Raw genomic sequence first — 107,231 nt, forward strand, 5'->3', positions numbered from 1 at the left:
GCGCTGGCGCTTGCCTGAACGCTCACGCCTCCTACTGATGCACCCGATGCTTGCTCGGCTGGCGCAACAGCGACCGAAGGGGCGGCGCTCTGGGCGATCATCAGGAAGGCAGCGGTGAAGCTCATACCCAATGGTTACCGACCGATTTACCATTTCTGCAAGCGAGCTGTTAACGCGGTCCCGCAGCGGGACAGCGGCTCGCCAAGGGTTACCAAACGCACCAAGTCATGCGGCAATGCATCAAAGCTCTTGCGCACCCTCAAACCTGTTGCTAGGGGCGCGCTCCTACCAAGGGCGGCAGCGAATTTGCGCAGCCCTGACACCCCGAGTGCGGTCGTGGCGGAACTGGTAGACGCGCAACGTTGAGGTCGTTGTGGGCTAACGCCCGTGGAAGTTCGAGTCTTCTCGACCGCACCATTTTTCAAGTCAGACATGCAGCACGGTCAAACCCGCTCTTGCGGGCACTTGCCGCTGTGCTAGGCCGCTCTCTCACTTGATGGAGAGAGCCCGATGAAAACCCGCGCAGCCGTAGCTTTCGAAGCGAAAAAGCCGCTCGAAATTGTCGAGCTGGACCTTGAGGGGCCAAAGGCTGGCGAGGTTCTGGTCGAGATCATGGCAACCGGCATCTGCCACACCGACGCATATACGCTGGACGGGCTCGACAGCGAGGGGATCTTCCCCAGCGTGCTTGGCCATGAAGGCGCAGGGATCGTTCGCGAAGTGGGCGCAGGCGTAACCAGCGTTGCACCCGACGATCACGTTATCCCGCTTTACACGCCCGAATGTCGCCAGTGCAAAATGTGCCTTTCGGGCAAGACCAATCTGTGCAGCGCAATCCGCGCGACGCAGGGACAGGGGCTGATGCCCGATGGTACGAGCCGGATGAGCTATCGGGGCGAGACGATCTACCACTACATGGGCTGTTCGACTTTCTCGAACTTCATCGTCCTTCCCGAGATCGCGGTCGCCAAGATCCGCACCGACGCTCCCTTCGAAACCTCTTGCTATGTCGGCTGCGGAGTAACCACGGGCGTTGGCGCGGTGGTCAACACGGCCAAGGTCGAACCGGGCGACAATGTCGTCGTGTTCGGGCTTGGCGGGATCGGGCTCAATGTCATTCAGGGTGCAAAGATGGCGGGCGCCGACCGGATCGTCGGCGTCGATATCAATCCTGCAAAGCGCGAATGGGGCGAGAAGTTCGGCATGACCGACTTCGTGAACCCCAAGGAGACCTCGGACGTTGTCGCGCACTTGGTCGAGCTGCTTGATGGGGGTGCGGACTATTCGTTCGATTGCACCGGCAACACCGACGTGATGCGCGACGCGCTCGAATGCTGTCACAAGGGCTGGGGCACCTCGATCATCATTGGGGTGGCCGAGGCAGGCAAGGAGATCGCAACGCGGCCCTTCCAGCTTGTCACCGGGCGCAATTGGCGCGGGACCGCCTTTGGCGGTGCCAAGGGACGCACCGACGTTCCCAAGATCGTCGACTGGTACATGAACGGCAAGATCGCCATCGACCCGATGATTACGCACACTTTGAGCCTCGAAGAGATCAACAAGGGCTTTGACCTCATGCATTCAGGCGAGAGCATTCGCAGCGTGGTAGTCTATTGATGGCCGAGAAGGTCCGTCTTGCCGAGAAGTTCGCTTTGTTCGACGAGCACTGGGCCCCGCGCCTCGCGGCTCGCTACAACGGCAACGAGGTGCGGCTCGCCAAAGTCGAAGGCGAATTTCACTGGCACAAGCACGATGACACGGACGAGCTGTTCCTCGTGATCGAGGGCGAGCTCGATATGGAGTTCCGTGACCGCACCGAGCACATGACAACCGGCGACCTCATCGTCGTCCCACGCGGTACCGAGCATCGTCCCTGCGCGCGCTCAGGAGAGGTGAAGCTGCTGGTGATGGATGCCGACGGCACGCCCAACACGGGTGACGAGACCACTGCCTTCAAACCGGTCGAGGTCTGAGAGTGGCGCTTGAAACCGTTTCCGAAGTCCGCAGCCATGGCGGCACGCAGGGCGTCTATCGGCATGCGAGCGAGGCAACTTCGACCGACATGACCTTTGCGGTCTTCTTGCCCGACCATGAAGAGGGCGCACGGCTTCCCGTTCTGACATATCTGTCCGGCCTCACCTGCACGCATGCCAACGTCATGGAGAAGGGCGAATATCGAGAAGCCTGCGCAAAGCACGGCATCATCTTCGTCGCGCCCGACACCAGTCCACGCGGCGATAATGTTCCCGATGCCGCAGACGAATACGATTTTGGCAAGGGCGCTGGCTTCTATGTCGATGCGACACAAGAACCGTGGGCCAAACACTACCGGATGCGCACCTATATCGAGGAGGAGCTGCCCGCCCTCGTCGCGCAGCATTTCCCGATCGACACGGGTCGCCAGTCGATCACCGGTCATTCGATGGGAGGCCACGGCGCGCTCACAATCGGCCTGCGCAATGCGGGACGATTCCGCTCGATCAGCGCGTTCTCGCCGATCGTTGCGCCGTCGCAAGTGACGTGGGGAGAGAAGGCGCTCGGGCGGTATCTGGGAGCAGGCCGCGAAAGCTGGCGTGCCCACGACGCGGTCGCCTTGATCGAGGGCGGCGCAAGGCATGATCACATCCTCATCGACCAAGGGACGGCAGACAATTTCCTCGAGGAACAGCTCCAGACCCATCGGTTTGTCGATGCATGCAAGGCGAACGGCGTCCCTGCTGATATCCGGATGCAGGAGGGCTACGACCACTCCTATTTCTTCATCTCGACCTTCATGGCCGAACACATCGACTGGCATGCAAAGCATCTGAAGTCATGAGCGATCCTCGCTTTCATCCACCCGCCGGTGGCCTCGTCCCGCATATGGGGATCACGCTGGCCGACGAAGGCGAGGGGTGGCTGGAAGCGAAAATGGTGATCGAACAGCATCACCTGCGCTCAGGAGCCAATTCCCTTCACGCAGCCAGCATGATCGCGCTTGCCGACAGCGTATGCGGCTTTGCGGCGGGGCAGGTTTTGCCCGAAGGCGCGAAGGGCTACACCACCATCGAGCTCAAATCGAATTTCCTCGGCACCGCAAGCGAGGGAACGCTTATCGGCAGGGCCGACCCCGACCATCTTGGACGCACGACGCAGGTGTGGAGCTCAACCGTCATGCATCAGGAAACCGGGCGCAAACTGGCGCTGTTCCGCTGCACTCAAATGATCTTGTATTAAGTCGCTGCGTGACCATTGGTGAGCAGGCGTCTCACCAGCCGGCGCAGTTCATGCGGGTAGAATTCCCCGATCCGGTCAAACTCTTCGTTCCCGTAAAACCGGGCAAGAACCGCATCCGAGCCGGCGTAGAACTGGATCGCCGAAATAAGCAGGTAAACCCGCGCGATCTTGTCGGCCATCGGCAGGTCAGCCTGCCCCTCGACCGTTTCGAGCAGGGCGATAAGTTCGCCAAGCCAGTTCTTGAAGAACCAGTCGCCCTCGGGCGCTTCGCTGCGCTGGTCCTCCAGCAATTCGCGCATTAGCAGCTTGGTATCGAGCGGGTTTGCTACCGCGCGCTCATAGACGGCTAGAATAACGTCCTCGAAGCGTTGCGCGGGCGACACCCCGGCGTTCTGACTCGCCCGCGTCACCTCGAACAGGCGGTCGGCGATGCGCTTGAGAACCTCGCGATAGAGATCATCCTTGCGCTTGAAGTGGTAAAGCAGAGCTTGCTTGGTCAGCCCGATCTCGCCGGCGATCTGGGCGATGCTGGCTCCGTAAAATCCGCGTTCGGCAAATTGAGCGTGGGCCGCGTCTAGCAGCTGTTCTCGCGTATCATCTTGCGATTCGGCGGAAATCTCATCACTCATTCGTTGCCGATACTAAAAAAGCGCCCTTTGAAAAAGCCAAGCGGCGAAACGCCTGCCTCTTCCTCGCCTTCTGTCGCAGGGAGCGGGCTCATCGCGGTGACTTCGCCGAGAAGCATGGTGTGGTCGCCGGCAGTATGGCTCGAATATTGGCGGCACTCGAAATGGCCGACCGAACCGATGATCGAGGGCAGCCCGGTTGAGCTTGTCGCGAAGTCGTCGGCGACCAGTCGACTGTCGCCGCGAGCGGCATATCGCAGTGCCAGTTCGGCCTGGTCTTCGGCAAGGATGCTGATCGTGAAGCGTTCAGCCTTGGCAAACAGGTCGAACTGGCTCGATGAATTGTGCAGGCTCCAGCACAGTAGCATCGGCTCGAGCGAGACCGAGACGAGCGAATTGATCGTCATCGCCGCTACGCCGCCGCTTTCCGTCTCGACCGCGACCACGCACACGCCGGTCGCAAACTGGCCCATCAGCTTTCGAAACTCGGACGTGCTCGGCAAAGACGCCTCGCCCGTGTCCTGAGCATGAGGATCGCGATGAGCGGAAGGATCGCGCAAGAAGAACTCCGAAGAAAGTGGGTGGGATCGCCTAAGGATGGGGTGGACCCTGCGCGGGTTCAACCAAGCGGGGGCAATTGTCAATGAGACCCCGCCACGCAGGAACGCCTGACCGCGTCCTGCGTTGGCACTTAAGGGATTACTGCAAGCCAGCACGGGAAGACGGTTCATGATCAGCAAAGTGAGCGCAGCGCTCAAAGATTTCCTCAAGCAGGAAAGCGCCGGGGGGATCGTCCTGATAGCAACGGCCGCGCTGGCGCTGCTGATCGCAAACAGCCCGCTTGCACCATTTTATTTCGGCACGCTTGAAACCAAGCTCAACGTGTCCTTCGGCGACTTTGCCATCAATAAGGGCCTGATCCTGTGGATCAATGACGGGCTGATGGCGATCTTCTTCTTCCTGATCGGTCTCGAAGTTAAGCGCGAGATCATTAATGGGCAGCTTTCCTCATGGGACAAAGCTTCCCTGCCGCTCGCCGCGGCCATCGGCGGTATGGGGATTCCGGCGGCCATCTATGTCGCCTTCAACTGGAACTCGCCCGAAAGCATAGGCGGTTGGGCCATTCCGGCGGCGACCGACATCGCCTTTGCGCTCGGTATCCTGTCGTTGCTCGGCCCGCGTGTGCCGGTCGCGATGAAGGCGCTGCTTCTCGCAATCGCCGTGATCGATGATATCGGCGCGATTACGGTCATCGCGCTGTTCTACACCGGCGAGATCAAGACCGACATGCTGATCGGAGGCGGCATTGTGCTGGCCCTGCTTTTCGCGCTGGGCCGCGCGCGCATCGCATCGGTCATTCCCTATGTCCTTCTCACCGTCGTCATGTGGGTGTTCATCCTCAAGTCCGGCGTCCACGCGACGCTTGCCGGGGTGACGGCCGCAATGATGGTGCCGATGGTGGCGCGCGATGGCTCGAACCTGCTCGAACACATGGAGCATGCGCTGCACAAATGGGTCGCGTTCGTCATCATCCCGATCTTCGGGTTCGCCAATGCAGGCGTCACCCTGATCGGACTGTCACCTGCCGACCTGTTGCAGCCGCTGCCGCTTGGCATTGCGCTAGGCCTTTTAGTCGGCAAGCAGATCGGGATTGTCGGTTTTGCCTGGGTCGCGGTGAAGGCTGGCTTTGCCAAGCTTCCCGAAGGCGTGGGCTGGCGCAAAATCCACGGGCTTTCGCTGCTTGCGGCAATTGGCTTCACGATGAGCCTGTTCATCGGCAATCTCGCATTCGAGGACCAGGCACAGGTTGACGCGGTCAAGCTCGGCGTGCTCTCCGGATCGCTGATCGCAGCGTTCGCGGGCTATTTCATGCTCAAGGCCGCGCTGCCTGATGAGCCTGCCCCCGAAGACGAAGAGATCGAATAGCCCTCGCAATGCCTGACAATGCCAAGCCGGTCACCCGCAGCGTCCGGGTCAATGATATCGCGCTGTCCTATTACGAGTGGCGCGCAGCGCCCGGCAATCAGGAGCCCCCGCTGCTGATCGCGCACGCGACAGGCTTTCACGGCCGCTGCTACAGCGCGATTGCAGAGCGATTTCCCGACCGCCGCGTGATCGCGCTCGACCTTCGCGGTCACGGTCGAAGCGAAGGCGGGCCGGTGAGCCATTGGGAAACGTTCGTGGACGATGTGACCGCGTTCCTCGACCAGCTTCGCATCCGCCGCGCTGTGGGTGTGGGTCATTCAATGGGCGCGCATGTGCTGTTGCAGGCCGCAGCAGACCGCACCGAGGCGTTTAGCCGCCTCGTCCTGTTCGATCCAGTGATCCTTCCGATGGAGTACTATTCGCAAGGGTCGGCAGGCAGCCTTGGCGATGCGCCCCACCCTGCGATCCGCCGCAAGCGCGACTTTGCATCGCCCGAGGCGATGATGGAGCGGTTTCGCACGCGCGAACCCTACAGCCTTTTCGCGCCCCGCGTTTTCGAAGACTATTGCCGCCATGGCCTGATTGAACGGACCGGAGGCGATTTCGTGCTCGCCTGCACGCCCGAAATGGAAGCGAGCGTCTACGGATCGAGCCGCAGCAATGCCGGTATTTTCGATGCGGCAAGGGCGGTCGAAATTCCGGTCACAGTTGTTCGGGCCAAGCAGACGGGGCTCGCGGATTTCAAGGGATCGCCGAGCTGGCCGGGTCTCGCCGGAACAATCCCGAATGGCACCGACCTCTATCGCCCTGACATGACCCACTTCCACCCCTTCGAAGACCCCGAAGACGCAGCGACGATCATCGCCGAGGCTGAAAACGCCTAGGCGGACTTTGCAGCCTCAAGCAGGTCGGCGAAATCGGTTCTCACCTGTGTCAGCTCTTCAACCGAAGGTCGCACGCGGTTGCGCGTGAGGGTCGTGACCAGCCCGCCATAAAATTGCACCAATGCACTGCGCATCGGGTTATCGGGCGCGACACTGCGCGCGAGCCAGATCGCAATACCGTGGGCCCGGGCCAAAGGCTCGTTCGGGATTTCATCGGGAGCCCGTTCGAGCGCAAACAGCGCCTGCCCCAGCGCCGCCACAACCTCCTCAAGGCAGATAAGCGTCAAGTCGCCGCCAGAAGACGCCTCGATCCGGGCGTCGAGGTCGATCCGGCGGTAGGCCTTCGCAGGGTTTGTCGCGAATTTATGCATCATTACTCTGGCCGCCTTAGTTCGATCCGTTCCAGGCTTCGATCTGCTGCTCGAGGAAGCTCAGCGTTGATTGCGAGGCGGAGATTCGGCGTTCCGCTGCCACCAGATCGCGAGTCAGCCGCTCGCGCAGGTTCTCTTGCTGCTCGGCAATGCGGTCCAGCTTGTCGGAATTGCGCTCCACCTGCGCCTCGTATCGCGAGACCGATCCTGCAAGCGAACCCGGATCGCTGCGTGTCGTGTTGTCGCGCGCAAGTCGGTCGATGGTCGCGAAGAGGCCGAACGGACCGGTCGTGAACATCGCGGCTGCGGCCTCGGGATTGTTGCTGAGCGTTTCATTGAGCCGCTCGGTATCCAGCTCGAACCGGCCTTCTCGGGTCGTCTTGAGGCCAAGGTCGGCGAGCGTCGAGGGTTCACCCGGTGCAGCTCCCGGCATGACGACTTCGTTGGTGAGGCGCGCCAGGTCGCGTTTCAACTCGCGTGCGCCGGGATCGTTGCCAAGCGTCCCGCCAAGCGGCGTTGCTTCTTCGGCAAGCAGACCCGCCAGATCGTTCAGCGCCACCAGAAAATCGTTCATCACATCGGTGATCGCGCTGGTATCGTTGCTGAAGGTAATTGTGGTCGGCGCGCCGACATTGGTCGCCTTGAGGTCGAAACTCAGACCTTCGGGAAGGTCTGTGACTGTGTTGCTCGGGCTCGAATATTCAACAGTATCGAGTGTGTAGAGCGCATCACGCGCGCTCTGGCGCAACTGGCCTGCGTCGGTTGCTGGATCCCAGCTGAGGTAGGTGAGATCGCCCGGCGTCGCGGTCGGAAGAAGGGCAGCGCTGGTGGCCTCGACAACGAAGCCATTGCTGGCGCCATCCTCACCCTTGATCACCAGTTGCGCGCCGCCATTACCCTCGGCCACGTAAGCCTGCAGCGCTCCTCCGCTTGCCGAGGAAATCTTGGTTGCGAGCGTCTGGACCGTGTCGCTCGCATCTACCGCAATTTCGAGCGCCGCTTGCCCACCATCCTCGGAGAATGTCGCACCGTTCACCTCGCCAAAGCGGATGCGAAGCGTCCCTTCACCGACAAGATCATCACCCGATGTATAGGCCTGCGAAATGAGCAGCTGGCTGTCCGCCAGTTGGCTCACCTCAAGCGAATAGCTGCCGCGCGGCACCACCCCAGAGGTTGTTGACACGTCAACAATCGCAGGGTCCGAAACGTTCGCGCGCGGCGCAAGCTCGCCGTTTCGAACCCGGTCGCCAAGCGCGCTCGACAGCTGGGTCAGCGCGTTGCGCAGGAGCGAGGCGGAGGAAATGCGCGCCTCCAACCCCTGATTGCGCGTCTCGAGATTGCTGCGCTGAAAGGCGTATGTGGCCTCGGAAAGCTGGTCGGCGAGCTGGACAAAATCCACCCCGCTGCCAGCGCCGAATGCGGAAATGATCGATGAGCCGGGATTGTCCATGGATCGAAGAACGGTCGCATGGGACTGGACTTAAGCGGGATTAGTGAGCTTTCCGTCCGTATCGAACTGAAGACCTGCAGGCACATCGACCGCCGGCTTGCGAGGTCGTTCACCGCGCTTGAGCGACATCACGAAAGCCACCAGCGCTGCAATCGCGACGTAGAGCTCTTCGCGCACCATCTGGTCTGCCCGCGTCGTGAAATAGAGCGCGCGCGCAAGCTGGGGGTAGTGCAGCACGGGCAGCTCGATTTCGCTTGCAAGCTCACGCATAGCCATCGCCGTTTCACCGCGTCCCTTGGCCAACACTACGGGAGCGGGTGCAAGATCCGGATCGTATGTCAGGGCAACGGCAAAGTGCATCGGGTTGACCACGATGAACTGCGCTTCCTTCATCGCCTTGCCGATGCTTCCGCGTGACAGATCACGCTGGCGCTGGCGGCGCGCCATCTTCATTTCGGGCGAGCCTTCGGATTGCTTGTTTTCATCTTTGAGGTCTTGGAAACTCATCTTGAGCCGCTTGTCGCGCTGGAGCTTCTGAAGCGGATAGTCGACGACAGCGATTACAAACAGCCCGACAACAAGCATCGCCACCAGCGTCGTCATCGCATCCCAGGCGAAAGCCAGCTGCGCATCCAAGGTTCCGCGACCAAGACCAAGCAGACCTTCGAGGCTCCCCGAAACCCACCAGGCCGCGATGCTGCCGAGCAAAAGGAGCTTCAGGATCGACTTGCCCAGTTCGATCAGTCCCTGCATGCCAAAAATGCGCTTGAGACCCGAAAGCGGATTTATGCGCGATGGCTTGGGCTTGAGGTTTTGCGGCACCCAGCGCCCTTCGCCCAGCAGCATCTGCGAACCCACCGTGACCGCGATCACGACAAGCCCGATTGCAAAGATGGGAGGCAAAACCTCCTGCGCGATCTGTGAGACTATGTCTCCGGGCGCGAAGTCGCCTAGTCCAGCCGGATCAAACCCGAAGGCAGCACGCGCCACCCTTTCGATCGCATCGAGCAGCCACGGCCCGATGGTGAGGATCATGAAAGTGCCCGCTGCCATCACGGCGGCAGTGGCGACCTCTTTTGATCGCAGGACATCGCCCTTCTTGGCCGCGTCGCTGCGCCGCTTGGGCGTGGGGTCGAACCGCTTCTCGCCATTCGTCTCCTCGCTCATGCAGGCACCTTGGGCACGGTCAGCGCCTCTGCTTGCTCAAGCGTCGCGGCGAGTAGCGCGGTGAATTGTTCGACCACAATCGGCATCACGACAATCAGCGCGGCGATCCCCGCGAGCACCCCGGCCGGAAGGCCGAGCGCAAACAGATTGAGCGCCGGCGCCGAGCGGGAGATCGTCCCCGTCACGACCTGCACGCACAAGAGCACCAGAACGACGGGCAAACCGATCGCGGCGGCAGTGGCTATGCCGTATCCTGCGAACGCTACGATGTCGCGCGCGCTCGTCTCGGCGAATGCGTGGGTGCCAGCGGGCAGGATGCGATAGCTTTCGATCAGCAGCTCGAACCACAAGAGGTGCCCACCTATCGCATAGAAGAGCAAGGTCAGGATCAGCCCGAAATAGGTGCCAAGAGCGCCGGACTGGGCCCCGCTTGCCGGATCAATCGATGTTGCAATCGCGAGGCCCATCGTGCCCGAGATTTGCTCTGCTGCGATCAGCGGCACTGCAAAAGCGACCTGCAGGACAAAGCCGAGCGCTGCCCCGATGACGACCTCCTGCACCACCGCAAGTACCGCGGCAAAGCTCATCATCTCTGGAAGCGGCGGCAAGGGGATCCATATCGATACGAACACCGCCAGCACGATCGCTATCAGTGCGCGGAATTGCGGCGCGACCACCATTCCGCCGACCATGGGAGCCGCAAGCAAAGCTGCGCCGCAGCGGATCGAGAGGAATAGGATCTGCCACAGTTGCTCCTCGAGCCCTGAAAAACCGAAATCGAGAACATTCATCGCGCGCTATCGATCAGGTCGAAATGGCCGCGATCTGGCCGAAAATCTCGCGCATGAAATCGCCAAGCAGGGCCATCATCGTTCCGCCCAAGATCACGAAGACCAGCGCGGTGATTGCAAGCTTGGGGACGAAGGTCAGCGTCTGTTCGTTGACCGAAGTCGCAGCCTGAATGATCCCAACGATCAGGCCCACCGCGAGCGCAGAAAGCAACACCGGCCCAACGATCAAGGCGGTGACCCACAAGGTCTGGTCGGCAAGAGCCAGCAGTTGAGCATCATCCTGCACCGCGGGCTCCTCAGGCGAAACTCATCGCAAGGCTGCCCATCAGGAGCGACCAGCCATCGACCAGCACGAACAGCAAGAGCTTGAAAGGAAGCGAGATGATGGTTGGTGAAAGCATCATCATCCCAAGGCTCATCAGCACGCTCGCAACGACCAGATCGATCACGAGAAAAGGCAGGAACAGCATGAAGCCAATCTGGAACGCCGTTTCGAGTTCGCTCGTCACGAATGCGGGCAAAAGGATCGAGAAGGGTATCGCATCGGCATCTGCAAATGCGCCGACACCGGCAATATCGGCGAACATGACGAGATTTGCCTCGCGCGTCTGACGCAGCATGAATGTGTGGAACGCCTCGCCCGCGCTAGCGATTGCAGCGTCCGCTTCGATCGTGCCGGCTGAATAGGGTTCGATCGCAAGCTCACTTACCGTGTCGAGCGTGGGGGCCATCACGAAAAGTGAGAGGAAAAGCGACAAGCCCACCAGAACCTGTGTCGGCGGAGAGCCCTGTAGGCCCAGGGCTTGCCTGAGGATCGAAAGCACGATCAGTATGCGCAGGAAACTCGTCATCATCAGCACCATCGCAGGAAGGATCGTGAGGAGGCTCATCACCAGCAGGAGCTGGATCGAGAAGCTGAGCGGCGTGTCCCCGCCAGTGCCATCGGTGCCGAGCGCACGTTCAATCGCGCTGCCGATACCTGCCGGGTCGCCTGAGGCTGCCAAGGCGGCTTCGGGCAGAGCGAACATGGTTAACGCTGAGAAGCAAGCGCCGACGCCGATAGGAATGCGACGGCGCATCATTGCTGTCCGGCTTGAGCGTCAGGCTGGCGGCGCGCGTCGGCCTCGCCCAACGGCACCAAACCGTTGCGCGAACAGCCAAGCAGGATCTCACGGTCATGGAAGCGAACGACGGCGAGTTTGAGGCCCGGTGCCAACAGGCTCGTCTCGACCAGTTCCACAGCCCGGCCTTCGCTACCAGCGCCGCTGACCAGACGAGACTGCAGGCTTCGCGCAAGCCGCAAGCTGCCCCAGATCAGCACGCCAAGCAGCGGCAAGAGCAATGCAAGCCGAAGGATATACTCGGTCATCATGCGGGCGGGTCCACGGGCATGTCGCCCAGCGCAGCCGGGATCGGCTCCTCGGCTGACGGGTCGCCTGCCAACTCGACGATCCGCAATGCGAAACGTCCGTCCTGCGCGATGACCTCACCGCGCGCGACCACGCGGCCATTGGCGGTTACGTCCAGCAATTCGTCGGTCAGGCGGTTGAGCGGTACGACGCTTCCCTCGTCGATGGCGAGCACATCCTTGAGAGGCATTTCGGTGCGTCCGAGTTCGACCGACAGCCGAACGGTAACATCGCCGAAGCGCTTGAGAGCGGGATTGAGAGCGTTCATGTCGCTGCCCCTCGTGAAGCTTCGGGTGACGTTTCGAGTGAAGCTTGAGGTGAAGAGTTCGCTGGCGCTGACCCGGAAGGCCCGTGGCCAGCTTGTTTGCCTTGCGACCTTGAGGCTTCACCAAGCGCGGTAACGCGCAATGCAAGATTGCTGTCGAGACGGCCCACTTTCCCGCGTGCAAAGACAGTCTCGCCGATGCGCAGCGGCAAATCGCGTGAGATGGTGAGCGGTATTTCGTCGCCGGGCCTGAGCTGCTCCAGCCGCCCCAGCGTCAGGTCAATTTCGCCGACCACCGCCTCAAGGGTCAGCGGCATCGCGGCAAACCCGCTGCGCTCGAAGTCTCCTGATCCTTCGAGGCTGCGAGAGCGGATGCGAACTGCTTCGAGGCCGGGCAGCAGGCCATCGACCCGGTCGCTCGCCACCGCGAAGAGAGCGCACCAGTTTGCGCTCTCACCTCTAGTGATTGTGAGTTTGAACAGCGCAACGTCGGCGTCGGCACCGAAGGGCTTGAGCCGGGTTACGCTCTCGCTCCTGACAAGCACATCGCCCCGCGCGCGCTCGGCTGATCCATTGGTCATGACAATCGCTTGAGCGACCGTTGCTGCGAACTGTTCGACCAGCATCGCGGCTGAACGGGGCAACTGCGAAGGAGCCTCGTCTGGCAGGGTACCTTCTCCCCCGAACGAGCAGTCGGTCAGCCCGATCGCGGTTGCGTAGTCGAGCGAGAAAAGCACCGTCTGGTCCCCCTCGCCGCAGCGCAGCAGACAGTTGACTGCAATCGGTCCGATCAGGTCGAACACATCCTGCGCCCCTACCTGTTCGGGTTCAGCAATGCTGACATTGAGTTTCCCGCCGGATAGGAGCGGCGCGAGCTCTTGCGCCAATTCCTGCGCAAGATCGCGGCACCAGGTCGAAATCGCCTGCGCACGCTCTTCTGGCCGCGGCCCACGCCAGGTCAGTTCAGCGCAATGCGATGCGATGGCGCGCGCATGCGTGACGTCTTCAGCCGAGATGCGTTGCATGTTCACTGGACGAGAATCCCCTTGAAATGGACCGCATCCACCCCGCCGAAGCCCTCGTTTTCCTCGAGCACATCGTTGACCGCCTCAGTAAGCCGAGCGGCAAGCGCATCCTTTCCTTCAACCGAATAGATCTCGCTTTCCGATGTCGCGGCCAGTTGCCCGAGGATCGCTGAACGCAGCGCCAGCTCATGCGCCTGCACCCACTGCAACACGCGTCCATCTCGGCGGGTCGATACGGCGAGCTCTACCTGGATGAGCGCCGGAGAATCTGCGAGATTGGCGGTGAAGCTGTCGTCAAAGCTGTAGTAAGCGGTGCGATATTCGCTACCGCCATCGCCGTAGACGATGCTTCCCTCGTCGCCCTTGTCGCTGCTTGGCAAGGCGTAGGGGTCGCTCTCACCCTTGCGGACATATTCGGGAAGATCGGGACCGCTTGCCCCGCTATCGCCAAAAGCGCCCGACGCCACCGCAGCATAAGCGCCGCCGGCACCCGCCACGAGCAGGAAGACGCCGCCAAGAGCGATCTTCATCAGCCCCTTGCCCGATTTCTTGTCGGTCTCGTCATCCTTGTCGCTTGCCATGCTCGATCAGATCCTCTTGCGCATCACGCTTCACTCACGCGAACAGGTCGCTGTCGTGAGCTGAACCGCCGCCGCTTTCTTGCGTGGGAGGTGCAGGCATCAGATCAGCCTCTTCATCGCTGTCCATGATTTGCGCCGAGTATGGTTGAGGGGAGCCTTGCCCTGACCCAAGGAATGACCCGTATCGTGGCTCACCGTGCGCGCCGGGTTGTCCGGAATGCGAGTTCTGACCCGGCTGGCCTTGCTGGCCGGGCGAATGTTCGTGCCCGCGTTGAGATTGAGTTGCGGTGCCCTCGCCAGCGGCCACGATGGCTCTGTCGGCCAAAGCTGATTGAGCGGCGATGACAAATCCCGGATCACGTGCCGACAAGGTCGCGCGAAGGTCGAACCCGGTTGCTTCGAGCCGCACATTGATGGCGCCAAAGTCATGATGGCGAAGCGTGACGTCGGACTTTGCCGTACGACCGGTTTCGCGGGCTTCGGCGAGATGATCGATCACGCTTTCAAGGGCGAACGCGGGACGGCTTTCGGAGCGAATGTCGCTGCCCGCTTGCGGCCCGGCAACCGGGCCCTGGGCCAGAGCCTGCAATGAGGATTGAGCCTGCGCCTGCGGCTGTTGAACCGATGATGTGCCTGGAGAGGTGGAAGTAAGCGAGGGCGAACCCGCGGACTCGCCCAAGACGCTCTGTGATAGCTTGGCCGGAGTCGGCTCAACTGGGTCCTTTGGTGCGAAAGTGGGCGCCGCCTCCGAAGCGGGTTTTTCTATCGAGCGACTGTCCGCGCCCGGCGGTGCCGCATCCTTATTTTGCACTGACTCTGCTCGAAAGTGGCGCTGGCTGGGCGTCTTATTGGGCGGCGCGGTCTCTTGCGGAGGAGCTGGTAGTGATCCGCCTCCGGTGAGCGTGGCAACCATGGGCTGAGGCACTGTTGGGAGGGGGCGTGGCTCGGCAGGCTGCGAACGTTCCTGAGCGAGAGGCGGCGATGGAGTTGGTCGGCGGGGTTGTTGTTGGTCGGCCTCTTCGGACGTTTTCCTAGAACCCACGATTGGCATAGGCTGCGGCGCCTGCTTCGCCAGCCCTGGTTCCGCGTCGACCTGCTCGGGCTCAATGGTCGGATTGTCCTGAACGCGCAGCGAAGCGCCAGAGCTCGTTGGAAGCTCGTTTCGAACGGGTATGTCCCCGCCGAATTCGCGTTCCCCACCCTGATCGGCAGGCAGCGGTAACGAAGGCGTTGCGGGAGTAGGTCGCTTGGAGCCAGCCGCAGTTGGTTCGGCCTCACCGCGCGACGCATCGCCTCTGTGCGAAGGTTGCGGGACGAATCCTTCGGCTTCACTGCCGCGTTCAGGCGATCGGATGGGACCTGTTGGAACGGGAGCGGGATTGCCCACCAACCGGGTCGTCGCGGCGGCTTGCGGTTCCAACTCGCCAGCAGCCTGACCCGGTCGATCAGGCAATGTTTTTCCGGCTGTCGGCATGGAATTGCCGGGGTCGTAAATTGGCGCGGGAAGGGCTGGAGTTCCCGCGCTCACCCCGTCGTCGGAAGCTTCCCGAAGCGGCGCAAAAGCCCCTTCGAGCACCTCGCCAAACCCCTCTTTCGCAACGATTTCTGCGCCCAAATCACCGGGCAAAGTGGGTTCTGGTTGGACAGAGTAATTCGCGGTTCCAGCGAGCAGGCGAAAGTTGAGGTCGATCACGCGCAATTCCCGAGTTCTCGTGCCGCGCCTTGGTGCCCGGCTTCCTACTGGTCAGTCTGCAACTTGCGTGCCACACGCCGGGGCGTTTCTTCCTCGCGCCTCTCGAGCGCCACTGACAGTGCGCGTCTCGCACTCAGGAGCCGGTCATCAGCCGCGTCTGCGCGCGCTGAAGCCTCGGCAAGGGTCTGCGCATGCCACTGCATCTGCGCGCTTGCATCGTGCCGGGCTTCCTCCGCCTGCGAAGCCACGATCCCGAGCGAATGCGCAAAAGCGTGAAGGTCGCGTAGGTCTTGCGCGCAGGCATGACCCGGCTTGTCTGTATACTGTGCAAGCAAATGTTTGCTGCGCTTTGCCAGCGTATCGCTTCGCAATTCCTCTCGGGCAGCGTCGGCGAAGCCTGCCATGGCTTCGCGCCGCGCCATTTTGGCTAGCAGGGACTGGCGTACGGCAAACTTCAGGCGGGCACGTTCACGCATTGGCGACCAGAGGCACATCGATTTTTGCGAGCAGATCCATCAGCTGCGCCTGGCTTGGGGTCATGCTGACGCAGGCGTTGCGCGGTTGCTGAAGAAACGCATCGATCGCATTCGAATGGGCAAGCGCACAATCGAGATCTGGGTCCGATCCAGCGCGATAGGCACCCATCATGACCAGGTCACGGTTGTGTTCGCGCGCCGCAATCAAGGCGCGCAATCGGCGAGCCGCCTCCAGCTGCTCGGCCGAAGCAATGTCGTGCATCACCCGGCTGAGCGATGCGGGAATATCGATTGCGGGATAATGGCCGCGCTGGGCGAGCTCACGCGACAGGACCAGGTGCCCATCGAGGATTGCTCGCGCGGTGTCGACGACGGGATCGGATGTGTCGTCGCCATCGGCCAGCACCGAGTAAATGCCCGTCACCGAACCGCCCGACGTCGCGCAGTTACCCGCCCGCTCGACGAGGCGCGTGATCGTTGAAAGAGCGCTGGGCGGATAGCCACGCGCCGCTCCCGGCTCGCCTAGGACCAGCGCCAATTCGCGCGCGGCATGAGCAACGCGGGTGAGGCTGTCGAGAACTAGCAGGACTTTCCGGCCCTTCGCGCGAAAGTGCTCTGCAATCGCGCTTGCAAATTGAGCGGCGCGAAGGCGCAGGTTCGGGGCATGGTCTGCAGGCACCGCCACCACCACCATACGCCCACGCTCAGCGCCGGACATGTGCCGGGTTACAAAGTCCGAGACCTCGCGGGCGCGCTCACCGATCAGCGCGATGATGGCGATATCAGCCTTGGCGTTGGCGGCGACGGTGTCGATCAAAACCGACTTGCCAACGCCGGAACCGGCGATGATGCCCATGCGCTGGCCTACACCCATTGTCGTCAGCGCATTGACGGCCCGTACCCCGCAATCGAAGCTTTCAGTGACACCGCTTCGTGCAAGCGCGCTTTCGCGTTTTCCAAGGAGCGGCCACGTTTCGCTGGCGTGGATCGCTGGACCACCATCAATCGGTTGGCCCAACCCGTCTACGGCTCTTCCCAAAAGCGCGTCGCCCACACGAACGCTGCCCGGCGAACCGATCGCGCGAACGCTTGCACGCGGTTGCAGCAATTGCGCATCGCCCAAAAGCATCATCAGCGAATGGCCGCGCCGAAAGCCGATGACCTCTGCCAATGGCTCGTCGCCGGTGTCGCTCTCAATTGCGCCAACCGAACCGATCGGCACGCTCAAACCCGAAACTTCAATGAGCCCTCCATCACAGGCGACGACCCTGCCCGAGGGGACAGGGCCGCGCTCTATTGCAGCACCTCGAAAGCGCGCCAGTTCGAGGGCCATCGTGTCGAGCATGACAAGCCTACCCCTTCAACGCGGCAGCGATCGATCGTCGCCAATCGGTCGGCGTGTCGCTGATCGTGCCATCATGGGCCTCGAACCGAAGGCCCGAGCGTTCGACACTTTGGTCCGCGATCACATCCCAGTCTGAAAGCGCCTGATCGCCAAGCAGCTCCAGATCTGCTGGATTGAGATGAAATCGGCCATCGCTCGCAGCTGCCCCAAAGCGTGCAGCAGCGATCTTGCAGCGCGCGAGGAGACTTTCCGGATCTGCACGAAAGTCTGCAATCGCCGCCTCGCAAAGCGCCATGACGGTTTCGGCCAGTTCCGCCGCGAAAGCGTCTGTAGCTTCCCCGTCAAATGCTTGGAAAGTGAGCCGCAGTTCGCGTCTGGCGCTTTCAGTCTTGGTTTGCTCGGATTGCGCCTCGGCAATTCCCTCTGCTTTGCCGGCTTCGAAGGCTTCGGCAATGTGATCAGGCGCATCCTCGGCCTTAGGCTTTTCCTCTTCTGGGGGAGGCACAACAGGTGGAACGGGCGACGATATGCCGGCGAATGGCAGGCCTTCAACAAAGCCACCGCAATCGGCAAGCGCGCTGATCCAGTCGCGTGCCCCGGGCTGTTCTGGCGCTTCGACCTGCTCGAGCGCATCGATCCAGTCAGACGAATTCGCCATCATCGCCTCCCAGGATGATCTCACCCGTATCGGCAAGCTTGCGCGCAAGATCGACAACCTTGCGCTGTGCTGCGTCAACTTCGCTTCGGGTCAGGCGACCGCGAAGCTCGATCTCGTCGCGGATGCCGTCCGCTGCGCGTGAAGACATAGCCCGGAAGAAGAATTCGCGCTCTTCTTCGCTGATGCCCTTGAGCGCATCGATGAGCACTTCGCTCTCTACATCGCGCAGCACCACACCCATATCCTTGGGCTCGAGGTCGAACAGCATTTCGAACGTGAACAGCTCTTCTTCGATCTTTTCGGCCAGGGGCGCGTTGCGCTGGGCGATGGCGGGTAGGACGGTGCCGCGAACTTCTCCGGCCGCAAGGTTGATCAGCTGCGCAGCTTCACGCGGGCCACCGACGCTGAGCGCGCTCGCTCCGAAGCTTGCCCCAATGCGCTGCGAGAGAAGGTCGTCGATCATTGCAACCGCTTTGGCGGACACGTTGCCCATCGATGCCACCCGTTCGACCACGCCGGGCTGAATGTGGCCAGGCAACTCGGACAGGACCTGCGCAGCTGGCTCGGGATCGAGCAACAGCAGAAGCGCGGCGATCACCTGCGGGTGTTCGTCTTCGACCAGTTTGAGCAATACCGAAGGGGCCAACCAGCGTGCCATTTCGATAGTGCGCGGGCGGGCATCGGGCTCGATCCGCAGCATCATGCTTTCCGCCTTGGTTGGGCCGAGCGAGCGCTCGAGCAGAGCACGCACCTGGCCGGTCCGGTCCTGTCCGGTGATCACTTCGCGCGAGCTTTCGGAGACGAAATCGTCGAGAGCTTCGGTCATCGCACTCTGATCAATCTCGCCAAGCGAGCACATCGAAGCGCCTATCCGTTCAAGTTCGTCAGGCCCGAGCCGCGCAAGCAATCCGACGGCTTCGTCGTCGCTGAGCAGCATCAGAAAGACCGCGACCCGGTCGATCCTGCTAAGCCGCTCTGGCAGAACCGTGTCAGGTGCCTGTTCAAGCATTTCGTTCGCCTCGCTCATGACGCGCTCGCCTTGGCCTTCGTTTCCGCCGAAACGTCCAGCATGCGTTGCAACGCCTCGACTGCCCGGTCTGGCTGGCTGGTGGCGAGCTGGCGGGCGAGTTCCACCTTCTGCGGGAATGCGTCCGAGACAGGCTCTTCGGCGATCTGCTGTTGATCGTAAGCTGTTTTGTCTCCCTCGCCTTCGTCAGACGCCGGTTCAGCGGCGGTAGCAATCGGCTCGCGCAAACGTTTGACCAAAGGTCGAACGCCGAGAAGCAGAACCAGAAGCACGGCAATCAACGCGGTGGCATATCGAAGGACGTCAGCGAACCATTTCTGCTCGTAGAAAGCGAGCGGCTGGGTCTGCGCATTCTCGAACGCACTCACGACAACCTCTACTGTGTCACCGCGCCCCTCATCAGCGCCAACGGCGGCACGTATGAGTGATTGAAGCTGCTCGGCAGTCATGGGTGCTGCGGCCGCAAGTGCGGCATCGTTTACCGCGACCGCCACCGAAAGCTTCACCAATCCGCCTGGCCGGGTGGAAGTGACTGCGACTTCGCGACCGAGCTCGTAATTGCGCTGTGTTGAGACCTCCTGATCGCGGTCAGCAGCCTGCTCGCCGTCGACGGCGGTTGCCTCTGGCGGACCATCGACCAACTGCGCGTCGGGTGGCGGGGTGTTGGCGGCAACACCCGGGATCCCTCCGACCGCACCTGCTGCCATCCGGGTCGCGCTGCGTTCGCTTTCACTGCGAATGACGCCCTCGCGATCGTAGCTTTCGCGCGCAGACGTCGATTCCTCCTGCTCCAGTTCCACCTGGACCTGGCTTGAAAAATTGCCCTCTCCCAAAAGCGGCGCGAGCAAGGTGCCCAGTTGCTCGCGCAGCTTGGCTTCGAACTCGCGTTGCAGCACGAGCCCGCCCAAGGCTTCTTCGCGCGCAGCCGATAACAGCCGCCCGTTTTGATCGACCACGCGAACCTTGTCCGGCGTTAAACCGGGGACCGAGCCAGACACGAGATTGACGATGGCCTCGACCTGCGACTGGCCAAGCGAGCGACCGCTAACAAGGCGCACCATAACGCTGGCGCTGGGCAGATTGTTCTCGCGCACGAAGGCCGATCGCTCGGGCGTTGCGAGGTGGACGCGCACGCTCTCGATCCCGTCAATCTCGCGGATGGTGAGCATCAATTCGCGTCCACGGGCAAGTCTCAGCCTTTCGCCTTCCAGCGTTCGGCTCGATCCGAGCGGGATAGCATCCAGCATCGCGCTCGCCCCTTCTGGCGCGGCAAGTCCGGTATCGCTCGCAACCAGCATACGGGCGCGATAAAGATCGGTTTCTGCGACGGTTATGGCACCGGTCGAATTGTCGATGGCGTAGCCGATACCGCCGGTCTCGAGCGCCTGCACGACCTTTGCGCGCTCGACATCAGAAAGGTCGGAATACAAGATACGCTGCGGCCCTTGCGCAATCGCGAAGTAAAGCGCACCGGCAACCACGACCGCGATCAATCCGATAAGCGCCGGCAAGGCGCGCTGAAACGCTGGTTGCGCCATGAAGGCCCGCGCTCGCTCGCGCCAGTCGCCAGCCGCAAACGAAGGCGCTTGCTCAAGCGGGATCGCGCCGACGCCCGCAGCGGGAAGATTTGCCTCTGCCACTTACGCTAGCTCCCCATCCGCATGATGTCCTGGTAAGCGGACAAAAGCTTGTTGCGCACTTGGAGGGTGGCCTCGAATGCGACGCCTGCTTCCTGACGAGCCAGCATGACCTTGGCGATATCGGTGACCTCGCCGCGCTCATAGGCCGCCTGCATCGCGCCAGATTTTGCCTGCACAGCGCTGACTTCCTGAAGCGCGCCATTGAGCGCATTTGCAAAGCTGCTTGCTGGCTGGGCAGCGTCGATCGGTTGTGTCCCGGTTGCGGCCCGCACCTGCTGAAGTGCCTCACTGCGTCCAAGGACCTCCTGCCGAAGTGCCATGATCTGGTTGACCGAAGCCATCGGCCCGCCCGCGCCCCCGACGCCGCTCATGCCTCACCTCCGGCTGCGATCAGCCCGGATTCGCGCATTGAAGCCAGCCTATACCGCAGGGTCCGCTCCGAAATTCCGAGGCTGCGGGCGGTCTTGCCCCGGTGGCCATTATGCGTTTGCAGCGCACTCAGGATCGCCTTCGCTTCCGATCGGAAAGCGACGTCCGATAGCGAGCTTGGCGAGGGCCCGCTCACAGGCACAGCGGCGGCTACCACCGGTGCCTCGGCAGCGCGCGCGGCCTGATCGAAAACGATATGTTCGCTGCCGATGCGCGCCTCTTTGCCTGCGAGCAGGATCGCGCGGCGAATGACATTTTCCAACTCGCGCACATTGCCGGGCCATGGGTGCGCTTCGAGCAGCGCCATGGCCTGACCCGATATCCATGTCGGGCTTCCCGGCTGACAGGCGTGGCGGAGCAACATGCCGAAAGCGAGCGGCGCGATATCGCCGCGCCTGTCGCGCAAGGCCGGGATGGAAAGCGGAAACACGTTGAGCCGGTAAAGCAGGTCTTCACGGAAACGCCCCTTGGCCACTTCGGCTGACAGTGTGCGATTGGTGGCGGCAATTATCCGAACGTCGACTTTGACAGGCTTCGTTGCGCCAAGCGGCAGAACTTCGCCCTCCTGCAAGGTGCGCAGCAACTTTGCCTGAAGCGCAAGCGGCAATTCACCAATCTCGTCAAGAAGCAAGGAGCCTCCATCGGCTGCGCGGAAAAGGCCCTCGCGTGCCTCGCCCGCTCCGGTGAAAGCGCCCTTACGATGGCCGAACAGCAATCCCTCGAGCATCGCCTCCGGCATGGCTGCGCAATTGACCGCAAGGAAGGGGCCTGAACGACGCTCGCTTATCGTGTGAACGAAGCGCGCCATCACTTCCTTGCCAGTCCCGGTCGGCCCTTCGAGAAGAACAGGGATGGCACTTTTCGCAATCCGCTCGGCCAGAGTTAGCAGCGCAAGGCTCTCGGTATCGCCCGCAATCGGCCAGCCCGGCTGAGCGGCGCTCGCGAGAAGCGCCGGTTGAGCGGCCGCGCTTTGACGAGGGTCATAAGCGAGCGTGACAATGCTGGCCTGAGCGCGGCAAAGCGCCGCCCTTGGCGCGTGAACAAGGTTGATTGCAAGAGCGCCAGCCTGCCTGCTACCTTTCAGCGGCACGAACTTGCCGTTCTCGCCGATCAGCAGGTGATCCTTTTGCCAGCTCTGAGAAAGGAGCGGCAACGTCGAATCGAGCAAAGCTGCATGCGGTGCCTGGGCCGGAGCGAATTCTGAGCTACGCGAAACACTCGGTTCAACGGGGAACGGGGTTACGGCGCTCGTGTTCAGGCCTGTCATGCTTTCCACCTTCGGCAAGTTCTGGTGGAAATGATTTGCCGCCGTCACGTCCAAGATAGAGCAAATTTAAGCCCTAGTTGCTGCCCTTAGGACTTATCCTGAAGAGCGCGTGTGCTTTCAGTGCCGACACGGTGGGGCCTGCCCTGATAAGTCACGAAAGCCCCTTAAACTCCCGCCTCAATGGTCGCTCTAACTCTCAGCAACGGCGGCGCAGTGTCGCTTGAGCGGTGACCACTTTTCCTCAGATCCCAAGGGAGTTTGACCAATGTCCGTAATCAACACCAATATCTCAGCCCTCAAGGCCCAGAACGCGAGCATGCGTGCCAACGACATGCTTAGCACTTCGATGGAGCGCCTTTCGACCGGCCAGCGTATCAATGGCGCAGCTGACGATGCTGCGGGTCTTTCGATCGCCACCGGCTTCACCAGCGACATTCGCGCTCTCAACCAGGGTATCCGAAATGCAAGTGATGGCATTGCGCTCGCGCAGACCGCTGAAGGTTCGCTCGATGAAGTCACCAATATGCTTCAGCGAATCCGTGAACTGGCCGTGCAATCGTCAAGCGGCACGTATGATGCGGACGCTCGCGGATTCATGAACCAGGAAGTCGACGAGCTGCGCGGCCAGATCACCGATATCCTTGCAAACACCGAATTTAACGGCGTGACCCTGTTCAGCACCACCAGCGGCAGCGACGTCACGGTCGATATCCAGATCGACGCGGGCCGTAATGTTACGCTGACCAGCACCGCAATCGATGGAACCAACATCAGCGCGTCCGGCCTGAACGTCAGCGATACCACGCAAGCTGGCACGACGATCACCAATGTCGATGGCATCCTGTCCGATGTGAACTCGGCGCGCTCCTCGCTTGGTGCAGGTCAGAACCGACTGGAATCGGCAATCAACAACCTGACGACAACCGCGACCAACCTGACCGATGCGCGCTCGCGGATCCAAGATGCGGATTACTCGTCTGAGACGACCGCACTGGCCAAGGCTCAGATCCTGGGACAGGCGTCGACCGCGATGCTCGCACAGGCGAACCAGTCGCAGCAGAACGTCCTTTCGCTCCTGCGGTAAGTCCATCGAGCCAAGACGCTCCCTTCGCGGGGAGTGACAAGGGACCCGGGGTCGAAAGGCTCCGGGTTTCGTGTTGTCGGGATCAAGGAGAGCGGCTGTTTGGCCGCCGCTTCAGGCGCAGCGATCCTGCCAATCGATCACTTCAAGCCAGTTGCGCAGCCGGTTTTCCTCGAGCCGGGCAATCAACGGGTTCGCATGATAAGGAAGCAGGAACTCTGCGATCGGCGTCGACCAGCTGGCCGATGCATCGAAGATGATCCCGAGCCCGAAGACCGCAGGAACATGCACGTAGAAAAGCGGACGCTCCTTGGTGTCGGCTTCGCGAAGGAAGTCCTCGACAGCGGTGAGCACGCCGTTGCGCGGTCCCCCGATCTCAAGGGCTACCGCGAACGAACCCATCCCGCGCATCCCGCGCCCTGCGAGCACTTCGTCAGCGTCAAGGCGCACGCCGTGATCATAACTGTGCGGGTGACGCCAGCCGGGGGGTACCCGGTCAGGGGCATAGTAGAAATCGCGCCTTGCGCACGGCCAGGAGACGTCATGCATGAAAGCCAGCAGCGGCCTGCCTGCCTCGCGCTGAATTCGGTCGATTGCCTGCAATTCGTGAATGACGGTGTAGTAATTGTGATCGCCGTCGACGAACCAGGCATCGGCTGCGTCGTGATCGCCCAGCGCTTCGAGACTGGGCCGCGCGACATGATGGACATGTGAGTGTTCCTCGGTCCAGCTGGCAAAGCCATCAGCTGGTTCGGGGTCGATGCAGGTCAGCGATCCACCGCGCTCTCCCGTCCACCCGGCGAGCACTTTGGACATGCCGCCGAATTCGCTGCCGATCTCGACAATCTCGCGCACTTTTGCCTGTTCGAGGCACGGGAGAATCACACTCGAAAACTCGGACATGGAATGGATGAGCAGTTCACTCATGCGGCGGCATCCTTGATGGTGTTTGTGGTTTGGTTTGGTCGAAGAGCGTCGGTCGAAGCCGAACGCATGCGAAGGGGGCGCAGGACAAATTCGATCATGTGCGGTGCGCTTTCATCCAGCTTGGGCGGGACAAATGCCACCAATGTTGCCCCCGGATCGGTGCATTCGATGACGCCTGCTGCGTGTTCGCGCGCTCCGTCAAAGTGTGATGCGAGGTTGCGGCGCTCCTGATCCATATCCGTCTCGCCCTTGAGGCTGGCGATGGGACTGAGCGAAATCTCGGCGAGCTCGAACCACTCGAAAACGGCCCCCACAACCAGCGCAACGGCCTTCGCACCCGCCGGGATGGGCACTCTTGCCGCGAAAAAGCCTTCATGCGTTCTTTGCGCCTCGATACGGGTGTGCGCCCCGTCACCATCGCTCATCACGATTGTCGAGAGCGCAATCGATTGCGCAGAGCCATCGGTGTAGGAAAGGCCAAGGGCGAAGCGTTTCTGCACGAGAAGCGACAGGCGCGTATGGATGTCATCAGCTTCCAGTTCCGCAGGCAGAAACATGCGCTCTGCCCCCTTCATGTAGAACAGGCCTCGGCGTCTCATCCCTGCGCGGGCGTGCGCCTGGTCGAACAGGGCGACCATGCGTTCGCTGCCCAGATTGACGTCATGCTCGAAGCTCTTGACCACTTCGAGTTCCTCGGTGCCCGGAAGGAACATGAAACGCATGAGCGTCGCGAGCGCCGCTTCGCGCAAGGCTCGCTCTCGGTGTGGGTCTTGCTCTCGAATAACCGGCGGGCGGGCGGCGGCGCGGGCGTATTGAACCACGCCGTTCTGCACTCGCTCACGCACCTCGCTTTGCGCTCCCTTGACCGAATTCTGCGTCCGGATCGGGTCGCCCTCGCTCGTGTAGTCGACCACTGATCCGGTCGCGCAGGTGGCCAGTTGTTCAAGCACTGCGACATTGGCGCATAGCGCTTCGAGCAATTCGGGATCGAAATGGCGCGCGTCGATCAGGCCCTTCTTGTCGAGCCCGCTCGCAGCCATTTCGCGCAGCAACAGGTAGCGACCGGCGACATGGCAATCGAACGCCTGCGCCAGCAGAGCATCAATTCGGTCCTGAGCCGATCCATTGTAGCCAAGATCGACCAGCATCAGCACATCGCCCGGCTTCGGATCGACCGCTTGGCGCACGTGATTGATCAGCCGCTCGGCGCGTTCGCGTGAGCGTCTGCGCGTGAGCTTTTGTCGCTGCCCTTTTCGCAATTCGCCATGCAGGCGCTGGCTCGCCTTAGCCTTCGCCATCTCGCCTTTGGGATCACCGACAATGCGCGCGATCTCGCTTTCGTCGAACAGCATTTGCCTCGCGAGTGTCGACGGGTTGAGCGCAGCTTCAAGCATCCATTGCCGCTCATAGTCCTGGCGCGTTGTCAGGTCGGCGGCGATTGCGGTGAACCGGCTGATCTCGATGCGCGCGGTGCTTGGCGCTTCTTCGCCAGCCGCGTGAACGATCTGCGGCAAGTGCCCGTCGCGCAGCATGAAGAGCCAATGGACGCGCCCCTTACTGTTCGAGCCGAGGGTTTCAGCCTCCTGCCTTAGCCACTGGTCAAAGGCATGAAAGACAGGGCCAAGCACGCTGAGGCCGAGTGCTTCTGCCTTGTCGCTCACTTGCGGCTCTTGATCGGCAAGCAACGCGCGCTGGGGCATCAATCCGCGCACAGCTTCATTCGGGTCGCCGACCAATTGCCCGCAGGCCCGCTCCAGCCGCATCCGGCTTCGCGCCGGATCGCTGAATTGCGAAAGGTGGAGAGCGGGAATGCCGAGCGCGCGTGCGCTCTCATAATCGGCCTTCGGGTTGTCCCCGATATGGAGCACCTCACCCGCTTGCACTTTCATCGCCTTGAGCGCCTTTGCGAGAAGGCCCTGCGATTTGGAGACTCCGGCGTCGCTCGACGCGAAGACACGGGTCATCATCCCGGCGACCTCTTTGCCTGCTGCATCTTCGATGAGCCGGGTGAGCTGTTTCGCATCGAGATAGGTGTCGGAGACGATGATGATCGAAAGTCCGCGCGATTTGGCCTGACGCATCAACTCAATCGTCGGAGCATAGGCAAAGCAGGTGCGCGCCTCCAAGGTGAGCTCCTGTGCGATCGCTGCATCGCGCTCACCTGCGGTCGCATTGGGCATGGCCTCTGCGTAGATTTCGCCGAGCGCAACCTCGCTGCCTCTTTGACGAATGGCCTTGAGCTTGCGCGCCTGCGTCTCTCCGCGCACCCGCTGCCCCACACTCAGCGCATCGAGACCGGCGAACACGTCTGTCGGCGCATGGCAATCGCGCCACAAAAGCGTATCGAAACAATCGAGCGAGAGCACTTTGACGCCCTCGGGCGCTCGGTCGAGGGCGCCGGGTAATTCGTGCGGCAGAATGGTGTGGTTCATGGCGTCGCGCTCTCCCAGTGGATGTCGGGAAAGAACGCTAGGCAAACATGGTTTACGAGCGCGGAGCGGTGCCCTCGGCGCTTATCCTTACGGAGGATTGCGCAGGCGATGCGGTCTGCGTTGCATTCACTGGCGGCGCGCGCCGCCGTCCCGCCTCGCGCCGTTGTTCAAGCAAAAGCAGCGAGATACGCCGGTTGCGCGGGTCGGCGGGGTTGTCGGCAATCAAGGGCTCGGTATCCGCGACGCCTTCAATCCGGGCGAACCTGTCTGCTTCCAGCCCGCTTGCGATCAGGGCTTGCCGCGTGGCTTCGGCCCGGCCTGCAGAAAGCGACCAGTTGTTGGCTGTGATACCGTCTCGCCAGGGGAGCGAATCCGTGTGGCCACGAAGGATCAGCGGCGTGCGCTGCGCTTCCAGCACTTCACCGATCACCTCAAGCAATCCGCGCGCGTCCTGCGTGAGGATCGTTGTGCCGAGTGCAAACATCGAGAAGTCGGCATCATCGACGAGGTCAATACGGATCCCATCGGGCGCGCGCATCACCTTTACCTGGCGTGCCAGATGCGAGATCGGGCGTCGCTTGGCGAGCGCCTCGTCAATCTGTTCCCGCAATCGGTCGAGCCGCTTTGTCTCGATATCGCCATCGCCGCCGCCCTCCATCGGACCGCCCTGCGCCCCGCGTGGCACGGTGATCGACAAGGTCCCAGTCTGCCCTTGCGCATTGGGATAATTGTCGACGTCGGTCAGCGAACTGCCACCCAGCATCCCGTCCGCACCCGCGCTTTGCTGGCGTGTCTTGACCAGCGTTGGCGCGAAGTAGTCTGCGATGCCTCGGCGCTGGTTCTCTTCGGTTGCCCCGAGCAGCCAGAGAAGCAGGAAAAACGCCATCATCGCCGTCACGAAGTCGGCATAGGCAACCTTCCACGCGCCGCCATGATGGCCATCGCCTTGCGCTATCGTCACCTTCTTGACGATGATTGGTGCGGGCGGGACAGGTGCATCAGCGTCAGCCACCCTAGCGCCCTCTCATCGTGTCGAGCAGATCGGTGAGCTTGGGCCTGTGCGCAGGCGGCAGGCCGGAGCGCGCTGCTTCCAGAACGAGCGGCTGCGGATATCCGTGCAGGCTTGAGACGATGACCTGCTTGATCGAATGAAAGATCTGCTGGTCGTGCGTGTTTACCTGCTTCAGGCGGCTCGCCATGGGTCCGGCAAACCCGTAAGCAAGGAGCACGCCCAGAAAAGTCCCGACCAGCGCCGCTCCGATCATTTTGCCTAGGATTTCGGGCGGCTGATCGATGGCGCCCATGGTCTTGATAACGCCGAGCACCGCAGCCACGATCCCAAGAGCGGGGAAGGCATCCGCAAGCGATTGAATGGTGTGCGCTGGCTCTTCCATTTCGTGAAGCTGGGACTTGATCGCATTGTCGATCACATCTTCGATCGCGTGGGTGTCGAGCGAACCCGATGATACCACCATTAGAGTAAGCGGGTCGCAGATCATGTCGACTACGACCGGATCGTTCTGAAGGCGCGGATATTCGCTGAAGATCGCCGAATTAGCCGGATCGGTCACATGGCTTTCAAGCGCGACCGCCCCATCGGCCCGCAGCACTTTCATCAGCTTGCTGGTGAGCGCAATCGCGTCGATGTGGTCTTCGTTCGTGAATTTGGGCCCCTTGAAGACCTTCGCCACTCCTTTGCCGAGCAGCTTGATCTCGTGCATCGAGTTGCCGATCAGGACCGCGCCGATTGCCGCTCCACCGATCATCATCATCTCGAGCGGAAGCGCGGCAAGGATCGGTCCCAAGGCGCCGCCTGCCAGCGTGAAGCCGCCAAAGACCATCACGATCAGGACGATGATACCGATAGCGGCGAACATGGCTGGCCTTCCTTGTCTTGGCTGAGGTCAGAGCGCGTTGAACAGGGTCAGCGACGAGACGCGCGTGAAGCTTGCCTGGCTGGCTTCGAGCGCGGTCAATGCCTGTTGCAGACGAACAATCGTATCGGCGACGTCGGTGTCCGCTATCTGTGAGCGCTTCTCTGCAACGTCGATGGCGCGGGTCTGCTGGTCCTGCTGGATCGCCTCGACCCAGCCTGCGCGCGTGCCGATCACTGTCTGGCTTCGGTTGGCCGTGTCGATCGCGGCATCGATCCCGGCCAAAGCATCGCGGGCGGCCTGTGCCGGATCACCGCCAGCGGCGCGCATGGCAATGGCGAGGTCGGCGATGACGGCAAAACTGCTGGTCGGCGCGCCGCCCACGTCGAATTCGAACAATTGGGCGCCGGTGACGCCGCGCTCAATCTCGGTCCCCGGCGCAACCGGGATCGCGCCACTCTGGCCGTTGCCGTTATACGTGACGACCCCGTTTGCATCGCGCACGAATGCGGGTGCACCAGCGGTGCCCGCAAACAGCGGCGCGCCCGTGATCGAGAGCGAGTTGGAGCGCGCGAACAGCTCTTCCGACATCTGATCGAGTTCGTCTGCAATCGCGGCCCGCCCGGTCTCGCCCGTCGTGTCGCTCGCTGCGAGAACGGCGAGCTCACGGGCGCGCTGGAGAATGGAGACAACGCCCTCAATCTGGTTGCCCGCTTCCGCAAGGTCCTGTTCCAGCCGCGCCGCGTTTTCCGCCTCGGTCGCTCCGCGCGTCTCAAGCCGTGCAAGAGCCCGCAGACGCGATGCGGCAACAGGGTCGTCGGAACCGCGCTCGATACGAACGCCAGTCGCAATCTGGGTCTGGAGGCGCTCGACGTCCTTACGCAGCGCACCCATCTGGGTCTGCGAGCGTTCGAAAAACGCGCCGGTGGAATTGCTGACGAAGCTCATCAGTTCAGCCCCAGTATTGTGTCGAAAAGCTCGCTCGCGACCTGGATGATGCGGCTGTTGGCTTCGAACGCCTGTTGCAGCCGGATGAGGCTCGCCGCCTCTGCATCAAGATCCACTCCGGTTTCAGACAAAAGATCGGCCTGAGCCGACGAGTTGATGATCGCCAGTCCCTCGCGCGTCGTCTCGATGCCGGAAATCCTGCTCGAGAGGGACAAAAGCAATCGGTCGACCGAGGCAATCGGCCCATCATCAGCACCAAGCGCATCGAGCGCGTTCGAGAGGTTGGCGGTGTCCCGGCTTCCCGGTGGCGAGCCAGCCGGCGCTAACGCGAGGTCTTCACCGCGGGCAAGCGCAAGCTCAATCGTGCCCGCATCTGATCCGCTGAAGAGCGGCTGCCCAGCCGAACCGTCTAGCGCGGCACCCGATGCCTGCGCTGCGTTGGCCTGCGCGATGGTCTGGCCTGCGATCGCATCGAGCGCGGATTGCCTGCCAGCAAGATCGGTCAGGGCCGATGCGCGGCCCGCCATCGCCCCGCTCAACGGAGCAAAGGGTGCGCCGCCGAAGTTGAAGCTTGCCGTGCCCTCGGGATCGATCTGCGCGCTGAGTTCGCTGAACTTGCCGCCTTCGACCAATAGGAGGCCGTCCTCACCCGCTGGCGAAGGTGTGCCGACCAACCGAACCTCGGCCGCGCCAAACTCGTCAAATCGGGCAATGATGCCGAATTCGGACGAGATTTCGCGCAGGGCCGCATCGCGCGCGTCGAGCAGGGATGCCTGCGCAGCCGTGCCCTCACGCGCATTGGCAAGTTCGAGATTGATGCGCGCCAGTTCGCTCGCCGCGCCGTTGATCCGGTCGACCCCGACATTGACGTCATCCTCGACGAGTTGGCGTGCGTTGCCGAGCGAGAAATCGGCCAATTGAAATGTCTGTGCCAGTTGGCGAGCGCTTTCGAGCGCTCCTGCGCGCAGCGCCTGATCGGTTGGATCACCCTCCAGCACCCTCAGAGCCGCTTCAAAATCGACGAGCCCGCGGAACAGGCCGGATTGCTCCAGAGCTGTCTCCGCATCGCGAAGCCCGGTGAGTTCCGCTTCAGCACGAGCGAGATCGGAAGCGCTGTCACGCGCGCGGCGCTGGATCAACTCGCTGTTGGGACGCTCGATGCCGCCAATCCGTACACCGGCAAGCGAGCTCGACGATTGAAAGTCGATCCTCGCCACTCCGACAAATTCCGTGAGCTGCAAGCTGCGGCGGACATAATCCGGGTTCGACGCATTGGCGATGTTCTGCGCGGTCAGCTCGATGCTGGCCTTGGCTGCTGCGGCGCCGCTTCTGCCGATGGATATGAGGTTGGTTGGCATTACCCTTCACCCTTCGCATCTAGGAATTGAGCAAGCTGTTCCTCGATGCTCCGGGCAAACCCGAGGGTGCCGGATTGGGCGGCGATATCGGCGAAGTGTTCGTCGCGCATGGTCTCGAACTGTTGGCGCCCGCCGCCGGTCAGGGGGGTGTCCTCGGCCAAGCTGGAGGCCCGCGCGGCCTCGAGCATCTTGCGAACCATCATGGCCTCGAACCCTTCAGCCGCTTCGCGCAAGGCAAGGCGCTCGGGGTCGAGTTGGTCAGGGCCGGAGATCGGCGAGATGCGCGGGGCGTCGATCACAGGACCACCATTTCGGCCTGCAAGGCGCCCGCCTGTTTGAGGCTCTCGAGGATGACAACAAGATCCGCCGCGCCCACGCCCAAAAGATTGAGCGCATCGACAATTTCGCTGAGGGAAGCTGCGCCCGGCATCAGCGCGACGCGGCTGGATTGCTGTTCGACCGTTATCTCGGAAGACTCCTCGATCTCGGTGTCGCCAAGGCCAAAGGGTTCGGGCTGGACCACGCGCGGTGCTTCATCAATGCGGATAACGAGCTTGCCGTGACTGATCGCGGCGGGCGCAAGTCGCACCGATTGATTTATGACAACGGTCCCGGTCCGCGAATTGACGATCACGCGCGCCGCGACTGGCGCGGGGGTGACAGGCAACATCTCTATGGTGGCAAGTGCAGCGGCGCGCTCGTCATTACCGAAGGGGAGCGCGAGCTCGATGCTCACCCCGTCGGCGATCCGCGCCATGCCCGGATAAGCGACATTGATCGCATCGCGCACGCGCGCTGCTGTCAGGAAATCCGCCTGGTGAAGGTTGAAGCGCAAAGTGCCTTCGCGCTCGAATCCGGTTGCAACCGATCGCTCTACCGTTGCGCCATCGGCTATGCGTCCAACTGTCGTTACATTGACCGAGACCTGCGAACCATCGCGTCCCGATACGCCCAGCCCGCCAACCGCGACATTGCCCTGAGCCATCGCGTAGATCTGCCCGTCCGCCCCGTAGAGCGGCGCGAGCACCAGCGCGCCTCCGCGCAAGGACCGCGCTTGGCCAAGAGTCGAGACCGTGATGTCGATGCGCTGTCCGGGCTTGGCGAAAGCGGGCAGTTCAGCCGTAACGATTACCGCGGCCGCATTGCGCAAGTTCGGGTTGACGCCGGGAGGCAATTGCAGCCCCAGCCTGCCCGAGACACCGCGCATCGCTTCGGTGACATAGGCGAGGTTATCGTCGCCCGTCCCCTGAAGCCCCACGACGACACCATATCCGGTAAGCTGGTTCGCGCGCAGCCCTTCGAACTGGCCAAGATCGCGAATGCGCTCGGCCTGGGCGGCTTGTGGCGCGGCCCATGCGACTATTGCGAAGAGGGCGAGCAGGAATTTGGAGAATGTCGTCATGGTCGCGCGCCTCAGAACGGAGAAATCGAGCCGAAGAAGCGCGACAGCCAACCCGGACGGCTCGCCCGCTGGACCGCGCCCTGGCCGGTGTAGATGATCCGCGCATTGGCAACGCGCGAGGACGGCAGCGTGTTGTCGACGTCGATATCGACGAGCCGGATGCGACCTGAGAACTGGACCCACTCATCGCCCTGCGAAAGCGCCATTTGCTTTTCTCCAACCACTTCAGCCGTTCCGTTGGGATGGATCGCGGCAATCGTGACCGCGACGGTGCCGGTCAGCTGGCTCTGCTGCGCGGCATTCCCAGAACCATTGAACGACCCGGAGCCCGAAGCATTAAGTGCATCGGGATTGAGAAAGTCGAGCGGCCCGGCGCTGGGCGGGATAAGTGCGAGGCCGCCGGAGCGGTCTGTCTGCCCAGTTATGCTTTTCGATGTGGCGGTGCTTTCGACCAGCAGGATCGTGACCATATCGCCGAGGCCCCGCGCGCGCGTTCCGGTGACGAGCGGCGCATAGCCCTGGCTCGCCTGATAGATCGAACCCTTGTTCGCATATTCGGCCCCTGCGATCGGCGCCATGGCAGGCGGCGGCGGAGGGGCAGCGAAACCCAGCTCGCGCTTGGCCCCATTGGCGAGGCAGGCCGAAAGCGAGAATGCGGCGAGCGCGAGCGAGGCGAGGCGGATGGATTGTTTCATGATCAGCATCACAGCGTCTGGTTCGCGTTGCGAAGCATCTCGTCGACCGAGCTCACCATCTTCGAATTGATCTCGTAAGCGCGCTGCGCCTCAATCATTTCGACCAGTTCCTCGACCACGTTGACGTTCGAGGTTTCGAGCATGCCCTGGCGGATGTTCCCGCGCCCGAACTGCCCGGCAAGCCCTGCATCGACCGGACCGCTGGCCGCCGTCTCGACGAGGAAATTGTCGCCAATCGCGCGAAGCCCTGCTGGATTGACGAAGCTTGCGACCTGAAGCTGCCCGATCTGGATCGGCGCGGTCTGTCCCGGCTGCACTGCGCTGACCGTGCCATCGGGAGCGATGGTGATATTCTGCGCGCCCTGCGGCACCTGGATCGGCGGGGTCAGCGCATAGCCCTGGGTCGTGACCAGCTGACCTTCGGGCGACAGCGTGAAGTTGCCTGCGCGAGTGAAAGCAATCTCGCCTCCGCCCGGCAGCTCGACCTGGAAGAAGCCGGGCCCGTCGAGTGCGAGGTCGAGCGAATTGCCTGTCTGGTTGAGCGTCCCCTGCGCCTCGATCCGGCTTGTGCCGGTCACCTGCACGCCGGTGCCGAGGTTGAGCCCGGTCGCAAAGGCGGTCTGCTGCGTGGATTGCTGCCCGGCAACGCGCATCTCCTGATAGGCGAGCGTCGCAAACTCGGCGCGGTCGCGCTTGAAGCCGGTCGTGCCGATATTGGCGAGATTGTTGGCGATGACACGCATGCGCGCATCCTGTGCCTCGAGCCCTGTGCGGGCGACGTGAAGAGCGGAAGTGGGCATGGTTCAATGGTTCCTTGAAATTGGGTCTGAGGCTCTGGCGCTTTGTCAGCCCATGGAGAGCAAGCGGCTGCTCGCTTCATCGAGCTCGCCGGCGGTCTGGATGATCCGCGCGCGCTGTTCGAATGCGCGCTGGGCATCGATCATTTCGATCAGGGTCCCGGCGGTCTCCACATTCGATCCCTCAAGCGCTCCGGGGATGACGCGCGCAGTCGGGTCTGTGGGAAGCACACCGCCGCCGGGCACTCGCAGGAAGCTGTCGGTGCCCTTTGCGAGCGGGCTGCCTTGCGGAGAGGCCAGCTTGATCCGGTCGATCGCGGCGGGTTCCTCACCCGGCGCTGCGGGGTCGGATGCAAGCAGCGTCCCATCGGGAGCGACTGTCACGCGAAAACCAGCGGGCACAGTCACCGGCGCGCCGCTCTCGCCGAGCACTGGCAGGCCCTCTCCGTTTTCGAGCAGGCCCGTGGGCGCAACGCGCAAGTCTCCGCGGCGCGAATAAACCTCGCCGCCGCCGGGCGATTGAAACGCGATGAGCGCCTCGCCCTCCACCGCGATATCGAGCGGCTGTCCGGTCGGATTGACCTTGGCTGGTGCCATATCCGCCGATCGCACCGCGCCCTTCGCCAGCGAACGCGCCTCGATCGAGCCATCGCGCAGCGTCGAAGGCGTCACCGTGAAGACCTCCTTGCGAAAGCCCGGTGTCGAGGCGTTTGCGAGATTGTTTGCCACCATGCGCTGGCGGTTCATGCTCGCATCCATGCCGGTGAGCGCGGTGTAGATCAGGCGGTCCATCGTCTACGCCTTACCGCTGCAGGTTGAGCACGGTCTGGGTAATCGCGGTCGCTGTGTCGATCGCGCGCGCATTCGCCTGGAAATTGCGCTGTGCGGTCAGGAGCGAGACCATTTCCTCGGCAAGATCGACGTTAGAGCGTTCGAGCGTGCCCGTCGCGATCGCGCCGAAATTGCCGACGCCGGGCTGGCCGAACTCGGGATCGCCCGATTCCGCGGTCGCCTCCCACTTGGTCTGCCCGATCGAGCGCAGGCCCCCATTTGCGGGGAAGGTCGCAAGCGACAACATCGCGACAGGCTCGCTGAAGCCGTCGGAATAGGTCGCGGTCAGCACCCCGCGCGCATCGAAGCCGACGCTGGTGAGCTGGAAATCCTGCGTCGCGCCCGTGCCGGGATCGGTCACCGTGCGCGAGGTGGGGATGGTGATGTCGCCGGGCACATTCGAGGTCGGTGTGCCCGTGCCGTCGACCGGGAAGCCCTGAATGCGGTCGCCGAATGCGTCCTGCAGAGTGCCGCTGGCGACAATTTCGAGGTTGCCGTTGCGGGTAAAGTTTATGTCGCCCGAAATCGCGTTGGCAGAGGTGATGAAGCCCCCGCCATTGATCGCGATATCGAGCGCCCGGCCCGTCTGCTCCAGCTGGCCGAGGCCGAAATCCTGCGAAATGCGCGAGACAGTCGCGCCGATGCCGGGCGTGGTGCGCGGATCGGTGCTACCACCGCTCGCGACGAGGTCGGAGAATTGCGCGCTCGACTTCTTGAAGCCGGCGGTTTCGGCATTGGCGATGTTGTTCGAGATGACGCGAAGGTCGGTCTCTGCATTGCGCATGCCGCTGAGCGAGGTGAAGAATGACATGGGTTTGTTCCTTGGGTGGTTCGGGGGATCAGGTGGCGGTCTGGCTCGCAAAGGCGGCGGCCTCGGCAGCCGAAGCGGCGGCGGCTGCCGCGCGCTCCTGCGCTTCGATCAGCGCGTCGAGCTTGGCGGAAATCTCATCGAGCGTGGCTCGCGAGGCCGTGCCGTTCTCAAGGTTCGAGAACTGCGCCAACTGGGCGAGCATCTGCTCGTTCGATTGCGGTTCAAGCGGGTCCTGATTGGCCAGCTGCGCGGTCATCAGACGAAGGAAATCTTCGGAATCAAGCGATGCCGCGGCACTCTCCCTGCGAATGGTCGAAGGCGCGTTGATCCGGTCGAGATTGGCCTTGAGGTCAGCGCCAAGCGGCGTGGTAATGGCGTTCATTTCAATTGCTCCTGAGCGTTTCCAGCATCAACTGTTTCGCGGTCTGAAGCGCCTGCACCATGTTCTGGTACTGGCGCGCGCTTTCCATGATCTCGACCATCTCGGCGCTCTCATCGACGGGCGCTTCGAAAACGTGTCCCGTCTCGTCGGCGAGCGGATGCGAAGGGTCGTAGCGCTTGCTGGGCGCTTCATTGGACTGGGTGATGCCGGCTGTTTGCACGCTCGAAAGCCCGCTCGCGCGGTCGAGCTCGGCCCGGAAAACCGCGCGCATGGGCCGATAGGCTTCGGCCTCGGACGAAGCGACTGATCCGGCATTGGCAAGGTTCGAAGTGGCGACATTCATGCGCACGAGCTGGGCTGACATCGCGCGCTCGGTCATGGAGAAGAGGGTGGTACGCTCAGACATCGATCACTCGCCCTTAAGCGCGCGGGTGATCGTGTTGACCTTCCCCTGCACGAAGCTGAGCGTTGCGGAATAAGCCAGAGCGTTCTCGGCAAAGGCGACCTGTTCGCGCGACAATTCGACCGTGTTTCCATCGAGCGTGGGCATGGCGGAGCGCCGATAGAGCAGTTCGGGCTCGCCGAGAGCTGCAGGCGCGCCCTGCTGTGTCTCCAGCCGCGAATCGAGAGCCGCGTTGAAGTCCATGTCGCGCGCCTTGAAGCCCGGCGTTGCCGCATTGGCGATGTTCGACGCGATCACGCCCATGCGCTGCGATCGAAGCTCAAGCGCGGCACCGTGTATTCCGAAAATCGTTTCTGACATGATCGAGCCTTCGTATCCCTCTGGACGGTGAGAACCGGGTTTGCCGGGAGGGTTGCAGAATGCGTGCCAAGTGCCTCGGAATGGGCAAGACCGGGCGCTGGAACGCGGCGGACCGGCAAACCACGGCAAAGCCTTGCAGGCGAACGGCAATCCGCTGCCTTGCCGTGTCCATCACCTTAATCCTGCACGTTGGCATCCGTTCTCATGGCGACACACAAACGGTCGATCACGCGGGAGACGGTAGGAATGATGAGCGCGCTTGCGCCCCTGGTCGACATTTCCGCGATCAGCATTGTGATTGCCGGGACCTGGGCGGCGGCTGCCGCACGCAGCGGGCGCAGCGGCATGGCGAGCGGCGTGCGCGCACTTTTGCGCCTTGGGCATCGTGGGTTCGATGAAGTTGCCAACCGTTCAGCGCTCGCACGGTGCGCCGTCAGCATCAGCAAGCGCGGCGCCCTTTGCAGCGAAACCGATCTGCCGCCTGACCCCGACCTGGCAGGATCGGTTGAGCGCTATCTTTCAACGGGCAGCCTCGATAAACTTCACGAAGCCGCGAGCGAAACGCGCAAGGCGCGCCTTGCCGAAAGAGCGCGCGGGGCACGCCTTTTCGAAACTGCAGGCGAACTTGCACCGGTTTTCGGTCTGGTCGGCACTCTGTTTGCCATCACCCAGTTGATGCCAGGGCCGGGCTTCGAGACCTCGCAGACAATCATGGCCTCGCTCGCAAGCGCGGTGCTCTCCACGCTCTACGGCGTGCTGACCGCGCATCTGATCTACTTCCCGATTGCACGAGCAATCGAGCGCCAAAGCGATGCGGAAGAACACGCCCGCAGCGCCATGCAAGACTGGTTTCTGAATGAGATCAGCCCGCATCGCGTGCGCAAAACGTCGCAATTGAGAGACGCCGCATGAACCCGGCTGCACCGCAAAGCTGGCAGCTTGTGCTCGCAGATCTTGCGCTGATCCTTTTCCTGGTGACGCTTTCCGGATTGGCCGGCAGCGAAACCGAGGATGTGGCTGTCGGCAACACGTCCTCGCGATCCCAGCAGCCACAATTTGCGCCCTCACAAGCGCTCTTTCGGCCATCGGTGTCAGGACCAGAATTGCGCGAATGGCTGGCCAGCCAGCCCGTCGATCATCGCTCCACACTAACGATTTATGCTCAGTATCAGGGCGAGGATCGAGCCTCGGCGTGGGCCGCTGCACAACGGCTTTCCGCCCAAGCGGATGAGGCGGGTTATGCCGTTCGCGTCGTCATCGCGCGCGGGGACGAGAGCGACCTTCACGCAAGCCTTGCTTACGATGCGCCAGTTCTGCCGAACGAGCCCTAACCCGTGACGATCCGATCGCGGCCTTCGCGCTTGGCCTCATACAAGGCTGCGTCAGCGCGTGCGAGCGCATCGCGGGCGTCGCCCGCCCCATGCACCTGCGCAATACCGCCTGAGAACGTGATCTTCCCAAAGGATTTGCCGGTTTCGCGGTTGACCATGCGCTTGAGTGCCTGAGCCCGCCGGACTGCGTCGAGCTTGCGCCATGCCTCTTCAAGATCGACATCGTGGAGCAGCAGGACAAACTCCTCTCCACCGTGGCGAGCGACAAAGCAGTCGTTGCTGGCATGATCGTTCAAGGTGCCTGCAATCGCGACCAACACCCGGTCACCGGCATCGTGGCCGTGCTTGTCATTGACCTGCTTGAAATTGTCGACATCGCAAAAGGCAACGCACAGCTTTGCTCCCTCTTGCTCGACCTTCTGTGCTGCCGCGATCAGCTGGCGCTCGAAAGAACGGCGATTGGGAAGCCGGGTCAGGTGATCGACATCGGCCTCGATCCGGGCCTCGGCGAGACTAGAGCGCAGCTTGTCGGTTTCGGCCTGACTGCGTTCCATGGCGGCTTCCGCCTCGCTCAGGCGGTCCAGCATTGCACGAGACAGGTCGATCACGCGGGTCACGTCCGGGGCGATCGGCTGCGCATCGTCATTGATCGACAGCCGCTCTATTTCCGCACCCAGCGCGCCGCGATGTTCGCATGTCTCGTCCTGAGCCGACTTCGCCGTCTGGGCAAACCGCATCAGCGCGTATTCCATCCGGTCCATCAGCTTTTCGAGCTCGTTCATGCGCTTGCCCGTCTCCGGGTCGAGCCGCATCACCGTATCAAGCCAGCGCTGATCGATCGGCTCGCGCGCAATCTCTCTTTGAGCGACCGCCTCTGCCAAGGCGACATTCGTGCCTGAAAGGGCGGTCCCGATCGCGGCGAGATTGGCGCCGGTCACGTTCAGATCATGTCGCATGATGAAATCGGAAATGCGCTCAAGCAACTCGCGGCGCGCCTCAGGCTGGCTGGCAAGACCCAAGTGCCTATGGCCGCGAAGTTAAATCGGGCCTCTGCCACGCTTCGCAATCTCCCTTAATGCGCTGATTGGCATGGCGTTTGCTTCATGAGCTCGCAGGAAAAGCAAATCGCTCATGGCCAATTGAAAGGCAGAGAATGAAACTCACCGCACCAGCACGCTACCCGCGCGTAAAGGGCGCCCTGATTGCAGTCGGGCTTTCCGGAATGCTCGCAGCCGCCGCGCCGGTCGGCGCGCAAAATGCCATTCAGGGTCCCCACATTGATCCCGCCGCGATTGACCGCGCCATCGTCGAATTTACGGGCTTGCCCATCGGACAGGAAGGCAGCGCACGCATGCCCGCTGACCGGCGGCTCAGGCTGGCGGCCTGCGCCGCGCCGCTTGGAGTGAGCTGGCATGGCAGGGCGCGCACGACCCTTGCGGTGAGTTGCGCAGGGCCCCAGCCCTGGCGCATCTTCATCGCCGCTCACACAGCCAATGTGCCGGACAAAGCGGAGCCTGTTGTCACCCGCGGCGACCCGCTCACGATTGCGGTGCGTGGACGCGGCTTCACGGTACAGCAGGCAGGCGAGGCGATGGAAAATGGCAGCCCAGGCGACTGGATCGCCGTGCGCACTTCGCGCGATGCTCAGCCGGTCCGCGCCCGCATCGAACGGCCCGGCCTCGCGATCATCCCTGCCCCGTGAACCATCGCTCGCGCAGGCCTTAAAGATGCAATCGCCCAGCCGTTCTCACCCATGATAGCACCACCCGGAGAAGCACAATGCCCTCTTTCGAACTGAGCAAATTGCAGTCCGTCACTGCTCCTCGCGCTCTGTCCGACACCGACATCGCCGCAGGTCGTCCACCGGTAGGCGAGAGCAATCGGACGGGTGTCCCGTCCGGGGCGCAGGGCGTCTCCATCGAAGTGAGCGGATCGCTCGACACGCAAAGCGCGCCAGTCGATGATGATCGCGTCGCGCAAATTCGCGAGGCTCTCAAGGACGGCAGCTACCCGCTCGTGCCGACGGAAATCGCCGATGCGATGATCGCCGCACAGCTCAGCCTAGGGATAGAGCGTTGAGCACCGACGCCTCCAATCTCACCGGCAATCTCACCGGCAATCTGCGGCAGATGATTGCCGTGCTGGAGGCCGAGCGGCAAGCGCTTGCCGGACTTGATGCCGATGCCCTTCTTGAACTCGCGCGCGACAAAGAGGCGCTGTGCGATGCGATTGCACCCTTTGGCCCCGAAGCGCTTGACCCGCGGGTTCGTGACCTCGCCGAGGCCGCACGGTCGCTGAACGAAGTAAACCGGCGGGTGCGCAACCTGCTCGCTGCCAATGTGACCACCCGGCTTGAAGCGCTTGGCGGAGCGCGGCCAGCTTACGAAGTGCGCGGCGGAGCAATCGCCTGAGAGCTTCACTGACGCATTAACCGTGTTTGGCACGGCGCTTGCTGATCCTCCCCTCGCGGGCTTCGCGAATTGAGCGGGGCCCAAGAGAAGCAGCAAGCGAGGCCCCAAGTGAACCCGCAATCCGTTCCCAGTTCCGCGATCCGCAGCGCCTTTGAACAGGCTGCCCGCATCCATCACGGCGCGCACCCTCAGCAAGGGGCCACCAGACAGATCGCCGCGCAAGCCGCATTCGAAGCCAGCACACCCGCGCGCCCGAGCGTAGAAGAAGCCATTGCAAACGCGGCGCAGGCGACGAGCGTCGACTTCGATTTCCTCGTGGCTCAGGCTCAGGTAGAATCGGCCATGAACCCGACGGCGCGGGCGCGAACGTCAAGCGCCACGGGGCTTTACCAATTCATCGAGAGCACCTGGCTCGGCACCATGCAGCGCCATGGCGCACGCTTCGGCCTTGGCAATATCGCTGCGCAGATCGACACGACGCCAGGCGGCACCGCCTATGTCGCAGATCCCCATGCGCGTCAGGCGATCCTCGCGATGCGCAACGATCCCGAAGTGGCCTCGCTCATGGCGGCAGGTCTGGCAGAGGATAACCGCGCACATCTCGCCCCGATCCTTGGCCGGCAACCCGATCATGGCGAGCTTTACCTCGCGCATTTCCTCGGCGCAGGCGGAGCCGGGCGGTTCTTGTCGGAGATGGCGCAGGATCCCAACCAGAGCGCGGCTGCGCTATTCAGACGGCCTGCCGCTGCAAACCAGCCAGTGTTCTTTGAAAGAAACGGCGCGCCGCGCAGCCTTGCAGGGGTGATGGATTACCTGAGCGCGAAGCTGGAGCGCGCTCGTTCGGATGTACCAGCGAGCGCCCCGCCAGCCTACGCCGCAGCCTCGCTCGCCCCGCCGGACATCATCCGCCCGCCCTACATGATCGCGGACGAGGCCGTGTTTGGTCCGCGCACGCCGCCGACCCTGACAGGTCAGGATCGCCCAACCATTGCATCGTCATCCACATTGGCGCTGGCAGCGCCCAGTTCGCGCGCGCCGATATCCGACATGCTCGACAGTCAGGAAGGCGTAGCCAAGCTGGGTAGCGAGGCCCATGCGAAACAGGTCCGCCGCGCCTATGATCAGCTGAAGGCGCTTGGCCTGTGAGCGCGGCAACAACTCCGCCGAGCTCGCTGATCGAGCGGTTTCAGTCTGCGCCTGCCGCGATGGCGTTGCCGGTGGGCATCTTTGCGCTGTTCGTGCTGATGGTGCTGCCGATCCCGCCGCTGCTGCTCGACATGTTTTTCGTGCTCAACATCGCGATTGCGGTCGCGGTGCTCATGGTCGCGTTGAACGCACGCGCGCCCCTCGATTTCTCGTCCTTTCCAAGCGTGCTCCTGTTCGCGACGCTGCTGCGCCTCGCGCTCAACGTGGCCTCCACCCGGATCGTGCTCGTCAACGGTCACGAAGGCGGAAACGCTGCGGGCGAGATTATCGAGAGCTTTGGTCAGTTCCTCGTCGGCGGCAATTTCGCCGTGGGCCTGTTCGTTTTCTGCATCCTTCTCATCATCAACATGATCGTCATCACCAAGGGCGCGGGGCGCGTGTCGGAAGTGTCCGCCCGCTTTGTCCTCGATGCCTTGCCGGGCAAGCAGATGGCGATCGACGCCGACATTGCCGCTGGCCTGATCACTGCCGACGAAGCCCGCGCGAGGCGGCGTGAAGTAACGGTCGAGGCGGATTTCTATGGCTCGATGGATGGCGCGTCGAAATTCGTGAAGGGCGATGCAATTGCCGCGCTGCTGATCCTCGGCGTCAACATCATCGCCGGGTTTGCGCTCGGCATGATCAGCCATGACCTGTCAGCCTCCGAAGCGGGCGAGCTTTACATCACACTCGCGGTCGGAGACGCGCTGGTGGCGCAGGTGCCCGCGCTGCTGCTCTCCATCGCCGCCGCCGCCATCGTAACCCGCGTTGCCGATACGCGCGACCTTGCAGGCCAGATCGGCGGCCAGTTCGCCGATCCGCGCGGCTGGCTGCCCGTCGCGGCGATCCTTGCAGCGATTGGCGTGGTCCCGGCGATGCCGCAGATGATCTTCATCCCCGCCGCCGCCATCGCAGGCGCGATCTGGTGGACCTTGCGCAAGCGCGCGGAGCAGCCCGTGCTTGAACAGCCGCCGGAGGAAAGCGCGCCCGCAGACCATATCGACATCGCGGAGGTTTCCGACCAGACGCTTGTCACGATCGAGCTCGGCTATGGCCTCGTGCACCTCGTCGACGAGGCGAAAGGCGCACCGCTCCTCACCCGCATTACTGGCATTCGCAAGCAGATGAGCCGCGATCTCGGCTTCGTCCTGCCGCAGTTCCGCATCAGGGACTCGCTTGAGGCAGGCGCGAACGAATACCGCGTGATCCTGGGCGGGCTGGTGGTCGCGAGCGGTGCGGTAAGGCCGCAAAAACTGCTCGCCATCGACACCGGCGACGTTCGCAACGGCCATTCGGTGACGGGCGAGGCCACACACGATCCCAGCTTCGATTGCCCCGCCTTGTGGATCGACCCTGCCGCGCGCGATCACGCCATCGCCGAAGGGTTCCTTACCGTCGATCCGGGCACGGTTATCGCCACGCACACCAACCAGGAATTGTTGCGCCTCGCTCACCAATTGCTCGGGCCAGAGGAAGTGCGCGCTATGATTGAGGATTTAAAGACCCGCGCCCCCGCACTGATCGACGCTGTGCATCCCGACCCGCTGACCCTGCCAGCGCTCACCCGGATCCTGCGCGCTCTGATCGCTGATGGTATCGGGCTGGCTCACCCTCAGCCGCTTTTCACCAGCCTCGCGCTCGCGCTCCAGACCACGCAAGATTTCGATGCGCTGATCGATGCGGTGAGAGCCGATCTCGGCGCGCGCCTGATCGCGCGAATTTGCGAGCCAGGCGCGCGGCTCAGGGTGCTCACTCTCGATGCAGCGCTCGAAAGCGCGATCCTTGGTGGGATGGTCGATCCGGCAAGCGGCCAGCCATTGATTGAGCCCGATTGCGGCGCAACGATCGTAGAGCGCGTCAATGCCGCCATCGACGAGGTCGGCGGGCCTGTTGCCCTGATCGTCCAGCCTCCGGCACGCCGCGCTCTCGCGAGCCTGCTTCGCCAGCGCGCGCGCCAGTGCCAGGTACTCTCGATCAACGAGCTGCCGGCAACGCAGCCGGTCGAGGTGATCGCCACTATCGGCGCCGAAACCGCACCTGAAGGCCTGCCCGCTCCAGACGCTCCGCAAGCCGCGCCAGCGCGGGAGATGGCCGCGTGAAGCACGACCATTCCGCATTCGCCGGCGCGCATGGTTACGGCGCGACCTCGCGCGATCAGGTCGAGGACCGCGTGCGCAGGTTCTTGCCCTTGGTTCGCCGCGCGGCTTGGCACATTTACGGTTCGGGCCGCGAGGGGTTGGAGATCGAGGACCTCATGCAGGCAGGCGTCGTCGCGCTCACCGAATGCGCTCAGCGGCACGAGGGGCCCGGCGAGGACGGCTTTGCCGCCTATGCCAAGATCCGCGTCCGCGGCGCGATGTTCGACCAGATCCGCAAGCTGATGAACGACACCCGCACCGCGCGAAAGAAACGCGCGCAATTGGGCGAAGTGGTCGAACGATTGCGCAATGAGACTGGCGAAGAGCCATCTCGCGCGCGGATTTGCGAGACGCTCGGGATCAGCGACGCCGAACTGCTCGAAATCGAAGCCTCGAGCGTCACCGTCACCTCGATCGCCGATGAATACGACGAGACCAGCACCGCCTTTGCGAGCGACGATCCCGACCCGTTTCAGGTGCTTGCCGGAAACGAGGATCGCGAGCGCCTGATCGCAGCGATGGTGCAGCTGCCCGACCGGCTGAAGCTCGTGCTCCAGCTGTTCTTTGTCGAGGAGCTGAACCTCACCGAGATTGCTGCCGTGCTCGAAGTCAGCGTGCCGCGCGTCCATCAGCTGCGCGCAAAGGCCCTGAAGGATTTGCGCGCGCTGATGGAGGCGGAGGCTTAGCCTGCATCCTCATGCGCGGTGGCGGCGTGAGTTGCGCCCTCGGAGCCACCGGCACCGCCCGCTTCCCACCAATAGTCGAGCCGTCCGCCGTCGCCGGTCTCGACTTCGCGCATGGTCGCCGCATCGTAGAGCCGCCCGCCGAGCATCACGCGCACGATCTTGTCCGAATTGCGGATATTCTCGGTCGGGTCTTCGCTCAGGATCACGAGGTCGGCGAGTTTGCCTTCCTCGAGGCTGCCGATGTCACCCGCCATGCCGAGCGAGCGCGCAGGCGCGATGGTGGCGGCGCGCAGCGCCTCGACCGGGCTCATGCCGCCGCGAGCAAAGCTCCAGATTTCCCAATGCGCGCCGATGCCTGCCTGCTGGCCATGCGCGCCGATCGACACCTCGACCCCGCGCTGCGCGATCTTGTGCGCCTCTCTCGCGGCGTTGTCGTCTACGAAGGCCCATTCGGGCGCGGTCGTGCGCCGCCCTGTCTGCGCGAGCAGCACCTTGGGCGGGGTGTGAACCATCAGCGGGTTCTCCCAGACATTGGTCGCTTGCCGCCAGTACGGATCGCCAGCCAGCCCGCCATAGGTCACGTTGAGCGTCGGCGTGTAGTTCGAGTTTGAGGCTCCGAAGAATTGCAGCACGTCCTCGTACATGACGTCGCCGGGGATGTTGTGCTCGATGGTCGAATTGCCGTCGGCGATCAGGTTCATGTCCATCCCGAACAGCGAACCGCCCTCGGCCACGACCAGTACGTTTTCCTCGGCAGCGGCGCGCGCAACCATCTGGCGCTGTTCGCGGCGCGGCTGGTTGTAGTTCTTCACCGAAATGCCGCCCTGCGCCTTGATCCGGCGGACGTGAGCGAGCGCGTCGTCATAGTCGTCGATCCGGGCGAAGAAGCCGGGGGCCTTCGCACCGTAAATGATCTCGCCGGTCGAATAGATGCGCGGACCCAGCATCGTGCCCGCACGCTGGCGTTCGGCAGCAGCAAAGACGGTCGAGGCATCGCTCGACGGGTTGTGGATCGTGGTCACGCCAAGCGCGAGGTCCTGAACCAGCGTCCAGTTCTGCTGCGGAATGAAATCGCCGGTGCCATAGGGACCGTGCGCGTGCGCATCGACGAGGCCGGGGATGATCACCTGCCCGCTTGCATCGACCATGGTCGCACCAGCCGGGACGCTCACCTCGTCAGCCGTGCCGATTGCGGTGATCCGGTCGCCGGTGATGACGATCGTACCGTTCTCGATCGCGCCCGCATCGGTCGCATCGAGCCCGTCGGCCATGGTGAGGATACGCGCGCCGGTGATAGCGACGGTGCCGGTCGGCTTGTCAGCCGGGACGGTAAGCGCCATCGAGATGCCCGTCTCGGGCGGTGAATATCCCTCGTCCTCGTCACCCTCTCCCTTGGGAGCGTTGGCGAAGAAGTCGGAGACGCTTGCGCTCATCAGCTCAGGCCCGATGGACCAGAACAGGGTCTCTCCGCCATTGGCAAAGCCGATATAATCCGCGCCGCCTTCGGACACCTTGGTGATCGGCAGCGGGCCGCTGGTTTCATCGACGCTGATCGCACGGCCGCCGGGGATCAGCGGCATCGCGAAGACCTCGTAATTCTGGCGGAAAGCGACCGTGCGGCCATCGGGAGAGACACGAAAATCGCTCGGCAGCGCGCCCTTGATGATGGTGCGCTGATCTTCTCCATCGAGGTCGGCGGAGACGAGCTGGAGCCCGTCGCCGCTTCCCGTGGTCATGTAGATGCGCTCAGGATCGCTGCCGAATTGCGGGTTCGAGCCTGAACGGCTGACGCGCATCGGCTCGCCGCCATTGGACGGGATCATGTAGATGCCAGTCGTCTCGGAATAGGCAGGCGAGGTCAGGAAACCGCCGCTGCGCTTTTCGTAAGCGATGTGGCGGCCATCGGGTGACCAGGTGAGGTCGCCGTAATGGCCCGGCTCGCTGGTGATGACGCGCGGATTTTGTCCGTTCGCATCTGCGGTGATGATGCGGCCCAGATCCTCATCGGTCCACTCGACATAGGCGATGCGCGAACCATCGCGGCTGAATGCAGGGAAGCCTTCGATAGTGCCCTCTGCCGCCCCGGTCAGCGGACGAGGCGCATCGCGCCCCCGCGCGGACTTGGTGTATAGCCGCCCGAGGCTCTCAAACACGACCTGCGTGCCATCGGGCGACAATTGCCCGAAGCGCGGCATGGTGGTGGTGAAGCGGTCGGGCGACACTTCGATTGACGGGTGCGGCGCATCGGCAATGCCGCGCGTGTCGTCGATGGAGAACGGGATTTCCGCCATGTTCGACCCGTCACTGTCGATCCGGTTGAGCTTGCCGCCTGCCCAGAAGACGATGCTGCGCCCGTCAGGGGTCCAGTCCATATTCGGATAGACCCCGTAAACCGCCCAGGTTTCCTGAAGGTCGAGATCAAGCGCGTCATGGATCATCCGCTCTGCCCCGGTGGCGAGGTCCTTGACCCACAGCTGGCTCGTATCCTTGTCGCGGCGCACGAAGGCCATCTCGGTCCCGTCGGGCGAAGGGGTCGGGCGAACCGCGCCGCCATAGCCATCGACCGCAGTGGTCACTTCGCCGGTTTCAAGGTGATGGCGCTCAATCGCGAAGATGCCGGTCTGCGAATCCTGCGCATAGATGAACTGGTTCCCCGGCGTCGTGTTGCGGGTGTAGTAGATCGCCTCGCCATCGGGAGAAAAGACAGGCTCGCCCAGTTCCTTTTGCAGAGCCTCGTTGGCGCGCTCGACAATCGCGACCCCGCCGCCGCCCGAGACATGGTACATCCAGATTTCGCCCGTGCCCGCGCTGCGGGCTGTGGTGAAGTGCTTCTTGGCAATGATGAAGCGGCCATCGGGCGACCAGTATGGCTGGTTCAGCAGGCGGAAGCTCTCCTTCGTCACCTGTCGCTTGTCCGAGCCATCGACATTCATCACCCAGATATTGTCACCCCCGCCCCGGTCCGAGGTGAAGGCGATCTTGGTCCCGTCGGGCGAGAAACGCGGCTGCACCTCCCAAGCGAGCCCTTCCGCGATCCGGCGCGGCGTGCCGCCGGTGATCGGCATGGTGTAGATGTCGCCAAGCACGTTGAACGCAATCGTGCCGCCATCGGGCGAGACGTCGACATCCATCCACGTGCCCTCGTCGGTCTGGATGCGCACCTGCTCAATCGTCGCCCCGCGGGGAGCCTCGACGTCCCAGCCCTCCTCCTCGTGGTCATCGGCAATCGCCAGCGAAGGCATTGCAAGCATCGAGCCTGCGAGCAGGGTAGCAGTAAAGCGGCGCATTCGAATTCTCCCGTCGTTTGGAACGGGAGACTAGCGGCGCGAAAGGATATTGCTAGGGGCGGTTTGCCAGATTGACACTGGCGCCTGATGAAGTCTTGATCTCGCGAATGATCTTCGTCACATCGTGGAAGATCCGGTAACCGGTCCATGTGTTTACATCATATTGATGCGCACTTCCGAACAAATGCATTTTTGTCTGGAAAATGCGCATTTGAGGGCTGCTCAGCGCTCGCGCGTAGTAAGGAATTTCTTCGGGCGCAAAAAACTCCTCGACGTCGGTAACGATATAAGCGGTTTCCTCCGGATATTCCTTGATGACGAAACTTGCGATTTCGCGATTGCGCTGATCGTAAAGAGCACTTCCCCACCGGGATTCGGCCAATTCCTCCCAATCCTCTTTCTTCGCCAGATCGGGTTTTTCTACCTTCACCAACCAGGATTGATAATCATCCTCGGAAAGAGCTGGCCTCTCAAGAAAGCGTCTGACGTTTTGCCAGATATGAAAGTGCAAAATCTTCGCCCCCAGTCTTTGCGCATCAGGGCCAAGGCTCTCGATTGTCTTGTCCAGTTTCCACAAAGGGTGCGTCGGATCTCCATTGCTGAACATTGAGCCTTCGACGTCACTCAACGCAACGATCTGCTCGACACCCGCGAGTTCGAGCAACATAATCTCCCATTTCAAGTCGACCATCAACGACATGATTTGGGCCGGATCGGAAATACACTCGAGAAAATCCTGTTGGACAGTAGCTGGGAGCAGCTCCTCTACTTCATCAAGAAGGTCTTGATCGATCGCCATTTCCGCGTTGTACAATCCAGCGACTAAGAAGACGATAATGCTAGCCGAACATGCCCCTTTTCGGACCCAGATAGCCGAACAGATAGGCCGCGACTTTCCTCATCTGTATCTCCTCGCTGCCTTCGGTGATGCGGTAGCGGCGGTGGTGGCGGTAGATGTGCTCGAAGGGTTTGTGCCGCGAATAGCCGATGCCGCCATGCACCTGCATCGCCTGGTCGGCGGCTTCGCATACCAGCCGGTTCGCCCAGTAATTGCACATTGAGACCTTGTCGGAGATCGTGCGCTCGATCTCCTCGTGCGGCATGTTGTCCATCTCCCAAGCGGTCTTGAAGATGAGCAGGCGCAGCATCTCAGCCTGTGTCGCGAGCTCGACCAGCGGGAACTGGATCGCCTGGTTCTTGGATAAAGCTTCGCCGAAGGGTTTGCGTTCACGCGCATATTTCACGCTCTCGTCGATGCAGAACATTGCGGCGCCGCAGCTGCTCGCCGCCTGCCGGATGCGGTTCTGGTGGACGAAGCTCTGTGCGAGCGCGAGCCCGCGCCCTTCGACGCCGAGAATCGCGCTGTCGGGGACCCATACATCCTTGATCGACAGGCGCGGGTGGTCGGTGGGCATGTTGAAGGTCCACATCCACTCCTCGATCTCGAGGCCCTCGGTGGGATTGGGGACGAGCAGGCAGGTGATCCCTGACGCGTCCCCCGCCTCACCGCTGGTCCGGGCGAACATCGCGCAGTGGGTCGCGACATGCATGCCGGTGATCCACATCTTCTCGCCATTAATGAGCCAGCCATCGACGCCGTCGCGGGCTTCGCGCACTGCGGTCGTTTCCATGTGGGTGGCGTCGGAGCCGTGATCGGGTTCGGTCAGGCCAAAGGCGACGCGGCGCCCCTTTTCTTTGGCCCGCTCGAAGCCGCCGGTGATGAATTCTTGCTTCTGCTCCTCGGTCCCCCACTGGTCGAACATGGCGACGAAGGGGAAGTTGCCGACGATCGAGTGTTCGTTCTGAAGGTCGTTGTGGAGGCCGAGGCCCTTGAGCGCAAAGTGCTCGCGAATGACCGCCATCCAGAGGTTCGAGCCGTCCTTGCCGCCATACTTCGTGGGCGCGGAGAAGCGCCAGTGACCGGCCTTGTCGGCGCGGGCGGTGGCCTCGCGCAGCAGCGCTTCCCAATCCTCGCGCGGCAGGCCACCTTCCTCGAAGTTCGTACGCGCCCATTCGCGGCGGTGATCAAAGAAGCGGATGTTGTCGTCAGCTTGCTCGAGCGGCTTGATCTCGGCCGCGATGAAGGCGTCTAGTTCTTGCAAGTAGGCTTGCAGGTCTGCGGGAATTGCGAAGTCCATCTATTTCTCTCCGGTCCACATCTTTCGCGCAACCGCGAGCGCGGGATATTTCGGCACGTCCTGCATGATCGTCGCAAGGATCGCCTCGCGCAATTCGGTGAGCAAGCCTTCGTCCTGCAAGCTCGCTTCGCCGTCGATGATCCGGCGGGCGAGCGGCGCATTCTCGAAAGCCGGGATCGCGGCGGCGTTATAGCGCGAGATCATGCCGAGCGCATTGCGCGCGACGGCATATTGAAACTTGTCATGGCCAGTGAAGCGGTCCTTCACCGTGCCGAGCCACTCATGGATGGCGATGGCCAGCTCGCCATCGGTCGCCTCGCCAACCTGTTCTGGAAGTTCGGGCAGTGCGACTTTGCGCGCCCGCTCTTCTTCCGGCGCTTCCTCCTCCAGCAGGATCAGCAGGTCGAGCTCCTGCTCGCTCGTCCGGCGCGAGATTACCACGCGTTCGAGCATTCGGTCCGACCCATCGCGCCAGAACTTCGCCATGCGCAGGCAGCCCAGCGCCCACCACACGGTGCGGTGGATCAGCCAATAGCGGAAGCGGGTGTGGTCGACCTTCACGCCCGCTTCGGCTTCGTAGGCGGCAAAGTAGTCTTCAAGGCTTCCGAGCCCCAGCGCGGGCCGGTCGTATCGCGCAAACCGCCACACAGCCATGCAACCGAACGCCAGGTCCTCGTGCCGATCGGCGAAATGCGCAAGCTCCCAATCGAGAACGCCGGTGAGCTTGCCGGGCTCAGCCAGCAGATTGCCCATGCGATAATCGCCGTGGTTGAGCACGGGCTCGCACTCGTCGGGGCAATTGTCCTCCATCCACTTAAGGCCAAGCGCGATGATCGGGCGATCGCCGCCCGCTTCCTCGAACTGGGCGCGCAGGTCCGCGATAGCCTGTCGGTAACTCATCACCGGCACCGCATCGGGCACATCGCCGCGCCCAAGCGAATGGATGCGGGCAAGGTCGCGCGCCGCCTGTTTGAGCAGCGCGTCCGCCTCGTCGAAAAGCAGGATTTCCTTGGGGTTCGGCGTACCCGGTAAAGCGCGCATCACGAAGCCCGAGCCGATATCGTCCTCCGGCTCAAGCTCGGCCACCACTTCCGGCGCGGTCACGCCTGCGGCATGCGCAGCGCGGATCACCGCAGCTTCGACATCGTGGCCGAAGGGGCGGTCCTCCATGAACTCGATGCTCGGCGCGCGGCGCAGGACGAAAGCCGCGCTTTCTCCTTCCGGGCCCGCCTCGAACCGCCAGCTCTCCATGGTCGCGCCGCCGGTCAGGCGCGTCAGCGCCGAAGGAGGCGAAAGGCCGGCGCGAGCACACACCCTCGCCAGCCCTTCGATCAGTTGTTCAGGAGTGCTGTCGCCCATCTATCAGGCGACAACGTTATCCTTCTTCACGGTGATCACCTGCGGATAGGTGAACTCCTTAAGACCTTCCTTGCCGTATTCAGCGCCGAAGCCCGACTGCTTGTGCCCACCGAACGGAGCGAAGGGCGACAGGTGCATAAACTCGTTGATCCACACCGTGCCGGTTTCCAGCTGCTCGGCAATCTCGACACCCTTGTCGTGGTCGGCAGTCCAGACCGCACCTGCAAGGCCGTAGTCGGAGTTGTTCGCGCGCTTGATCACCTCGTCCTCGCTCGAGAACTTCATCAGCGGCATGACCGGACCAAACTGTTCCTCGGCAACGATCCGCGCGTCTTCGGGCGGGTTGTCGAGGATGGTGATCGGCACGTAGTAGCCGCTGCCCGAGGGATCCTTGTCGCCGCCGGTCAGGAACTTGTAGCCATTGTCCTTGGCGTCCTGGATCAGTTCGAGCACGCGCTCATACTGCTTCTTGTTCTGGATCGGCCCGACACCCGTGCCCTGTTCGGAGCCGTCGCCCACCACCACGCTCTTGGCGTATTCGGCGATCGCCGCCGAAAGCTCGTCATAGATATCTTCGTGGATGTAGACGCGCTTGGCCGCGATGCAGACCTGCCCTGCGTTCTGGAAGCTCGACCAGAAAAGCTGCTCGGCCACCTTCTTGGGGTCGGCATCGGGAAGCACGATCGAGGCATCGTTGCCGCCAAGCTCTAGCGTGATGCGCTTGAGGTCTCCGGCTGCGCCTTCCATGATCTTCTTGCCCGTAGCGGTCGAGCCGGTGAAGGTGATCTTGTCGATATCGGGATGGCCGGTGATGAGCGGGCCGAGGCTGTCTTCGCCCGTGATGATGTTGACCGTGCCGGCGGGCACCTTGTCGGCAATCAGCTCTGCAATGCGAAGCGTCGCGAGCGGCGTGAAGGGCGACGGTTTCAGCACGATCGTGCAGCCTGCCATCAGGGCAGGAACGATCTTCTGGATCGCCATCATGACCGGGAAGTTCCACGGCACGATGCCGCCGACCACGCCAACCGGCACACGGCGGTGGCGGTGCAGACGGGTGTCGTCGTCCTGAATGATCTCTTCTTCAAGCTGAAGCGTCGACTGCGCCGCCGAGATACCGGCAGCGCCGAAAATCTCGCCCTTGGCCTGCGCATGCGGCTTGCCCTGCTCGCTGGTCAGCAGACGAAATAGCTCATCGGCGTTTTCCTTGATCGCGCCCGAAATCGCCATGCAAGCGGCCTGACGCTCTTCAAAGGTCGACTTCTTCCAGGTCTTGAATGCAGCGCGGGCTGCAGCGACGGCTTCGTCAAGCTGCGCCTCCCCGCAAGCCGGGACCTGGCCGATCACTTCTTCATTCGCGGGGTTGACGACGTCCATCCACTCGCCGGTGTCGACCATCTTGCCGTTGATGAGGTTCTTGTACTGGGTGACCATTATCTCTCTCCAATCCGAATAGCGCGGGGATTCTCTCTTGTCATTGAAGGTGGACGTCTCACCGCAAAAATCAATCTCGAATTGCAACTTGGCGCTCCGGATCATCTTGCAAGCTTCACGCTTGAGCCTATGGAACATGGCCACGAGAGACACGAGGGAGAGCCAAGCCATGACCGACACCCCGCCCGATTTCCTGTTCTATGGAAGCCCGGTCTCGCCCTTCGCGCGCAAGGCGATGGCGACCGCTATCGAGAAGGGTGCAGACTTCGATGTCGAGCAGGTCAACATCATGAAGATGCCCGACTGGTTCCTCGAAATCTCGCCCATGCGCCGGATTCCGGTGCTGCGCGACCGCTCGATCGCGGCCGAAGGGCCGGGCGGCACCATCGCCGATTCCTCCGCGATCTGCGCCTATATCGAGCGCAAGCATCCCGAGCCTGCGATCTATCCGGCAGACGACTTTGCCTATGGCCGCGCGCTCGCGATCGAGGAATATGCCGACACCGTACTGGCTCCCGCAGGCGGACTGGGCATTTTCCGCCCGATCTTCTTTTCGCTTCTGGGCGGAAAGGAGCCGGACATGGAAACCGCGCGCGCAAGCTGGGCCGAAAAGCTGCCGCCGATCCTCGACTATCTGAGCGCAGAGCTTGGCGACAACGAGTTCATGGCAGAGGGCGCCTTCTCCATCGCCGATATCGCGGTGACCTGCACCTTCATGCAGATCAGCCTTGTTGCGCAAACGCCGCTCGGCAATTGGCCCAATCTCGAAGCCTACTTTGAGCGCTTGGCTTCGCGCCCATCCATCGCCGGGCCGTTCGCCAAGGCCGACGGCTTTATTCGCAAGGCCTTGCCCGAGCGCGTAAACCTAACCTAAGGCATCGCGCATTAGGACGGCCCGGCAAGAACGGTCGCGCAAAGGAATACGCTTAACTTTATGGCCAAAGACTGGTGCATCGGGATTATCGGAGGCTCGGGCCTCTACGATATCGCTGGCGTCGAGGATAAGCAGTGGCTGCTTATCGATACGCCATGGGGCGATCCGTCCGATGAGATCCTGTGCGGGACGATCGGCGGAGTGAAAGTCCGCTTCCTGCCGCGCCACGGTAGGGGTCATCCGATATCGCCGACGCAGCTTAACGCGCGCGCCAATATCGACGCGCTGAAGCGCGCAGGCTGCACCGATATCCTCGCGATTTCTGCCGTGGGATCCTTGCGCGAAGAGATCGAGCCGGGCCGCTTTGCGGTGGTCGAGCAGTTCATCGACAACACCAAACAACGCGCCTCGACCTTCTTCACCAGCGGCTTTGTCACGCATGTCTCGATGGCCGATCCGGTCTGCCCGCGCCTATCGAAGATGGCGGCAAAGGCGATCAGTGATTGCAAGGGCAAGGTCGCGACCGGCGCGACTTACCTTGCGATGGAGGGCCCGCAATTCTCCACCCGCGCCGAAAGCCACATGTACCGCGCCTGGGGCGCCGACGTGATTGGCATGACCGGCATGCCTGAGGCGAAACTCGCCCGCGAAGCAGAGCTGCCCTACACGCTGGTTGGCATGGCAACCGACTACGATTGCTGGCGCGACGGCGAGGAAGAGGTCAACGTCGCGCAGGTCATCGCGCAGATGCAGGAAAACGGCCAGCTAGCGCGCGAAATGGTCGCGAAGTTCATCGAGAACCTGCCCAAAACGCGCAAGGCCTCGCCGATTGATACCGCGCTCGACGACGCAGTGATTACAGCCCCGGAAGAGCACGACCCGGCGATCGTGGCGAAGCTCGATGCGGTTGCGGGGCGGGTGTTGGGCTAGGATTGCGGGGCCAGCTCATAGGACGCATTTCCCACGAGTTGTACACATACTTCGCCAATGGTGGACCCAACTGCGACAGCGCCCATCACGGCTATCGCTGTCAGCCGGGCCTCTTGTGTCAGCTGAAGTCAGAATCTGCTGACAAACAGTTGAGTTCCTCTTCAGAATCCAATTGCTCTGGCACTCTGCTTTCGGCGACGAGACGTTCAACCGATCTGACAATGACCGTGGCCACCCGATCCTTTTGGTATTCCTCCATGTCGAGCGAAAAGCCACAAACTGCGATCAAAATGACCGCCAAGCCAGACTTAATGTTGTCTTTGAAAGTAGCGGCCATCTGTCCTCCATAGATATCGCATATTCCCTAAGAAGCATTTCCGATGAAAGACGAGGCGCTTCTCCGCCAAGGTGGTGAGATGCAGTGCGTGCGCCAACCTCGTTAGTCTGTGCTTTCAATCAAGGCCTAAATATCCCAATGCTTGTGATGCTCGCCTCGTTCGATGCCGATCGTCGCACCTTCGATGCCGTTCGCCATTTTTTCAAAGCCGCCATGCCTTAAAGAGTCTGCAAATGAGTGCAGCCACTTCACGGTCGCTGCGCGTTCGGCTTCTGCAGAGGTATTCATGCGCGTCCTCCTGTTTGGAACGTGATGGTATCAATCGTGATTGCTCATCTGCACTGCCATATCTGAGCACGAGCAGATCAATAATCACTCAAGTGTTCACACAGGATTGTTGCCCGGTTTTGACAGCTTTACACTCAGGTGACGTCAGCATTGCTCACCCCTTCTTCCAGCGCCCCTTCACAGGCTCGACGCGGTCAACGTGGATCGACTGCCATTTGATACCGCGCTCGATGATGCGGTGATTACGGCCCCGGAAGAGCACGACCCGGCACTCGTCGCAAAACTCGATGCGGTTGCGGGGCGGGTGTTGAAGTAGGCCTGCTTGGCCAGCAGCAGCTCACATCCGGGCCAATACAGTCGGTCCGGTTTCGACCCTGACTGTCGGTGTTAAGGTGGTGCTACGCCTTTCTCAGGCGCAGGCAAAACCCGGCTTTGACCCGAATGTCATGAACGCAGAGCACCTACATTCACAATCGGTCGATGGCCTAAATACCCCTAGCTCGAATTAGAAGCTATATGTTTGCTGGCTTCGCCGCGTTCTCGATCGCGTCTGCCACTCGTTCGAGCAATGGCAACACCAGTGTTCGCTCATCCTCCGATAGAGGTGCGAGCATTGTGCGCATGTTTTGTAGATCGTGCGCATTCATTTTTGCCCTAATAGCCTGCCCTGCCGTGGTCAGGTGCAGTGTCTTTATTCTGCCACCAGCAGGATCGGGCCGCTTCTCGATCAGATCCGATTTCTCAAGCCTATCGAGCGCTGATTGGATCGAAGTTCGCGGCAAGCCAAAGCGGCGCGCAATTTCAGATCCGCTCAAACCGTCCGAGGCCTCGAGAGCCTTCAGAATTGAATAGTCCTTTGGATTGTACGGAATTGGGCGACCGTTCTCGCTAGGCTCCTGCAAAAGCATTTGGTCGAGCATCGTGCCCACGACTTTCAGCAAACGTTCGGCATGGTCTTCGGAAGGCGGAACCGATTTAGAACTTGTCATTTACGAATTTCGTATATATATATTTACGAGATTCGTACAAACCGTGTTGGAGGTCGCAGATGCCATTCGCTTTCCGTCCCTTACTTGCATTGGCAGGAAGTCTGTCGCTTATCTCTTGCGCTAGCAACCCTACTCCCCCAGCCGCTCCACCAGAACTGACCTCGCCACCGGCTTTATCCGACGGATGGCATGCCACGTTCCAGACGACCAAAGTAATCGATGCACCTCTGATCCCGTTGCAACAATGGATTGTTGCAAGCAACGAATTGGTTCTCGCGATGGAGGAAACCGAGCAAATCAAGAAGCCCGTCGAAGTAAGGGTCGTCTCCGGCAATTGGCCGGAGAAGGGATCTGTGCGCTGGGTTAAACTAAGCGATGGTCACTACACCTATGAGCGCGTTCTCGAGAATCGCTTGCCCGAGCATTTTAGCTATCAGATTTGGGGCCTCACCAGCAGTGCCAGCGATCACATTACCTACGCAAAGGGACAATGGGATTGGCGCGAGGTTGAAAACGATAAATCTGAATTCACCTGGACATACAGTTTGCGCCCAAACAGTTTCATAAAACGCCCATTCGTATCCAGTTTCCTCGAAAGCGATATGAGGCCATTTATGGAGGGTGCGATCGACCGCATGACCGTGAAGGCCGAAGGAGAGTTCGCTGGTTGGCGCCAAGGAGACACTAACTAACGCGGTCTACTTCTCAGCCGGCTCGGCTCGCAATTGCCTTGTGGCCGCCGTTTGATAGATCCGGCGATTGTGGCCAAGCTCGATGCGGTTGCAGGGCGGGTGTTGGGTTAGGATTTCGCCCGTTCAAAACGATCCATGACTTGACCGTCGCAGTAATAACGCTGCAAAGCGGTAAGAAGTCCTTTTCTCACTTCGATGGTGGCCCATGGACCATCGGCGCATTCCTGAGTGGTAGCGTCGTTAGTCCAATAGATATGCGCGGTGTAGTTGTGATTGTCTTGGGCTTCGACCAACTCGAGGGTGAAGTAGCCACAGATATTCTCGTCCGACAAGGTCGATAGCCAGCCGATATCGTCAAACAAGATGCAATCCGGATTGGCGTTCCATATCCTAGCGTACCGCGGATCCCAGATATCTGATGGAACCTCGCTTCCTATTTCGAGCACCAAGAAATGATCTTCGTCATAGACTACCGCCCAATCAGGATTGCCGACTTTGCGCAAAATCTGAATACCGAAATTGAAATCGCCGGGTTGGTCATCTTTTTTGCAGGCAGCGACTAGCAGAAGGATAGCAAAAAAGACCGCCGGGATAGCAAACGCGCGGAGGACGCGATCAACCACGTTTCTGGCCATTGCTCCTCGTCTTCCCCTCACCCCTTCTTCCAACGCCCCTTAACAGGCTCGAACCGGTCCACGCGGATCGACTGCCATACGCCTCCGGTCACGTAAGGGTCGTCGTTGATCGTTGCGCGTGCTTCTGCCTCGTTCTCGGCCTCGATGATCAGCAGCGAGCCGACGAAATCGCCGTTTGCGTTCAGCAAGGGGCCGGCGGTCAGGTAGTTCTTGTCGTGCTCGGCCATCCACTCGCGCTGGGCGGCCTTGTGCATCGCGCGCAGCTTTTCGCTGTCCTCGCCGTCGCGGCAGTAAAAGCAGTACAGCGCCATCGCGAAAACCTCACATAAGCTGCGGACAGACCATGCGATAACACAGCGCCGCACGCGATCAAGCACCCCTCGAAGCGTGGAACACACAAGGCAATTCATCGTACGTATGGCTCACTTCGCTTGATCGCGAGCGAGCGCGGGTCCAATTACGCCTCACGACGCGAAACCAAAGCGAATCTGCTCAAGAAAGGACGCACACTGAACGTGACCTCACCCGACCTGCCGAAGTCCGCCGCCCATTTCCTCGACCGCAGCGAGCTGCGACGCGCCTATCGCGCGGAAGAAGAGAAATGCATTGCCGAGCGGCTCGAGCAGGCAGCGCCCGCCAGGAAAGTGAGCGACACTGCAGCGGAACTCGCGATCGACCTCATTGAAGGCGCGCGTTCGCACAAGGCGAGCGGGATCGATGCGTTCCTGCACCAATACGGCCTCGACACCGAGGAAGGCATCGCGCTGATGTGCCTTGCCGAGGCATTGCTGCGCGTGCCGGACGATGAGACCGCTGATGCGCTGATCAAGGACAAGATCGGCGAGATCGACTGGGGCGAGCATCTGGGCGAAAGCTCCTCGACATTCGTCAACGCGGCGACTTTCTCGCTGATGCTGACGGGCGAAGTGCTCGAACAGCCCGAGGCGCACCAGAAGGGCATGGGCCGCACATTGAAGCGCACCATGAACCGCCTTGGCGAGCCGGTGATCCGCAAGGCGACGCTTCAAGCGATGCGCATCCTTGGCGGGCAGTTCGTTTATGGCCGCACGATCGACGAAGCGCTGAAGCGCGCCAAGCCCGAACGCGCCAAGGGGCTGACGCACAGCTTCGACATGCTTGGCGAAGCGGCTATGACCTTTGCCGATGCAGAGCGCTACCGCGTGGCTTACGAAAGCGCGATCGAGCGGCTGTCGGGCGAAATGTCGGGCAGTGTCGGCACCTCGCCAGGCATCTCGGTCAAGCTTTCAGCGCTACACCCCAAATACACCTACCTCCACGCCGACGAGGCGCGCGCCGATATCGTGCCGGTGGTGAAAGCGCTCGCGCTCAAGGCGCGCGATGCGAACATGCACTTCACCATCGATGCCGAGGAAGCCGAGCGGCTCGAAGTCAGCCTCGACATCATCGAAGAGCTGATGGCCGATGACGAGATTTTCACCCGCGAGGACGGCTCACGCTGGGAAGGCTTTGGCCTCGCGATCCAGGCCTATCAGAAGCGCGGACTGCCGCTGTGCGACTGGGTTGCAAAGCTCGCCCGCCGCCATCGCCGCCGCCTGTTCGTGCGACTGGTGAAGGGCGCGTATTGGGACACCGAAGTGAAGCTCAGCCAGGTTGGCGGGTTCGACGATTATCCCGTCTTCACCCGCAAGATCGCAACCGACGTCTCCTACCTCGCCTGCGCCGCGCGCCTGTTCGAGCATGACGACGTGATCTACCCGGCTTTCGCGACTCACAACGCCTATTCGGTGGCGGTCGTGAAGGAGTTGGCGCGGATCCCGGCCTCAAGTAGCGAAGCGGTAGGCCAACCAAAATACAAACCATTTGAGTTTCAGCGCCTCCACGGCATGGGCGAGGAAGTCTACGACACGCTTCGCAAACTTGAGGGCAACGACCCGACCCCGGTGCGCATTTACGCGCCGGTCGGAGGGCACAAGGAATTGCTCGCCTATCTCGTTCGCCGCCTGCTCGAAAACGGGGCGAATACCAGCTTCGTCAACCGCATGGGCGATGCCGAGTTCGCTGCCGAGGACCTCGTCGGCGATCCGGTGGCGGAGCTTGCCGCGATGGACCCGCGTCGCAACCCGGCGATCCCGCTGCCCAAGGACATTCTAGGCAAGCGCGTGAACAGCGCAGGGCTCGATCTCAGCGATCCGCTGGTGTTGGGGCCGTTGCAGGAGCGGCTTGCCAAGCTTGCCGAGCTTCAGTGGCATGCAGAGCCGACTTTCCCGGCGCAGGAATTGGGCGAAATCGCGCCGATCACAATGCCGCACGACCTCGAAGCCGAAGTCGGCACACGCCGCGATGCGACGCAGGAGGAGGTCGACGCCGCCTTCACCAGGGCCGCTGCGATCCAGCCGGGCTGGGACGCGCTTGGAGGACACAAACGCGCGCTTCTGCTCGAAGAAGCCGCCGATCTGTTCGAAGCGCACACCGACGAGTTCCTGTCACTGTGCCAGCGCGAGGCGGGCAAGACCCTGCTCGACGGGATCGCCGAAGTGCGCGAGGCGGTCGACTTCCTGCGCTACTATGCCAGCGAAGCGCGCCGCCAGTTTGGCGAACCGATCCAGCTGCCCGGACCAACGGGCGAGGACAACACGCTGCGCATGCATGGGCGCGGTGTGTTCGTGACGATTTCCCCGTGGAACTTCCCGCTCGCGATCTTCACCGGCATGGCTTCGGCGGCGCTCGCGGCAGGCAATGCGGTCGTCACCAAGCCTGCTGAACAGACTCCGCTGATCGCCGCGCTCGCGGTCAGGCTGTGCCATGAGGCGGGCATTCCGCCTGAGGCGCTGCAAATGCTTCCGGGAGCAGGCGATGTCGGCCAGATGATCACCAGCGATCCGCGCGTTGCAGGGGTTGCTTTCACCGGCTCGACCGAGACCGCGCAGACGATCAACCGCACGCTCGCCGGGCGTGACGGGCCAATCGCCACGCTGATCGCCGAGACCGGTGGCCAGAACGCGATGATCGTCGATTCCAGCGCGCTCCCCGAACAGGTGGTGCGCGATGTGCTTGCCAGCGCCTTCCAGAGCGCAGGCCAGCGCTGCTCGGCATTGCGCATGCTCTACGTTCAGGAGGACGTCGCCGATGAAATGATAGCGATGATCCGCGGCGGGTTTGAAGCGCTGCATGTCGGCGACCCGGCGCTGCTCGCAACCGATGTCGGCCCCGTGATCGACCCCGATGCGCAGGCAGCCCTCGAACGCCACGTCGCGCGCCGTCAGCAGAACGACCGCACCGTGTGGAGGCTCGATCTCGACCCGAGCACGGCAAAGGGGTGTTTCGTTGCGCCTACCATCATCGAGCTCGATTCGATCCTCGACCTCAGGCGCGAGAATTTCGGGCCGGTCCTTCACATTGCGCGCTTCAAGGCGGAGGACCTTGCGCAGGTGATCGAGGATATCAACGCCACCGGTTATGGCCTCACCCTCGGCCTGCACTCGCGCATCGCGGCAACGCACCGCTTCGTTCAGCAGCGGGCGCGCGTGGGCAACATGTACATCAACCGCAACCAGATCGGTGCGATCGTCGAAAGCCAGCCATTCGGCGGCGAGGGGCTGTCTGGCACCGGACCCAAGGCGGGCGGGCCGCACTATCTCGCACGTTTCGCGACCGAGCGCGTGACCTGCATCGACACCACCGCCGCGGGCGGAAATGCGAGCCTGCTCGCAAGCATCTAATTTGGACTTGTGATTGGGCGCCTGGACTGCATAGTCTCGGCGCCCATGACCAGACGCTTTGCCCGCGCCTTTACCCATTTGTTCGCGCTCGTCGCTTTTGCGTGGAGCGGCGCGGCATGGGCCGAGGTGCAGATCCACTTCCATTCGTTCAACGGATCGGTTCTGTTCGGACGCTATCCGCACACTTTCATCGTGCTCGAAGGAACGGTGGATGCGACCGGAGAGGCCGTGAACGAAAACTACGGCTTCACCGCGCGCTCGGTCACGGCAGCGGCGACGCGCGACTGGGTAGAGCATCTGGTCGAGGCGGAGCCGGACAAGTATATCAGGAGCACGAACCGCCACTTCTCGATCACCCTGACGGATGAGCAATACTACAACGTGATCCGCGAAGTGCGCCGCTGGTCGATGGAGCCGGGCAAGCGCTACAGTTTGAGCGAACGCAACTGCATTCACTTCGTCGGAGAGATGGCGCGGGTGCTGGGCCTGAGGGTCGAATACCCGGAAAACATGCTGCGCCGTCCGAAGAGGTGGCTGAACCACATCACCGCGCTCAATCCGCAATTGGGTGCAGAGCCGATCTGATCAGCCGCGTGGGATAGGGCCCGCAACGCGCCGTGATCCGCGACATGCTTAACAACAACCTACTAAGTGTTGTCACTTAGCTGCTGAACAGGTACCTTCCGGCGCATGAGATTGGGGAGTCGCGTTCCCCGATCGGTGCACGCGGCGCGTTTCTAGCGCGTCGATCAAAGCCTGGGGGGGGCTTACAATGACCAAGACAACTTTCACCACTGGTGCGGCCATTATCGCATTGGCTGCAGCGGCGCCCGCTCATGCGCAGGTGACCGGCGACACCAGCACGGTGACGCAGAACGGTTCCGACAGCACGGTTCTCGTCAACCAGCTCGGCAGCGACGGAAACGAGTCCACGGTCACGCAAGCTGCGGGCTCGACGCAGAACGACACCGAGGTCAATCAGGACGGCAGCGGCAACATCTCGAATGTCGACCAGAACGGCGACAAGAGCTTTGTGTCCGGACGCGCAGACATCTTCGTCGACCAGATCGGCACGGGGAACGATTCCGATGTCGGACAAGGCGGAGACGGGCCCAATGACATCGACGTTGTGCAGGAGGGCACCACCAACCGCAGCACCGTGTCACAGGCCGAGAACGGCAGTTCTTTCGGCGTTCGCAACGTTGTCGACGTCGACCAGTTCGGTACGTCGAATGTCAGCACCATCGTTCAGGGCAACTCTGGCACCAGCGACGACAACCAGGCGCTCGTCGATCAGGATGGCACTGGCAATGAAAGCACCATCCAGCAGAATATCCTCGGCAGCGGAGACTTCCAGATCGCTGACGTTACGCAGGACGGCACCGGCAACATGAGCTTCGTGCTGCAGGACGAGGATCTCAATGAAGCAACGGTGGTCCAGATCGGCACGACCAACTTCAGCGACATCGACCAGAACCGCGTGTCGGTCGCCGAAGACAACTTCGCCGACGTGATGCAGACCGGGACAAGCAACCGCAGCGTCATCGTTCAGGAGGAGGACCTCAACGAGGCGACCGTCGTCCAAGACGGCATGACGAACGAAAGCCTGATCGACCAGAACAGCACCAATGGCGGCGGCTCGGATAACGAAGCGCTGCTGACGCAGATCGGCAACGGCAATATCAGCGAGATCTTCCAGGGCGGCACCTTGAACACGGCCGATGTCGGCCAGTTCGACCCGCTCGGCAGCTTCTCCAGCGTTGACCAAGTCGGCACTGGCAACCTCGCCACCGTGACGCAGGGCACGGCTCCGGGGCCCTGATAGCCGCACCCGGGAACGCTCGTTTCGCAAGCTAAGCGATTGAAAAACGTGACGGCGCTTTAGGGACTACACTTGTAATCGTTTAGTGGCTTCTGTAGCTGATCCGCATGGGATCACTCGGGAGCCACTTTCTTATGCGCCTTCTCGCCGCCTTCACCGCACTCATCACCGCCGCATTGCCTTTCCAGGCGCCGCTCTTCGCGCAGCCTGCGGGCGACCCGGCGCTGGAGGCGAAACTTGCCGAGTTCGACGCCTTCGTGCGCGAGTACCGGAATGAGAACACAGTGCTTTCCATGTCGTACGCCGTCGTGGTCGATGGCGAGATCGTCGCAGCGCACGGGATCGGCTGGCAGGACCACGACGCCGAAGAACGCACGACCGCCGACACCAGCTACCTCGTCGCCTCGATCACCAAGACTTTCACAGGCGCGACGCTGATCGGGATGGACGCGGACGGGATCATCGACCTCGACGCGCCCTTCACCGACCTGAGCGACTGGGACGGGCGGTGCGAATGGCTCTCGGGCGCTGGCCTGCCGATGAGCGGCGGCGTCACGCTCGACGATGGCTATACGCCGCCACCGATCAACTGCGATGCGACGCTCAGCCTTCGCAACGTGCTGCAGATGCGCGTGCTGGGCGAGCCGGGGAGTAACTTTCTCTACAACCCGATCGTCTTCGGACGCCTCGCCAACTGGGTCGAGGAACAGACCGGCGAGCCCTTCGATGTCTGGGTCCGGCGCTACGTGATCGACAAGGCGGGTCTTGCAAACATCGCGGCGGGTTGGCGCGATCCACATGGCGGCGATGCGCTGCGGCTGCTTGCCCCGCCATTTCGCCATGCGCCCGAGGAAGGCGACAATCTTGCGCCCTCGCCGCTTCCCAATCCGGAGATGAACGCTTCCTCCGGCATCATCGCCAGCGTGCGCGCGCTTGCCGAATATTCGATCGCGCTCGATGAAGGCCGCATCCTGTCGCCTGCGCTGCGCGAGACGATGTGGACCCCGCCGACCGAGGCCGACGGGACGCCTGCGAGCTATGCCTATGGCTGGTGGACGCAAGGCTGGAACGGCAAGCGGCTGGTGTGGCACGGTGGCTGGTGGCCCGATGCCTATGCGGGCATGCTGCTCAAGCTGCCGGACGAAGGGCTGACGCTGATTGCGCTCGGCAACACGGACGGATTGCATTGGCCAAATCGCCTGCAGGTCGCCGAGATCGAGAATTCGCCGCTTGCCGCCAAGTTCCTCGAACTGTTCGCCGGCGAAGACTCCCCCGGATAAAACCGCCTCGCCGCTTGCCGCACGCCGAGCAATCGGGAATCACTTGGGCCATGGCAATTCTTTCCGACAAGTGGATTCGCGAGCAGGCGCAGCAGCACGGCATGATTGAGCCGTTCGTCGAGGCGCAGCGGCGCGAAGGGTGCATTTCCTACGGGCTGTCGAGCTTCGGCTACGACGCGCGCGTCGCGCCCGAGTTTAAGATCTTCACCAATGTCGACAGCGCAGTGGTGGACCCCAAGGACTTCGCCTCCAACTCCTTCGTCGACCGCAATCAGGACGTGTGCGTCATCCCGCCCAACTCCTTCGCGCTCGCCCGCACGGTCGAATATTTCCGCATCCCCGAAGACGTGCTCGTGATCTGTCTTGGCAAGAGCACCTATGCGCGCTGCGGGATCATCGTGAACGTCACCCCGCTGGAGCCGGGCTGGGAGGGTCACGTGACGCTAGAATTTTCGAACACCACGCCGCTACCGGCCAAGATCTACGCCAATGAAGGCGCGTGCCAGTTCCTGTTCCTCAAGGGCAATGAACGCCCCGAGGTGACCTATGCTGACCGGGCGGGCAAATATATGGGCCAGAAGGGCGTGACGCTGCCACGGTTGTAGAAGCAGCCTTAATGACTGCTTACGACCCAATTCCAGTCACAAAAGCGAAGTGCCTTGCTTACCAAAAGCGGGCGCGGTTTGGGCTGGCTCGTAATGTCCTGTTTTGGGTGGTTAGCCGCCTGTCCGCTTTCCGGATGGATTAGCGGGCAAGCGGCCATCACGAGAGACTATTTGATGGGCAGAAATAGGTCCGCCACAGCTTCATTCTCGGGCACCTCTGGGAAAAAGGCGATGCGTTGGCAGTAGATTGGGAAGTCTCGCGCTTCCTCACCGCTTTCTGGAAGCCAATCCCGATAAAGGTACAGTACAGCGGGTTCCAGATCGTCGGTATTCCCCACGATCCTTAGGACTGCACAGCGGCCACCTGGGATGGTTCCTGACACAACGCTCTGATCTTCTGTACTGAAGATTCGTTCAGTTCCAGCGCACAAGTCCATTCGATAATCGCTAGGCTCGGTCGTTCGCGGATCTGAATGAAAGACGTTGAACGTTTCACTGATCTTCGGCGAAAGTCCGTTAGCCTTGCGCCACGCGATGAACCGCTGGATGGTCGATCCAATCGTGGCTGGCGGCCCGCGATGCTCCATGATCGCTACCTGAACTGGATCAACTTCCCGGATCATCACATCGTTTGTCGTAAAGCTTTGTTGCATGAGTTTGCTCCTCGCGTTTGTGAGAGGCCTGAAGGCCGCTAGCCACGGCTCCCAATCTGGAGCTTTCCGAAACGACGACGGCGACTCACCAAACCTTTGCTTGAAAGCGCGAGCGAACGCATCGGGCGCGTCGTAACCGGCATCCATCGCAATCTGCGTGATGCTCTGATCTCCACGGAAGGCCAATCGAAACGAAGCGCGCTTCATCCTGGACAGCTGGACGTAGCGATGCACGGACAAGCCGAAGGTCGCAGTGAACTGCCGGTGAAAGTGGAACTTCGAGAATGCCGCGACAGCACTTACCGCTTCCAAGTCCAGCTGATCATTTGGATGCTGATCGATATGATCGAGCGCCCGTTTCATCCGGTCTTGGTAGTTTTGAATGGCTGTCGTCACTGTCCGCTCCATCGTGGCGATACCAATTATGCGCGCGTCGGTATTTGCCGCTCGACCGATCTTGCGGTTCGACGCCAGATAATCTCAAGCTTTGTGGCGGCTATTGGAAGCCAGCGATGTGAATTTGAATGACTGGAATTGGGTCGTAAGCGGTCATCGCTGGATCGAGCGATTTACGTTTGCTTTGGCTGCACAAAATACTGGAAGCGGACTGTCGCAAAACCACCCAATTCCAGACATCCCTAGTGCTCGCGCACCAGCCGATCTTCGCTCACACCTCGTGCGGTGAGCAAGGTCGACACGTCTTCCTCCATCGCTGGCGGGCCGCACAGGTAGAAGGTTTCGCTGAAATCGAGCCCTGCACCGTCGAGGTAGTCTGCATCGACCTTCCCGTGATGCGTGCCTTGCATGTCCTCATCGCTAAGCAGCAGGTCGAGCGCGAGGCCGGGCATGCGCTCCAGTTCTTCGCGAAGGATGATGTCCTTCTCGCGTGAGTTGGAGAAGATCAGGCGATAGCCATCGAGATCGCCTTGGCTCGCCTGACGCGCGCGCAGGATCGAGAGCATCGGGGTCAGCCCCGCTCCGCCCACAATGATCGTGCCCGGTCCCTTGTCTTCAATCGCACCCCAAGGGTCTTCAATGATGACGCCGTCGCCTGCCTGCATCATCCCGATCTGCTCGGTCACGCCGTCATGGCTGGGGTAGGACTTGATGGTGAATTGCAGTTGGTCTGCATCGGGAAGCGAGGTGAAGGTGAAGGGGCGTTTTTCCTCGCGCCAGCCATCGCGGTCGAGAGCGAAGTCGGTCGCCTGTCCCGGCGTGAACTCATAGCCTTCGGGCCGCTCGAAGGTGAGCTCGTGAACATTGTGCGTGATCGGGCGGATCGCCTGCAGGGTGAGGTTGTGGGGCATGGCGAGAGGGCTCCTTGAGGGGGGGGGAAGGCTTGCGTGAGTTCAACGCCGCTCGGCGCGGCTGGTTTCATCCTTTCGAACAGGCCCGCGGCTTCGGCGTTCCAAAAAGGGGTGGGTGAGCGCATGGGCCTTCCATTTTCCTACTTACGCCAAATCTGCTTCAAGCTGGGAGATGCAAACACCCGCGCTCACCCACAAAACCCCTTCCCGCCGCATCCCCGTTGGCGCTGCATCACTAGTGTCGGCAATGAACTCTCGCCCTCCCGAAAGGTCACACTTTGCCCCACCCTACAGTGACGCTTTGCTGGCGCAGGGTGACACTTCGGGGCCTAAAGTGACACTTTTTGCACGCACGGTGACACAACGGCGGGTTTTGCCCCTGGACCGTGTAACATGCGGTCCACTTCTCGCCCCGAAGGCGCCCTACAGCCGCCTGAAATGGCCCTTTGACTCAGCCCCCTTGCACCTCCACATGGGGGCCAAAGGAGAGTGAACATGGCTGACAGCAAAGAGACTAACAAGGAGGGGCGCGAATTCGACATCATCGTCTATGGCGCAACCGGTTATACCGGCCGCCTCGTCGCGGAGTACCTCAACTCGCATTACGGCAACTCTGACAACGCGCCCAAATGGGCGATGGCGGGCCGCAATCAGGCGAAGCTTGAAGACGTGCGCACGCTTATCGGCGCACCGGACGATACACCGCTGGTGGTGGCCGACGCTGACAGCCGCGAGGCGATGGAAGCCATGGCGAAGCGCACGAAGGTCGTGCTCACCACCGTTGGCCCGTACCAACTCTATGGCGATGAACTCGTCGCCGCCTGCGCGCGCGTCGGAACCGACTATGCCGATCTGTGCGGAGAACCTGCCTGGATGGCCGACAAGATCGAGGAACTGCACGACGTCGCAAAGGAAAGCGGCGCGCGCATCACCTTCTCCAGCGGGTTCGATTCGATCCCGTTCGACCTTGGCGTGATGATGACGCAAAAGGCCGCGCACGATCGCTGGGGCGTGCCTTCAAGCCGCATCAAGGGCCGCGTTCGCGCGATGGCCGGGACCTTTTCGGGCGGCACGGCAGCGAGCCTGACCGCGACGATGAAGGCGGCGGCGAAAAACCCCTCGATCTTCAAGACGCTCGCCAACCCGTTTGCGCTTACCGGCGACTTTGAAGGGCCAAGTCAGCCTTCGGGCATGGTGCCGACCTATGAGAGCGGGCTTGGCAAATGGGCCGCGCCGTTCGTGATGGCGCCGATCAACACCAAAAACGTGCACCGCACCAACTACCTCCTCGGCCACCCCTATGGCGAGGACTTCAGGTATGACGAGATGATGCTCACCAGCCCCGGCGATGCAGGCAAGCAGATGGCCGAAGCCGCGGTGCAGATGATGAAGAACCCGTTCGGGGCAAAGCCGCCCAAGCCCGGCGAAGGTCCGACCGCAGAAGAGCGTGAGAACGGCTTCTATGATGTCGTCTTCGTCGCCGAGGGTCCGAACGATGAAACGCTCAACTTCGGTGTGAAGGGCAAGTACGATCCGGGCTACGGCTCGACCAGCCGGATGCTCGCCGAAACCGGCATCGCGCTGCTGTCTGCCGATGTCGAAGGCGGCGTCGGGACACCGGGCGCGTTCCTGGGCGAGGCACTGGTCGACCGGCTTCAGGAACACGCCGAGATCAGCTTCACGCTGGAAAGCTGATGGGCAGGCGAAGGCTGGGTGCTCGTGCGCTCTGGCGTGCAATTCTAGCCAGCCCCAACGAAACGGCTGCAACGAACAGGCGGGCCGACCGGTCATCCCGGCGGCCCGCTCGCATTAGCGTTTTCCTACACGGCTTTGTGCCGCTACGCCTGCTTAGAAGCTGAGACGTACGCTTGCGCGGATGTTGCGTCCCGGGAGCGGCACGAAGTCCTTGGTGAAGCTCGTGTGACGGCGACCGGTGACGTCGAACAGGTTTTCGCCAGCAAGCTGGACGACGACGTTCTGGTTCGTCTCGATCGGGCGCCATGAGAGGTAGAAATTGACGAAGGTGAAGTCGTCAGTCTCAGTCTCGAACTCGGCGGTGTCGTTCTGCTCACCGAAGTGCTGCACCTCGGCGCGCGCTTCGAACGGGCCGGTTTCGCCAGTGACCGCAGCAAGCAGACTGAGCGGCGGGATGCGCGGGACGTTGCCCTGACCGTCGCTCAGTTCGGCGTCGACATACGACGCGCGAAGATCGGTCGAGAGTGTGAAGTCGTCACGCTCGATGATCGGCATCGCGATGTCGGCTTCGAAACCGAAGAAGCGCGCGTCTTCCTGAAGGAAGACGAAGACCGGAAGCTCGTCCTCTTCCTCACCGGTGGGCGAAAGGAATATGAAGTCGTCGAACTGCTGATAGTAGACCGAGCCTCCGAACGAGATGTCACCGACATCGCCGCGCACGAAGGTCTCGATGCCCCACGCGCTCTCGACGTCGAGGTCGGGGTTGCCGATCTCGAAAGTCTGGGTCGCGATGTGCGGGCCATCGGCGAAGAGCTCTTCGCCAGCCGGCGCACGCTCGGACCGCGAAAGGGTAAGGCCAGCGCGCACGCCGCCTTCGCTTTCGACGATGGCCGACAGGGCGCCAGAGAGCAGGTCGAAGTCGCGCTCAAGGCCGAGCGGAGCGGATTCGACGTCGACCATCTCGTAGCGGCCAGCTGCTTCGAGTTGTACGCCGCCAAGGTCGAACTCCTGTGCGGTGAAGATGGAGAATTGGTCGGTCTCATTGGGAGCGACAAAGGCTTCTTCACCCACCGCCTGAAAGTCGCGGTTGAGGAACTGGACGCCGATCACGCCGCCGGTCGACTGGATCAGCTCGGCGCGCGCTTCGAATGTCTCGGTGTCGAACACGGTGCCGACTTCGGTGCCTTCGAACTCGGTGTGGGTGTAGTCGGAGTAGCCAGCGCGGATCTTGAGGCGCTCGATAAAGCCTTCGCCAAGCGCGATGTCGCCACTGAAGTCGAAACGCCACTGTTCAAGGCCGATCGAGACGGTCTCTTCGCCTTCCTCCTCGCCCTCTTCCTCTTCGCCTTCCTCGCCGTGGTGATGGCCGCCCTCAGGGTTGCCGATGAGGCCGTAGGTCGTGTCGTAGTAACCGACCGCAGCGCCAAAGGTGGACTCGCCAAGGATCACCCCAAAGCCGCCATTGAAGGTGTAGGCTTCGGTCTGGCTGTTGGGGAGGAAGTCCTCCTGATTGGCAGCCTCGCGAAGCTCATCGGCTTCCTCGAATTCGCCTTCCGCTTCCTCTTCGGCAGCATCGGCAAGCAGGTCGGCGCGCAGATCGTCGGTCAGCTGGAAGCCGGGTATCTCGAGATTGTCGGTCTCGCGGAACGAGCCATCGAGGTGCAGGACGAACATGTCACCAAGGCCAACGTCGATCGACGCACCGCCACTGCGAAGGTTGCTCGCGGTGTCGAAGGCGGTGAGCGCATCGAGGTGAATGGTGTGGTCAGGAACGACCGTCGGGATACGGCGGTCGATCACGTTGACGACGCCGCCGATGGCCTGGCTTCCGTAAAGGAGCGCTGCCGGGCCGCGAAGGACCTCGATGCGCTCGACCGTCAGCGGGTCGATTGTGGTTGCGTGATCGGCAGAGGTGTTGCCAACGTCAGCGGTGCCGAGGCCGTCGATGAGGACGCGCACGCGCTCACCGTCGAGGCCGCGCAGGATCGGACGCGATGCGCCGGGGGCAAAGCTGGTTGCGGAAACGCCGGGTACCTTGGCGAGCACTTCGCCGATCTGACCGTTGAAGTTGCGCTGGATCTGTTCGACTTCGAGGACGTCCTGCCCGGCGATGAAGTCGAGCTCCTGCAGGCCTTCGGCCGCCACGATGATGTTGCCGCGATAGTGGACATCGTCTTGTGCTTCCGCGCGGCTTGCAGACGAGGTCTCGCCACTATCCTGCTGCGCGCTTTGGTTCGCTTCGGGTGTCTCGTCCGCTTCATTCGCCCAAGCCGGTGCAGCGACAACGGCAAAGGAGAGCGCGGTGGCGACGGCGATTCGAGAGGTAATCGGTTTCATGGCGATCCAGTCTTCTTGTTTTCGGTGAATGTGATAACGTCACAATGTAACAACGTATCATGCCCTACCCGTGCTGATTCGAAGATCAAGAGCGAATCCCGGATGAGCCGACAAACCGCCGAAATTGGCCGACTTTCGGCACAGTGTGCGGCAAGGATGACACACAAACTGTCAGGCGCATGAACCGCGCCCTTTGGGATGTGTCGATACTGACTGGGAGAAAATGGAGCGGGCGAGGCGATTCGAACGCCCGACCCCAACCTTGGCAAGGTTGTGCTCTACCCCTGAGCTACGCCCGCTCACTGACGCCACACAGAGAGACGAATTCGCCACTTCTCTGTCGGGGAGGCGGCGCGATTAGCAGCGCCTATCGGAGCCTGCAAGCGGAAAATTGCATCGAATTTGCAATATTGCGCCAACGCCACCTAGCCAGCGCACATCGCAAGGTTCACAAGGCCGCAAAACGCCCCACATAAGGGCCGGTTATTCACCAATCACGAATTCAGGAGCATTCCCTTGGCGAGCATGGGTCTCAATATCGAAGAGCAAAAGGCAGTCGAACGCTTTCGCAACGAAGTCGTCGAGCCTTCGAAAACGAAGCTGGTGATCGTCGACTTCTGGGCTGAATGGTGCGGTCCGTGCAAGGCGCTTGCCCCGGTAATCGAGAAGGTCGCTGCCGAATACGCCGACAAGGGTGTCGTGCTCGCCAAGATCAACGTCGATGAAGACAAGTTCATCGCCAGTCAGTTCCAGGTCCAATCGATCCCGACCGTCTACGCTCTATTTCAGGGTCAGCCGGTTGCCGACCTTACCAGCGCGCGGACCGAATCGCAGCTCAAGCAGGCGCTCGATCAGCTTCTCGCGCAGCTTCCGATCGAAGCTGGCGCTGGCGGTGCCGATGGCGCGCCGCAAGGCCCTTCGGCTGAGGAACTCGAACAGTTCGTCAAGATGGGTGAAGATGCGCTTGGCGAAGGCGATGCACAACGCGCTGCCAGCATCTTTGCTCAGGTCACTGAGTTCGCAAGTGACAATGCGCCCGCTCATGCTGGCCTCGTCCGCTCGCTCGTCGCGCTTGGACAGGTTGAAGAGGCCCGTCAGGTCATGGCCGCGATTGAGGCTGATCCCAAACTTGCCAGCGACGCGTCGGTCACTGCTGCAAAAAGCGCGATCGAACTCGCGGGCACACAGGTTGACGACAGCGAGCTTGCCAGCCTTCGCGATGCAGCCAAGTCGGCGCCCGACAACATGGAAGCGCAAATGGCCTACGCCGAAGCTGCCTTCGCAAGCGGCCAGCGCGATGAAGCTGCCGACACGCTGCTCGCCATGATCGAGGCGGACCGCGAGTGGAACGATGGCGCTGCGCGTGCAAAGCTGCTCCAGATCTTCGAAGCGACCGGGCTTGAGGATGAGTGGGTCGTTACCACCCGTCGTCGCCTGTCGAAGATCCTGTTCGGATAAGCGTGTTGGCTAAACCTTTGCGCCTCTCCATCTTTCCTCTTCCCGGTGCGATCCTGTTTCCGGGTCTTCAGCTTCCGCTTCACATCTTCGAACCGCGCTATCGCGCGCTCGTCGGCGATGCGCTGGTTCGCGATCGCCGAATAGCGATGATCCAGCCTCAGCGCCCTGTCGAAGGCTCGCCGCTCTACACCGTGGGCTGCGTCGGCCGGATCGGCGAGATCGAGGCCATGGATGACGGTCGCTACAACCTGATCCTTGAGGGTATGTCGCGCTTCCATCTCGTGCGCGAGCTCGATGTCACCACCGCATTTCGACAGGTTGAAGGTGAGCTTATCGATGACGATGAAGACGAAGTTCTCAGCCATGCCCAGCGCGGCGGGTTTGAGCGGGAAGCGCGTGAATTTGCCGATGCGCAGGGGTATAGCGTCGACTGGGACTCGGTCGAGAAGCTTGATGACCAGTCGCTGATCAACGGGGTCTCGCAGATCGCGCCTTTCGATCCCGCTTCCAAACAGGCGCTGCTGGAAGCGAACAGCCTGACGGACCGCTGCGAATTGCTGATGCAACTCATGCAGTTTTACGGTCGCAGCGACGGGTCGGAAGAGATCACAACGCTGCAGTAGCGATCCACTGCGACAAATCGTCGCATGAGAGCGCTTTGAGCCGGGCCCAGAAGTAACTAAACGGTTACTTATGAACATCGGTGCCAACCTCACCAAAGGCGAACGCACGCGCGCCCACATCGTGGCGACGGCGGCACGCCTGTTCTGGCAGCACAGCTTTCATGGCGTGTCCGTCGACCTCGTCGCGGAGGCGGCGGAGGTCAACAAGGCAACTGTCTATCGCTACTTCGCCGACAAGCGCGATCTGGCGCTCGCAGTTGTGCAGCATAACGGCGCCACCACCATCGAAACGATCTTCTCGGCAACCTTTGATCAGTATTCCCAGCCCGAGGACAGGCTCGCGGCAATCTATGGGCAAATCTACGCGATCCACGTCGCGTTGCATGAGGAAACGGGCGACGTGTATGGCTGCCCGATCGTCGGTCTCGCTCTGGAGCTAGGGCGCGACATGCCCGAGATCCGCGCGGAGGCGCAGGCAGTCTTCGATATCGTCGAAGAGCATTTCACCATCATCGCCGCTGACGCGATAGCGGCGCGGGCATCCAAGGGCGTCTCCAGCTCCCTGGGGCGAACATTGACGCAGCTACTCCATGGCGCGTTCGCCTCTGCCCGCGTCGCAACCGAGCCATCGCGCGTGCTTGACGCAGGCCGTGCCTCGCTCGCGCTGATTGGCTTTGCCGACACTCCCATCCCACAACAGGAGCCGCCCACATGAACCTGCCCCTCTACACTGCCGCCCTCGGCGCCTTCGTGATCGTTTTGCAAGTCGCACTGATGCTGAGTGTCGGCATGCATCGAACCAAGGGCCAGTTCATCGGCATCGGCGATGACCGCGATCTTGAGCGCAAAGTGCGGCGACACGGCAACCTGGCGGAGAACTCGGGCCTGTTCCTGGTCGTGATCGCATTGTTCGAGATGCTGGTCGGGCAGACGACCTATGTGCTTGTCCTGTGCGTCGCCTTCGCGGTGGCGCGGGCGTTCCATGCGCTCGGCTTCAGCTCGATGGCAGGGTCGCATGGCGAAGACCTCACAGGTGCTCGCAAGGCGTTTGCAGGCATGCGCGCGCTCGGCGCCTTCGGGACACTTGGCGTAGCGCTTGGTTCTGCATGGGGGATCACCAGCGCTTTGATCTAGGTTGAGAAGCGGGCCCGTTCGGACGCGAGCAACATCACGATTGCAAACGATTTTCTGGTTGGGCAGGTTGGAGCCATGCCTCAAGCCTTACAACTCGATCCGATTGCTGTTTTCGAACACGATTACGGCGGCCAGACGACGCTGCGTTCCTACCCTCCGGTACCCGCTGAGGACCTTCATCAGGGCGAAATGATGGCGCAGCGTGCGTTCGGTTCTCTGCTGTCTGAAATCAAATCGCCCGCGCATATATACCATGCCGCCTGGCGCGATCCCGTGCCCGAGGCGCGTACGGACGATTGGGAGAAGCAGGCCCCGAAAGCGCTTCTCTTCAGCGGTGTTTTCGGAATTGCGCCTTACAAGACCTCGACATCGCTCGTCGACACGGCTGAGATGTACAACAGGCTCGACCGGGTCCATCTGCGGATCGACTGCGACCGACCAGATAGTGGCGCTCTCAAGCTCAAATCGCTGACCCTTGAGATCAATGACGGAGCATCGCAGTCCGGTCGACTGTTCCGTTCATGCTGGCAGGCCGATGAGTTGAGGGGTCAGGACCTGACGCTTCACTTCGAGGAACCCGGCACTCGTCTGGATGCGTTCAGATTTCACATTCAGGGCCGCCTGCCCCGGCGCTACAATCACGGCGCGGAGATTGAGGACGAGTTCGTGCAGTTCAGCTCGTCCGGCGGCGCCATGCCGCTTCCGCCTTGGGTGAATTACTGACGCACCCGAAACGGCGCGTCAGCTCGCGAAGCTGCCCCTCAGCCCATCGATCACATACTGCGCGGCGAGAGCCGAGAGGAGCACGCCCAGAAGCCGCGTAATGACCGCCTCGACCTTGTCTCCCAGCAACCGGATCAGCGGGCCTGCCGCGACCAGCGCGGCAGCCGTGATGATGAGCACGAGACCCAGAGCGATAAACACCTCGACGGTTTCGGTTGGCGTCTCGGCTTCGTTCATCAGCAGCATGATCGCAGCGATTGCGCCCGGTCCTGCCAGCATTGGCATCGCCATCGGAAAGACCGACACGTCCTCGACCTCGCTTGCACTGACCTTGTCAGCGCGTTCCTCGCGGCGCTGGGTGCGCTTTTCGAAGACCATCTCAAACGCGATGAAGAACAGCATCAATCCGCCCGCGATGCGGAAACTGTCGAGTTCGATATGCAGCGCGCCGAGCAGGTCCTCGCCGAAAAAGGCGAAGATCAGCAGGATGATTGCCGCAATCCCTGTTGCGCGCAGGGCCATGTTACGCGCCTGTGCGTTGGTCGCGTTTTTGGTCAGCCCGGCATAGATCGGTGCGCAACCCGGCGGGTCGATCACGACGAACAGGGTAATGAAGGCAGAGATGAAGAGTTCAGGCAGCATGGCGGCTCGTGCAAAATCGCGTCAAAGCCCGCTCTGAACACCCTTCGCACTGAAGATCAAGAGGAGGATTCGAAGGATTCCTCGATCGCGGTCACCCACGCGCCGTTGTAGAAATACTCGGCGACGACATATTTGTCGTTCGCGCCGCGATGCTCCCAGCGCCAGCGCAAGGTGCCATCGCGAGAGGTTTTGACGTTCTCGCCGCCCAAAGCGACCGGCGAATCTTCGGGAGCAGGTGGCAGGACGATACGCTCGCTCGGACATGTCGCGACGAGGCCCTGAACGGAATCGATAGCGGTCACGACGATGTCGCCGTCCTCGAACTCCGTGCGAGGCGGCGGTTGCGGATTGTCGCGACCAGCCACGTCATAGGTCCATTTGTAGGTGAGATCGCTTTGCCGCGACCATGCTGTGACGTAATTGCCAACGAAGCCATCAGGGTCCTTGAAGCGCCCCTGCGTCAGCGCGACTGAGCCATCGCAGCTCATGAGGACGGTGCGCGGTCCCCATTCGGTCGCGGTCGCGGGATCTTCCAGCGCAGGAGCCAGGCTGGCGAAGGGCACACCGCCATTGCGCGTATGGAAAATTGCGCCGGCCGCCGCGAATTCGGTTCCAGCACTAAACTGGCCCTGCTCCTGCGCAGCGCGCGCATAGGCGATTTCGGTCGAGACAAGTGTGCTCGGCTGCGCTTCACCCGGAGCGCCCGTCAACGCGCGAGCGATGATCGCGTTGGAAGGACCACGAGGGCGAGGGCTCCCGCAGGCTGCAAGCATGGCGCCAAGCGTGACGAGCGTGATCGCGGCAGTGGTCTTCTTCATAGTCCCTCCGGTACCTCAAGGCCTGCATTGCGATAAGCGGCGACCGCGGTGTTTCGCAGAAGCACGGCAATCGTCATCGGCCCCACGCCTCCGGGAACCGGGGTGATGGCCGAGGCGACTTCAGCGGCTTCGTCGTAAGCGACATCGCCGACCAGCTTGCCCTTTTCTTTGCCCGGTTCGGGCGGCAGCCGGTTGATGCCCACGTCGATCACGGTCGCGCCGTCTTTCAGCCAGTCCTTGGTTATCATCTGCGGACGACCGACTGCCGCAACGACGATGTCCGCGCGCTTAACGACACTGGCGAGATCCTTGGTACGGCTGTGCGCGATGGTGACGGTGGCGTTGGCGTCGAGCAGCAGCTGCGCCATCGGTTTGCCGACAATGTTGGAGCGACCGATCACGACCGCCTCAAGGCCCGAGAGGTCTCCCAACCGATCCGTCAGCAGCATCATGCAGCCAAGCGGCGTGCACGGGACGAAGCCCGATTGGCCGACGCTCAGGCGCCCGGCATTGATCACATGGAAGCCGTCGACGTCCTTGTCTGGGCTGATCGCGGCGATGATCGATTGCTCGTCGAGGTGATCGGGCAAGGGAAGTTGCACGAGGATGCCGTCGACGCGGTCATCATTGTTCAGATCGTCCACCAGCTTCATGAGCTGCTCTTTGCTGGCATCGGCAGGAAGCCGGTATTCAAAGCTCAGCATGTTGGCGGCCACGGTCGCCTTGCCCTTTGAGCCGACATAGACCTGGCTGGCCGGATCGTCGCCGACCAGCACCACCGCAAGGCCCGGCTTGCGCCCTGCGGCCTCGGCGAATTCGAGAGCGCGTTCGCCCACACGCTCGCGCAGGCGCGCAGCGAAGGCTTTGCCGTCAATACGGGTCGCGGTCATACGGTGCTGGCGATAATCGAACGAAGAACGATGAGGACGATCTGAGCCCCGACGATCACGACCAGCGGCGACAGGTCGAGCGCGCCGGTCTGGGGCATGATGTTGCGGATCGGGCGAAGCACGGGATCGAGCAGGCGATTGATCGACTCGTAAACCTGCCGCAGGAAATCGTTGCCCTGGTTCACCACGTTGAACGCGAAGAGCAGCCCGATCACGAACTGGACGATGATGAGCATCACGAAGACCTGCACCAGCAGCTCGATGATCTCGTAAAGTGCGAATAGTCCTTGCATGCTTTTCGTGCCGTACCTTTGCTTTAAGTGCCTTGTTTAGCGTGTTAGCCGACTAACACGCCCTTTTCCAGTGTCGCTCGTCGATTGGCCTTATTGGTCCGCCTTGACCAGTGTGCCCGCGCCGCGTGCGGTGAAGAATTCGAGCAGCATCGCGTGCGGCACGCGCCCGTCGAGAACGACCGCAGCCTCGCAGCCCAATTCCACCGCCGAAACGCAGGTCTCCAGCTTGGGAACCATTCCGCCCTTGATGACGCCTTGATCCTGAAGCTTGGCGATATCGGCAGGCGTGAGATCCGAAATCAGCTGTCCCTCGCCATCCAGCACCCCTGCCACATCGGTCAGCAGGAACAGCCGCGCAGCGCCGAGCGCCGCAGCGATTGCACCCGCCATCGTGTCGGCGTTGATATTGTAGGTCGCCCCATCTTCGCCGCCTGCTATCGGAGCGATGACCGGGATCATCCCCGCAGCGACCGCAGTGTCGATGACCGATGTGTCGACATGCGCAGGCTCTCCTACGAAACCAAGGTCTACCGCTTTTTCGATCAGACTTTCAGGATCGCGCGCGGTGCGCGACACCTTGCGCGCGGTGACCAGCCCGCCATCCTTGCCCGACAGCCCCAGAGCCTTGCCGCCGGCATTGCTGAGCCAGCCGACCAGTTCCTTGTTGATCGCGCCCGACAGGACCATTTCTGCAACCTTGGCGGTGGCTTCGTCGGTGACACGCAGGCCATCGATGAAGGTGCTTTCAACACCGAGGCGCGCCAACATCTCGCCAATCTGAGGTCCGCCGCCATGGACGACCACCGGATTGATGCCGACCGCTTTCAGCAGCACGATATCCTCGGCAAAGTCGCGCGCGGCCTTGGGCTCGCCCATGGCATGACCGCCATACTTCACCACGAAGGTGCGTCCAGCATAGCGCTGGAAGTACGGCAACGCCTCGATCAGCACTTCGGCCTTGGACAGGCCCTTTGCCTGGTCTTGCAGCGGGGTATCAGCAGTCATGGGGCAAGTTGGCCTTCATCGCGCGAATGTACGTCCCGGGCCGCTTAGCGGCTTCATGCGGACTAGGGAAGCAGGGGCACCGCTCACCGCTGTTTTGCGCATTTTGCACTTGGCACTGTAACCAAACCCTGTTTCTCTTCGAATCGGTTGGGAACGGTGCCGATCCTTGGTGCCGCTTGGGATTAACAGGACTGGAGGAACAACCATGAACACTCGTTTTACCGGATCAATCGCCATAGCTGCCGCAGCAGGCCTTGCCGCTGCGTGTTCGGGCGGAGCAGAAGCGCCGAGCGAAGCAGCCGCTGAAGGCGAAGTCACCGAAGTCGCTGCCGCAGATGACGGCGCGAAGGAAAAGTGCTTCGGCATCTCGCCCGCAGGCCAGAATGACTGCGCCGCAGGGCCCGGCACCAGCTGCGCAGGCACCAGCGTGATCGACTATCAGGGCAACGCCTGGACCTATGTCGATGAAGGCACCTGCGTGACGATCGAACGTCCCGACGGCTCCTACGGCTCGCTCGAAGAGACCGAGAACCTCGCCGACGCATAAGTGGTCGAAGTGGCGTGCCGATAAGGCACATGAAAGCCGCGACACTGACGAAGGGCCGCCCGGAGAGATCCGGGTGGCCCTTTGTCGTTTGTGACCACTATGTGCTGGCGGTGGAGCGCGGCGCTGCTCCCTGCTAGCTATCAATTCATGGCTCGCACACGTTACCGCCGCCCGAAAAGGCGCTCCGCTTCGCGCGGACGATTGCTCGACTGGTGGCTGCTCTGGCGCGTGCCGCTGCTCGCCCTGATCGTGATGGCAGTCTGGTGGTTCGCCTTCAGGCCGCTTCTTCACGAGCGCGGATGGGTCAGGGTGGACGAACGCTTCGTGATCTGCGGTGCTGGCGAGAGCGCGCCGGGCTGCGTGGTCGATGGCGACACGGTCGTAATCGGTTTCGGCGCCGAGCGACGCCGTATCCGCCTCACCGGCTTCGACGCGCCCGAACTCGACGGCGCGTGCGCCAGCGAGAGCCAGCTTGCGCTCACCGCACGCGACCGCCTTCTCGATTGGCTCGAGCAAGGCACTTTCGAATGGAACGGCGATGTGAGCCCGCCGCGCGATCAATATGGCCGCGAGCTTCGCTCAGCGCGCCGGGTCCTGCCCGATGGCTCGCGCGAATATCTTGCACAGACGATGATCTCGGGCGGCCTTGCCAGCGAAAGCGGATGGGGCAGCGTGCCGCAGGACTGGTGCGCGTAGGGCGTCAGCTACCGCCCTGCGCCGCATCGACTTCGTTCGCTAGCGAGGCGAAGTCGGCGTGGCCCGTGACCGGGGCGATCCGCTCTTCCCACATCGCGTCGATTGCGTCCGAGATGCTGGCTGGCAGCGCGTCGAGCGTGCTGCCGCTCTTTTGCACCTTGGTCGAATCGCTCGCCGCTTCGACGCCGCAGCGCTCTTCGAGCACCGCGCACACCATCGCATCGTCGAACACGTGCTCGTGCTCGCTCATGAATTCGCGGGTCGTGCGATCAAGCACCAGCGCCTCGATTTCAGACGTCAATTCGATATAGCACAGCTGCGCCATCTGTCGGATTGCCTGTGCCCGGTTCTTCACCGTCCAGCGATAGGTCATCACCAGGCTATCGGGCTCGTGCAGGCGCGCATACCAGCTATTGAGGTGCGTGGCGTAGTCGCAGCCGCCCGGTCCGCCACCTTCCCAAAAGGGCAGGAAGTCCTCCATCCGCACAGCGTCGCGTTTCAAGTGCCAACCATTGAGGAAACGGTAGAACGAGACGAAGGTCTCCTTCGGGTCGCGCAGCGTTACGACGTAGCGCATTCCGGCAGGCAGGCGCTCATATTCGCGGTGCGACTTGAAGCCTCTTGGCGTGGCGACCTGCGGCGCGGTCATGTCGAAGTCGAGCATGTAAGCGGTGTCGTCCCACGGCACGACGCGGCTGATATCGTCGAAATCCATGTCGCCGCCCGCCGCGCCGGTCCGCAACTGGTGGAACATCTGCTGCGTCATCGTGGTGCCGCTTTTCGCCCAGCTGGTGATGAACACATCGCCGTCCTGCGGCTCGTAGGGCTTATGGTTGGGACGCTCGCCAGACATCGCGCGGCCCATCATCGCGCCGTATTCCTCAAGGCTGGTCGCGCGCCCCGGCAGATCGCTTGCTTGTGTCGTCATCGCCATTTCCCCCACTGGCCCGTGCGCCCCACATCCCTTGCCTAGCGCATCGAAGCGGCGGCGCAAGTCGCGCAAAGGTCGAGACATCTGCCCCGCAGCCCGCTACTCCGCTGATATGACAGCCAGCACGATCCGCTTCGCCCCCGCCATATCACTTGCTCTGCTGTGCGCATGCGCCGAGCCCGAGCAGCCGGAAGCCCCTTCGCCGCAAGACGCATTTTTCGACGCGCTCGCCAGCCATTGCGGCAAGGCCTTCGAGGGGCGCCTCGTGAGCGAGGATGCCGCCGATGAAGCCTTCAAGGATGCCGCGATGGTGATGCATGTCAGCGAGTGCAGCGAAGATCGCATAGCTGTCCCCTTCCATGTCGAGCTTGACGGCGAATGGGACCGCTCGCGCACCTGGCTTATAACTCGGACGGGCGATGAAGGCGAGGTCGGATTGCGGCTCAAGCACGATCACCGCCACGCAGACGGTGAGCCTGACGCGGTCACTATGTATGGCGGCGACACCGCTGACGAGGGATCGGCAGGCTCACAGGACTTCCACGTGGACGATGAAAGCATCGCCTTGTTTGAGCGCGAAGGGCTCGGTGCATCGGTCACGAACGTATGGACTGTTGAGATCGATCCTGCTGGCGCTGAAGACGCACGCTTCGCCTATCAACTTGAGCGCACTGTCGAAGGCGGCGCACCGGAGCCGCGCTTCTTCCGGGTCGAATTCGACCTCACAAGCGAAGTGGAAGCCCCGCCGCTCGCGTGGGGCGACGAATAGCTTCTTCAACAACAGGCGAGAGTGACGCCTCGCCTCTGACGCCACTCTCATACATTGCATCGCGCGGCGCTGCCCTCTCCCGCAGCGCCGGATCCCAGCGCGCCCACGGTCAGGCCGTGATGGGGTCTCCATTGCGGCCGAACAGACCAGCCGTGGCAGGCGTCGGCGTCGCTTGTGTCTCGACCAGTTTGCTCTCGGCATCCTCGATCAGGGCCGCGATCTCGTCGAGCAGCATCAGCCGCTGTTTCTTCAGCCGCGTGAGATAGGCGTCGGACGAGCATTCGATCTCCACCTCGATGCGGTGGATCGAACGATTGAGCGCGTGATAGCGCCCGGCAAGGTTGCAGAAGTGATTGTCGGTGAGCTTGAGCCGGGTGAGCATCGCCGCGTCATGCGGGAACTCCTCGTGCAACTCGTGCGGCGTGTGTGCGGACATGCGTCTCTCCTGGTGCGGCTTACAGGCAGAGCTTAGAGAGGGCTCGGGCAAGGGTCTTTGATGTGCGTCAAAGGGTGCCGCGAGGGGCCGCGATTTACATTGCTGACGGCCGGGCGTAGTCTCGCGGCTCAGGGTCGTCGGCGATGGGACGAACGCATCTGCGTGTCGCCGGGCAATAGGGGATCGCTGGCATGCCGCGTCTGAGCGGTTGGCCTGCCGAAACGTTGTCGTCACCCTGTCCCGATCAAAGTGGTCGCGCTTTTGCCTGTCGTGGCAGCACGGTTGGCGTCACGTTGATTAGGGGGAATACAATGAAGACACTTGCACGCACTTTCGCAGCGCTCGCCGCGCTCACCATCGCCACCGGCGCACTTGCCGAGGCACATGAGGATGCGAGCGAAATGCCGCCCGTGATCCATTTCGAGATGGAAGGCACGATCTCCGACACCATGCTCGTAGGAGGCGTGGGCGGCGAGGTCTTCGCAGCATCCTGGACCGAGACTTTGACCTTCTCCGCTGGCGACAACACCAATGCAGTGACCGCCAAATGCGCTGGCATGGACATGCCCGATGGCAACATGTTCGACCGCCATTTCACCTGCACGCTCGAAGACACGAACGGCCAGTCGGGCGCGGTCCTCTATGGCTGCGCGATCGCCAACGAGGCGGGCAACGAGATGCGCTGCTATGGCCACTTCGAAGGCATGGAAGGCGAGGTGAAGGATCACGCGGCGCTTCACACGGCCTATTACACCTTCATGCCCGACGGCACCGGCAAGGTCGTCGGCTCGGGCCAGTGGTACAAGTGATCGCCACCAGCTGAGCGGCCGCAAGGCCGCTCCAACAGCAAAGCCGCGCCTTCGTTTCGGGACGAAGGCGCGGCTTCTTGCTTGAGCTTGTGCTCGGTATGTATCGAGCGGTGCTTAGCCCGGCTCGATGTCGTTGGTCGGCTCTGCGCCGGAGGGGGCTTCGGGTTCGGTCAGGTCGGGTTCGCCATAGACCTCTTCACCCGGCACGGCCGTCACTTGCTCTGCGCCGCCATCGGGATTGGCGACGCCCACACCCGGAGCGGTCGCGTCAACCACGGTGCTTTCCTCGATCGGAGCTTCGGCGACTTCGTCCGGCTCGGTCGTGCAGGCGGCCAGCGTGAAGCTGGTGGCGCAGGCGGCGGTCATCAGGGTCATGATGGGTTTGAATGTCTTACGCATGGATCAGGTCCTTGAGGTCATCTGTGTGTTCGTGTTTGTCTGACCTATGCGTGAGGGCCCGCAGGCGTTCCATTTTCGCTGAACACATGCGGGCCAGGAGCGCGGGCTTACTCGCCCGGAGGCTCGGTACCCGGCTCGCCATATTCGGCGTTTTCCTCGTCGCCGAGGTCAGCCGTGTTGCCGGTGTCGCCCTCGGCATCCGCGCCTTCGACGCCGGGGACCGCTTCGACGATCTCGCCATCGCTGATCGCTTCGGGTTCTTCGGCAATCGGGGTTTCAGGCAGGTCATCGCCGCCCGCATTGGCGCTCTCGCTTTCGGCGGTGCAGGCCGCGAGGGTGAGGGCTGCGCCGGCGGCAGCGGCAAAGCCGAAGGGGATGTCGGTGAAGAGGTTACGCATGGGGGTCTCCTGAGGTGTTCTCCAATGTGTGCCCCCAAGCAACGCAGCAATGCGGCGCTCGGTTCCGAGAGCCCCCACGCCGCTAGCCTCCGCTTGTCGCAGGCTGAGGCGGGTATGCGGGCGCCGCGCCGTGATCGACGCTGATGCTTTCGGCGAGGCGGAAGCGGCCTTCCTCGCTCATCCAGCGCCATACATGGATGTAGCGCGCCCCGCCCACCTGCACCCAGGTTGGCCCGCCCGGATCGTTCGCATCGTAGGTTCCCGCTGGCCGCATCCGGCGTTCATGGAAGGTGTGCCAGCCCCGCTCGAGCACGCCCCAGTCGCCCAGCGGCGTTACCTGCCGCGTGCCCGGCACCAGCAGCCGCCGGTTGAGGTAGCCTTCCTGCGGCCCGCCTTCCTCGCGGTCGGTGCAGCTCTGCGCGATCTGGCCTGCAAACGCGTCCCCGCCTTCGACCACCAGCCCGCCCAGATCATGGATCATGCGGAAATCGTCCGTGACATAGCGGCGCACTTCCTCACCGTCGCATCCCTCGAACGCCGCCCAGAACAACGCGCTGTCCTGCGCCGCGATGGTTTCGCGCGCGGTTTCGATGGGCGGGATCGCAGACGGGGCCGGCGCAGCGCTTTGCGCGATGAGGAGAGTGAGGGCGGTGATCATGCGTGGGGTCTCCCAAGGTGTGTTACCTTAGTCATACACACCGCCCGATTCGGTGCAAGCCGAAGAGGCTTCGCAAAGCCCTCCCGGTGCGAGAAGTGGACCGCATGTTACACGGTCCAGGGCCAAAAACCGCAAAGTGTCACTGTCGAGGCCCAAAGTGTCACCCTGCCCGCCAAAGTGTCACCCTGCTCGCTCAAAACGTCACTTTGCGCGGGACACAGTGTCACCTTCGACGCCGCGCTCTCTTGCGGCGCAGCGCAGGGTTGGCAGGGCGGAAGGCAGGCACAGTTCACGCGCCCGGAATACCACCGCGCCCCGCCTGTAGGAAAATGCCGCGAGCGCCCCTTTTACGAAGCCGCCGTCCGTTCGCGCGATACGATGGCGGTGATCTCGTCGAGCAGTTTGAGCCGCTGTTTCTTGAGGCCTTCGGTGCGCTCGTCGCTGGCCGCCTCGGTTTCCGCCTCGATCCGGTGTACCTCGCGGTTAACCTCGTGATATTCATCCGCGAGCCGCGCGTAATGCGCATCCTCGCCCTTCAGCCGGGTCAGGATTTCGCGGTCGCGCTTGAAGATTTCGGTCAGCTCGTTGGGCGTGTGCTGCGACATATTGGTGGTTCTCCCATCTGGTGTGTGAACAAGTTCTAGGCGCGCGCTGCAGCGCGGTAATTGACCTGCATCAATTCGCGTCCCTGCCATGGCGGTGTAGGCTTGCCCCATGCCCGACCTGCGATCCCAGCCAGCCCCCCGCGCCGCGACGAACCGCGCGATTGCGGCGGGCACGGCCTATTGGGCGGTGGTCTTCGCCATCGGCTTCATGCTCGGCACCGCGCGCACCTTGTGGCTCGCGCCGCGCGTGGGAGAGGAGATGGCGGTCCTGATCGAGATGCCGATCATCATCGCCGCCTGCGTGATCGCCGCGTGGTGGCTGACGGCTCGCTTCGCGATTGGCACCGTGCGAGCGGCGCTGGCGATGGGCGCGCTTGCCTTTGCGCTGTTGATGATGGCCGAGCTTGCCCTTGCGGTGGGCGTCTTTGGCGAGACCCCGCGCGGCTGGCTTGCCGGTTTGTGTGAGCTGCCGGGAGTGTGGGGTTTGCTGGGCCAGATCGGTTTTGCGCTGTTCCCGGCTGGCGTAGTGCTGGCGCGAGGGCCAGATGAGCGGATGCGAGGGCCTGCGTCTGAGGCTAAAAGAAACGCATGAGCAAAGTGACGGCCTGCGACGTGCCCGAAGGCAGCCTGCTCGCCCAGTTCGGCGGCGCGGACGATTATCGCGACTGTTTTTGGCGCGACGTAGCGGGCGAGGTCTCGCTCGCGCAGTTTATCGAGCGGTTCTACTCCAGCGCGGCCTTCCTGCCCGAGCGACTGATCCTCAAAGCCCTGCGCACCCTCGCATCAAGCGCCGACATCCGCGCGCTCGCCAGAGGCGAGACGAACAGGTTCGGCGCGTGGAAACTGGTGGAACGGCGGGAAGCGCGCTCAAGCTGCGGAGCGGTAGCGCGAGAAAACGCGCAGGTGCTGCTGGAAAGCAAGGACACGAACACCGCGTGCTGGTTCTGTGTGGAACCAAGGGAGGGCGGGACGCGCCTTTACTTTGGCTCGTGGGTCGGCGGGATCGACCAATCCGGCTGGCGTGCGCTGCTGCAGGCACATGTGTGGTATTCGCGGGCTTTGTTGGGAGGGGTTTAAGCTCGAGCCTTTTGGGCACCGGAACCACTAACCAGCCAAAGAGAGTGATCCTCACAAAGTACGTTGGCTCGGCTCTTGGCGGAAGAGGTTAGAGGAACACAGAGACTGCGGCCAACGTCGAAAGGATCGTCCAACCCATAGCTGACACTGCCGGTGCAAGCCTCAGAAAACGATACTTCACGAGATGAATTTCGCAGTGCTTGAAAATTAAAGCGTAAAGCTCGGTCGAGAATGTTTCGCCCTCAGATTCGAATTGTTCTTCAAATTCTACCGCATCCTTCAGCCGGGCAATCTTGTTCGGGTCGACGATGCCTGTTTGAATACTCTTTGCGCCGAACCACCAATCGAACAAAGACACCGGGCTTCGCGGCCAGACTACTGCCCCGCAAAGAGCGATGCCCGCAGCGATAAAGGCTGCGCCAATTAACAAGAACGCCGTGAGCGAATTTTGCGCGTCGATTAGCAAGAATGAAGCACCCAACGCAGCGATGTTAATCGGAGCGAGAAACAAGGCTTTTTGATCAGCGAACTTAACGTTCTCGTATGAGTGCTGATAAACGAACAATAGTTCTGATCGTTGATCACGGGATTTAAGGTGGGGCGCAGTCACTGAGCTACTTAGATACTACTTGTTAAAGTATCCGTCGATCACGTCACGTGCATACCTACCAATCATTTCGCCCTTAGTGACCGAATCGATAATAGATCCGGGGCTTGTATCGCCCCAGTCGAGGACTTGAAACTCGGTTTCACCCGGTTCGCCAACTTTCTCTCTCGCAAGGCTTATCCCGCACGGCCTTGTGCCCATGAGAGTTGTGGCAACGCCTTGGCAATAATCGCTCCATGCGCGAGCGAACTCATCCTCCTCCGGAAAAATACTTCGAAAATTTACCTTTGGCTGACCTAGCTTCGAAGAAAGCGCGAGCGTGTAAAGAGTGCCGTCGATGCCGGGACTGAGGCCAAATGGAAGTGTTCCCTGTTCCTCGACAACGGCACTTGTCTGTTCACTGCTTGAAGCAAAGGGGAAGTTCGCCTCCTCTAGCTTCTTCGAGATGACTTCGACAGTAGGGGCGAGATTGCTAAAGTCTTTGCGCAGAGTGTCTAAAGCACCTTCAATTGCTGCAGCCCCAGCTTCGACGCGATGGGAGGCAGATTCAGCTGATTTTGTCGACTGAACCAGTTGAACGGCAGCATCGGCAACACCCTGATTTGAAATAAAGGCGTAGATGATCGCGATTGACGCGAGGATTATCGAGGCAATAGAACCTGCGAAGGACACATAATCCTTAATGATCGCACCATCTGGCGAATAGATGGTAACTGCGCAAAGGGCGAAAAGAAGGATTACGATAATCCAAGCGAGATGGACGGTCCAATTTCTCATTTGTGCCAGTCAACTCACTCCGCCGCTTCAAACATATCCGGGCCGTCCTCGCCTTCGGCGTCTTCGTTGACGGCCTTGGCTTTCTGGCGGTTGTCGAAGCTTGACCACACGTCGTTCCAGTTGCCCTTGGTCGCGCCTTTTGAATATTCGGTTGCGCGGGCTTCGAAGAAGTTGGCGTGCTCGACACCGTTCAGCAGCGGGCTGAGCCATGGCAGCGGGTGTTCATCGATCATGTAGATCGGCTGAAGGTTCAACTGGCCCAGTCGCCAGTCAGCGATGTAGCGGATATATTTCTTGATATCCTTGGCCGTCATCCCTTCGACCGGGCCCATTTCAAAGGCGAGGTCGATAAACGCGTCTTCGAGGCGGACGGTCTTTTGGCAGATGTCGATGATGTCTTCCTTCACCGCCTTGGTAAGGCAGTCGCGCTCTTCGCAGAAGGTGTGGAACATCTTGATGATGCCTTCGCAGTGCAGCGTTTCATCGCGCACCGACCAGCTGACGATCTGGCCCATGCCCTTCATCTTGTTGAAGCGCGGGAAGTTCATCAGCATCGCGAAGGATGCAAACAGCTGCAGCCCCTCGGTAAAGCCGCCGAACATGGCGAGCGTGCGGGCGATGTCCTCGTCGGTGTCGACGCTGAACTGGTGCATGTAATTGTGCTTGTCGGCCATTTCCTCATAGTCGAGGAAGGCGGAATATTCGCTCTCGGGCATGCCGATCGTGTCGAGCAGGTGGCTGTATGCCGCGATGTGCACCGTCTCCATGTTGGAGAAGGCGGCAAGCATCATCTTGATCTCGGTCGGCTTGAACACGCGTCCATATTTGTCGTGGTAGCAATCCTGCACCTCGACATCGGCCTGCGTGAAGAAACGGAAGATCTGGGTGAGCAGGTTGCGCTCATGCTCGGTCAGGTTCTGCGCCCAGTCGCGGCAATCTTCGCCCAGAGGCACTTCCTCGGGCATCCAGTGGATCTGCTGCTGACGTTTCCAGAACTCATACGCCCAGGGGTATTCAAACGGCTTGTAGGTGTTCCGGGCTTCGAGCAACGACATCTTGTGTATCCCTGTGTTTAAGGTGAGCGACTCATATAGGGAATCAAACTGCGTTTTCGAAGGCAAGCAGGGATGATTCGGCGGGGATAAACCGTGCAAAATCTGAGTCGGGTGGAGCGCGGCGTGTGGCTCCGAGGCGCGACTTGTGCGCGGTGCATCAACTTAACTTGCATAGCATACAAGCGCCGGGAAAATCGCGGTGTTTTTCGGAACGAAGCGGCGGCGGCGTTCATAGCTGTGGTGAACCCCAAAGAAATGAAAGGATCCTCCCATGGCTAAGAACAGCCCCGTGACCGGCCCCTTCCCCGATGGAGACAGCCGCAACATCACCCTCACCAAGTCCGACCACCCGTTCGAGCCCGAACGCTCGGGCCCCGCAGAGGCGCGCTACCGCGAAGACGGCGCGCCGCAATCGGTCATGGGCAACCTCCCCTATGGCGAGAACGACAACGACACGGTCGCCCAGCGCCGCGCGAAGGAGCGCCAGCGCTAAACCTCTCGCGATCTGGATTTGAAAGGCCGCCCTTGCCGCGAACTGCGACGGGCGGCTTTTTCGTGCCTAACCCCTGGCCTTCTTCGAACCGAAGGCGCTTCCTCCGCCCAGCACCGTGATGCCGAGGAAAAAGCCGAAATCGTACCACGCGCCCGAATTGGGCACGGCGTAGACCGCGATGTCGGGTGAGAAGAGCGAGCCGAGCCAGGCCCAAGGGAAGATGAAGCCGTGCCAGATGCCCCAGAACACGCCGGGCGCCTCAGGGTCCGAGCTGACACCAGCATCAATCTGGCTCGCACAGGCCGATAGCAGCAACGCTAGGGCGATTGTGGCAAAGACCCGCATCATGCGCTCATCACCTGGAAAATCACGATCAGCCAGAGCACCGGGATGAACAAGGTCGCCATCGCGATATGCAACCGCCCGGCGTTCGCGAGGTGCCCCTCACCCCGGCGGATGTGACGTATTCCATTGGCCACAAATGCGAGCGCTACCAGCGTGCCCCCAATTCCGACCCATATTTGCAGAGGCATGCTCTTCTCCCTTCAAGCGGGAGCAAGACTGCCACAATTTGAAGGAGTGCGCGAGAGGCGTCTCAGCAGAAACGCTGCGGCTTGGCGTCCTGCATCGGTGTGAAAGTGGCACCGGCGTTGGATTGGGAAGGGTCCGGCACATGGCTACCCATGAAGCTGTCGACCTGCGCCTGTGATAAAGGCCGTGCGAAAGTCAGGCCAACCTCGCCCTTGTCGATCCACTTGACGATGGCGCGATGAGGACCGGTTCCAGCGACCACGATCTGCAAGGGAGAGCCGAGGGTGAAGGCGCGCTGCCCCATCTCGAAGCGGCATCCGCCAACCGACACATCGCGCAAGACAACGTCCTGCGGTTCCCCGTTGCCAGCGAGATAGCGGCCCGGAACATTGCTCTGCTTGCGCTTGGTCTGCCTCGTCTTCACGACGCCCAGCCATAGAGGATTACACTTAAAACCAAGTAAAACGCTCATTCCCCGTGGGGCTATTGAGACGAAGCGGCAAAACCGTCCAGGGGCCTGCCGATGCAGGCAGAAAGGATTGCAGCTTCCTCCGAAAGCCCGGCAGGTGCGGCGACGGTGCTGACGGTCACGTCATCCCAGACGAAGCGAACCTCCTCGATCAGTGCAAGATCGCGCGCGACCCAGCCCGGGGCGGCGGACATGAAGACCGGTCCGTTGCCATCATCCAGAAACCGGATCGTGCCTTCGCCAAGCGCTTCGTCTCGGCCATCGGAAAGACTGAAGCGAAATCCGAAATAGCCGGCATTCTCGCTGTTCTCCGGCGGGGATATCGGGCTGGCATCGAAACTCACGCGAACGAAATCACCTTCGCGCGCGGCGAGGACGGTCATATCGCTCGGCGACCCCGCAATGCGCAAAGTGCAAAACTCCTCGTGCGCGATAACGACATGGCCAGCGGCGCTGCGACCGAATTCGTTCTCGGGTTCGGGCGCACAGGCAGAAAGGCCCAGCGTGCCCACAACGCAAAACGCGGCCCAACCGAGGGTTGGACCGCGTCTTGTCATGAAACTGCCGGTTTCGATCACTGGCAGCTCAAGCATTCCTCGTAATCAGTCTGCTCTGCAGCGAGTTCGAACTTGGCCGCGTCGGCGGTGTTGTCCGCTTCGACCCCACCGGCAAAACCGGCGCGCTGCACCGACTTCGAGCGCAGGTAGTAGAGCGACTTGATGCCCTTCTCCCACGCCTGGAAGTGCAGCATCATCAGATCCCACTTGTCGACGTCAGCCGGAATGAACAGGTTCAGCGACTGAGCCTGGTCGATATAGGGCGCACGGTCAGCTGCGAATTCGAGCAGCCAGCGCTGGTCGATCTCGAAGCTGGTCTTGAAGCTCGCCTTTTCCTCGTCGGTGAGGAAGTCGAGATGCTGAACCGACCCGCCACGCTCGAGGATCGAGTTCCAGACATTGGTCGAGTTCTTGCTCTTCTTGTCGAGCAGCTTTTCAAGATACGGGTTCTTGACGATGAACGAACCCGACAGCGTCTTGTGGGTGTAGATGTTGGCCGGGATCGGCTCGATGCAGGCGCTGGTACCACCGCAGATGATGCTGATCGACGCGGTCGGCGCGATTGCCATCTTGCAGCTGAAACGCTCCATCGCGCCCATTTCGGCCGCATCGGGGCACGGCCCACGTTCTTGAGCGAGCAGCATCGAGGCTTCGGATGCCTTGGCCTGAATGTGCTTGAACATCTTGAGGTTCAGCGCCTTGGCCATCGCGCTTTCGAAGCCCAGTCCCTTCTGCTGGAGGAAGGAGTGGAAGCCCATCACACCGAGTCCGACCGAACGCTCACGCTCGGCAGAATAACGCGCGCGGGCCATCTCGTCGGGTGCGCGGTCGATATAGTCCTGCAGGACGTTGTCGAGGAAGCGCATGACGTCTTCGATGAACTGCTTGTCGGTCGACCACTCGTCCCACTTTTCAAGGTTGAGCGAGCTGAGGCAGCAAACCGCGGTGCGGTCGTTGCCAAGGTGGTCGATACCGGTCGGCAGCGTGATTTCCGAACACAGGTTCGAGGTTGAAACCTTGAGGCCCAGATCGCGGTGATGCTTTGGCATCATGCGGTTCACGGTGTCGTTGAAGACGATGTAAGGCTCACCCGTTGCGAGGCGGCATTCGACCAGCTTCTGGAACAGCGAACGTGCATTGATGGTGCCGCGCACTTCGCCGGTCTTGGGCGACTTGAGGTCGAAATCGGCCCCGTCGCGCACGGCTTCCATGAATTCGTCGGTCAGCAGCACGCCGTGGTGCAGGTTCAGCGCCTTGCGGTTGAAGTCGCCCGACGGTTTGCGGATTTCGAGGAATTCCTCGATCTCCGGGTGGCTGACATCGAGATAGCACGCCGCCGAACCACGACGCAGCGACCCCTGCGAGATCGCGAGCGTGAGCGAATCCATCACGCGCACGAACGGGATGATGCCCGAGGTCTTGCCGTTAAGGCCGACCGGCTCACCAATGCCGCGCACATTGCCCCAATAGGTGCCGATGCCGCCGCCCTTGGAAGCGAGCCAGACATTCTCGTTCCAGGTGCCGACAATCCCGTCGAGGCTGTCGGACACCGAGTTGAGGTAGCACGAGATCGGAAGGCCGCGCGAAGTGCCGCCGTTTGAAAGGACCGGCGTTGCCGGCATGAACCACAGGTTCGAGATGTAGTCGTAGAGCCGCTGCGCGTGCTCCTGATCGTCGGCGTAGGCATCGGCCACACGGGCGAACAGGTCCTGGTACTTTTCACCGGGCAGCAGATAGCGGTCGGTCAGCGTTTCCTTGCCGAATTCGGTAAGGTTCGCATCGCGGCTCTCGTCGATCTGCACGTCGAAACGGCGATCATTCACCTTCTTGCTGTCAGGCACGGCTGCAGCCTTCGCGGCTTCAGCCACGGCATTGCCCAGCGCTTCCGCGCTCTTGGCGGCAATCAGCTCTTCGCTGCCTGCATCCGACTTGTCCATCGTAACGGCCTTTTCGTTTTTCATCTCAGTGCCGAGAGTTTCTCCGGTGTCGGCCCCATTCATATCTGGGCTCAGCACTTCGTCACTTGCCTTGAATTCCATCGTTGCCCCGTTTCGCGTCAACTCAGTCGCGTTCAATTCGAATCGGCTTTTTGCGTTCGTTTCGTCTTACCCGAAAAGCGCGCATGTTCCGATTCTGTTCTGCACCAATCCATCGACAGCTTCTGCACTGCTTTGCCCCTCCCGGCTCACAGGCTTATCCGCCAACACATCAACATTCCGCCGCGCCTCGACCCTGTTTTGCAGCGACTCCTTCCCTGATCGCGCCCGTTACCGTTAAGTTTGGGGCTCGAGAGTGAGCGCTATAATTTGGGGGTTCAACGCGAACCGAACCACTAGATACTGAATCAGGTGGTGAATCGGGTCAACGGGTGATTAACCCTAATTCGCGCGATCGGACCGGTGTATTGTCATGCTGCAACGCCGCGACGCGTGGTCAAAGCTTGAGTCGCGAGACGCGCAAGACCCAAAATGAATCTGTGAAGAAAAATTTGGTGATTGAATCATTCGAATCAAGCTGTGAATCATTGCATCACCGGCGCAGCAACTTTGTTGCGTGATCGCGTCCGGTGGACAGCTGGCGCGGGCCCATGGGGAACCGAAAAGGGAGGTTAATGACGTGTCCTTGCTCGATCCGATCCTGACCGCGGCGATCCGCTTTGGTGAACGGCACGAGCGCACCATCACCATCCTTGGCGGCGCGTGGTTTGTGATCTCGTGCGCTTCGTGGATCCCGCAATTGGGCGTGCCCGAGGTGCCTTACCTCACCGATCGCAATTCCTGGATGTTCTCAGGCGCATGGAACGGCATCTGGTGGGGCGCCGTGCACCCCGCCCTCGAAAAGCACCGCAAAAAGCTGGAGGCTGCCGATAAGCAGCCCCAGGCCAATTCGCGCGATTGATCGTTCAGGCGTGAACCAATTCGGCTTCGCTGACCGAGCGCGTGTGGGTCGTGATCTCGCCCACCATGCGGTCCACGAGGTCAAGCGGCAGATCGTGCCCCCAGCCCGGAATGGTGACGAGCTTCGCGCCCGGAATGTGCTTCGCGGTGTCTTTGCCTGCTTCGAGCTTCACCAGCGGGTCGTCCTCTCCGTGAAGCACCAGCGTCGGCGTTGTCACCTGCGCGAGACGTGAGCGCCGATCGCCGTCGTCGATGATCGCGGCGAGCTGGCGCGGGAGGCCGGGCGGGTAGACGCTGCGCTGGACGAGCATCTGCACACGCTTGCGCCGCGCTTCCGGATCGGCGGGGAAGCCGGGGCCGGTGATATTGCGGGCGATGTTGATGCCATGCTCGATCACCGCCTCTTCCTCGAGCGAAGGCAGCGGCGCGGTCAGCGCCTCGATCGCGCGCTTTTCCGCCTGAGGAAGGCGCGGGTTGCCGGTGGTCGACATCACAGAGGTAAGCGAGAGCAGGCGCGGCGAATGATGGATTGCCATCAGCTGCGCGATCATTCCGCCCATCGAGGCGCCCACAACATGCGCGCGATTGATCTCCAAAGCATCGAGCAGCGCAATCCCGTCATCGGCCATGTCGCGAAGGGTGTAAGGCACGTCCATCGGCCAGCCGATCCGCTTGCGCAGCAATTGCCAAACGAGCTTGGGCGGCTTTGCATCGCCCATCTTTTGCGAGAGGCCGATATCGCGATTGTCGTAGCGCACGACGTGGTAGCCCTCGTCCGCTAACGCTTCGACAAACTCAATCGGCCAATGCGCCAGTTGCGCACCCAGCCCCATGACGAGCAGGATCGTCTCATGCTCCGGATTGCCATGGGTTTCGTAACACAGCTCAATTCCGTTGGCCGTGACGTGCGGCATAGTCTGCTCCTGCTGCGCCCTCAAAGTCGGGCTACGTAATGTCCAGGAAACAGACAAAGCGCCTTTGTCCGGTCAGATCAAGCTCAGAGGCGCGATGAGCCGTGCGCAAAGCAAAGGCCCCGCCCAGCCCTTCGCGCGGATGCAACAAGCGCGAAGAACTGAGCGGGGCTGCGACTTGGCAGGCCAGGGGCTGCTAGCCGCCAAGGGTGATGAAATCGTCACCTGCGGCAACGCGGGCGCGTTCGGTGCGCTGGAGCTCTGCATTGAGCTCGCGATATTCGCGCGGGCTTTCGGCAAAGATGATGTTGGCGAGGAACTGCGCGTTCTCGGCATCGGCCACAGGCACGTCGCTCATGTCGCCGAGCCAGCGGATTGCGTGCTTGGCCGTGCGCGCAGAAGCGCCATCGCCGGTGTTCGAGACAAGCTCGACATTGGCAGGCTTGCCATCATCACCCATCTCGAAGGTCAGCTGGACGATGCCCGATGCCGGACGCAGATTGCGGCGAGCAGGCTCGCGCTGGAGCGCACGGTCGAGCGTCGCATTGGCGTTCTCGCGCCACTCGGCAAACTTCTCAGGTGAGGTCACAACGATGGCGTCGGAGTTTTCGCCAGCAGCGACAGGCGCTGCGAATGCGAGGGCAGCGGCCAGAGCGGCTGCAGGAGCGATTGCAAACTTAACGGGGGTCTTCATTGGATCATCCTTTCCAAACAGGTTGGTTCTTGTCGGATGATCGGCCGGAAAACGCATGGAGCAGCAGGGCATCAGCCCATACCCGCAAAGCTTTCAGCATTAGGGTCGATCAGGTGCTCTGGGAGAAAAACGGGGTAAGTCGGGGCCTCCCTCAGCAGCCGAGTGAAAAGTGCCCGCTAAGCACGATTCTATCAATCACAGCTCTGCAAACAGGCAAATCTATCGTTTGGCGGACATAAAACGCGACGAACGACATAGAGGCGTCGACAAGTGTAGTCGTCTGATCGGTCGGTAAAGCGCGGTAATCGTGAGCGCGCTATCGCCAGTTCGGCCCGCCTATGGGGAAGCCTTGCGCTTCCAGCTGGTCGAGCACGCCGTCAGGTTCCGCCAGCACGCGCAAGGGCACGACCGCGACCGTCACGCCCGGCTGCCGCGAGGCATCGGCGATCATGCCGACCCACTGGCCGCGGATCTCTTCGCCAAGCTCATCGTCGGCCCAGGGCCAGCACTGGCCAAGCGCGATTTCGAGCGGGTTCTCCATCACCGCTGGCACGTCATAACGCCGCCAGTCCGCGCCGCGCTTGTCGATGATGTCCTGCCCCGCCTCGGTCGCGCCCATTGCGGCTTCGAGGCAGGGAATGTGGCTCCTCGGATCGGCCTCGGCGAGGTTGTCCAGCAGGTCCTCGCCGCGAAACCGCTCTGGCCGGATGATCGGGATATCGGCATCGTCGGCGGCATCCTTCACCACTTCGGTCGCATCGTCGGTGGTCTCGTCATCGAAATCGAGCCGGCGGGCGAGCAGGTCGAAGCTCGTCATCAGGAATGAGCGGCGATCGTAGTCACGGCCATATTCCTCTTCGAGCGCGGCAAGCCGGGCGCGCTGCGGTGCGTCAAGATAATCGGCCGCCACCGAGCCATCGGGGAGCTTGGTGAAACGTCCCCCGCGAAAGATCAGCCGCAACACATCGCCAGGCGAAAACTTGGGCCGCGCGCGGATGATGACACGATTGGCCTCTTTCGTTGCTTCCTCCAGCCGGTCGGGCCGCCACGGCGTCGACTTGGGCACAGCGCGGATTTCGCCAACGAGTATCACCGTCCCGGTCGGCGTCTCGATAAACCACATCGGAGCACCTGAACGCTGCGCGGTGACGACAATGGAGTTTTGCGAGGTTGGGGCAGGGTCTTGTGCAGCAACAGGAGCAGCGCCGAGCGCGGTTAGGGCAAGCAGGAGAGGGATGGTGCGCATGTCGGCCTCTTGCGGCAAGTTCGGGGTCTGACACCCATGCGCGGGCGCGATGAACCTAGCGTGACACTTATAGAGCGACGCTAGGGCACCAGCACCGTGTCCTTCACCACCTCGCTCGTCTCGGGATAGTCCATCGTGAAGTGAAGCCCGCGGCTTTCCTTGCGCGCCAGTGCTGAGCGCACGATCAGCTCTGCCGCCTGCAACAGGTTGCGCAGTTCGATAAGGTCGGTGGTGACGACGAAGCTGCCGTAATATTCCTCGACCTCGCGCTTGAGCATCTCGATCCGGTGCTGTGCGCGTTCGAGCCGCTTGGTGGTGCGAACGATGCCGACATAGTTCCACATGAAGCGGCGGATTTCGGTCCAGTTCTGCTTGATGACGACCTGTTCGTCTGAATCCGACACGCGGCTTTCGTCCCATGGCAGGATCGCGGGCGGTTGGGGAAGCTCGTCCCACATGGTGAGAATGTCGGATGCCGCTGCTTCTCCGAAAACGAAGCATTCGAGCAGCGAATTGGAAGCAAGCCGGTTCGCGCCGTGAAGCCCGCTTTCGGTGCATTCGCCTGCCGCCCACAAGCCCGGCAGATCGGTTCGGGCATAGAGGTCCACCACCACCCCGCCGCAGGTGTAGTGCTGCGCGGGCACGACGGGGATCGGCTCCTTCGTCATGTCGATGCCAAGGCCCATCAGCTTGTCGTAGATCGTCGGGAAATGTCCCTTCACGAAGTCGGCTGGCTGGTGGCTGATGTCGAGGTGGACATAGTCGAGGCCAAAGCGCTTGATCTGGTCGTCGATCGCGCGCGCCACGACATCGCGCGGGGCAAGCTCCATGCGCTCTGCGTCGTAATCGGTCATGAAGCGGTGGCCGGTTTCGGGGTGATAGAGCCGCCCGCCCTCGCCGCGAACCGCCTCGGTGATGAGGAAGTTCTTGACCTCAAGATTGTAGAGGCAGGTCGGGTGGAACTGCATCATCTCCATGTTGGAAACGCGCGCGCCTGCCCGCCATGCCATCGCGATGCCGTCTCCGGTCGCGCCGCGCGGGGCGGTCGAAAACTGGTAGACGCGGCCTGCGCCTCCGGCTGCAAGGATGGTCGCGCGCGCAACGTGGCGTTCGACCGCGCCGGTTTTCTCGTTGAGCGCATAAACGCCCCAGACATGGCCCGCGCCCGAGTAGTTCTCGCGATGGCGGTCGGTGATGAAGTCGATGCAGGTGCGCCCGCCCAGCATGGTGATGTTGGGACTTGCTTCGGCGGCCTTGAGCAGCGCCTCCTGCACCGCCCACCCGGTCGCATCGTCAACATGGACGATGCGGCGGTGCGAGTGCCCGCCCTCGCGGGTGAGGTGGAGGGAATCGGTATCCTTGTTGAACGGTACGCCCAGTTCGACCAGCCGCTCGATGCTTTCCGGCGCGCGTTCGATCACGAATTCGACCGCTTCGAGATCGTTGAGCCCGGCGCCCGCCACCATCGTATCGCGCACGTGGTTCTCGAACGTGTCGCCAGCATCGAGCACCGCAGCAATGCCGCCCTGCGCCCACGCGGTCGAGCCTCCGGTGAGCGTGCCCTTGGCCAGCACAAGCACTTTCAGCCGGGTCGCAAGCTCAAGCGCTGCGGTAAGACCGGCAGCCCCGGACCCTATAACGATGACGTCGAATTTCTCGTTTGGCGAGGCGTCGGATTGGCCGTGATTTTCCATGCGCCCTGCCATGGCGCGCATGGCTTCGGCTGGCAAGAGTTCGACCCGTTCGAGCGCGTCTCTCGGTGAACCGTGGCCCAAATCACGTCAGCCGTCCAAATCCCTGTAAAATTTGAGACGAGCGACATGGGACTGTCATTTTAGTGGTGGTACTATCTCTTGATAATCGGTCGGTGCTGCGCCCGCGTCATGATCCCCGACATGGCGCACCTGCAAAGAGAGCCGGTTAGCGAGAGAGTGCATAACCCCTAACGAGAAGTCGCAAGCTCCATGTCTCTTATTGCCTCGATTAATTGCCTGCGTGGTCGCCACGAACCCCTGCGCCGCGATGTCGAATGGAATGGCAAATGCTATGTCGGTGAATGCCGCTACTGTGGCAAAGCGATAGAGCGAATTTCCCATCGCAAGTGGCGCGAAGCATCGGTTCAGACCGCTTTGCCCTGAGCTCGCGCTTTATCGAGCCTCATCGCCAAGCGCGAAGCATTCAAGGTCCTGTGTGACGTCGATCGCCCCCTTATAACTGATCGCGATGGCCGCGCGGCTCTCCTCGATCCGCGAAAGGCTGCGCTCCATATTGTGAGTGAGCACTAACCGCGACGGGTTCAATGCGCCCGCCAGCTGCCCGATTTCAGCCGGTGTGCGGTGAAGTCCGCGCGGCTGGCCCTGTTCGCCGTTGATCACGTGGTGCGCGAAAAGGATGGTCGGCTGGCTGCCGCGCAACCCTTCGAGAAAGGTCTGCGAAAGCGCGCTCTGGTCGCCCGTAATGACGAAGCTCGCACCGCCGATGTCGACAGCGTATCCAAGCGCGGGCACGGGTCCGTGATGAACCGGGTAGGCGGTGACCGAAAAATCGTCTGAAATATCGAGGGCGGTCGCTTCTGCTGTCCCTTCGGCGGTGGTGATGTCCTGCGCCTCGATCATCGGCTTGTTTTCGGTCCCGTCGAGATAGCCTCCGTTATAGGCAAAGGCGCCGCTCTCTTTCGACAAGAGCCGCTCGAGGAATTCGCCCGTGCCCGGAAAGCGCGGGGCGGCGTCGGGGCCAATTACTGCAAGCGGCTGGGTTCGGCCTTCGAAACCGCCCGAATTGAGAACACCTGCAAGATCGCCCGCATGATCGGCGTGAAGGTGTGTGAGCAGGATAGCATCGAGGCTGGCAATGCTCGCACCCGCCTCGGCGAAACGCAGAAAGCTGCCCGCGCCCGCATCGATCAGCAGGCGGGGTTCGCCGTCGATCCAGAGCAGGTAGGACGTGCCCGCACGGGCAGCTTCGGCAATCGGTCCGCCGCTGCCGACAACCTGCAAGGCTGCGCCGGTTGCAGGGCATGGTTCGGGGGTGGGCGAAGGTGCGGGCTCAACCCCGCCGGCGGCTGCGAACGCGTCTTCCCTGCGCTGTTCGGGCACGTCGCAAGCAGCGAGCATCAATACGAGCGATGCGGTCCCAATCAATCCCGATGTGATCCGCATTCGACCTGCTCCCTTTGCCGTTTACGCGCCAGTTCCCGTCAATTGGACGAACACATCCTCAAGGTCAGCCTCACGCGTCGTCACGTCCTCGATGGTCAGGCCCTTTTCCTGAAGGATGGCCAGGACCTGTCCAGCGCTCAGGCTATCCTTATCATATGTGACCTCGACCCCGCGATCCCCGGTCAGCTCGACCTTGTGAAACGCCTCGTGCGAAGGAGGCGCGGTGAGGTCGGATGCGACCGTGACCGCGACGATCTTCTCGCGCGCCATGTCGATCAATTCGCGGGTCGGTTTCTTCGCGATAAGCTCGCCGTGATTGATGATCGCGATTTCGTCGCAGAGTTCTTCAGCTTCTTCGAGATAGTGCGTGGTGAGAACCACCGTCACGCCCTCGCGGTTGAGCTGCGTGACCAACTCCCAAAGTTGGCGCCGCAGTTCGACATCGACCCCGGCGGTCGGCTCGTCCAGCACGAGGATCGGGGGCGAATGCACCATCGCCTTGGCAACCAGCAGTCGCCGCTTCATCCCGCCGGACAACGTGCGGGCATAGGCGTTGCGCTTTTCCGAGAGACGCACCGCCTCAAGCAGGGCCTCGCTGCGGCGCTCGCTTGCAGGGATGCCATAGAAGCCGCCCTGGTTTTCGAGAACCTCATAAGGCGTGAAGAACGGGTCGAACACGATCTCCTGCGGGACGATGCCGATGGCGCGGCTCGCATTGCGCCGCTGAGCGTCGATGTCGAAGCCCCAGATCTCGGCGCAGCCGCTGGTCTTGTTAACGAGGCCGGCCAGAATATTGATCAGTGTCGACTTGCCAGCGCCATTGGGCCCCAGAAGGCCAAAGATAGAACCTTCCGGCACATCGAAGCTGACGCCTTTGAGCGCAAGCTTGCCCTCGGCATCCGCACCTTTGGCGCCTTTTGGCGCGGCGTAGCGTTTGACGAGGTTGTCGATACGGATGGCTGGCGGGTTCATGGGGTAAAGCCCTTACGCATGAAGTTTGCGCTCGCAAAGGGCGCAATGTGTAACTCGCCCGTTAACCATTTGTGGTCAGCATCGGATCACGCTCTGCGCCTAGTGAGGGCATCGTGATGAAAAGGTTCGCTCCGATTCTTGGCCATGAAAAAGCCCGGCATTTGGCTGCAGCGTGCGGTCTGCTGGCTGCGGCTATGGCGCTGCCGACGGCAGCTCACGCGCAATCGAGCGACAGCTACGATGCGCGTGCCGCGGTGATCGAGCCGCTCTCGATCACCAAGCTCAGCGATCTCGATTTCGGAGACATGGTCGTTACCACCGGAGGCACCGTGGTTCTGACCCCGACAGCAACCGCGACCTGCTCGACGACCGGCGGAGTCATTCACAGTGCAGAATGTGTGCCAGCGACCTTTGCAGGCCTTGGCCAGTCGGGTCAGCGCGTTCGCGTACGCAGGCCGGTTGGCAACACGATCACGCTCACCGGCCCCGGCACAGACATGACGGTCACCAATATCACGATTGATGGCGACCCTGACCTCGTCCCGGTTCGCTCCAATCCCAACTGGGAGCGCTACACGATCGGTTCGGCTGACGGTACGTTCATCTTCCGTGTCGGCGGCACGCTCAACGTGAATGCGGGCCAACTGCCCGGCGTTTACACGGGCACCTTCGATATCCGGCTCGACTACCAGTAAGGCGCGCGATCTCGTGAACTTCTCGCCATCGGCGCTCGCAGCGCCAACCCACATCCCCCGCTTCATGGCCGCAATCGTGCTGGCGCTTAGCGTGCTTGCCACCCCGCATGTTGCGCAAGCCCAGGACGTGGCGTCCACCACAGCGGTCGTCCGGATACCCGGAGAGACCCGGATCGAGAAACTGGGCGACCTCAATTTCGGCGACATCCTGCCGGGCGATAGCGGCGGTACGATCACTCTGGACACCGCTAGCAATGTTTCGACCACGGGCACGGTCCAGTCGCTCGGCGGAGATCCGGTCGCGGCAGAGTTCCTGATCACGCGTCAGATCCTTGCGGACTTCCCAAGCTACGACGGGCCGCAGTCAGGCGACACGATCGAGCTGGCGCATATCAGCCTGCCCGGCGAGACCATGACGCTGCGCGATTTCACGACCGACTTCAATCGCCCCGGCTTCTTCGGACTGCCCGCATACTTTTTCCGGACCAGCTTCGATTTTCGCGTCGCGGGAACGCTCGATGTGGCTGCCGATCAGGAGCCGGGCAGCTATCTCGGCTTCTTCACTGTCATCATCGACTACAACTGACTTGCTCGCAAAGCGCATTTGCGCAGTTGAAATCGCACGGCGGCACGACTAATCCACGCGCCCATGAACACGCCTCCACCCGAAACTATTCTGGTCGACACCCGACGCGTAAGCTGTGACGGCGCAAGCGCCATTCGCGGCGGGGACAATTATCGCCCGGCAGCTCTGGGCCACCCGCGCATCTATCTCGAGATCGACGAGCACGGCTATGTCGATTGCGGCTATTGCGACCGTCGTTTCGTTTTGAAAGGCGGCCCGGCAGACGGCGTGGACCAAGCGACCCTGCCCGATATCTCCGAAGGCGCCGACCCCGGCCACAGGTAAATCGCCTGGTAATTGCGCCTCGCGCTTCAATGACCGGTTAACCTGATCGCTGTAGCGGTAGACAAAACGGGTTAACGGGATTTCTGATGCAGCTTCAAAATGCCATTTTAGGCCTATTTCTGGCTGCCATTTCTCTTGCGTTCATTCCAGCTAGTGCATCGGCGCAGGCTGTAGAATCTTCCGATGCGGAAGCGTTTCTCGTCACGCCGCTCAGCTTTGTCAAAGAACTCGATCTGGATTTTGGGCAGATCATTCCCGGTAACAGCGACGGCACGGTGGTTATGGATGCGACCGGCGGTGTCACGACAACCGGCGGCGTGACTCAAATCAACGGTACGCAGCAACCCGCTCGCTTTTGGGGATTTGGCAGTTTCAATCAGCGCGTTTTGATCAATGTCGACGCCAATTCCTACACTCTCACTCGGGAAGGCGGCACCGAGACCATGATCATGGACCAGATCCTGATCGGAAGCCGGCCACCAATCGTCATTGACACTAATCCACGCCGGTTTCGCATTGCCAATCCGGACGGGTATTTCTCGTTCACCATGGCTGGTCGATTGCAGGTTGCCGCAGATCAAGCGCCCGGCGTCTATTCTGGCGAATTCACGGTGACGCTGGAGTATCAGTGATTGCGGGGCCTCTTTTTGCGCTCAGCGTCCATTCAGCTACCTCTGCCTAGCCTTCGTCCGACAACATCGGAGAAGTGCGACATGACCAAATTGGCAAATCCCCTCTCGCGCGCGCCCCTCTTTCGCGCAATTGCCCCCGCAGCTGCCATAGCTGCGCTGGCAATGGTTGCATCGCAGCCTGCCGCTGCCGAAGAACATGGCGACGCCGAGGCGACCGAGATGACCAAAGGCGAAGAACGCCTTGCAAAGATGCTCGAAGGACGCGTGGCCGGCGAACCCCGGCGTTGCATTCGCAACACGCTCAACCAACCTGTGACCATCATCGATGAAACCGCGATCGTCTATGGCCGCGGCAACACGATCTATGTTCAGCGCACCAAGAACCCTGAAAGCATCGATGATCGCGATGCGCTCGTCTCGCGGCGCTTCAACGCCAGCCAAGTGTGCAGGCTCGACATCGTCAACACGATTGACCCGTTCAACGGCTTTTTCACCGGCGCGGTCTTTTTCGACGATTTCATTCCCTACACCCGCGTCGACGAGGACGAAGGCTAAGCACGCATTCTGCGACGGGGTTCGGCGGCCTGCGAGATCGCGGGCGGCTGATGCTCTTCGGAGCTGACAATCTCGATTTCGTCATGCTGCGCCTCTTCGTGCTTGATGGCGCCGCTGCGAGAGCGAAGCCGCGCGATGGCGCGCTTGTAATTTACGATCACATCCATCGACGCGAGCTCGTGTGCGACCGGCAAAGGTGTATCTTCGCATTCGAGCAATCGGATCGCGCCGCTGCGTTCGGCCTGCCGGATCTTTTCGACCTCTTCTCGAAGCGCATCGAGCTCGGGCATCTCTGCAAACATCGACTGGCGCGCCTTGGCTCGCGGTGAAGCGTAGTCAGACGGCGCGGCAATGCGAGATCGCGGCTCTGGCACGCCTGGCAGATCTGCGAGCCCGCAATTCCGGTTGCGGGCGAACCGGCTGCCGCTGTCGCTGAGGGCGAGCGTGAAAAAAGGACTGGTTCGAGCCACCGACCGGCGAACCCATTCGGCGGGCCGCATTGGACCCAGCTTTTCTGCGAGCAGCCATCCAGCCGCCCCGGTCATCGCACTGGACACAATCCAGCCGCCAAGCCCAATCCATTCAAGCATACGCGCTCCCGCCCCGCTCGGCCGGTTGCGTACAACCCGTCGAACTCAAGTCCCGAACAATCCCGAGATCAAGGATCGCTCAGGAATCCGAACAAAACGCAGGCCACAGGATAGGGGTTTTGCCGTAGCGCTCCGGCTCAGTCGGCTGCGAAGGTTGCCGGATCGATGGCCTCGCCCTCGAAATTCCCACCTACCATCGGCGTCAATTCGTAGGTGAGCGTCATGGCCGAGCCTTCCGGAAATTCGACGGCTTCGGGGTCCTGCGATGCGGCGCTAAGCGCCGCAAAACTGGCGCAATCGGCGGCAAGGGCGCCGCCGGTTGCGTACTGAATGCGGTAAGTGCCGTCCGGTACATCGCTCACCTGCGCGTCCGACCCCTCGGCTACGAAAAACGAGAGAACAAGATCGTCGGAGGCTGCATCGCGGACATTGACGATCGTGTTGCCCGCTGCCGAGTTGACGATCGCGACCGTGTGCGGTCCGGCGCCCATTTCATAATCGCGCTCTAGAATGGCTCCGTTTTGCGGAGGCGTTGCGCAGGCCGCGATGTTCGGGAATTCGCTTTCACCGCCCGCGCCGCCGCCCGCTGGCTCACTCTCCGAACACCCGGCAAGCAAAGCGGCGAGCGAGGCAGCGACTAGGGCTGCGCGCTTGTCTGGCAATCCGCCCATCAGGCGAGCATGCCGCCCATACGCTTGGTGATGATCTCCTCGGCCTCGGCCATGATCCGGTCGATCAGCTCCTTGCAGGTCGGGATGTCGTTGATGAGACCTGCGACCATACCGCAGCTCCACGCGCCTGCGTCCATGTCGCCTTCGGTCATGATGCGCGGATAGACGCCCGCGACCTGTTCGATGATGTCTTCGAACTTGAGGTCCGCGCCTTTCTCGCGCTCGATTTCGAGCAATTCCTCGACGGCGTCGTTGGTCATTACGCGCTCGGTATTGCGCAGCGGGCGCATAACAAGGCGGGTGTCGAGTTCGGACGCCGCAACAATCGCAGCCTTCACGTTTTCGTGCACCGGGGCTTCTTTCGTAGCGATAAAGCGGGTGCCCATGTTCATCCCTTCCGCGCCCATCGCAAGGCTTGCGACAAGACTGCGCCCGTCGGCCATGCCGCCACTAGATACGAAGGGGATCTCAAGCTCATCGGCGGCGCGCGGGAGCAGGATGAAGTTGGGCACATCGTCCTCGCCCGGGTGGCCGCCGCATTCGAAGCCGTCGACGCTCACCGCATCGCAGCCGATCGACTGGGCCTTGAGCGCGTGGCGGACGCTGGTGCATTTGTGGATCACCTTGACGCCGGCTTCCTTGAAGAAGGGGAGCACTTGCGCAGGATTGTTGCCCGCCGTCTCGACCGCCTTCACCCCGCCGTCGATGATCGCTTTCACCAGCCCAGGATAATCGGGCGCGTTGACGGTCGGCAGGAAGGTGAGGTTCACGCCGAACGGCTTGTCGGTCATATCCTTGCAGCGCGCGATTTCGTCAGCGAGCTTTTCCGGCGTGCCAAGCGTAAGGCCGGTGATGATGCCAAGCCCGCCCGCATTCGACACAGCCGCCGCCATCTCGGCAAACCCGACATAGTGCATGCCGCCCTGAATGATCGGGTGCTCAATGCCGAACAGTTCGGTGATTGCGGTCTTCATGGCTGGGTGGTTCCTCTCGATTGTCGTTGTTCGAAATTTGCGCTGGAGAGAAGCCGAATATAGGCTTGGGTGCAAGCGTGGTTTTGGAAGTGAATCGGCCTGACGCAACGCGCCGTAACGTCACGGCATCGGGCAAAGTCTGAGGGGAACGCGGCATGACACGAGAGAATTCTGTTCCCGGCACACCGGAATTGTTCTTCGCTAGCCTCGTTGCAACGGCGCTCGTCTATTTCACCGGCATTGCGATCATCGCGGTGATGGTCGGCCTTACCAGTTCAGTCGGCGGGCTCAGCAACATGCTCACCTTCCTCGCGATGTTCGCGACAATTGGCGTGGGCGCGGCCGTGTTCGTAGCCTTCCTTATCATCGCACCGCTCGGCACGGCGGTTGGGCTTGCAGTCCTGAAGCTGACCCCGCCAGCCTGGTGGCAAGGACCATTGGCAGGTGGTCTCGTCGCGGCAACGCTAGTCGCGGTGACCTTGCTGCTGTTCCAGCTTGGTGGTCAGCCACTCGATTGGGGTGTTTACGCCATGGCCGCAGTGCCGCTTGCCCTCGCTCCGGTTGCCGGCGGTCTCGTACAAAAACGTCTCCTGCACTGGCCGGGATCGGACCGGCAGGAGCTCACGCCGGCCTAGTCGCCGCGCTCGATCGGGCCGGTTTCGCAAAGGTCGCTGACCACGCAGATATCGCATTTGGGAATGCGCGATCGGCACACCCGCTTCCCGAACTGAATCAGCCAGAAATGACCATCCGCAAGCGCCCATTCGGGGCTGCGCTCTTCCAGCTGCTGCGCGGTCTTTTCCGCTGTCTTGGCATCGGTCAGTCCGATCCGGTTGCACACGCGGTGGACATGCGTATCGACCGCGATCACGTCCTTCCCGAATGTGAAGCTCATCACGATGTCCGCGCATTTGCGCCCGATACCGGGCAGGCTCATCAACCCCTCTCGCGTATCGGGAACGACGCCGTCATGCTCCTCGATCAGCGCGGTGCAGAACTTGCGGATGTTCTTGGTCTTGTTGTTGTAAAGCCCGCACGGCTTGATCGCTTGGGCAATCGCCTCATCATTAAGCGCGAGCATGTCCTCGGGTGTCTTCGCCAGCTTGAACAAAGCCTTGGTCGCCGCCGCCGTGTTCCGGTCGAGCGACTGCGCGGACAGCATGCAGGAAATGCAGGAGCGGAACGCGTCCGGCTGACCCTTGGGGCCTTTTGCCCCCTTGGTCCGCCCGGGCATCGCCTCGGCCAGCTTACGGTAGACCCTTTCGACTTGCGCTTCGTCCAACATGGTTGAACAGCGTTTTGCAGGGGCAGTGGTTCCCGCCTAGCCCTTGGGCTTTAGCAGCTTGTCCGGCCTGATCCGCCGCGCTTCGCCGAACATCGAGTAGGTCTTGTTCACGTAGTTCGAGACATCGACGATGCTGTCGAGATACTTGTCAAGCTCGGGCGTCTGCTCCTGTTCGACCAGCCTGACATGCGCGCCCGGATTCTCGGTCTCGAAACGCACGTAGAACCACGGCTCACCGCGCTTCAGGACGAGCGGCTTCGACGTGTCGTGCCACTCGAAACCCCAGCTCAAGGGGCGCGGCCAGATGTGGACGGGAAAACGCCCGCCCATCTGCACACCCGGGCGCGGGGTCGGGAAATAGTCGAGATAGGGCGCGGTCTGGACGACGTAGCACGGCTCATCCGCGACGAAGACGTAAGGCGCGGTGATCTGGATGATCGGACGCTCCGGGTGGCGCCATTCGTTCTGCGGGTGCATCACCAGCATGTTCGCGCGGCCCTGAGGGCGCATCGCGGACTTCTCGCCATCGGCGTCGAGCAATTGCAGCTGGCCATTCGGCTGCCGGCCAAAGGACAGCTTGAGGTCGATCGGGCAGGGAATGACGAAATGCCGCCGGTCAAAGTCAATCGCCGCCGGGCAGACCTGCACCGATTTGGCAGACGATGGCTTGGGATCGTTGCGGGTGAAGGGCTTGGGCGGAGACCAGATCGCATCGCCGCCTTGCGGGAAGCGCACCGTCCAGCCCACCGTCACGCTGCGCGATTTGCCCTTGGCCTCTGCCTCTCGTGCATCGGCGTCTTCGGCGAATTGGTCTTCCCAGCTCATGTTCGATCCCGTCTGTTCGTCTGGTGCGCAGTCATGGCGACTTGCGCGCGGTTTCGCAATCGGGCGCTGCCGGACAATCTTCGCAAAGCGCAGCGCGCGGGCGGCAATAGGTCTGGCCGAGCTTTTTCAGAAGCAGGTGATGCTCGTCCATGTCAGCC

124 protein-coding genes, 2 tRNA genes and 1 pseudogene (2 of these 127 running past the window's edge) are annotated in these 107,231 nt (G+C 61.9%); 45 read left to right on the forward strand and 82 right to left on the reverse strand.

Annotated elements, in window-relative coordinates:
• On the reverse strand, nt 1–125 hold the start of the coding sequence (locus AC0V6T_RS12485) for a hypothetical protein (protein WP_486127330.1). The gene continues 130 nt to the left of window position 1, outside the view; 125 of the gene's 255 nt are visible here — the first part of the coding sequence; its start codon is at nt 123–125; the stop codon falls past the left edge of the window.
• 205 nt (nt 126–330) lie between these two features.
• On the opposite strand from AC0V6T_RS12485, the gene AC0V6T_RS12490 reads away from it, so the two are divergent.
• The 5 genes from AC0V6T_RS12490 (at nt 331) to AC0V6T_RS12510 (ending at nt 3,216) form a co-directional block, all read left to right on the forward strand.
• Nucleotides 331–417: transfer RNA gene (locus tag AC0V6T_RS12490), tRNA-Leu, on the forward strand.
• Nucleotides 418–510: 93 nt separating this feature from the next.
• A complete protein-coding gene (locus tag AC0V6T_RS12495) occupies nt 511–1,617 on the forward strand; it encodes an S-(hydroxymethyl)glutathione dehydrogenase/class III alcohol dehydrogenase (RefSeq protein ID WP_486127332.1) in 1,107 nt (368 codons plus the stop codon).
• On the forward strand, nt 1,617–1,973 hold the full coding sequence (locus tag AC0V6T_RS12500; protein ID WP_486127334.1) for a cupin domain-containing protein: 357 nt from the start codon (nt 1,617–1,619) through the stop codon (nt 1,971–1,973). Before AC0V6T_RS12495 ends, AC0V6T_RS12500 begins: the two co-directional genes overlap by 1 nt.
• 2 nt (nt 1,974–1,975) lie before the next feature.
• Entirely contained in the window at nt 1,976–2,818 is an 843-nt protein-coding gene (gene fghA / locus AC0V6T_RS12505) for an S-formylglutathione hydrolase (RefSeq protein ID WP_486127336.1), read from the forward strand.
• Nucleotides 2,815–3,216 carry a PaaI family thioesterase gene (locus AC0V6T_RS12510; protein WP_486127338.1) on the forward strand — a complete coding sequence of 134 codons (402 nt, stop codon included), beginning with the start codon at nt 2,815–2,817 and terminating at the stop codon, nt 3,214–3,216. Before fghA ends, AC0V6T_RS12510 begins: the two co-directional genes overlap by 4 nt.
• On the opposite strand, the gene AC0V6T_RS12515 is transcribed toward AC0V6T_RS12510, so the two are convergent.
• Both AC0V6T_RS12515 and AC0V6T_RS12520 read right to left on the reverse strand, forming a co-directional pair.
• The gene (locus tag AC0V6T_RS12515; protein WP_486127340.1) at nt 3,213–3,845 is read right to left on the reverse strand and encodes a TetR/AcrR family transcriptional regulator; all 633 of its coding nucleotides are present in this window, start codon (nt 3,843–3,845) and stop codon (nt 3,213–3,215) included. The two genes, AC0V6T_RS12510 and AC0V6T_RS12515, sit on opposite strands and share 4 nt — an antisense overlap.
• Entirely contained in the window at nt 3,842–4,402 is a 561-nt protein-coding gene (locus AC0V6T_RS12520) for a flavin reductase family protein (protein ID WP_486127342.1), read from the reverse strand. Before AC0V6T_RS12520 ends, AC0V6T_RS12515 begins: the two co-directional genes overlap by 4 nt.
• A gap of 169 nt (nt 4,403–4,571) precedes the next feature.
• On the opposite strand from AC0V6T_RS12520, the gene nhaA reads away from it, so the two are divergent.
• Both nhaA and AC0V6T_RS12530 read left to right on the forward strand, forming a co-directional pair.
• Entirely contained in the window at nt 4,572–5,768 is a 1,197-nt protein-coding gene (gene nhaA, locus AC0V6T_RS12525) for a Na+/H+ antiporter NhaA (protein ID WP_486127344.1), read from the forward strand.
• A gap of 8 nt (nt 5,769–5,776) precedes the next feature.
• Nucleotides 5,777–6,652, forward strand: a complete 876-nt coding sequence (locus AC0V6T_RS12530; protein WP_486127346.1) for an alpha/beta hydrolase — start codon at nt 5,777–5,779, stop codon at nt 6,650–6,652.
• Here AC0V6T_RS12530 and AC0V6T_RS12535 read toward each other — a convergent pair.
• The 18 genes from AC0V6T_RS12535 to AC0V6T_RS12620 form a co-directional block, all read right to left on the reverse strand.
• Nucleotides 6,649–7,026, reverse strand: coding sequence for a hypothetical protein (locus AC0V6T_RS12535; protein ID WP_486127348.1), 378 nt, complete (start codon nt 7,024–7,026; stop codon nt 6,649–6,651). The genes AC0V6T_RS12530 and AC0V6T_RS12535 overlap by 4 nt on opposite strands.
• 13 nt (nt 7,027–7,039) lie before the next feature.
• Entirely contained in the window at nt 7,040–8,473 is a 1,434-nt protein-coding gene (fliD, locus tag AC0V6T_RS12540) for a flagellar filament capping protein FliD (RefSeq protein WP_486127350.1), read from the reverse strand.
• Nucleotides 8,474–8,503: 30 nt separating this feature from the next.
• The gene (locus AC0V6T_RS12545; protein ID WP_486127352.1) at nt 8,504–9,640 is read right to left on the reverse strand and encodes an EscU/YscU/HrcU family type III secretion system export apparatus switch protein; all 1,137 of its coding nucleotides are present in this window, start codon (nt 9,638–9,640) and stop codon (nt 8,504–8,506) included.
• Complete coding sequence (locus AC0V6T_RS12550; RefSeq protein WP_486127354.1) at nt 9,637–10,431, reverse strand: flagellar biosynthetic protein FliR; 795 nt, start codon at nt 10,429–10,431, stop codon at nt 9,637–9,639. Before AC0V6T_RS12550 ends, AC0V6T_RS12545 begins: the two co-directional genes overlap by 4 nt.
• A gap of 13 nt (nt 10,432–10,444) precedes the next feature.
• Nucleotides 10,445–10,717: a flagellar biosynthesis protein FliQ gene (gene fliQ / locus AC0V6T_RS12555; protein WP_007166110.1), complete on the reverse strand. Its 273-nt coding sequence runs from the start codon at nt 10,715–10,717 to the stop codon at nt 10,445–10,447.
• A gap of 10 nt (nt 10,718–10,727) precedes the next feature.
• Nucleotides 10,728–11,459 carry a flagellar type III secretion system pore protein FliP gene (gene fliP / locus AC0V6T_RS12560; RefSeq protein WP_486127356.1) on the reverse strand — a complete coding sequence of 244 codons (732 nt, stop codon included), beginning with the start codon at nt 11,457–11,459 and terminating at the stop codon, nt 10,728–10,730.
• Nucleotides 11,460–11,509: 50 nt separating this feature from the next.
• Nucleotides 11,510–11,803, reverse strand: coding sequence for a flagellar biogenesis protein (locus tag AC0V6T_RS12565; protein ID WP_486127358.1), 294 nt, complete (start codon nt 11,801–11,803; stop codon nt 11,510–11,512).
• Nucleotides 11,800–12,108 carry a flagellar motor switch protein FliN gene (fliN, locus tag AC0V6T_RS12570; protein ID WP_486127360.1) on the reverse strand — a complete coding sequence of 103 codons (309 nt, stop codon included), beginning with the start codon at nt 12,106–12,108 and terminating at the stop codon, nt 11,800–11,802. Before fliN ends, AC0V6T_RS12565 begins: the two co-directional genes overlap by 4 nt.
• A complete protein-coding gene (locus AC0V6T_RS12575; RefSeq protein ID WP_486128592.1) occupies nt 12,105–13,130 on the reverse strand; it encodes a FliM/FliN family flagellar motor C-terminal domain-containing protein in 1,026 nt (341 codons plus the stop codon). Before AC0V6T_RS12575 ends, fliN begins: the two co-directional genes overlap by 4 nt.
• 2 nt (nt 13,131–13,132) lie before the next feature.
• Nucleotides 13,133–13,711 (reverse strand): flagellar basal body-associated FliL family protein, encoded by a 579-nt coding sequence (locus AC0V6T_RS12580; RefSeq protein ID WP_486127362.1) that lies wholly within the window; start codon nt 13,709–13,711, stop codon nt 13,133–13,135.
• 34 nt (nt 13,712–13,745) lie between these two features.
• Nucleotides 13,746–14,300: a hypothetical protein gene (locus AC0V6T_RS12585; RefSeq protein ID WP_486127364.1), complete on the reverse strand. Its 555-nt coding sequence runs from the start codon at nt 14,298–14,300 to the stop codon at nt 13,746–13,748.
• Between the two features lie 1,148 nt (nt 14,301–15,448).
• Nucleotides 15,449–15,880, reverse strand: coding sequence for a hypothetical protein (locus AC0V6T_RS12590; RefSeq protein ID WP_486127366.1), 432 nt, complete (start codon nt 15,878–15,880; stop codon nt 15,449–15,451).
• Nucleotides 15,873–17,225 (reverse strand): FliI/YscN family ATPase, encoded by a 1,353-nt coding sequence (locus AC0V6T_RS12595; protein WP_486127368.1) that lies wholly within the window; start codon nt 17,223–17,225, stop codon nt 15,873–15,875. The genes AC0V6T_RS12590 and AC0V6T_RS12595 overlap by 8 nt, the downstream gene beginning before the upstream one ends.
• A gap of 7 nt (nt 17,226–17,232) precedes the next feature.
• A complete protein-coding gene (locus AC0V6T_RS12600) occupies nt 17,233–17,883 on the reverse strand; it encodes a FliH/SctL family protein (RefSeq protein WP_486127370.1) in 651 nt (216 codons plus the stop codon).
• A complete protein-coding gene (locus AC0V6T_RS12605; protein ID WP_486127371.1) occupies nt 17,867–18,910 on the reverse strand; it encodes a flagellar motor switch protein FliG in 1,044 nt (347 codons plus the stop codon). The genes AC0V6T_RS12600 and AC0V6T_RS12605 overlap by 17 nt, the downstream gene beginning before the upstream one ends.
• Nucleotides 18,907–20,550 carry a flagellar basal-body MS-ring/collar protein FliF gene (gene fliF, locus AC0V6T_RS12610; RefSeq protein WP_486127373.1) on the reverse strand — a complete coding sequence of 548 codons (1,644 nt, stop codon included), beginning with the start codon at nt 20,548–20,550 and terminating at the stop codon, nt 18,907–18,909. Before fliF ends, AC0V6T_RS12605 begins: the two co-directional genes overlap by 4 nt.
• A 5-nt stretch (nt 20,551–20,555) precedes the next feature.
• Complete coding sequence (gene fliE / locus AC0V6T_RS12615; protein ID WP_007166098.1) at nt 20,556–20,921, reverse strand: flagellar hook-basal body complex protein FliE; 366 nt, start codon at nt 20,919–20,921, stop codon at nt 20,556–20,558.
• Entirely contained in the window at nt 20,918–22,246 is a 1,329-nt protein-coding gene (locus tag AC0V6T_RS12620; RefSeq protein WP_486127375.1) for a sigma-54 interaction domain-containing protein, read from the reverse strand. The genes fliE and AC0V6T_RS12620 overlap by 4 nt, the downstream gene beginning before the upstream one ends.
• 265 nt (nt 22,247–22,511) lie before the next feature.
• Between AC0V6T_RS12620 and AC0V6T_RS12625 the strand changes: the two genes are divergently transcribed.
• Nucleotides 22,512–23,330 (forward strand): flagellin N-terminal helical domain-containing protein, encoded by an 819-nt coding sequence (locus AC0V6T_RS12625; protein WP_486127377.1) that lies wholly within the window; start codon nt 22,512–22,514, stop codon nt 23,328–23,330.
• Nucleotides 23,331–23,441: 111 nt separating this feature from the next.
• Here the strand turns inward: AC0V6T_RS12625 and AC0V6T_RS12630 are convergent, their stop codons facing one another.
• Genes AC0V6T_RS12630 through flgB form a run of 15 tightly spaced genes read right to left on the reverse strand, consistent with a single transcriptional unit; the run spans nt 23,442 to nt 36,547 of the window.
• Complete coding sequence (locus AC0V6T_RS12630) at nt 23,442–24,254, reverse strand: class I SAM-dependent methyltransferase (protein WP_486127379.1); 813 nt, start codon at nt 24,252–24,254, stop codon at nt 23,442–23,444.
• The gene (locus AC0V6T_RS12635; RefSeq protein ID WP_486127381.1) at nt 24,251–26,686 is read right to left on the reverse strand and encodes an HAD family hydrolase; all 2,436 of its coding nucleotides are present in this window, start codon (nt 26,684–26,686) and stop codon (nt 24,251–24,253) included. The genes AC0V6T_RS12630 and AC0V6T_RS12635 overlap by 4 nt, the downstream gene beginning before the upstream one ends.
• A 52-nt stretch (nt 26,687–26,738) precedes the next feature.
• Entirely contained in the window at nt 26,739–27,698 is a 960-nt protein-coding gene (locus AC0V6T_RS12640; protein ID WP_486127383.1) for a flagellar motor protein MotB, read from the reverse strand.
• A gap of 1 nt (nt 27,699) precedes the next feature.
• Nucleotides 27,700–28,563: a flagellar motor stator protein MotA gene (motA, locus tag AC0V6T_RS12645; RefSeq protein ID WP_486127385.1), complete on the reverse strand. Its 864-nt coding sequence runs from the start codon at nt 28,561–28,563 to the stop codon at nt 27,700–27,702.
• Nucleotides 28,564–28,590: 27 nt separating this feature from the next.
• Nucleotides 28,591–29,508 carry a flagellin N-terminal helical domain-containing protein gene (locus AC0V6T_RS12650; protein ID WP_486127387.1) on the reverse strand — a complete coding sequence of 306 codons (918 nt, stop codon included), beginning with the start codon at nt 29,506–29,508 and terminating at the stop codon, nt 28,591–28,593.
• The gene (gene flgK / locus AC0V6T_RS12655; RefSeq protein WP_486127389.1) at nt 29,508–30,866 is read right to left on the reverse strand and encodes a flagellar hook-associated protein FlgK; all 1,359 of its coding nucleotides are present in this window, start codon (nt 30,864–30,866) and stop codon (nt 29,508–29,510) included. Before flgK ends, AC0V6T_RS12650 begins: the two co-directional genes overlap by 1 nt.
• Entirely contained in the window at nt 30,866–31,165 is a 300-nt protein-coding gene (locus AC0V6T_RS12660) for a rod-binding protein (protein ID WP_486127391.1), read from the reverse strand. Before AC0V6T_RS12660 ends, flgK begins: the two co-directional genes overlap by 1 nt.
• On the reverse strand, nt 31,162–32,268 hold the full coding sequence (locus AC0V6T_RS12665) for a flagellar basal body P-ring protein FlgI (protein ID WP_486127393.1): 1,107 nt from the start codon (nt 32,266–32,268) through the stop codon (nt 31,162–31,164). The genes AC0V6T_RS12660 and AC0V6T_RS12665 overlap by 4 nt, the downstream gene beginning before the upstream one ends.
• An 11-nt stretch (nt 32,269–32,279) precedes the next feature.
• Nucleotides 32,280–32,963 (reverse strand): flagellar basal body L-ring protein FlgH, encoded by a 684-nt coding sequence (locus AC0V6T_RS12670; protein ID WP_486127395.1) that lies wholly within the window; start codon nt 32,961–32,963, stop codon nt 32,280–32,282.
• Between the two features lie 8 nt (nt 32,964–32,971).
• Nucleotides 32,972–33,763, reverse strand: coding sequence for a flagellar basal-body rod protein FlgG (gene flgG, locus AC0V6T_RS12675; RefSeq protein WP_486127397.1), 792 nt, complete (start codon nt 33,761–33,763; stop codon nt 32,972–32,974).
• A gap of 45 nt (nt 33,764–33,808) precedes the next feature.
• Nucleotides 33,809–34,552 carry a flagellar basal body rod protein FlgF gene (locus AC0V6T_RS12680; protein WP_486127399.1) on the reverse strand — a complete coding sequence of 248 codons (744 nt, stop codon included), beginning with the start codon at nt 34,550–34,552 and terminating at the stop codon, nt 33,809–33,811.
• 10 nt (nt 34,553–34,562) lie between these two features.
• Entirely contained in the window at nt 34,563–35,402 is an 840-nt protein-coding gene (locus tag AC0V6T_RS12685) for a flagellar hook-basal body complex protein (RefSeq protein WP_486127401.1), read from the reverse strand.
• Between the two features lie 28 nt (nt 35,403–35,430).
• The gene (locus tag AC0V6T_RS12690; protein ID WP_486127403.1) at nt 35,431–35,784 is read right to left on the reverse strand and encodes a flagellar hook assembly protein FlgD; all 354 of its coding nucleotides are present in this window, start codon (nt 35,782–35,784) and stop codon (nt 35,431–35,433) included.
• A gap of 1 nt (nt 35,785) precedes the next feature.
• Nucleotides 35,786–36,190, reverse strand: coding sequence for a flagellar basal body rod protein FlgC (flgC, locus tag AC0V6T_RS12695; protein ID WP_486127405.1), 405 nt, complete (start codon nt 36,188–36,190; stop codon nt 35,786–35,788).
• Nucleotides 36,191–36,193: 3 nt separating this feature from the next.
• Complete coding sequence (gene flgB / locus AC0V6T_RS12700) at nt 36,194–36,547, reverse strand: flagellar basal body rod protein FlgB (protein WP_486127407.1); 354 nt, start codon at nt 36,545–36,547, stop codon at nt 36,194–36,196.
• Between the two features lie 204 nt (nt 36,548–36,751).
• Here flgB and AC0V6T_RS12705 point away from each other — a divergent pair, with 204 nt between their 5' ends.
• Both AC0V6T_RS12705 and AC0V6T_RS12710 read left to right on the forward strand, forming a co-directional pair.
• Nucleotides 36,752–37,459 carry a MotA/TolQ/ExbB proton channel family protein gene (locus tag AC0V6T_RS12705; protein WP_486127409.1) on the forward strand — a complete coding sequence of 236 codons (708 nt, stop codon included), beginning with the start codon at nt 36,752–36,754 and terminating at the stop codon, nt 37,457–37,459.
• Nucleotides 37,456–37,878, forward strand: coding sequence for a hypothetical protein (locus tag AC0V6T_RS12710; protein ID WP_486127411.1), 423 nt, complete (start codon nt 37,456–37,458; stop codon nt 37,876–37,878). Before AC0V6T_RS12705 ends, AC0V6T_RS12710 begins: the two co-directional genes overlap by 4 nt.
• Here the strand turns inward: AC0V6T_RS12710 and AC0V6T_RS12715 are convergent.
• Nucleotides 37,875–38,897, reverse strand: coding sequence for a GGDEF domain-containing protein (locus tag AC0V6T_RS12715; RefSeq protein WP_486127413.1), 1,023 nt, complete (start codon nt 38,895–38,897; stop codon nt 37,875–37,877). The two genes, AC0V6T_RS12710 and AC0V6T_RS12715, sit on opposite strands and share 4 nt — an antisense overlap.
• A 134-nt stretch (nt 38,898–39,031) precedes the next feature.
• Here AC0V6T_RS12715 and AC0V6T_RS12720 point away from each other — a divergent pair, with 134 nt between their 5' ends.
• The 6 genes from AC0V6T_RS12720 (at nt 39,032) to AC0V6T_RS12745 (ending at nt 44,298) form a co-directional block, all read left to right on the forward strand.
• Nucleotides 39,032–39,580, forward strand: coding sequence for a flagella basal body P-ring formation protein FlgA (locus AC0V6T_RS12720; RefSeq protein ID WP_486127415.1), 549 nt, complete (start codon nt 39,032–39,034; stop codon nt 39,578–39,580).
• Between the two features lie 77 nt (nt 39,581–39,657).
• A complete protein-coding gene (locus tag AC0V6T_RS12725) occupies nt 39,658–39,957 on the forward strand; it encodes a flagellar biosynthesis anti-sigma factor FlgM (RefSeq protein ID WP_486127417.1) in 300 nt (99 codons plus the stop codon).
• Nucleotides 39,954–40,289 (forward strand): flagellar protein FlgN, encoded by a 336-nt coding sequence (locus tag AC0V6T_RS12730; protein ID WP_486127419.1) that lies wholly within the window; start codon nt 39,954–39,956, stop codon nt 40,287–40,289. Before AC0V6T_RS12725 ends, AC0V6T_RS12730 begins: the two co-directional genes overlap by 4 nt.
• A gap of 108 nt (nt 40,290–40,397) precedes the next feature.
• Complete coding sequence (locus AC0V6T_RS12735; RefSeq protein WP_486127421.1) at nt 40,398–41,435, forward strand: transglycosylase SLT domain-containing protein; 1,038 nt, start codon at nt 40,398–40,400, stop codon at nt 41,433–41,435.
• Nucleotides 41,436–41,494: 59 nt separating this feature from the next.
• Entirely contained in the window at nt 41,495–43,573 is a 2,079-nt protein-coding gene (locus AC0V6T_RS12740) for a flagellar biosynthesis protein FlhA (protein WP_486128594.1), read from the forward strand.
• The gene (locus AC0V6T_RS12745) at nt 43,570–44,298 is read left to right on the forward strand and encodes a sigma-70 family RNA polymerase sigma factor (RefSeq protein WP_486127423.1); all 729 of its coding nucleotides are present in this window, start codon (nt 43,570–43,572) and stop codon (nt 44,296–44,298) included. Before AC0V6T_RS12740 ends, AC0V6T_RS12745 begins: the two co-directional genes overlap by 4 nt.
• Here the strand turns inward: AC0V6T_RS12745 and AC0V6T_RS12750 are convergent.
• The 5 genes from AC0V6T_RS12750 to AC0V6T_RS12770 are packed head-to-tail and all read right to left on the reverse strand — an operon-like array spanning nt 44,295 to nt 52,513.
• Nucleotides 44,295–47,585 (reverse strand): amidohydrolase family protein, encoded by a 3,291-nt coding sequence (locus AC0V6T_RS12750; protein ID WP_486127424.1) that lies wholly within the window; start codon nt 47,583–47,585, stop codon nt 44,295–44,297. The genes AC0V6T_RS12745 and AC0V6T_RS12750 overlap by 4 nt on opposite strands.
• A gap of 52 nt (nt 47,586–47,637) precedes the next feature.
• A complete protein-coding gene (locus AC0V6T_RS12755; RefSeq protein ID WP_486127426.1) occupies nt 47,638–48,384 on the reverse strand; it encodes a hypothetical protein in 747 nt (248 codons plus the stop codon).
• A 40-nt stretch (nt 48,385–48,424) separates the two neighbouring features.
• Nucleotides 48,425–49,723 (reverse strand): acyl-CoA dehydrogenase family protein, encoded by a 1,299-nt coding sequence (locus AC0V6T_RS12760; protein WP_486127428.1) that lies wholly within the window; start codon nt 49,721–49,723, stop codon nt 48,425–48,427.
• A complete protein-coding gene (locus AC0V6T_RS12765) occupies nt 49,724–51,082 on the reverse strand; it encodes a phosphotransferase family protein (RefSeq protein ID WP_486127430.1) in 1,359 nt (452 codons plus the stop codon).
• A 3-nt stretch (nt 51,083–51,085) separates the two neighbouring features.
• Nucleotides 51,086–52,513 carry an aldehyde dehydrogenase family protein gene (locus tag AC0V6T_RS12770; RefSeq protein ID WP_486127432.1) on the reverse strand — a complete coding sequence of 476 codons (1,428 nt, stop codon included), beginning with the start codon at nt 52,511–52,513 and terminating at the stop codon, nt 51,086–51,088.
• 169 nt (nt 52,514–52,682) lie between these two features.
• On the opposite strand from AC0V6T_RS12770, the gene AC0V6T_RS12775 reads away from it, so the two are divergent.
• Complete coding sequence (locus AC0V6T_RS12775) at nt 52,683–53,387, forward strand: glutathione S-transferase family protein (protein WP_486127434.1); 705 nt, start codon at nt 52,683–52,685, stop codon at nt 53,385–53,387.
• Nucleotides 53,388–53,447: 60 nt separating this feature from the next.
• The gene (gene mtnP, locus AC0V6T_RS12780) at nt 53,448–54,317 is read left to right on the forward strand and encodes an S-methyl-5'-thioadenosine phosphorylase (protein ID WP_486127436.1); all 870 of its coding nucleotides are present in this window, start codon (nt 53,448–53,450) and stop codon (nt 54,315–54,317) included.
• A 118-nt stretch (nt 54,318–54,435) separates the two neighbouring features.
• Here the strand turns inward: mtnP and AC0V6T_RS12785 are convergent, their stop codons facing one another.
• Both AC0V6T_RS12785 and AC0V6T_RS12790 read right to left on the reverse strand, forming a co-directional pair.
• Complete coding sequence (locus AC0V6T_RS12785; RefSeq protein WP_486127438.1) at nt 54,436–54,654, reverse strand: hypothetical protein; 219 nt, start codon at nt 54,652–54,654, stop codon at nt 54,436–54,438.
• Between the two features lie 126 nt (nt 54,655–54,780).
• Nucleotides 54,781–54,942, reverse strand: coding sequence for a hypothetical protein (locus tag AC0V6T_RS12790; RefSeq protein WP_486127440.1), 162 nt, complete (start codon nt 54,940–54,942; stop codon nt 54,781–54,783).
• Nucleotides 54,943–55,153: 211 nt separating this feature from the next.
• On the opposite strand from AC0V6T_RS12790, the pseudogene AC0V6T_RS12795 reads away from it, so the two are divergent.
• A pseudogene (locus tag AC0V6T_RS12795) lies at nt 55,154–55,258 on the forward strand (S-methyl-5'-thioadenosine phosphorylase); the annotation flags it as partial.
• Between the two features lie 196 nt (nt 55,259–55,454).
• Here AC0V6T_RS12795 and AC0V6T_RS12800 read toward each other — a convergent pair.
• A complete protein-coding gene (locus AC0V6T_RS12800) occupies nt 55,455–55,931 on the reverse strand; it encodes a MarR family winged helix-turn-helix transcriptional regulator (RefSeq protein WP_486127442.1) in 477 nt (158 codons plus the stop codon).
• A gap of 59 nt (nt 55,932–55,990) precedes the next feature.
• On the opposite strand from AC0V6T_RS12800, the gene AC0V6T_RS12805 reads away from it, so the two are divergent.
• Nucleotides 55,991–56,623 (forward strand): SRPBCC family protein, encoded by a 633-nt coding sequence (locus AC0V6T_RS12805; RefSeq protein WP_486127444.1) that lies wholly within the window; start codon nt 55,991–55,993, stop codon nt 56,621–56,623.
• 107 nt (nt 56,624–56,730) lie between these two features.
• Here the strand turns inward: AC0V6T_RS12805 and AC0V6T_RS12810 are convergent, their stop codons facing one another.
• On the reverse strand, nt 56,731–57,258 hold the full coding sequence (locus AC0V6T_RS12810; RefSeq protein WP_486127446.1) for a hypothetical protein: 528 nt from the start codon (nt 57,256–57,258) through the stop codon (nt 56,731–56,733).
• A gap of 17 nt (nt 57,259–57,275) precedes the next feature.
• On the reverse strand, nt 57,276–57,569 hold the full coding sequence (locus tag AC0V6T_RS12815; RefSeq protein ID WP_486127448.1) for a YciI family protein: 294 nt from the start codon (nt 57,567–57,569) through the stop codon (nt 57,276–57,278).
• A gap of 204 nt (nt 57,570–57,773) precedes the next feature.
• On the opposite strand from AC0V6T_RS12815, the gene putA reads away from it, so the two are divergent.
• The 5 genes from putA (at nt 57,774) to dcd (ending at nt 64,666) form a co-directional block, all read left to right on the forward strand.
• Nucleotides 57,774–60,959, forward strand: coding sequence for a bifunctional proline dehydrogenase/L-glutamate gamma-semialdehyde dehydrogenase PutA (gene putA, locus AC0V6T_RS12820; protein ID WP_486127450.1), 3,186 nt, complete (start codon nt 57,774–57,776; stop codon nt 60,957–60,959).
• Between the two features lie 45 nt (nt 60,960–61,004).
• Nucleotides 61,005–61,544 (forward strand): hypothetical protein, encoded by a 540-nt coding sequence (locus tag AC0V6T_RS12825; RefSeq protein ID WP_486127451.1) that lies wholly within the window; start codon nt 61,005–61,007, stop codon nt 61,542–61,544.
• A 187-nt stretch (nt 61,545–61,731) separates the two neighbouring features.
• Nucleotides 61,732–62,781 carry a hypothetical protein gene (locus AC0V6T_RS12830; RefSeq protein WP_486127453.1) on the forward strand — a complete coding sequence of 350 codons (1,050 nt, stop codon included), beginning with the start codon at nt 61,732–61,734 and terminating at the stop codon, nt 62,779–62,781.
• A 134-nt stretch (nt 62,782–62,915) separates the two neighbouring features.
• On the forward strand, nt 62,916–64,061 hold the full coding sequence (locus tag AC0V6T_RS12835; RefSeq protein ID WP_486127455.1) for a serine hydrolase domain-containing protein: 1,146 nt from the start codon (nt 62,916–62,918) through the stop codon (nt 64,059–64,061).
• 50 nt (nt 64,062–64,111) lie between these two features.
• Nucleotides 64,112–64,666, forward strand: coding sequence for a dCTP deaminase (dcd, locus tag AC0V6T_RS12840; RefSeq protein ID WP_111991359.1), 555 nt, complete (start codon nt 64,112–64,114; stop codon nt 64,664–64,666).
• 167 nt (nt 64,667–64,833) lie between these two features.
• Here the strand turns inward: dcd and AC0V6T_RS12845 are convergent, their stop codons facing one another.
• Together AC0V6T_RS12845 and AC0V6T_RS12850 are read right to left on the reverse strand one after the other, a co-directional pair.
• Nucleotides 64,834–65,715: an AraC family transcriptional regulator gene (locus tag AC0V6T_RS12845; protein ID WP_486127457.1), complete on the reverse strand. Its 882-nt coding sequence runs from the start codon at nt 65,713–65,715 to the stop codon at nt 64,834–64,836.
• Between the two features lie 242 nt (nt 65,716–65,957).
• Nucleotides 65,958–66,626: a flavodoxin reductase gene (locus AC0V6T_RS12850; RefSeq protein WP_486127459.1), complete on the reverse strand. Its 669-nt coding sequence runs from the start codon at nt 66,624–66,626 to the stop codon at nt 65,958–65,960.
• 495 nt (nt 66,627–67,121) lie between these two features.
• Here AC0V6T_RS12850 and AC0V6T_RS12855 point away from each other — a divergent pair, with 495 nt between their 5' ends.
• Nucleotides 67,122–68,321: a saccharopine dehydrogenase family protein gene (locus tag AC0V6T_RS12855; RefSeq protein ID WP_486127461.1), complete on the forward strand. Its 1,200-nt coding sequence runs from the start codon at nt 67,122–67,124 to the stop codon at nt 68,319–68,321.
• A gap of 153 nt (nt 68,322–68,474) precedes the next feature.
• Here AC0V6T_RS12855 and AC0V6T_RS12860 read toward each other — a convergent pair whose 3' ends face one another.
• Together AC0V6T_RS12860 and AC0V6T_RS12865 are read right to left on the reverse strand one after the other, a co-directional pair.
• Nucleotides 68,475–70,658, reverse strand: a complete 2,184-nt coding sequence (locus tag AC0V6T_RS12860) for a TonB-dependent receptor (protein ID WP_486127463.1) — start codon at nt 70,656–70,658, stop codon at nt 68,475–68,477.
• A gap of 224 nt (nt 70,659–70,882) precedes the next feature.
• Nucleotides 70,883–70,957: transfer RNA gene (locus AC0V6T_RS12865), tRNA-Gly, on the reverse strand.
• A gap of 226 nt (nt 70,958–71,183) precedes the next feature.
• On the opposite strand from AC0V6T_RS12865, the gene trxA reads away from it, so the two are divergent.
• From trxA to AC0V6T_RS12890, 5 genes are all read left to right on the forward strand, one after another.
• The gene (gene trxA, locus AC0V6T_RS12870; RefSeq protein ID WP_486128596.1) at nt 71,184–72,116 is read left to right on the forward strand and encodes a thioredoxin; all 933 of its coding nucleotides are present in this window, start codon (nt 71,184–71,186) and stop codon (nt 72,114–72,116) included.
• 17 nt (nt 72,117–72,133) lie between these two features.
• Complete coding sequence (locus tag AC0V6T_RS12875) at nt 72,134–72,739, forward strand: LON peptidase substrate-binding domain-containing protein (RefSeq protein WP_111991353.1); 606 nt, start codon at nt 72,134–72,136, stop codon at nt 72,737–72,739.
• A 70-nt stretch (nt 72,740–72,809) separates the two neighbouring features.
• Complete coding sequence (locus tag AC0V6T_RS12880; RefSeq protein ID WP_486127465.1) at nt 72,810–73,454, forward strand: TetR/AcrR family transcriptional regulator; 645 nt, start codon at nt 72,810–72,812, stop codon at nt 73,452–73,454.
• Complete coding sequence (locus AC0V6T_RS12885; protein ID WP_486127467.1) at nt 73,451–73,873, forward strand: MAPEG family protein; 423 nt, start codon at nt 73,451–73,453, stop codon at nt 73,871–73,873. Before AC0V6T_RS12880 ends, AC0V6T_RS12885 begins: the two co-directional genes overlap by 4 nt.
• A 75-nt stretch (nt 73,874–73,948) precedes the next feature.
• Nucleotides 73,949–74,596 carry a hypothetical protein gene (locus tag AC0V6T_RS12890; protein WP_486127469.1) on the forward strand — a complete coding sequence of 216 codons (648 nt, stop codon included), beginning with the start codon at nt 73,949–73,951 and terminating at the stop codon, nt 74,594–74,596.
• An 18-nt stretch (nt 74,597–74,614) separates the two neighbouring features.
• Here AC0V6T_RS12890 and AC0V6T_RS12895 read toward each other — a convergent pair whose 3' ends face one another.
• From AC0V6T_RS12895 to argB, 5 genes are all read right to left on the reverse strand, one after another.
• A complete protein-coding gene (locus AC0V6T_RS12895) occupies nt 74,615–75,238 on the reverse strand; it encodes a MarC family protein (RefSeq protein WP_486127471.1) in 624 nt (207 codons plus the stop codon).
• 56 nt (nt 75,239–75,294) lie between these two features.
• Complete coding sequence (locus AC0V6T_RS12900) at nt 75,295–76,056, reverse strand: hypothetical protein (protein WP_486127473.1); 762 nt, start codon at nt 76,054–76,056, stop codon at nt 75,295–75,297.
• Nucleotides 76,053–76,946 carry a bifunctional methylenetetrahydrofolate dehydrogenase/methenyltetrahydrofolate cyclohydrolase FolD gene (folD, locus tag AC0V6T_RS12905; RefSeq protein ID WP_486127475.1) on the reverse strand — a complete coding sequence of 298 codons (894 nt, stop codon included), beginning with the start codon at nt 76,944–76,946 and terminating at the stop codon, nt 76,053–76,055. Before folD ends, AC0V6T_RS12900 begins: the two co-directional genes overlap by 4 nt.
• Nucleotides 76,943–77,239: a YggT family protein gene (locus AC0V6T_RS12910; protein WP_007166043.1), complete on the reverse strand. Its 297-nt coding sequence runs from the start codon at nt 77,237–77,239 to the stop codon at nt 76,943–76,945. Before AC0V6T_RS12910 ends, folD begins: the two co-directional genes overlap by 4 nt.
• Nucleotides 77,240–77,329: 90 nt before the next feature.
• Nucleotides 77,330–78,244: an acetylglutamate kinase gene (gene argB, locus AC0V6T_RS12915; RefSeq protein WP_486127477.1), complete on the reverse strand. Its 915-nt coding sequence runs from the start codon at nt 78,242–78,244 to the stop codon at nt 77,330–77,332.
• Nucleotides 78,245–78,449: 205 nt separating this feature from the next.
• On the opposite strand from argB, the gene AC0V6T_RS12920 reads away from it, so the two are divergent.
• Nucleotides 78,450–78,791, forward strand: coding sequence for a BufA1 family periplasmic bufferin-type metallophore (locus AC0V6T_RS12920; RefSeq protein WP_486127479.1), 342 nt, complete (start codon nt 78,450–78,452; stop codon nt 78,789–78,791).
• A 147-nt stretch (nt 78,792–78,938) separates the two neighbouring features.
• Nucleotides 78,939–79,487: a thermonuclease family protein gene (locus AC0V6T_RS12925; RefSeq protein WP_486127481.1), complete on the forward strand. Its 549-nt coding sequence runs from the start codon at nt 78,939–78,941 to the stop codon at nt 79,485–79,487.
• Between the two features lie 4 nt (nt 79,488–79,491).
• On the opposite strand, the gene AC0V6T_RS12930 is transcribed toward AC0V6T_RS12925, so the two are convergent.
• Nucleotides 79,492–80,415, reverse strand: a complete 924-nt coding sequence (locus AC0V6T_RS12930; RefSeq protein ID WP_486127483.1) for a sulfotransferase domain-containing protein — start codon at nt 80,413–80,415, stop codon at nt 79,492–79,494.
• Between the two features lie 115 nt (nt 80,416–80,530).
• Between AC0V6T_RS12930 and AC0V6T_RS12935 the strand changes: the two genes are divergently transcribed.
• Nucleotides 80,531–81,187 (forward strand): hypothetical protein, encoded by a 657-nt coding sequence (locus AC0V6T_RS12935; protein ID WP_486127485.1) that lies wholly within the window; start codon nt 80,531–80,533, stop codon nt 81,185–81,187.
• Between the two features lie 109 nt (nt 81,188–81,296).
• Here AC0V6T_RS12935 and AC0V6T_RS12940 read toward each other — a convergent pair whose 3' ends face one another.
• The gene (locus AC0V6T_RS12940) at nt 81,297–81,623 is read right to left on the reverse strand and encodes an HP1242/YdcH family protein (RefSeq protein WP_486127487.1); all 327 of its coding nucleotides are present in this window, start codon (nt 81,621–81,623) and stop codon (nt 81,297–81,299) included.
• 311 nt (nt 81,624–81,934) lie between these two features.
• Here AC0V6T_RS12940 and AC0V6T_RS12945 point away from each other — a divergent pair, with 311 nt between their 5' ends.
• Nucleotides 81,935–82,432 (forward strand): hypothetical protein, encoded by a 498-nt coding sequence (locus tag AC0V6T_RS12945; protein ID WP_486127489.1) that lies wholly within the window; start codon nt 81,935–81,937, stop codon nt 82,430–82,432.
• A 114-nt stretch (nt 82,433–82,546) separates the two neighbouring features.
• On the opposite strand, the gene AC0V6T_RS12950 is transcribed toward AC0V6T_RS12945, so the two are convergent.
• The 4 genes from AC0V6T_RS12950 to AC0V6T_RS12965 all read right to left on the reverse strand — a co-directional run bounded on the left by AC0V6T_RS12950 (nt 82,547) and on the right by AC0V6T_RS12965 (nt 84,492).
• A complete protein-coding gene (locus tag AC0V6T_RS12950) occupies nt 82,547–82,831 on the reverse strand; it encodes a hypothetical protein (RefSeq protein ID WP_486127491.1) in 285 nt (94 codons plus the stop codon).
• Between the two features lie 107 nt (nt 82,832–82,938).
• Nucleotides 82,939–83,229 (reverse strand): hypothetical protein, encoded by a 291-nt coding sequence (locus AC0V6T_RS12955; protein ID WP_486127493.1) that lies wholly within the window; start codon nt 83,227–83,229, stop codon nt 82,939–82,941.
• 82 nt (nt 83,230–83,311) lie between these two features.
• Entirely contained in the window at nt 83,312–83,887 is a 576-nt protein-coding gene (locus AC0V6T_RS12960; RefSeq protein WP_486127495.1) for a DUF4440 domain-containing protein, read from the reverse strand.
• Between the two features lie 347 nt (nt 83,888–84,234).
• A complete protein-coding gene (locus AC0V6T_RS12965) occupies nt 84,235–84,492 on the reverse strand; it encodes an HP1242/YdcH family protein (protein ID WP_007166031.1) in 258 nt (85 codons plus the stop codon).
• A gap of 109 nt (nt 84,493–84,601) precedes the next feature.
• On the opposite strand from AC0V6T_RS12965, the gene AC0V6T_RS12970 reads away from it, so the two are divergent.
• On the forward strand, nt 84,602–85,084 hold the full coding sequence (locus AC0V6T_RS12970; protein WP_486127497.1) for a hypothetical protein: 483 nt from the start codon (nt 84,602–84,604) through the stop codon (nt 85,082–85,084).
• Nucleotides 85,081–85,569 carry a hypothetical protein gene (locus AC0V6T_RS12975; protein ID WP_486127499.1) on the forward strand — a complete coding sequence of 163 codons (489 nt, stop codon included), beginning with the start codon at nt 85,081–85,083 and terminating at the stop codon, nt 85,567–85,569. The genes AC0V6T_RS12970 and AC0V6T_RS12975 overlap by 4 nt, the downstream gene beginning before the upstream one ends.
• 88 nt (nt 85,570–85,657) lie before the next feature.
• Here the strand turns inward: AC0V6T_RS12975 and AC0V6T_RS12980 are convergent, their stop codons facing one another.
• From AC0V6T_RS12980 to AC0V6T_RS12990, 3 genes are read right to left on the reverse strand one after another with little or no spacing between them, the layout of a single operon-like run.
• The gene (locus AC0V6T_RS12980; protein WP_486127501.1) at nt 85,658–86,134 is read right to left on the reverse strand and encodes a Pycsar system effector family protein; all 477 of its coding nucleotides are present in this window, start codon (nt 86,132–86,134) and stop codon (nt 85,658–85,660) included.
• A 60-nt stretch (nt 86,135–86,194) separates the two neighbouring features.
• The gene (locus tag AC0V6T_RS12985) at nt 86,195–86,953 is read right to left on the reverse strand and encodes a hypothetical protein (RefSeq protein WP_486127503.1); all 759 of its coding nucleotides are present in this window, start codon (nt 86,951–86,953) and stop codon (nt 86,195–86,197) included.
• A gap of 14 nt (nt 86,954–86,967) precedes the next feature.
• Nucleotides 86,968–88,008, reverse strand: a complete 1,041-nt coding sequence (locus AC0V6T_RS12990; protein WP_007166027.1) for a ribonucleotide-diphosphate reductase subunit beta — start codon at nt 88,006–88,008, stop codon at nt 86,968–86,970.
• A gap of 271 nt (nt 88,009–88,279) precedes the next feature.
• On the opposite strand from AC0V6T_RS12990, the gene AC0V6T_RS12995 reads away from it, so the two are divergent.
• Nucleotides 88,280–88,501, forward strand: a complete 222-nt coding sequence (locus tag AC0V6T_RS12995) for a hypothetical protein (protein ID WP_486127505.1) — start codon at nt 88,280–88,282, stop codon at nt 88,499–88,501.
• Nucleotides 88,502–88,567: 66 nt separating this feature from the next.
• Here AC0V6T_RS12995 and AC0V6T_RS13000 read toward each other — a convergent pair whose 3' ends face one another.
• From AC0V6T_RS13000 to AC0V6T_RS13020, 5 genes are all read right to left on the reverse strand, one after another.
• Nucleotides 88,568–88,849, reverse strand: a complete 282-nt coding sequence (locus AC0V6T_RS13000) for a hypothetical protein (protein ID WP_486127507.1) — start codon at nt 88,847–88,849, stop codon at nt 88,568–88,570.
• On the reverse strand, nt 88,846–89,034 hold the full coding sequence (locus tag AC0V6T_RS13005; protein ID WP_007166024.1) for a hypothetical protein: 189 nt from the start codon (nt 89,032–89,034) through the stop codon (nt 88,846–88,848). Before AC0V6T_RS13005 ends, AC0V6T_RS13000 begins: the two co-directional genes overlap by 4 nt.
• A 62-nt stretch (nt 89,035–89,096) precedes the next feature.
• Nucleotides 89,097–89,456: a PilZ domain-containing protein gene (locus AC0V6T_RS13010; RefSeq protein WP_486127509.1), complete on the reverse strand. Its 360-nt coding sequence runs from the start codon at nt 89,454–89,456 to the stop codon at nt 89,097–89,099.
• A gap of 59 nt (nt 89,457–89,515) precedes the next feature.
• Nucleotides 89,516–90,094, reverse strand: coding sequence for a hypothetical protein (locus AC0V6T_RS13015; RefSeq protein ID WP_486127511.1), 579 nt, complete (start codon nt 90,092–90,094; stop codon nt 89,516–89,518).
• Complete coding sequence (locus tag AC0V6T_RS13020; protein ID WP_486128599.1) at nt 90,076–92,058, reverse strand: ribonucleoside-diphosphate reductase subunit alpha; 1,983 nt, start codon at nt 92,056–92,058, stop codon at nt 90,076–90,078. Before AC0V6T_RS13020 ends, AC0V6T_RS13015 begins: the two co-directional genes overlap by 19 nt.
• A gap of 616 nt (nt 92,059–92,674) precedes the next feature.
• Between AC0V6T_RS13020 and AC0V6T_RS13025 the strand changes: the two genes are divergently transcribed.
• The gene (locus AC0V6T_RS13025; RefSeq protein ID WP_486127513.1) at nt 92,675–92,956 is read left to right on the forward strand and encodes a hypothetical protein; all 282 of its coding nucleotides are present in this window, start codon (nt 92,675–92,677) and stop codon (nt 92,954–92,956) included.
• Between the two features lie 4 nt (nt 92,957–92,960).
• Here the strand turns inward: AC0V6T_RS13025 and AC0V6T_RS13030 are convergent, their stop codons facing one another.
• From AC0V6T_RS13030 to AC0V6T_RS13055, 6 genes are all read right to left on the reverse strand, one after another.
• Nucleotides 92,961–93,869, reverse strand: a complete 909-nt coding sequence (locus AC0V6T_RS13030; protein ID WP_486127515.1) for an alpha/beta fold hydrolase — start codon at nt 93,867–93,869, stop codon at nt 92,961–92,963.
• Between the two features lie 193 nt (nt 93,870–94,062).
• Nucleotides 94,063–94,560, reverse strand: coding sequence for a hypothetical protein (locus AC0V6T_RS13035; protein WP_486127517.1), 498 nt, complete (start codon nt 94,558–94,560; stop codon nt 94,063–94,065).
• A gap of 316 nt (nt 94,561–94,876) precedes the next feature.
• On the reverse strand, nt 94,877–95,806 hold the full coding sequence (locus AC0V6T_RS13040; protein WP_486127519.1) for a TraB/GumN family protein: 930 nt from the start codon (nt 95,804–95,806) through the stop codon (nt 94,877–94,879).
• Nucleotides 95,807–95,886: 80 nt separating this feature from the next.
• A complete protein-coding gene (gene nadB, locus AC0V6T_RS13045; RefSeq protein ID WP_486128601.1) occupies nt 95,887–97,500 on the reverse strand; it encodes an L-aspartate oxidase in 1,614 nt (537 codons plus the stop codon).
• Nucleotides 97,501–97,953: 453 nt separating this feature from the next.
• A complete protein-coding gene (locus AC0V6T_RS13050) occupies nt 97,954–98,964 on the reverse strand; it encodes an MBL fold metallo-hydrolase (protein WP_486127521.1) in 1,011 nt (336 codons plus the stop codon).
• 21 nt (nt 98,965–98,985) lie between these two features.
• Complete coding sequence (locus AC0V6T_RS13055) at nt 98,986–99,936, reverse strand: ABC transporter ATP-binding protein (RefSeq protein ID WP_486127523.1); 951 nt, start codon at nt 99,934–99,936, stop codon at nt 98,986–98,988.
• 116 nt (nt 99,937–100,052) lie between these two features.
• Here AC0V6T_RS13055 and AC0V6T_RS13060 point away from each other — a divergent pair, with 116 nt between their 5' ends.
• The 5 genes from AC0V6T_RS13060 (at nt 100,053) to AC0V6T_RS13080 (ending at nt 102,728) form a co-directional block, all read left to right on the forward strand.
• On the forward strand, nt 100,053–100,631 hold the full coding sequence (locus AC0V6T_RS13060) for a DUF4402 domain-containing protein (protein ID WP_486127525.1): 579 nt from the start codon (nt 100,053–100,055) through the stop codon (nt 100,629–100,631).
• 13 nt (nt 100,632–100,644) lie between these two features.
• On the forward strand, nt 100,645–101,217 hold the full coding sequence (locus AC0V6T_RS13065; RefSeq protein WP_486127527.1) for a DUF4402 domain-containing protein: 573 nt from the start codon (nt 100,645–100,647) through the stop codon (nt 101,215–101,217).
• Between the two features lie 63 nt (nt 101,218–101,280).
• A complete protein-coding gene (locus tag AC0V6T_RS13070) occupies nt 101,281–101,541 on the forward strand; it encodes a zinc-finger domain-containing protein (RefSeq protein ID WP_007166009.1) in 261 nt (86 codons plus the stop codon).
• 86 nt (nt 101,542–101,627) lie between these two features.
• Nucleotides 101,628–102,173, forward strand: coding sequence for a DUF4402 domain-containing protein (locus AC0V6T_RS13075; RefSeq protein WP_486127529.1), 546 nt, complete (start codon nt 101,628–101,630; stop codon nt 102,171–102,173).
• 81 nt (nt 102,174–102,254) lie between these two features.
• Entirely contained in the window at nt 102,255–102,728 is a 474-nt protein-coding gene (locus AC0V6T_RS13080) for a hypothetical protein (RefSeq protein WP_486127531.1), read from the forward strand.
• Here the strand turns inward: AC0V6T_RS13080 and AC0V6T_RS13085 are convergent.
• The 3 genes from AC0V6T_RS13085 to AC0V6T_RS13095 all read right to left on the reverse strand — a co-directional run bounded on the left by AC0V6T_RS13085 (nt 102,725) and on the right by AC0V6T_RS13095 (nt 104,963).
• Nucleotides 102,725–103,318, reverse strand: coding sequence for a hypothetical protein (locus AC0V6T_RS13085; protein ID WP_486127533.1), 594 nt, complete (start codon nt 103,316–103,318; stop codon nt 102,725–102,727). The genes AC0V6T_RS13080 and AC0V6T_RS13085 overlap by 4 nt on opposite strands.
• 137 nt (nt 103,319–103,455) lie before the next feature.
• Entirely contained in the window at nt 103,456–103,989 is a 534-nt protein-coding gene (locus AC0V6T_RS13090) for a hypothetical protein (protein ID WP_486127535.1), read from the reverse strand.
• On the reverse strand, nt 103,989–104,963 hold the full coding sequence (locus AC0V6T_RS13095) for an NAD(P)H-dependent flavin oxidoreductase (protein ID WP_007166005.1): 975 nt from the start codon (nt 104,961–104,963) through the stop codon (nt 103,989–103,991). Before AC0V6T_RS13095 ends, AC0V6T_RS13090 begins: the two co-directional genes overlap by 1 nt.
• A gap of 155 nt (nt 104,964–105,118) precedes the next feature.
• Here AC0V6T_RS13095 and AC0V6T_RS13100 point away from each other — a divergent pair, with 155 nt between their 5' ends.
• Complete coding sequence (locus AC0V6T_RS13100; protein WP_486127537.1) at nt 105,119–105,598, forward strand: hypothetical protein; 480 nt, start codon at nt 105,119–105,121, stop codon at nt 105,596–105,598.
• On the opposite strand, the gene AC0V6T_RS13105 is transcribed toward AC0V6T_RS13100, so the two are convergent.
• The 3 genes in view from AC0V6T_RS13105 to AC0V6T_RS13115 are tightly spaced (at most 36 nt apart) and all read right to left on the reverse strand, a layout consistent with a single transcriptional unit that may run on beyond the window.
• Nucleotides 105,595–106,248, reverse strand: a complete 654-nt coding sequence (locus AC0V6T_RS13105) for an endonuclease III domain-containing protein (RefSeq protein WP_486127539.1) — start codon at nt 106,246–106,248, stop codon at nt 105,595–105,597. The genes AC0V6T_RS13100 and AC0V6T_RS13105 overlap by 4 nt on opposite strands.
• Nucleotides 106,249–106,284: 36 nt before the next feature.
• A complete protein-coding gene (locus AC0V6T_RS13110) occupies nt 106,285–107,073 on the reverse strand; it encodes a hypothetical protein (protein ID WP_486127541.1) in 789 nt (262 codons plus the stop codon).
• Between the two features lie 31 nt (nt 107,074–107,104).
• Nucleotides 107,105–107,231, reverse strand: the final stretch of a protein-coding gene (locus tag AC0V6T_RS13115) for an endonuclease III domain-containing protein (RefSeq protein WP_486127543.1). It continues 578 nt past the right edge of the window; only the last 127 of its 705 coding nucleotides appear in the window; the start codon falls outside the window, past its right edge — the gene reads right to left on this strand; the stop codon is at nt 107,105–107,107.

The sequence above is a fragment of the Erythrobacter sp. S158 genome (assembly GCF_057364915.1).

What these genes read in the sequence shown, in the direction of transcription:
- AC0V6T_RS12755 (WP_486127426.1), bottom strand. Translation starts at nt 48,384, where the DNA reads ATGGCGATCGATCAAGACCTTCTTGATGAAGTAGAGGAGCTGCTCCCA.
- AC0V6T_RS12545 (WP_486127352.1), bottom strand. Translation starts at nt 9,640, where the DNA reads ATGAGCGAGGAGACGAATGGCGAGAAGCGGTTCGACCCCACGCCCAAG.
- AC0V6T_RS13080 (WP_486127531.1), top strand. Translation starts at nt 102,255, where the DNA reads ATGACCAAATTGGCAAATCCCCTCTCGCGCGCGCCCCTCTTTCGCGCA.
- fliN (WP_486127360.1), bottom strand. Translation starts at nt 12,108, where the DNA reads ATGAACGCTCTCAATCCCGCTCTCAAGCGCTTCGGCGATGTTACCGTT.
- AC0V6T_RS12910 (WP_007166043.1), bottom strand. Translation starts at nt 77,239, where the DNA reads ATGCAAGGACTATTCGCACTTTACGAGATCATCGAGCTGCTGGTGCAG.
- dcd (WP_111991359.1), top strand. Translation starts at nt 64,112, where the DNA reads ATGGCAATTCTTTCCGACAAGTGGATTCGCGAGCAGGCGCAGCAGCAC.
- AC0V6T_RS12690 (WP_486127403.1), bottom strand. Translation starts at nt 35,784, where the DNA reads ATGAACGCCATTACCACGCCGCTTGGCGCTGACCTCAAGGCCAATCTC.
- AC0V6T_RS12880 (WP_486127465.1), top strand. Translation starts at nt 72,810, where the DNA reads ATGAACATCGGTGCCAACCTCACCAAAGGCGAACGCACGCGCGCCCAC.
- AC0V6T_RS12805 (WP_486127444.1), top strand. Translation starts at nt 55,991, where the DNA reads ATGCCATTCGCTTTCCGTCCCTTACTTGCATTGGCAGGAAGTCTGTCG.
- AC0V6T_RS12625 (WP_486127377.1), top strand. Translation starts at nt 22,512, where the DNA reads ATGTCCGTAATCAACACCAATATCTCAGCCCTCAAGGCCCAGAACGCG.
- flgB (WP_486127407.1), bottom strand. Translation starts at nt 36,547, where the DNA reads ATGTCAGAAACGATTTTCGGAATACACGGTGCCGCGCTTGAGCTTCGA.
- AC0V6T_RS13015 (WP_486127511.1), bottom strand. Translation starts at nt 90,094, where the DNA reads ATGCTTGAGCTGCCAGTGATCGAAACCGGCAGTTTCATGACAAGACGC.
- flgG (WP_486127397.1), bottom strand. Translation starts at nt 33,763, where the DNA reads ATGCCCACTTCCGCTCTTCACGTCGCCCGCACAGGGCTCGAGGCACAG.
- AC0V6T_RS12930 (WP_486127483.1), bottom strand. Translation starts at nt 80,415, where the DNA reads ATGACGACACAAGCAAGCGATCTGCCGGGGCGCGCGACCAGCCTTGAG.
- fliE (WP_007166098.1), bottom strand. Translation starts at nt 20,921, where the DNA reads ATGAGCGGCGTCGGGGGCGCGGGCGGGCCGATGGCTTCGGTCAACCAG.
- AC0V6T_RS12800 (WP_486127442.1), bottom strand. Translation starts at nt 55,931, where the DNA reads ATGACAAGTTCTAAATCGGTTCCGCCTTCCGAAGACCATGCCGAACGT.
- AC0V6T_RS12500 (WP_486127334.1), top strand. Translation starts at nt 1,617, where the DNA reads ATGGCCGAGAAGGTCCGTCTTGCCGAGAAGTTCGCTTTGTTCGACGAG.
- AC0V6T_RS12650 (WP_486127387.1), bottom strand. Translation starts at nt 29,508, where the DNA reads ATGAGCTTCGTCAGCAATTCCACCGGCGCGTTTTTCGAACGCTCGCAG.
- AC0V6T_RS12665 (WP_486127393.1), bottom strand. Translation starts at nt 32,268, where the DNA reads ATGACGACATTCTCCAAATTCCTGCTCGCCCTCTTCGCAATAGTCGCA.
- AC0V6T_RS12985 (WP_486127503.1), bottom strand. Translation starts at nt 86,953, where the DNA reads ATGAGAAATTGGACCGTCCATCTCGCTTGGATTATCGTAATCCTTCTT.
- AC0V6T_RS12685 (WP_486127401.1), bottom strand. Translation starts at nt 35,402, where the DNA reads ATGTCATTCTTCACCTCGCTCAGCGGCATGCGCAATGCAGAGACCGAC.
- AC0V6T_RS12595 (WP_486127368.1), bottom strand. Translation starts at nt 17,225, where the DNA reads ATGCTCGACACGATGGCCCTCGAACTGGCGCGCTTTCGAGGTGCTGCA.
- AC0V6T_RS13100 (WP_486127537.1), top strand. Translation starts at nt 105,119, where the DNA reads ATGACACGAGAGAATTCTGTTCCCGGCACACCGGAATTGTTCTTCGCT.
- AC0V6T_RS12895 (WP_486127471.1), bottom strand. Translation starts at nt 75,238, where the DNA reads ATGCTGCCTGAACTCTTCATCTCTGCCTTCATTACCCTGTTCGTCGTG.
- AC0V6T_RS12850 (WP_486127459.1), bottom strand. Translation starts at nt 66,626, where the DNA reads ATGCCCCACAACCTCACCCTGCAGGCGATCCGCCCGATCACGCACAAT.
- AC0V6T_RS12750 (WP_486127424.1), bottom strand. Translation starts at nt 47,585, where the DNA reads ATGCGCCGCTTTACTGCTACCCTGCTCGCAGGCTCGATGCTTGCAATG.
- AC0V6T_RS12790 (WP_486127440.1), bottom strand. Translation starts at nt 54,942, where the DNA reads ATGAATACCTCTGCAGAAGCCGAACGCGCAGCGACCGTGAAGTGGCTG.
- folD (WP_486127475.1), bottom strand. Translation starts at nt 76,946, where the DNA reads ATGACCGCGACCCGTATTGACGGCAAAGCCTTCGCTGCGCGCCTGCGC.
- AC0V6T_RS13035 (WP_486127517.1), bottom strand. Translation starts at nt 94,560, where the DNA reads ATGAAGACCCCCGTTAAGTTTGCAATCGCTCCTGCAGCCGCTCTGGCC.
- AC0V6T_RS13075 (WP_486127529.1), top strand. Translation starts at nt 101,628, where the DNA reads ATGCAGCTTCAAAATGCCATTTTAGGCCTATTTCTGGCTGCCATTTCT.
- AC0V6T_RS12565 (WP_486127358.1), bottom strand. Translation starts at nt 11,803, where the DNA reads ATGATGACCGAGTATATCCTTCGGCTTGCATTGCTCTTGCCGCTGCTT.
- fliP (WP_486127356.1), bottom strand. Translation starts at nt 11,459, where the DNA reads ATGTTCGCTCTGCCCGAAGCCGCCTTGGCAGCCTCAGGCGACCCGGCA.
- AC0V6T_RS12725 (WP_486127417.1), top strand. Translation starts at nt 39,658, where the DNA reads ATGCCCTCTTTCGAACTGAGCAAATTGCAGTCCGTCACTGCTCCTCGC.
- AC0V6T_RS12785 (WP_486127438.1), bottom strand. Translation starts at nt 54,654, where the DNA reads ATGGCCGCTACTTTCAAAGACAACATTAAGTCTGGCTTGGCGGTCATT.
- AC0V6T_RS12990 (WP_007166027.1), bottom strand. Translation starts at nt 88,008, where the DNA reads ATGTCGTTGCTCGAAGCCCGGAACACCTACAAGCCGTTTGAATACCCC.
- AC0V6T_RS12835 (WP_486127455.1), top strand. Translation starts at nt 62,916, where the DNA reads ATGCGCCTTCTCGCCGCCTTCACCGCACTCATCACCGCCGCATTGCCT.
- AC0V6T_RS12530 (WP_486127346.1), top strand. Translation starts at nt 5,777, where the DNA reads ATGCCTGACAATGCCAAGCCGGTCACCCGCAGCGTCCGGGTCAATGAT.
- AC0V6T_RS12630 (WP_486127379.1), bottom strand. Translation starts at nt 24,254, where the DNA reads ATGAGTGAACTGCTCATCCATTCCATGTCCGAGTTTTCGAGTGTGATT.
- AC0V6T_RS13030 (WP_486127515.1), bottom strand. Translation starts at nt 93,869, where the DNA reads ATGCCGCACGTCACGGCCAACGGAATTGAGCTGTGTTACGAAACCCAT.
- AC0V6T_RS12970 (WP_486127497.1), top strand. Translation starts at nt 84,602, where the DNA reads ATGCCCGACCTGCGATCCCAGCCAGCCCCCCGCGCCGCGACGAACCGC.
- AC0V6T_RS13020 (WP_486128599.1), bottom strand. Translation starts at nt 92,058, where the DNA reads ATGAATGGGGCCGACACCGGAGAAACTCTCGGCACTGAGATGAAAAAC.
- AC0V6T_RS12740 (WP_486128594.1), top strand. Translation starts at nt 41,495, where the DNA reads ATGGCGTTGCCGGTGGGCATCTTTGCGCTGTTCGTGCTGATGGTGCTG.
- AC0V6T_RS12590 (WP_486127366.1), bottom strand. Translation starts at nt 15,880, where the DNA reads ATGCGTGAACGTGCCCGCCTGAAGTTTGCCGTACGCCAGTCCCTGCTA.
- AC0V6T_RS12810 (WP_486127446.1), bottom strand. Translation starts at nt 57,258, where the DNA reads ATGGCCAGAAACGTGGTTGATCGCGTCCTCCGCGCGTTTGCTATCCCG.
- AC0V6T_RS13090 (WP_486127535.1), bottom strand. Translation starts at nt 103,989, where the DNA reads ATGGGCGGATTGCCAGACAAGCGCGCAGCCCTAGTCGCTGCCTCGCTC.
- AC0V6T_RS12900 (WP_486127473.1), bottom strand. Translation starts at nt 76,056, where the DNA reads ATGAAGAAGACCACTGCCGCGATCACGCTCGTCACGCTTGGCGCCATG.
- AC0V6T_RS12955 (WP_486127493.1), bottom strand. Translation starts at nt 83,229, where the DNA reads ATGCGTAACCTCTTCACCGACATCCCCTTCGGCTTTGCCGCTGCCGCC.
- AC0V6T_RS12775 (WP_486127434.1), top strand. Translation starts at nt 52,683, where the DNA reads ATGACCGACACCCCGCCCGATTTCCTGTTCTATGGAAGCCCGGTCTCG.
- fliD (WP_486127350.1), bottom strand. Translation starts at nt 8,473, where the DNA reads ATGGACAATCCCGGCTCATCGATCATTTCCGCATTCGGCGCTGGCAGC.
- AC0V6T_RS13095 (WP_007166005.1), bottom strand. Translation starts at nt 104,963, where the DNA reads ATGAAGACCGCAATCACCGAACTGTTCGGCATTGAGCACCCGATCATT.
- AC0V6T_RS12720 (WP_486127415.1), top strand. Translation starts at nt 39,032, where the DNA reads ATGAAACTCACCGCACCAGCACGCTACCCGCGCGTAAAGGGCGCCCTG.
- AC0V6T_RS12510 (WP_486127338.1), top strand. Translation starts at nt 2,815, where the DNA reads ATGAGCGATCCTCGCTTTCATCCACCCGCCGGTGGCCTCGTCCCGCAT.
- AC0V6T_RS12635 (WP_486127381.1), bottom strand. Translation starts at nt 26,686, where the DNA reads ATGAACCACACCATTCTGCCGCACGAATTACCCGGCGCCCTCGACCGA.
- AC0V6T_RS12860 (WP_486127463.1), bottom strand. Translation starts at nt 70,658, where the DNA reads ATGAAACCGATTACCTCTCGAATCGCCGTCGCCACCGCGCTCTCCTTT.
- AC0V6T_RS13055 (WP_486127523.1), bottom strand. Translation starts at nt 99,936, where the DNA reads ATGAACCCGCCAGCCATCCGTATCGACAACCTCGTCAAACGCTACGCC.
- AC0V6T_RS12890 (WP_486127469.1), top strand. Translation starts at nt 73,949, where the DNA reads ATGCCTCAAGCCTTACAACTCGATCCGATTGCTGTTTTCGAACACGAT.
- AC0V6T_RS12705 (WP_486127409.1), top strand. Translation starts at nt 36,752, where the DNA reads ATGGCGACACACAAACGGTCGATCACGCGGGAGACGGTAGGAATGATG.
- nhaA (WP_486127344.1), top strand. Translation starts at nt 4,572, where the DNA reads ATGATCAGCAAAGTGAGCGCAGCGCTCAAAGATTTCCTCAAGCAGGAA.
- AC0V6T_RS13005 (WP_007166024.1), bottom strand. Translation starts at nt 89,034, where the DNA reads ATGCCTCTGCAAATATGGGTCGGAATTGGGGGCACGCTGGTAGCGCTC.
- AC0V6T_RS12535 (WP_486127348.1), bottom strand. Translation starts at nt 7,026, where the DNA reads ATGATGCATAAATTCGCGACAAACCCTGCGAAGGCCTACCGCCGGATC.
- AC0V6T_RS12765 (WP_486127430.1), bottom strand. Translation starts at nt 51,082, where the DNA reads ATGGGCGACAGCACTCCTGAACAACTGATCGAAGGGCTGGCGAGGGTG.
- AC0V6T_RS12940 (WP_486127487.1), bottom strand. Translation starts at nt 81,623, where the DNA reads ATGTCCGCACACACGCCGCACGAGTTGCACGAGGAGTTCCCGCATGAC.
- AC0V6T_RS12885 (WP_486127467.1), top strand. Translation starts at nt 73,451, where the DNA reads ATGAACCTGCCCCTCTACACTGCCGCCCTCGGCGCCTTCGTGATCGTT.
- mtnP (WP_486127436.1), top strand. Translation starts at nt 53,448, where the DNA reads ATGGCCAAAGACTGGTGCATCGGGATTATCGGAGGCTCGGGCCTCTAC.
- AC0V6T_RS12670 (WP_486127395.1), bottom strand. Translation starts at nt 32,963, where the DNA reads ATGAAACAATCCATCCGCCTCGCCTCGCTCGCGCTCGCCGCATTCTCG.
- AC0V6T_RS12495 (WP_486127332.1), top strand. Translation starts at nt 511, where the DNA reads ATGAAAACCCGCGCAGCCGTAGCTTTCGAAGCGAAAAAGCCGCTCGAA.
- nadB (WP_486128601.1), bottom strand. Translation starts at nt 97,500, where the DNA reads ATGGAAAATCACGGCCAATCCGACGCCTCGCCAAACGAGAAATTCGAC.
- AC0V6T_RS13000 (WP_486127507.1), bottom strand. Translation starts at nt 88,849, where the DNA reads ATGATGCGGGTCTTTGCCACAATCGCCCTAGCGTTGCTGCTATCGGCC.
- AC0V6T_RS12995 (WP_486127505.1), top strand. Translation starts at nt 88,280, where the DNA reads ATGGCTAAGAACAGCCCCGTGACCGGCCCCTTCCCCGATGGAGACAGC.
- AC0V6T_RS12935 (WP_486127485.1), top strand. Translation starts at nt 80,531, where the DNA reads ATGACAGCCAGCACGATCCGCTTCGCCCCCGCCATATCACTTGCTCTG.
- flgK (WP_486127389.1), bottom strand. Translation starts at nt 30,866, where the DNA reads ATGCCAACCAACCTCATATCCATCGGCAGAAGCGGCGCCGCAGCAGCC.
- AC0V6T_RS12830 (WP_486127453.1), top strand. Translation starts at nt 61,732, where the DNA reads ATGACCAAGACAACTTTCACCACTGGTGCGGCCATTATCGCATTGGCT.
- AC0V6T_RS12815 (WP_486127448.1), bottom strand. Translation starts at nt 57,569, where the DNA reads ATGGCGCTGTACTGCTTTTACTGCCGCGACGGCGAGGACAGCGAAAAG.
- AC0V6T_RS12770 (WP_486127432.1), bottom strand. Translation starts at nt 52,513, where the DNA reads ATGGTCACCCAGTACAAGAACCTCATCAACGGCAAGATGGTCGACACC.
- AC0V6T_RS12825 (WP_486127451.1), top strand. Translation starts at nt 61,005, where the DNA reads ATGACCAGACGCTTTGCCCGCGCCTTTACCCATTTGTTCGCGCTCGTC.
- AC0V6T_RS12760 (WP_486127428.1), bottom strand. Translation starts at nt 49,723, where the DNA reads ATGGACTTCGCAATTCCCGCAGACCTGCAAGCCTACTTGCAAGAACTA.
- AC0V6T_RS12920 (WP_486127479.1), top strand. Translation starts at nt 78,450, where the DNA reads ATGAACACTCGTTTTACCGGATCAATCGCCATAGCTGCCGCAGCAGGC.
- AC0V6T_RS12580 (WP_486127362.1), bottom strand. Translation starts at nt 13,711, where the DNA reads ATGGCAAGCGACAAGGATGACGAGACCGACAAGAAATCGGGCAAGGGG.
- AC0V6T_RS13040 (WP_486127519.1), bottom strand. Translation starts at nt 95,806, where the DNA reads ATGCGCACCATCCCTCTCCTGCTTGCCCTAACCGCGCTCGGCGCTGCT.
- flgC (WP_486127405.1), bottom strand. Translation starts at nt 36,190, where the DNA reads ATGTCTGAGCGTACCACCCTCTTCTCCATGACCGAGCGCGCGATGTCA.
- AC0V6T_RS13060 (WP_486127525.1), top strand. Translation starts at nt 100,053, where the DNA reads ATGAAAAGGTTCGCTCCGATTCTTGGCCATGAAAAAGCCCGGCATTTG.
- AC0V6T_RS12550 (WP_486127354.1), bottom strand. Translation starts at nt 10,431, where the DNA reads ATGAATGTTCTCGATTTCGGTTTTTCAGGGCTCGAGGAGCAACTGTGG.
- AC0V6T_RS13070 (WP_007166009.1), top strand. Translation starts at nt 101,281, where the DNA reads ATGAACACGCCTCCACCCGAAACTATTCTGGTCGACACCCGACGCGTA.
- AC0V6T_RS13110 (WP_486127541.1), bottom strand. Translation starts at nt 107,073, where the DNA reads ATGAGCTGGGAAGACCAATTCGCCGAAGACGCCGATGCACGAGAGGCA.
- AC0V6T_RS12710 (WP_486127411.1), top strand. Translation starts at nt 37,456, where the DNA reads ATGAACCCGGCTGCACCGCAAAGCTGGCAGCTTGTGCTCGCAGATCTT.
- AC0V6T_RS12950 (WP_486127491.1), bottom strand. Translation starts at nt 82,831, where the DNA reads ATGCGTAAGACATTCAAACCCATCATGACCCTGATGACCGCCGCCTGC.
- AC0V6T_RS12605 (WP_486127371.1), bottom strand. Translation starts at nt 18,910, where the DNA reads ATGAGCGAGGCGAACGAAATGCTTGAACAGGCACCTGACACGGTTCTG.
- argB (WP_486127477.1), bottom strand. Translation starts at nt 78,244, where the DNA reads ATGACTGCTGATACCCCGCTGCAAGACCAGGCAAAGGGCCTGTCCAAG.
- AC0V6T_RS13105 (WP_486127539.1), bottom strand. Translation starts at nt 106,248, where the DNA reads ATGTTGGACGAAGCGCAAGTCGAAAGGGTCTACCGTAAGCTGGCCGAG.
- AC0V6T_RS12620 (WP_486127375.1), bottom strand. Translation starts at nt 22,246, where the DNA reads ATGACAGGCCTGAACACGAGCGCCGTAACCCCGTTCCCCGTTGAACCG.
- AC0V6T_RS13085 (WP_486127533.1), bottom strand. Translation starts at nt 103,318, where the DNA reads ATGCTTGAATGGATTGGGCTTGGCGGCTGGATTGTGTCCAGTGCGATG.
- trxA (WP_486128596.1), top strand. Translation starts at nt 71,184, where the DNA reads ATGGGTCTCAATATCGAAGAGCAAAAGGCAGTCGAACGCTTTCGCAAC.
- AC0V6T_RS12975 (WP_486127499.1), top strand. Translation starts at nt 85,081, where the DNA reads ATGAGCAAAGTGACGGCCTGCGACGTGCCCGAAGGCAGCCTGCTCGCC.
- AC0V6T_RS13050 (WP_486127521.1), bottom strand. Translation starts at nt 98,964, where the DNA reads ATGCGGATCACATCGGGATTGATTGGGACCGCATCGCTCGTATTGATG.
- AC0V6T_RS12515 (WP_486127340.1), bottom strand. Translation starts at nt 3,845, where the DNA reads ATGAGTGATGAGATTTCCGCCGAATCGCAAGATGATACGCGAGAACAG.
- AC0V6T_RS12965 (WP_007166031.1), bottom strand. Translation starts at nt 84,492, where the DNA reads ATGTCGCAGCACACGCCCAACGAGCTGACCGAAATCTTCAAGCGCGAC.
- AC0V6T_RS12575 (WP_486128592.1), bottom strand. Translation starts at nt 13,130, where the DNA reads ATGCAACGCATCTCGGCTGAAGACGTCACGCATGCGCGCGCCATCGCA.
- AC0V6T_RS12855 (WP_486127461.1), top strand. Translation starts at nt 67,122, where the DNA reads ATGGCTGACAGCAAAGAGACTAACAAGGAGGGGCGCGAATTCGACATC.
- motA (WP_486127385.1), bottom strand. Translation starts at nt 28,563, where the DNA reads ATGTTCGCCGCTATCGGTATCATCGTCCTGATCGTGATGGTCTTTGGC.
- AC0V6T_RS12600 (WP_486127370.1), bottom strand. Translation starts at nt 17,883, where the DNA reads ATGGCGAATTCGTCTGACTGGATCGATGCGCTCGAGCAGGTCGAAGCG.
- AC0V6T_RS12960 (WP_486127495.1), bottom strand. Translation starts at nt 83,887, where the DNA reads ATGATCACCGCCCTCACTCTCCTCATCGCGCAAAGCGCTGCGCCGGCC.
- AC0V6T_RS12945 (WP_486127489.1), top strand. Translation starts at nt 81,935, where the DNA reads ATGAAGACACTTGCACGCACTTTCGCAGCGCTCGCCGCGCTCACCATC.
- AC0V6T_RS12925 (WP_486127481.1), top strand. Translation starts at nt 78,939, where the DNA reads ATGGCTCGCACACGTTACCGCCGCCCGAAAAGGCGCTCCGCTTCGCGC.
- AC0V6T_RS12680 (WP_486127399.1), bottom strand. Translation starts at nt 34,552, where the DNA reads ATGGACCGCCTGATCTACACCGCGCTCACCGGCATGGATGCGAGCATG.